This is a genomic window from Micromonospora lacuserhaii, from assembly GCF_036902735.1.
Lineage (GTDB): Bacteria > Actinomycetota > Actinomycetes > Mycobacteriales > Micromonosporaceae > Micromonospora.
This window is the reverse complement of sequence record NZ_JBAKHO010000020.1, coordinates 1-85,370: the sequence shown is the minus strand read 5'-3', so window position 1 is coordinate 85,370 and position 85,370 is coordinate 1. Positions and strand designations below refer to the sequence as shown.

The following is an 85,370-nucleotide window of genomic DNA, read 5'->3' as shown; positions in this document are numbered from 1 at the left end:
GCCAGCAGCGCCACCACGATCGGCGACTTGTGGGTCAGCGCCAGGGCCAGCGCGACCGGGGCGGCGACGGCGGCCGGGTCGGCCCGCAGCAGCCAGTCCCGCAGCGCCTCCACCGTCTCGGTCAGCTCCGGCTCGATGGCGTCCGGGTCGGCGACGTCGGTGCCGAAGGGCAGACCGGCGCGCAGCCGCGGGTCCTCGGCGGCGAGCCCGAGCAGCTCCTCGACCAGCGCGTACCGGGTGAGCGCGCGGATGCCGACGGTCAGGTGCAGCGAGCTGGACTCCTGCGCCTGGGCGCTGTGCAGCCAGCCTCTGGGCAGGTAGAGCGCGTCGCCGGGAGCGAGCACCACGTCGAGCGCGGGCTGGCCCTGCGCCGTGGCGGAGACCTCGTCGGCCCGGCCGCCCCAGGGCTGCTTCTCCAGCGGGTCGGGCAGCACCGGCGGGTGGATGCGCCAGTGCTTGCGGCCGTCGACCTGGAGCACGAAGACGTCGTGGGTGTCGTAGTGGGTGGCGAAGCCCTGGCTGCCGGCCGGGGTCAGGTAGGCGTTGACCTGCAACGGCTGGGCCACCGCGGTGCCCAGGTCGCGGGCGAAGTCGACCAGCGCCGGCCAGATCCGGTGCAGGCCCTGCAGCACCAGGGTGGCGCCGGAGGCGTACAGCTCGAGGATCCGCTCGTCGAGTACCTGGTCGCCGATCTCGGCGCCGGCGCCACCGCCGCCGGTGAAGCGCGCCGCCGGCACCAGCTGGCCGTCCCTGGCCACCCGCAGGAACGGGGTACGCAGGCCGCGCCGGCTGAGCAGCTCGTCGGCGTCGTCGGGGCTGAGCAGGTCGGTGAAGCCGGCGCGGTTCGGCAGTTCGTCGGCGCGGGAGAGCAGCGGGGCCTTCCCCCAGTACGCGGCGGCGAACTTGGCCGGCTCGACGCTGACGCAGCGGGCGAGGGCCTCGGCGGCGGTGCACGGAACCGCCGGGCGGCCGTGGCCGCCCGGCGGGTCGATGATCGTCACGACGGTCCGTCAGGCCGCGCTGCCGTCAGCGCCACCGTCCTGCTGGCCCGGGGTCGCGCCACCGTCGGCCGGACCCTCCGCGCCACCGTCGGCGCCACCGTCCTGCTGGCCCGGGGTCGCACCGCCGTCGGCCGGACCCTCGGCGCCACGGTCCGCGCCCTGGTCGGCGCCGCGCTCCGCACCACGGTCCGCGCCACCGTCCTGCTGGCCCGGGGTCGCACCGCCGTCGGCCGGGCCTTCGAGGCCGCCGCCGCTGGTGGTCTGCATGTCGTCGTCGTTGAGTGCCATGGGTGCTCCCTCGGGTGTGCCGCCCCGCCGTAGGTCGGGGGCTCGTCGTGCAGCGGGTGGTACCCCACGTGCGATCTTCTCTAACCCCACCGTAGACGTCGGCGCGGGGCGACACGGGCGGTTCGCCGGGCCCACGCCCGACGGCCCGGATCCGGGGACGGATCCGGTCCTCGGCGTGCGGACTGGACGGCGCGCCGTATCCGCCGGGCGGTGACAGGATGGGTGCAGCCGACGACGGAGGCGGGCATGGCCGAGACCACACTCCTGGCGCCCCGGGCGGGTGGGCCGTGGTGATCCTGGTCGGCACGTCGGGTTGGCAGTACCGGGACTGGCGGGACCGGTTCTATCCGGCGAAGCTGCCGCAGCGGCTCTGGCTGGAGTACTTCGCCACCCGGTTCGCCACGGTCGAGGTCAACAACGCCTTCTACCGGCTGCCCGAGCGGGACGTCTTCGCCGCCTGGCGGGAGCGGACCCCGGCGGACTTCTGCCTGGCGGTGAAGATGAGCCGCTACCTGACCCACGTGAAGCGGCTGCGGGAGCCGGCGGAGCCGGTCGCCCGCTTCCTCGGCCGGGCCACCGCGCTCGGCGACCGGCTCGGGCCGGTGCTGGTGCAGCTGCCGCCGAACCTGCGGGCCGACGTCGACGCGCTGGACGCGACGCTGCGACTCTTCCCCGCCGAGGTGCGGGTGGCGGTGGAACCTCGACATCCGTCCTGGTGGACGACGGAGACCCGGCGGGTGCTGGAACGCCGCCGGGCCGCGCTGGTCTGGGCGGACCGGCTGAGCCGGCCGGTCACCCCGCTCTGGCGGACCACCGACTTCGGGTACCTGCGGCTGCACGAGGGTCGGGCCCGGCCGTGGCCGCGCTACGGCCGGGCCGCACTGGCCTCCTGGGTACGCCGCCTCGGCACGACGTTCGACGACGCGACGCCGGCGTACGTGTACTTCAACAACGACCCGGGTGGGGCCGCGGTGGTCGACGCGGTGGCCTTCGCCGAGCTGGCCCGGCGGGCCGGCCACGAGGTCAGCCGCACCGCGGCGCGCTGAAGCCGTACGACGGCGGCCCGCCCCACCGCGAGCGGGGGGCGGGCCGCCGGGCGCCCGTGCTAGGGAATCATCCTTTGCAGGTCCCGGGGCATGCCGGCCTTGACGTCCTGCCACTCGCCCTGGGTCACGTGCCGGCGCAGGGTGTCCAGCACCACCTGGGTCACCCGCTCCGGGCCGCCCTCCACGTCGTACGGGAAGCCCTGCCGGACCTCGTAGAGGAAGTCGTCCCGGTTCAGCTTGATCGGCACGTTGTCCGGCTGCCAGCCGTCGAAGTAGATGCCCCGGACCAGCACCGGCAACTGCGCGGCGAACTCGGCGCTCTCCTGCACCGTCATCCGGTCCCGCAGCAGGTGCAGGACGGTCCGCAGCGCCGCGTACGACTGGTTGCGCTGCTCCTTGGGCCAGCCGTACGCCTGCTCGATGTCCTTGAGGATCAGGTTCGTCTTGTCCAGCGAGGACTCGAACGCCGAGTTCAACTGCTCAGCCATCGCGCCACCCCCGTGTGTCGGTCTCCCACCGTCGGTCGTCGTCGCGTCGCGGTGGCCCCGACGGACCCCGCCACTGCCGCGCCGGACTGCTGGCCCGGCCGGTCCGCGCCGCCCCTCGGGTGTCCCCGCCGGAGCCGACGACGTGCAGCACCGCACCCCGCCGTGGATCCGTCACCACCCGCACCGCCATATCCGGTCACCTCCGTACCGTCATCGGTGTTCCCGGTCGCGTCGCGACCGGCACCCTCCATGCTGCCGGGCGGCGGGGTGAGCCGGCCTCACCCCTAGCGGGTGAGAACGCCTCACTCGGCGAGCAGGTCGACCAGGGTGGCGGCGTTGGTCTGCGCGTAGTCCCGGTAGCAGTTGTTCATCAGCACGTGGGTCTGCTCGGCGGAGTCGGCCAGCTCGCGCAGCTTCGGTGCCCAGTCCGTCAGCTCCCGGTCGGAGTAGCGGTAGCCGAACTTCTCGTGGATGTCCTTGCTGGTCCATTTGTCGCTGTGCCCGTGGAAGCGCACCACCGCCAGGTCGGCGGTGGCGGCCAGCACCGGGGGTACGGAGTTGCGGTACCCCTGCGGCATGTCCACGCAGACGAACGCCAGCTCGTGCTTGCGCAGGAACGCCAGCGTCTCGTCGGCGTTGGCCCCGTCGAACCAGGAGGCGTGCCGGAACTCGAAGACCGGCCGCAGCGGACGGCAGCGCCGCTCCACCTCCAGCAGGTACTCCTTGTTCTCCCGCTTGATCGTGAACCACGGCGGGAACTGGAACAGCAGCCCGCCGAGCTTCTCCGCCTCGACCAGTGGGTCGAGGGCGGAGAGGAACCGGGTCCACACCTCCTCGTACGCCTGCGCCGGCAGGTCGTCCGGGTAGAGGTTCTTCTTCTCCGTCTCCGGGCGCAGGTCCTTGTAGAGCGCGGAGACCTTCGTCGGGTGCCCGGTCAGCAGGCTGAACGCCTTGACGTTGAAGGTGAACCCGGGCGGGGTGCGCTCGGCCCACAGCCGCGCGGTCCGCTCCGCCGGCGGCGAGTAGTAGGTCGCGTCCACCTCGACCAGCGGAAAGCGCCGGGCGTAGTACGCCAGGCGCTTCTCCGGGGTGTCGGCGGTCTGCGGGTACCAGCCCGAGTCGAGCAGGGTGCGGTCGGTCCACGAGGCGGTGCCCACTCTGATCTCGCCCATGTGCGCAAGTCCACCCCGCCCCGGCCCGACCGGCAACCGCAACGCCCGCTCAGGCCGCCCGGCGCTCCCGGTTCTGCTTGCAGGTCACGCAGGCGGTGGCCGAGGGGAAGATCTCCAACCGCTCGACCGGGATGGGTGCGGCGCACCCCTCGCAGAAGCCGTAGGTGCCCTCGTCCAGCCGGGAGAGCGCGTGCTCGAACTGGGTCCGCCGGTCGAGGATGGTCCGCAGCAGCGACTGGGCGGTGTCCCGCTCCGCGGTCTTGGTGCCGCTGTCGGCCTGGTCGTCGCCGGCGGTGTCGCCGACCTCCACCAACCGCAGCACCTGGCTCTGCGTGACCGTCTGCTCGTACTCCGCGGACAGCTCGTCGTAGCGGGCCTGCAGGGAGAGCCGGATCTGGTCGATCTCCGCCTGGGATCGGCCCGTACCGACCGTGTCGTGGACGAGCATCGCTGCCTGCCTTTCGTGGAGCCTCGGCTCTCCGGGAGCCGCCGGCCCCGGGAATACGGTCCGCACGGGCGAGATCACCCGTGCCCTGTGAGCCGGGCGATTACCCGCCCCCGGAGTCGATCAAACCGACGAATTTCCGTCCTCACTCGGCCGGTTCGTCCGACTCCATCAGCGCGGGGTGACGGGGGTCGTCGGCGCGGACCACCACGTCGGCGAAGGAGGCCGGCGTCACCTCGTCGGCGTACCGGTCGAAGGCCGGCAGGCGCCACCGCTGCTCCGGGTCGGTCCGTCGGGCCAGCGCCGCCGGCGAGAGCAGCAGGTGGATCGTCAGGTCGAAGGGGAGGCCCCCGCCGAGCAGCAGCGCCCCACTGACCAGCAGCACGCCGCCGGGCGCCAGCTCGACGTAGCCGGCCCGGCTGGCCCGGTCGCTGGCGGCGTCCCAGAGCGACGGGAGGACCCGTCCGGAGCCGCCGGGGCCGGCCGGGTCGAGCACCTCCCGGCGCAGCCCGGCCTCATCGGTCCAGCCCTCGTAGTACGAGTCCGGGTTGGTCCGGCCGTGCTCGAAGCGGATCGAGGCCGGACGCAGGAAGTCCTCCGCGCGTACGTGCAGGACCGGGCGCCCGAGAGCGCGCAGCGGGTCGACCAGCGCGGCGGCGAGCCGCTCCGGGCCGGCGGCCGGCGGGCCGTCCACGGCAACCCGCAGCCGGCCGGCCGTGTCGTCGCCGTCACCGGCGGCGGCCAGGTCCTTGGCGGCGGCGAGCAGCCGCTCGGTCAGTTCGTCGACGAGCCGGTCGGGCGAGATGGGACGGACGCGCATCCGACCATGGTGCCCCGACCGGTCCCGGTGCTGCCGGGCGACCGCGCGGTGTCGGTCGGTTCAGCCGGTGCGGTCGATGGTGACCCGGGCGTCGTCGGCGAGCCGGTAGCCCACCCCGTAGACGGTGGTGACCAGCGGGACGTCCACGCCGACCTTGCCGCGCAGCCGGCGCACGTGCACGTCGACGGTACGCACCCCGGCGTGCTCGTAGCCCCAGACGGCGTTGAGCAGTTGCAGCCGGGTGAACACCCGGCGCGGATGCGCCACCAGGTGCAGCAGCAGGTCGAACTCCAGCCGGGTCAGCGGCAGCGGCTCACCGTCGCGCAGCACCGAGCGGGAGGAGGCCAGGATGTGCAGGGCGGGGATGGTCGGCGCGAGCGCCCGGCCCGGGGAGCGGCCGGCGGGGACCTGCTCGGGTCGGCGCTCGGCCGGGACGCCGCTGGTGGAGATGGTGCCCTCGCCCCGCTCCAGCATCTCCCGGGCGGCCTCCAGCAACCGGCGGGCCGGCGGGGTGAGCGACTCCTCGCAGGCCAGCGGGATCGAGAGGGTCACGGTGAGCATGGGCGCGGCCGTGTTGGCCGGACGACGCTGGCCACCGGGGGGACGACCGGGGACCGCAGGCTGGGACGTATGCCATCCGGCGCGCGACGAGGCGGGGCTGACCGACATGGTCCTCCTTGGCTGGTCCGGGTAATCCCACGGCCCGGGACGCCGCTTCATCGATGCTTCCCGGCCCCTGAGCGAGGGTCAAGGGGCGGCCGCGTTGCATGAATGTGACAATTGGCGAACACATCGCAGCCGAACCCTCGCTCTGCGTACGAGCGAGATGATTACAGCAGAACCATCCGACCGTCCGACCCCCGGGGGTCCCCACCCCGGTCACAGTGGCTGGTCAACGGTCCGGACAGGACGGCCGGCCGGGCTGTCCCGGCCGGACCGACCCGGGCGCCGGTGCTCAGCGGAACCGGTCGACGCGTACCCGGGCGTCGTCCGCGAGCCGGTAACCCACCCCGTACACGGTGGTGACCAGCGGGGTGTCGGGGCCGAGCTTGGCGCGCAGCCGGCGCACGTGCACGTCGACGGTCCGGGCGACCGCGTGCTCATACCCCCACACGCTGGCCAGCAGCTGGAGCCGGGTGAACACCCGGTGCGGGTGCTCGGCCAGGAAGAGCAGCAGCTCGAACTCGATGCGGGTGAGTGGGATCTCCCGGTCACCCTGGCGGACCACCCGGGATCCGGCGAGCACCCGCAGCACGTCCGGGTCCTCGTCCTCCGGCGGCACGGCCGCCGGGCGGGGACCGGGCAGGGCCGCGACCACCCGGCCGGCCGCAATTTCCGTCGGGCGGATCATCCCCTCCCCCGTCTCGGCCAGCTCGCCGAGGAGGTCGACCAGGTGGGCCAGCCGGGGCGACAGCGCCGCCGCGGCAAGGTCGATGGTGATGGTGAGCGCCGGGGTGGACCGGGTCCGGCTCGGCGGCACCCGGTCGGGGCGACCCGGCGGGTGCGGGCGCGAGGTGATGGCGACGACGGGCATGGGAGCCTCCTGGATCAGCGGTGCCGTCCGCCGCGCCCGGTGGAGCGCGGCGGTCAGTACGGCGCCCGGCCGGCGGTCACCGGGGGCGCGACGGACGGGGAACGGTGCGGCGGGGTCGGGCCGAGCGTGGGCAGGCCGGCGATCCGCCAGGCGACGAAGCCGCCGACCACATCGGTGGCCCGGTGCAGGCCGAGGTCCTGGAGGGCGGCGGCGGCCAGCGACGAGGTGTAGCCCTCCTGGCAGATGACCAGCACCGGCAGGTCGTAGCCGACCGCCTCGGGCAGCCGGGCCGGGCAGCGCGGGTCCAGCCGCCACTCCAGCACGTTCCGCTCGATCACCAGGGCCCCCGGCACGGTGCCGTGCGCGGCCCGCTGGGCGGCCGGCCGGATGTCGACCATCAGCGCGCCCCGGCGGTACGCCAGGTGCGCCTGCTCGGGGTCGAGCCGGCGCAGCCGGGCCCGGGCGGCGGCGAGGATCTCGTCGATGCCGCGCGATCCCGGCGGCGGCGCCGGACAGTTCTCGGTACGGGTGGCGTGCTGCGGCATCCTCGCGGTCCTTCCATGGGCGTGCCGACGGGTCGGGGGTCGGTGGTCACCAGGCGGCGCCGGCCCGGGCCACCTCGGCGACCCGCAGGTGGCCGTCGACCAGCCGGTAGTGGGTCATCCGGCGCAGCGCCGGGCGGTAGACGTGCACGCTCACCGCGGGCTGGTCGCCGCGGTTGGTGACCACGTGCACGTGGCGGGGTCCGAACCGGCGGGCGGCGCGGACCGCGAGCCGGTGCGGGCGCAGCCGGCCGGCGGAGACGGTCTCCTCGGTGAGCTCACCGGCGACCACCAAAAACGCCCCGGAGGAGCCGCCGTGGTCGTGCAGGTCGGTGCCCTGGCCGGGCAGCCAGCTCAGCGCCCACACCTCGTGGTCGACGGCGACGGCGAGCCGGGCGTACCAGCGGGTGGCCCGGTCGAAGCGGAGCGGGACCGTCCACGTGGTCGGGTCGGCGTACCGTTCGGCGACCGCGAGCAGATCGGTGGCGTGCGTGCTGGTCATGGCTGTCTCCCCAGGCTGGCGCGTGCGGATCCAGTTTAGGCGGTAAAGCCTATAGGTTTAGTAGGCAATACCGGATGCTGGGACGCGCCGGTCCACGGCGGAGCGGACCGCCGGCCTCTCCTGTCAGCGGTGGAGACCGTCCGCTTCCTCGACCTGCCCGAGATGCTGACCCTGCTGACGTCGCGCTGACGCACAACCCGGGCGGGGGCGGCCGTCAGCCGGTATACAGGGGCGGTGGAGGATCCCGTACCCGAGCAGATGCGCCGGGCGGCCACCGCGCTGCTGACGGCCCTCGACGAGCCGGCGCGCGCGGCCGCCACCCACGCGTTCGACGACGACCGGCGGCGCTGGCTGGAGTACCGACCGCGACCCCGGCCCGGGGTCTGCCTCGCCGACCTCGACGTCGCCGGCCGCAAGGCCGCCCACCGGCTGCTGGCCACCGCGCTCAGCCCCGCCGCGTACGCCCAGGCCATGACCGTGGTGGCGCTGGAGGAGGTGCTGGACCGGGCGGAGGGCTGGCGGCGCGGCCGGCACAGCGGCGACTACTGGGTCGCCGTCTTCGGCGACCCGGCCCGCGACGACCGGTGGACGTGGCGGTTCGAGGGGCACCACCTGTCGGTCACCATGACCGTGGCCGACGACCAGGTCTCCCCCGCCCCGGTCTTCCTCGGCGCCAACCCGGCCACCGTGCGGCACGCCGGGCGGCCGGTCTCCCGTCCGCTGGGGGTGGAGGAGGACCTGGCCCGCGAGTTGCTGGCGGCGATCGGCCCGGCGGGCCGGGCGGCGGCGATCGTCGCCGACGAGGCGCCCGCCGACATCATCAGCGCGACCCGGCCGTCGGTCGCCGCGCCGCTGACCCCGCTGGGCGTGCCCGCCGGGCGGCTCGGCCCCACCGGCCGGGCGCTGCTGGACCAGTTGGTCGCGCTCTACCTGGACCGGCTCCCCGCCGAGCTGGCCACCAAGGAGGCCGACCGGCTCGCCGGCGCCGAACGGCACTTCGCCTGGGCCGGGTCGACCAGACCGGGCGGCCGGCACTACTACCGGGTCCAGGGCGACGACCTGCTGATCGAGTACGACAACACCACCGACGACGGCAACCACGCGCACACCGTGCTGCGCCGCCCGGCCAGCGACTTCGGCGCGGACGTGCTCGCCGCGCACCACGCCGACGCCCACCGCTGACCGGGGGCACCGACGCAACCCGGCGATGCGGCGTCGGCCCGGCTCGCCGCCGGCACGCCCACGTTCGGGCACCCCGCACTCGGCGTGGCGCCCGGGTCGATGCGACACGCCCACCTTCGGCGACCCGAACGACGGGCCCGGCGAGCCGCGGCGGCGACGACCGTCGGCTAGCCCGGCTCGACCGCCTCGATCAGGAACCGCCGCGCGTGGGCGACGAACGGCCCGTCGGCGCGGATCCGCGCGTGCAGCCGCTCCAGCTCCGGCCGGTACCGCTCGACGTCGAAGCCGGGCACGGTCCAGACCACCTTGCGCAGGAACCAGACCACCGCGCCGATGTCGTGGAACACCGCGCGCAGGGTGGCCGGCTCGAGACGGACCACCCGCAGCCCGGCGGCGTGGGCGGCGGCGACCGCCTGCTCCGGGTGGCGGTGGGCCGGCGGCGGCAGCGGACCGAGGATCGCCTCGCTCAGTTCCCGCATGGTGCCCGCGCCGATCTGCTGGGACAGGTAACGCCCGTCGGGGCGCAGCACCCGGGCGATCTCGGCCCACCAGGTCTCCACCGGATGCCGGCTGGTGACCAGGTCGAAGACGCCGTCGCGGAAGGGCAGCGGCGGTGCGGTGCCGACCTGCACCACCCGGGCGCCGAGGGTGCCCAGGGTCTGCCGGGCCACCGCGACGTTCGGCGGCCAGGCCTCGGTGGCGATCAGCAGCTTCGGCGGGTGCGGCACCTCGGCCAGCACCTCTCCCCCGCCGGTGTCGATGTCCAGGGCCGCGCTCGCCTCGGCCATCCGGGCCGCGACGAGGCGGGTGTAACCCCACGGCGGGCGTTCCTCGGTGGCCCGGCCGTCCAACCACGAGAAGCCCCAGCCGTCGACCGGGGCGGCGGCCGCCTCGGCGACCAGTTCAGTGAAGGCGCGCTCGGACATCCGACCAGCGTGGCCGCCCCGCGCTGCACCGGCAACCGGGTTCCGCGTCCCGCCGGGCGGCGGCGACCGGCTCAGGCGCGGGGGCGGACGATCTCCACGGTGGCGCCGCCCGGCACCCCGTCCAGCGCCTCGAAGCCGCTCGGTTCGCGCCGGCCGGCGTCGAACTGCCGCATCAGCCGGGCGCCGAGCCGGACGCCCACCGCGCCGACGACCAGGGCCACCAGCTCGGTGACCACCAGCACGCCGGTGGCACCGCGCTGCGGGGCGTCGGCCCGGATCAGGCAGGCCAGCAGGAACAGCGCCGCCATGCCGGCATTGACCATGTTGAAGGTGACCATGGTGCGGCGGCCCCGGCTGGGACGCACATCCCAGAGGTCCACCATGCCGGCCACCCCGGCCAGCGCGGCGGCGACCAGGGCGGCGACCGCCGTCCAGTAGCCCACCTCGCCCAGGAAGGCCGGGCCACCGGCCACGTCGGCCAGGTCGAACAGCGTGGCGCTGACGAACAACCCGAAGGGGAACGTGATCAGCATCGGTTGGATGGGATGTCCCTGCACGCGTAGGCGGCTCTCCATCGGTTCCTCCCCAGGATCGGACAGCGCACGAGTCCAGGGTGCTACCCGGGCGCCACCGGGACGAAACGACGCGCCGACCGGCGTGACGCAACCGACCGGCCGGTCGGGGCTCAGCCCATCCGGGGACGGGAGACCGTGGCGACCAGCCGATCGGCCACCTCCCGCAGCGGGATGTCCAGCGACGACGCGGCGGTGCGCAGCACGTCGAGGGCCTCCGCCGCCGGGCAGCCGCGCTGCGTCATGATCACGCCGATGGCCTGCCCGACGACGCCCTCACCGAGCAGTGCGCCGTCCAGCTCGCCGGCCTGCGCGGCCTGGCGGGCCCGGTCCCGGACGGCGGCGAGCAGCAGGCCGGCGTGCTCGGCGAGGAGCATCGCGGTGAGCTGGTGGCGGGGGGTGAGCCGGCCGGTCGCGTCGGCGTACAGGTTGATCGCGCCGATCACCTGCTCGTCGACGTCCACCGGTGCGGAGATCACCCCGCGGACGCCCAGGCCCGCGGCCCGGGCCGTCCAGGCCGGCCACCGGTCGTCGGCGGCCAGGTCCTCCGCGATCGTCATCTCGCGGCGACGGATCGCGCTCATCGCCGGCGACTCCGGGCCGTCCCGCAGGTCGTCCAGCTCCGCCAGGCGCGGATCGGAGGCCGCCACCCCGGCCGGCTCGCCGGCCCGCAGTGCGGTGAAGCCGCACCAGGTGACCTCCGGTACGGCGTCCCGGGCGATCCGGACGAGCTGCGCCAGGGCCTCGTCGAAGTTGTCGACCGCGATCAGGCCAGCGGTGAGTTCCCGCAGCAGGGCGGCGGTCTCCAGCACACCCAGGGTGTCGATCATCGGCTCCCGCGTATCGAGGTTCACCGGCCCAGCGCTCCCGCGCACCACCAGCTGCGGGTCACCGGCGCCATTGCCTGTGCCATCGATGTGATCTCTCCCCCGTGTCATGAGCCCCGGCCTACTACCCTCGCAAACCAGGACCGAAACCGGTAAAGGGGGCCCGACCGGCGCGGTCCGCGCCGGTCGGGCCCCCTTTACCCGGTCAGCGAGCGGCGGAGAGCCGCCGGCCCACGGAGGCGATCAGCCGGTCCAGCTCGGAGCCGAACGGGTTGTCGTGCACCAGGTACGTCCAGGTGGCGGTGGGCCGGACCAGCTTGGCGGCATCCGGCTCCCAGTCGTCCTCGAACTCGGTCTCCTCGAAGGTGGCGATGGTGCGCCGCTCGATCTCCGGGACCAGGTCGTTGAAGGCCGGGACGGCGGCCCGGTGGAACTCGTCCAGCGGGTCCAGGCGGCCCAGCGCCCGCAGGTGCACGCCCTCGCGGACCTCCGACAGCTCGGCCAGGTGCTCGGCCCAGAGCCGGTCGAGGTGGAACAGGGCGATCGAGCGGGCCACCCTGGCGAGCAGGTCCTCGTCCATCTCGCCGGCCTTCTCCGGCACCCGGTCGAGCAGCATCAGCGCCGCGATGTCGGAGGTGAGCAGCCGCTCCCGCCGTTCGGCGAGGGCCTTGCGCTGCTGCTCGATCACCACGCTGTAGCGCCAGGTGTTGCGGTGGATCTCGTGGTTGACCCCCTCGGCGACCCGCTGGGCGTGCTCCACCGCGTAGTCGACCTGCTCGTCGGTGACCAGGCCGTCGGCGTTCATCCGCGGCGACGCCGGGATGGCATCACCGGCGTGCCGGACGACCAGGTCGTCCTCCAGGCTGACGAAGAAGACCGACCCACCCGGGTCGCCCTGCCGGCCGGCCCGGCCGCGCAGCTGGTCGTCGACCCGGCGACTGTCGTGCCGGCCGCTGCCGATCACATACAGGCCGCCCAGCTCGGCGACCCGCGCCTGGTCGGCCTGGTCGCTGCCGCCGAGGCGGATGTCCACGCCCCGGCCGGCCATCTGGGTGGAGACGGTGACCGCCGCGTACGCGCCGGCCTCGGCGATGATCGCCGCCTCCTCGTCGTCGTTCTTGGCGTTGAGTACCACGCAGGGCACCCCGGCGGCGTTCAGGCCGGCGGCCAGCCCCTCGGACTCCTTGACGTCGAGGGTGCCGACCAGCACCGGCCGGCCGGCGGCGTGGCAGCGCCTGATCTCGTCGATCAGCGCCTCCTCCTTCTCCGCCCGGGTGGCGTAGATCCGGTCCGGCTCGTCCTCGCGGACGCAGGGGGTGTTCGGCGGGATCACCGCCACCTCGAGGCCGAAGAACTCGCGCAGCTGTTCGCCGACCAGCACCGCGGTCGCGGTCATCCCGCAGACCGTCGGGTACAGGGCGATGTACGCCTGCACGGCGATGGTGCCGAGCACCTCGCCCTCGGCGGTCGCGTCCAGCCCCTCCTTCGCCTCGACGGCGGCCTGGAGACCGTCCGGCCAGCGGCGGCGCTGGGCGACCCGGCCGCGCATCTCGTCGATCAGCTCGACCGACCCCTCCCGGACGATGTAGTCGACGTCGCGGTGCAGCAGGGCCTGCGCGTGCAGCGCCACGTTCACCGCGGAGAGCTGCCCGACGTGCTCGGTGTCGTACAGGTCGATGCCGCCGAGCTTGGCCTCGACGGTGGCCAGGCCCTCGGTGGTGAAGGCGACGCTGCGGCCGTCCTCGGCGACGGTGTAGTGCTTGCCCCTGCGCAGGCCCCGGACCAGGGCGGCCGCGGCGTGCACCGGGTCCTGCTCGCCGGCGACCGCGCCGGCGAGGACCATCGGCACCCGGGCCTCGTCGATCAGGATCGAGTCGGCCTCGTCGACGATGGCGGTCTTCAGCGGCGGCTGCACCCGGTCGGCGAGGTCGGTGACGAGCTGGTCGCGGAGGAAGTCGAAGCCGGCCTCGCTGACCGAGACATAGGTGACGTCGCAGCCGTACGCGGTACGCCGCTCCTCCGGGGTGGAGGCCTCGTTGACCCAGCCGACGGTCAGCCCGAGCAGCCGGTAGACCGGGGCCATCCACTCGGCGTCCCGGCGGGCCAGGTAGTCGTTGACCGTGAGCACGTGCACCGGCCCGTTGCCCAGCCGGACGTGCCCGTAGGCGGCGACGGTGGCGGTGAGCGTCTTGCCCTCACCGGTGGCCATCTCGACGACCTTGCCGGAGAGCAGCGCCATCGCACCGAGCAACTGCACGTCGTACGGCCGCTGGTCCAGGCCGCGGCGGGCGGCCTCGCGGCCGATGGCGCAGATCTCCGCGTACTCGGTCGCGGTGCCGGCGGCCTCGGTGAGCGCGGCGTCGTCGAGCGCCTGCAGCTCCTCCTCGCGCGCCGCGATCCGCGGCAGCAGCTTCTCCAGCGGGGCCAGGTCGACCGTCGTCCCCGGGCGCTGGAGGAACCGCCGGAACCTGCTCTTGAACCGTTGCGACACACCCATGAGCGGCAACGGTACGCGAATCGACCCGCAGATCGCTGCCCGGCTCGTCGAGGGCCGGGCCGACATCTGAACCGCCGGACGTTTCCGCAGCTCAGGGCAGCCGTGATCGGTCAGCTCACCAGCAGCTGATGGGCGGCCAGCTCGCGGTAGAGCGGGCTGGTGACGGTCAATTCCTCGTGGGTGCCGACGGCGACCACCCGGCCGGCGTCGAGCACCACGATCTGGTCGGCGTCGACCACCGTGGCGAGCCGGTGCGCCACGATCAACAGGGTGCGCCGGTGGGCCACCGCGTCGATGGCCCGGCGCAGCGCTGCCTCGTTGCGGGCGTCCAGGTTGCTGGTCGGCTCGTCGAGCAGCAGCACCGGCGGGCCGGCGAGCAGCGTCCGGGCGATCGCCAGCCGCTGCCGCTCCCCGCCGGAGAGCAACACCCCGCCCTCGCCGACCTGGACGTCCAGCCCGTCGGCGGTCCGCTCGGCGAGATGGGCGAGGTTGACGTCGTCGAGGGCGGCGAGCAGCGCGGCGTCGGTGGCGGTGGGGGCGCCGATCAGCAGGTTCTCCCGCAGCGTGCCGGCCAGCACGGGAGCCTCCTGCTCCACGTAGCCGAGCCGGGCCCGCAGCGCGTCGCGGGGCAGCCGGCGGACGTCGACGCCGTCCAGCCGCAGCGACCCGGCGGTGACCTCGTAGAAGCGTTCGACCAGTGCCAGCAGCGTCGACTTGCCGGCGCCGGAGGGGCCGACCAGGGCGGTGCGGGTGCCCGCCGGCACGGTGAAGCTCACCTCGTGCAGCACCGCCTCGCCGCCCGGGTAGCCGAACCCGACCCCGTCGAACTCGATCACCGCCGGACCGCGGGCCGGCGGGGGCGCCGCCGGCGCCGCGGCGTCCACGCCCCCCTCCACGGGTACGTCGAGGATCTCCTCGATCCGCTGCAGTGCGCCCAGCCCGGTCTGCAGCTGGGTGTACGCGTGCACCGCCTGACCCAGCGGCAGCACCAGGAAGAACAGGAACATCACGAAGGCCACCAGGTCGCCGACGGTGATAGCCCCGGCCGCCACCCGGGCCCCGCCGACGCCGAGGACCAGCAGGAACGCCCCCTGGATGGTGACCGTGCTGGCGGGGCCCACGAACGCCTGCACCCGGGCCACCCGCAGCCCGGCCACGTACGCCTCCTCGGCGCTGGCGGAGACCGCGGCCGCCTCCCGGTCCTCGGCCCGGGCGGCCCGGATGGTCCGGGCGCCGGAGATGGCCCGCTCGACCGCGGAGGTCATTTCGCCGATCCGCTCCTGGGCGGCGCGGGACAGCCCGCGCACCCGGCGGGCGAAGGTGACCGCGAAGCCGATGCCGGCGGCCACCCCGAGCAGGGTCACCCCGAACAGCACCGGGTCGAGCAGGGCCATCGCGGTGCCCGCGCCGACCACCATCACCGCCCCGGTGACGGTCTCGAAGAGCCCGGAGGTGACCACCGCACGCAGCAGGGTGGTGTCCGAGCCGACCCGGGACAGCAGGTCGCCGGTGCGGCGGCGGTCGTACTCGGCGATGGGCAGCCGCAGCAGGTGCCCGGCGAGCCGCCGGCGGGTGCCGAGGACGACCCCCTCCGCGGTGCGTTGCAGCAGGTAGTCGCGGAGCCCGCCGAGGGCCGCGCCGAGCACCACCAGCACCACCAGCACGGCGACGATGCCGGCCACCGGCCGGGCGGCGCTCAGCGCGTCGAGCACCTCGCGGGTGAGCAGCGGCTGGGCCAGCGAGGCGCCGGCGCCGGCGAGCGACAACGCGCCCACCACGGCGAGGGTGCCGCGGTGGGCGCGCAGGTAGGGCAGGAGTGCGGCGAGGCCGCCGCGCCGGGCGGCTCCGGTGGTCATGGACGAAACGGTAGTCGCCGTCCGCTTCCCGTACGCCAGCCGGCGGTGGTCAGCCGGTGAACACCACCTGGAGCTCCGAGCGGCGCCGCTCGGCCAGCTCGGTGAGCAGCGTCGGGGCCTCCTCGAGCGGGACCACCGCCGACACCAGGTGCTTGCGGATCAGGTCGCCGTACTGCCGGAGCAGGTCGATGGTCTCCGCGGACAGCCGCTCCCGGTCCCAGGTCGGGGCGAGCCCGCGCGGGACCCGGCCGATCTGGGCGCAGCGCAGCGAGAGCCCGTTGTGGTGGAACTCCTCGCCGAACCGGACGGCGTCCGCGCCGCCCTGGTAGAAGGCCAGGTCGATCACGGTGCCCTGGGGGCGCAGCAGGCGCAGCGCGAGCTGCATCGCCCAGGCCTGGCCGCGGCACTGGAACACCACGTCGGCGCCCCGGTCGCCGGCGGAGTGGTTCCACCGGGTCTTGAGCACCACCGCCGGGTCGTCGGCCTCCGGGTCGAGGGTCTCCAGGCCGAGCGCCTCGGCCACCTGGCGCCGCTGCGGCGTCGGGTCGAGCACCACCACCGAGGCGGCGCCGTGCCGCTTGGCGAACAGGGCGGTGAGCAGGGCCACCACGCCGCTGCCGACCACCGCGACCCGGCGGCCGCGCACCCCGTCGCCGAGCGAGCGCACGTCCGCGCCGCACAGGTCGGCGGCGGCGTGCAGCACCCCGTTGGCGCAGATCGGACCCATGTGCGCGACGTAGACGCCGAGCAGCGGGTCGAGGTCCTCGGGGAGCGGGACGAACCGCTCGGCGAGCGGATCGGCGACGTAGCCGCTGCGGTGGCCGTACGTCATCGCGCCCACGGTGCCCACGGCGATGGCCGGGGTACGGCTCTCCACCACCCGGCCGACCTGCATGTAGCCGAGCCGGGTCACCGGGTACGGGGTGCTCGCCTCGCCGGGCTGGAAGAGCCCGAGGTCGGCGTTCCAGGTGACGTTCAGGTAGGGGTTGGTGCCCTTGACGAAGCTCAGTTCGGTGCCGGCGGAGACCCCGCTGTAGAGGGTCTCCACCCGGAAGCTGCCCTCGGGCAGCTCCCGCGCGTCCTGTTCGATCAGCTCGACCTTGCCGGGGCCGCTGACCGCCACCACCCGGTCACGCATCGACGCTCACCCCCGCCGTGGCCAGCGGCGCGGCGGCCGGGCCGGTGGGCAGCGTCACGCTGCGACCGGTCCGGGCCGACTCGGAGACGGCGAGGGCGAGCCGCTGGGTGCGCAGCGCCTCGGCGTACGGCACCCGGACGTCGTCGCCGACTCCGGTGACCGCGTCGATGAAGGCCCGGTCGACGGCCACCCGGGCACCGTCCGGATCGGACTCGATCCGGCGCTCCCCGTCGGCGTCGCGGACGGTCAGGCCGTCCTCGGCCAGCGACAGCGCCAGGCCGTCGGCGAGGATCTCCAGCCCGGCCCGGTGCTTCCAGGTCAGGACGCAGGCGGCGGCGAGGGTGCCGACGGCCCCGCCGGCGAAGCGCATGGTGGCCGCGGTGACCGAGTCGATGTCGGCCCCGTCGACCGGCGGCGGGGTGCCGTTGCCGTACGCGGTCACCTCGGTGGCCTCGCCGACCAGCACGCGGACCAGGTCGAGCACGTGGGCGGCCTGCTCGACGACCGGGCCGCCGGAGCGGTCCCGCACCGCCCACCACGGCACCGGCGGGACCTTGTCCAGCCAGGCGCCGTTGACCATCCGGATCTCGCGGCCGGCGAGCAGCTCGCGGGCCTGCTCCACCACGTGCAGGTAGCGCCAGTGGTGCCCGACGGCGGTCAGCAGCCCCTTCTGCTCGACCAGCGCGGCGATCCGCTCGGCGGTGTCCAGGTCGACCGCGACCGGCTTCTCCACGAACATCGGTACCCCGGCGGCGATGACCATCTCCTCGACCGGCCCGTGGGCGAACGGCGGCACGCAGACGTAGACCGCGTCGGGCCCCGCCGCGAGCAGCTCCTCGACGTCGGTGAAGACCTGCCCCCCGTGCGCGCCGGCCAGCTCCGCCGCCGCGTCCCGGGACACGTCGGTCACCCCGAGCAGTTCCACGTCCTCGAAACCGCTCAACACGCGGGCGTGGCGTTGTGCCACCCCGCCGGCCCCTACCAGTCCCACCCGGCACGTGCGCATTCCACAGACCCTCTCGACGCTGTTCACCACTTGCGGCACAAAACTCCCCGCCCTGGTGGAACGCGAAACCCGAGCGGGTACGCAATCAGCCGTTCACCTGCCGGGAACCGTCCAGTGTGACCTTCGTGATCAAGCTGTTAGGGATGATCCGGTTAGCGAGGGCGGGCGGATGGGAAAACCAACTCTGCGTTTTCCGCCACGATCTGGGGGTGTGCCAGTGCGGGATACAGATTCGATCGTCTCACCAGTCGTGGAGGCGTGGGCCACATATCGGACGACCTCGGCCGAGGACTGGCCGGCGCGGCGACTGCTGCGCGCCAAGGGCGAGAACCGGGTCAGCGTGGTGCTACCCGCCCGCAACGAGGAGGCCACGGTCGGCGCGATCGTGGCGACCATCCGGGAACACCTGATGGACCGGGTCGCCCTGGTGGACGAGCTGATCGTGGTCGACTCCCGGTCGACCGACCGCACCGCACAGGTGGCCCGGGCCGCCGGCGCCGAGGTGGTCAGCCAGGACGCGATGACCCGCGGCCTGCCCCGCCTCACCGGCAAGGGCGACGCGCTCTGGGCCGGGCTCGCCGCCGCCGAGGGCGACATCGTCGCGTTCATCGACGCCGACCTGCGGGAATTCCGGCCGCACTTCGTGACCGGCCTGCTCGGACCGTTGCTGACCGACCCCTCGGTCGACTTCGTCAAGGGCTTCTACCACCGGCCGCTCGTCGGCGCGAACAGCGTCGAGGCGGACGGCGGCGGTCGGGTGACCGAGCTGATGGCCCGTCCGCTGCTGAACCTCTTCTGGCCGGAGCTGGCGGGTTTCGTCCAGCCCCTCGCCGGCGAGTACGCCGGCCGCCGGGAGGTGCTGGCGCAGGTGCCGTTCGTCTCCGGGTACGGGGTCGAGACGGCGATGCTGATCGACCTGCTGGAGCTGGTCGGCCTGGACGCGCTCGCCCAGGTGGACCTCGGCGAGCGTAAGCACCGCCACCAGGACACCGCGGCGCTGGGCCGAATGTCCGCGCAAATCATGCACACCGCCTGGTCGCGGTTGCAGCGGCGCGGCTGGGCCAGCCCGGGCACCATGCCGGCGACCATGCTCACCCAGTTCCGCCGGGGCGGCACCGACGCGCTGCCCAACCTGGACCGGGAGATCGTGGTGAACGACGTGTCGGTGCAGGAGCGTCCGCCCCTGGCGCAGCTGCAGCACCGGGTGCCGCGGCGACGGGTGGCGGCGTGAGGCGGTCGATGAGAGCGCGGCGGTACGGCCGGCCCCCCGGGTCGGTCGCGGGCGGAGCGTGGGCGGCCGACGGGGGCCCCGCCGAGGGAAGGAACACCACACCATGAGTCTGACCGTCCTGATGAACTCCGGTCCCTGGCTGTCCGTGCCGCCCCCCGGCTACGGCGGCATCGAGAACGTCGTCGCGACCCTGGTGCCGGAGCTGCGGCGGCTCGGGGTGCGCGTGGTGCTCGCCTCGGTCGGCAGCAGCACCCTCGCGGTCGACGAGAAGTTCTCCGTCTTCCCCGACGGGCAGTTCCACGCCCTGCAGCGTCCGTACAACCAGGTCTGCGGCGTCTCCCAGGCCCACCTCAACGGGGTGGTCCGGCAGCTGCACTCCCGTGACGACATCGACATCGTGCACGACCATGTGGAGGCGGTCGGGCTGGCCACCATGGCGGCGATGGGCCCCGACGCCCCGCCGGTGCTGCACACCCTGCACTGGGATCTGGCCAAGCACCCCGAGCTCTACGGCAACCTGGACGCCGGCGACCGGGTCCGGGTCAACGGCGTCTCCGCCTCGCAGCTGGCCCGCGCCCCCAAGGCGCTGCGGGACCACTCGGTCGGGCACGTCTACCTGTCCACCCCGCTCGCGGTGGGCGCGGACCGCGCGCCCCGGGCGGAGAAGGGGGACTACACGATCATCCTGGGCCGGATCAACCCGGGCAAGGGGCAGGACGTGGGCGCCCGGCTGGCCCAGCGGGTCGGCGTGCCGCTGGTGCTGGCCGGCCCGGTCGGGCCGTACCACCGGCCGGAGGATCTCGCCGCGGCCGGCGACGAGGCCCGGCAGAACCCGGACGTCCGGTTCTTCTACGACGAGGTGGCTCCGCACGTGGACGGCGAGCTGGTCCGCTGGGTGGGCACCGTGGCCGGGAAGGAACGCGACGACCTGCTGGCCGGGGCGAAGGCCTCGCTCTTCCCGCTGCGCTGGGAGGAGCCGGGCGGCACCGCGGTGGTCGAGTCGCTGGCGCTGGGCACCCCGGTGGTGGCGACGGCCCGCGGCTGCCTGCCGGAGCTGATCGAGCACGGGCGCACCGGCCTGCTCACCACCGACGAGGAGGAGCTGGGCGACCTGCTGCTGGCGGCCAGCCTGCTCGACCCGGACGAGGCCCGGCGGGAGGCCGCCGCCCGGTTCACCCCGGCGGTGATGGCCGAGAAGTACGTCGCGCTCTACGAGAAGGTGCGGCGCGGCGCCGGCGTACGCCAGCTCGAGGCCGTCTGAGACGGCGCGTTCCCTTCGGGCCCGGACCGCACGGTCCGGGCCCGGTTTGTCTGGTCCCGGGTGGGGAAAGCGCGGAGCCCGACGGAGGGAGCAGCGCGATGGCCGGCCCCATGGCCCACTCCCGGGCCCGCCGCAACCCGGCGGACGGCCGGGCGCCGGTACGCCGGGCGGCGGCCACCGTGGGGGTGCTGTTCCTGCTGGTCGGCGTGCTCGGCTTCGTCCCCGGCATCACCACCGGATTCGCCGACCTGCGGCTGGCCGGGCACCAGTCCGGCGCGGAGCTGTTCGGGGTGTTCCAGGTGTCGGTGCTGCACAACCTGGTGCACCTGGCCTTCGGGCTGGCCGGTCTGGTGTTGTCCCGCTCCGCGTCCGGCGCCCGCGCCTACCTGTTCGGCGCCGGCGCCGCCTACCTCGTGCTGTGGCTGTACGGGCTGGCCGTGGACCAGCGCACCGGCGCCAACTTCATCCCGGTCAACGACGCGGACGGCTGGCTGCACCTGGGCCTGGGCCTGGGCATGATCGGTCTCGGCCTGCTCACCCGTAGTGACGCGAATCGCCCCTGACCAGGACGGACTATCCGGTCGGTCCGGTTTCACCCGGCTGGGGCGCGGGTAGTTCGGGGGGCAGCCAGCACGCGAGCGGAATCGAGGGACCGATGGCGAGCCGGATCAGCTGCGACGTGCACGACGAGTCTGCCGTGACCGTCGTCCGCCTCTCCGGCGCCCTCGACCTGTGCACCATGCGCACGGTGCACACGGTGCTGGATCGCTGCCTCACCCGGCAGCCGGACGCGCTGGTGGTCGACCTCGGCGGGGTCACGGTCGCCGACCGGCTGGCCCTCTCCGTCTTCGTGGCCGCCGCCCGGCAGGCCGCCGGCTGGCCGGCGGTGCCGATGGTGCTCTGCTCTCCCCCGTCCGACGCCGCCGCCTGGCTCAGCGAGTCCGCCGCCTGCCGGGTGGTGCCGGTGCACCGGGACTGCGCCGAGGCGACCCGGGTCGCCGGGCGCGACGCGCCGCGGCTGCGGGCCCGGTTGGAGCCGGTGGCGACCGCCTGCCGGCGGGCCCGCGAGCTGGTCTCGGACGCCTGCGGCCGGTGGAACGTCCCGGAGCTGGCCGGTCCCGCCTCGCTGGTGCTCAGCGAGCTGGTCGGCAATGTGGTCCGGCACGCGCACACTCCGATGCAGGTGACGCTGACCCTGCGCCGGCCGTACCTGCACGTGGCGGTCACCGACGGCAGCCGGACGGCCGCCGACGCGGCGAGTCCCGGGCTGCGCGCGGAGGGCGGGCGCGGCCTGCTGCTGGTCCGGGAGATGGCGCAGCGCTGGGGCAGTTCGCCGCTGGTCGACGGCAAGGTGGTCTGGGCGCTCGTTCAGGCGAATTGACCTAAATTCTCACACTCGCCTGGTTACATGGGCGCGTGGGCGGGTAGTCGCGCTCGTCCTTTCTGTCGTCACGACGGGGTGAGAAGCCATGCCCAGACGGGTAACCACCGAGCCCGCACGAGACCGGGGGCCGGCGATCCTGGCGCCGGCCCGGTTCGGCGGTTTTCCCGGCCCGGTCCGCTCGGCGCTTCCGGGCAACCACCTGATCAAGCTGCTCGCCACCACCGACCACAAGCTGATCGGCCTGCTGTACCTGAGCACCTCCTTCTTGTTCTTCGTGGTCGCCGGGATCGAGGCGATGCTGATCCGAGCCGAACTGGCCCGGCCAGGGCTGCAGATCCTCTCCTCCGAGCAGTACAACCAACTCTTCACCACTCACGGGTTGGCGATGCTGCTGCTCTTCGCCACACCCGCGGCTCTGGGCATGGCCAACTACATCGTCCCGATCCAGATCGGCGCCCCGGACGTCGCGTTTCCCCGGCTGAACGCGTTCGGCTACTGGCTGTTCCTGTTCGGCGGCCTGATGCTGTACGGCAGTTTCCTCACGCCGAGCGGGTCGGCCGACTTCGGGTGGACGCTCTACCCGCCGTTGAGCACGGCACAGCACTCCCCCGGCGTCGGGGCGAACATGGTGGTGGTCGGGCTGGTCATCGGCGGTCTGGGCACCATCCTCACCGCCGTCAACCTGGTCACCACCATCGTCACGCTGCGCGCGCCCGGGATGACCATGTTCCGGATGCCGATCTTCACGTGGAACATCCTGCTCACCAGCGTCCTGGTGCTGCTGGTCTTCCCGCTCCTGGCGGCCGCGCTGCTCGCGCTCGCGTCCGACCGGATCCTGCACTCGCACGTCTTCGACGCGACGACCGGCGGGCCGATGCTGTTCCAGCATCTGTTCTGGTTCTTCGGCCATCCCGAGGTCTACATCATCGCGATCCCGTTCTTCGGGATCATCACCGAGATCATTCCGGTCTTCTCCCGCAAGCCGATCTTCGGCTACACCGGTCTGGTGCTCGCCACCATCTCGATCACCATCCTGTCGATGAGCGTCTGGGCGCACCACATGTTCGGCACCGGCCAGGTGCTGCTGCCGTTCTTCAGCGTCCTCAGCTTCCTCATCGCGGTGCCGACCGGGGTGAAGTTCTTCAACTGGATCGGCACCCTGTGGAAGGGGCAGATCACCTTCGAGACACCGATGCTGTTCGCCGTCGGCTTCCTGGTCACCTTCCTGTTCGGCGGCCTCACCGGGGTGCTGCTGGCCAGCCCGCCGTTGGACTTCCATGTGACCGACACCTACTTCGTGGTGGCCCACTTCCACTACGTGCTCTTCGGCACGGTGGTGTTCGCGTTCTTCGGCGGAATCTACTTCTGGTTCCCGAAGATGACCGGCCGACTGCTCGACGAGCGCGTGGGCAAGATCCACTTCTGGACCATGTTCCTGGGCTTCCACACCACCTTCCTGGTGCAGCACTGGCTGGGCAACGAGGGCATGCCGCGGCGCTACGCCGACTACGTGTCGACCGACGGTTTCACCACGCTGAACACGGTCTCCACCCTTGGGTCGTTCATCCTGGGCCTGTCCACGCTGTTCTTCATCTACAACGTCTGGAAGTCCTGGCGGTACGGCGCACTGGTCACCGTGGACGACCCGTGGGGCTTCGGCAACTCCCTGGAATGGGCCACCACCTGCCCGCCTCCGCTGCGCAACTTCGACCGGATGCCGCGGATCCGCTCCGAGCGCCCCGCCTTCGACGCCAAGTACGGCTCTCTCGTCGCCAACCTCGGCCGGGACCTGCCGCAGCGCACCACCCTTCCGCCGCAGGAGTTCCGCGAGGAACTGCACCACGAACGACACGTACCGGAGTCGCCCGCGGCCGAGGGCGCGCACGGCGCCCGGGAGGCGGTGGCCTACCAGCCGGCGCCGCAGTCCGGCGCCCGGCCGGTGGAGGTGCCGGAGCCGGAGCAGATCCGCCGGCCCAGCTTCGAGCGGACCGACGAGCAGGAGGAGAACCCGCTGCCGGAGGCGAACGAACGCTGGCGGCACCCGCACAGCAAGGGCGACACCGAGGAACACTGACCCGGACGGACACGGAAGGGCCGACGCCGCGAGGCGTCGGCCCTTCTTGTTCAACCGTTCGTGGGGGTCCGCGCCGGCATGGGACCGTCCGCAGAGGCCGCCGGGGCGCGGCGCGATACGGCTCGACCCCGGTACGACGGCAGTCGTACCGGGGTCGGTGCCGCACCTCAGGCGTCGGCCGTCGCCGGCAGGCCGGCGGCGGCGAGCGATCGGCGTACCGCCGGCTGGACCCGGGTCAGCCGCAGCGACACCCCGGTCCGCGCGGCCGCGTCCCGGCCGGCCATCAGGGCGGCGATCCCGCCGGCGTCGACCCCACCGGCGCCGTCCAGGTCGACGACCACCTCGCGGGGCTGGCCGGTCACCGCCTCCAACATCACCTTGCGTAGCTGGTCGGCGCCGTCCCGGTCGATCTCGCCACCCACCTCCACCAGCACCCGGTCGCCGGTGCGTTTCACCGCGATCCGGTTGCGGCCGGTCTCCGACTCGGCCGCCCCGTTCTGCCAGGGCGGTGGCGCGTCGGCCAGCATCGCCTGGCGCAGCCAGGTCAGCGCCCGGGACAGCAGCCGGGAGACGTGCATCTGGGAGATCCCGAACCGGGCGGCGATCTCCGCCTGGGTCTGGTTGCCGTAGAAGCGCATGGCCAGGATGCGCCGTTCCCGCCAGGGCAGCCGGTGCAGCAACCCGCTGACGGTGACCCGGTCGTCGACCGATTCCAACGCGTTGTCCGACTCGCCGACCAGGTCGCCGAACTCCGCCGAGCTCTCCCCGCCGACCGGCGCGTTGAGCGAGGCGGGGCTGTACCCGGCGGCCGACTCCAGCGCGGCCAGGATCTCCTCCTGCGGGGTCTCCAGCCGCGCGGCCAGCTCGGCCACGGTGGGCGCCCGGGACAGCTCGCTGGTCAGCGCCGCGGTGGCCTGCCCGACCTCCAGGATCAGGTCGCGCAGCCGCCGCGGCACGTGCACCCCCCAGGTGCGGTCCCGGAAGTGCCGCTTGATCTCACCGACGATGGTGATGGCGGCGTACGCGGTGAACGAACCGCGCTCCGGGTCGTAGCGGTCGACGGCGTTGACCAGGCCGAGTCGGGCCACCTGTTCCAGGTCCTCCAGCGGCTCGCCCCGACCCCGGTACCGTCGGGCCAGTCGACCGGCGAACGGCAGGGCGAACCGGACAAGGTCGTCCCTTGCCTCCTGCCGCCGCTCCGGTGGCAGCCCCTCGATCCGCGCGGCGTACGCCAGCGCGGCCGCGTCGAGGTCCTCCAGGCCGCGATCGTTGGTCGGCGGTGGTGGTGTGGTGGTGGTGGTGGTGGTTGTGGTGGTCTGTCCGAACATCCGCGCCTCCCTCAGGAAGGTCCCCCGCCCGGAATCGGAGAGCCGGTCGTGCGCGTGGTCGGGCCACGCACCGGGCCGGAAGTTGGGTCACGTGACGCGCCGGTGTCACCGGACGCGCGGAAGCGAGCGACGATTCACTGCGCAGCGTGGTCTGGCCGTCGCAGCGAGCGATGTTCCCGCTCCCCAGGTACTCAATCACGGGACCCCGGGTTCGCGAGGATGTTTCGGTGTGCCGGGTCCGACGGGCGGGCGCCGACGCGCCCCGACGGTTGTCACCGGATCAGGAGACCGCCAAACCCAACGCGGCGCCGGTGTCGCGCAGCCCGGCGAGGGCGGCGCCGACCGTCAGCGGCGGCGGCACCGGCAGGTCGTACGGCTGGTTGCGGAGCACCTCGGTGGCCCGCCGGGTCGGCACCGACGCCACCGGGTAGCCCCGGGCGGCGGTCCGGTCCAACGCCCGCCGCCGCCGGCCGAAGGCCGCCACCGCCAGCCACTGCGGCAACCCGGCCAGGGCCGGTGACCGCATTCCGGGCGATTCCGGCAGCACGTCCACCGAGCTGAACGGCTCACTGCCGGCGAGCCACCACTCCACCCCCTCGACGCTGGCCCGGGTCGCGTTCTCGCACCAGTACGGCACCAGTCCCGCCCGTACCACCTGCCACGGATCGAGCAGCCGGCCGCACTCCACCACCAACCGGTCCCCCGTCTTGCCGGCCGCCCGCAGCCACCGCCGGTACAGGTCCGCGGTGGCCGCGCTCAGCGCCCCCGGCTGCGGGAAGAGGACCTGGTGCAGGTGGCGACCGTGGCGCTGGGTCCACTGCCGGACGGCGGCCGAGAAGCCCTCCTCCACCCCGTGCTCGGCGTCCTCCCGGGCGGACGAGACCTCCGGCGGCTCCCACCGGGCGCCGTCGCCGCCGGCCGAACGGAGCACCTGGCGCAGGGCGTGCGAGTCCGGGTGGAAGTCCACCGGCTCCAGCCCGCTGGACGGGCAGCCGAGTTGGAAGCTGTGCCCCCGTCCCTCGTCCAGCACGGGCCAGGTCCGGGCGTCCCGGATCAGCAGCACCGGGGCGTCCGGCTCCAGCCGGTCGGCCAGGAACCGCGCGTACGCCGCCGGCAGGGCCCGCCAGCGGGCCGTCAGCGAGACGGTGGCGCCGGCCAGGGGTCCACGGCTGGCCGGGCAGTGCACCTGGCGTACGTGCAGGTCTGGATTGCCGGCGAGCAGCCGGGCGGCGAGCGCGGCGCCGTGGTCGAGGGCGGCGCGCGGCTGGTCCACCGCGCCCCGCTTCCAGTGCGCGCTCATCTCGAAGGCGGCCGGCAGCCACGGCACGCCCAGCGCGACCGCCAGGTGCACCGCGGCGGCGTGCGGCGAGCCCAGCACCACGCCGGCGTAGCGGCGACGGGGGTACTGGTCGACGATCCAACGGGCCACCCGCTCGGCGTCCACCTCCGCGGCCTGCGCCTCGGTGAGCGCCACCCGCCCGGCGGCCCGGGCCGCCGCCGCCCGGCGCACCGCCTCGGGCGCCGGGGCGAACCGGGACAGCGGGCTGGGGTGGCCGAGGTCGGCGCAGTCGACGCCGCGCAGCGCGCGGGCGGCGGCGGCCACCAGCACCCGGGCGGTGCTGCCGACCGCGACCACCCGGTCCCCGGCCAGGCCGGCACCCTCGGCCGTCAGCCCCTCCTGCACCTTGGGCACCGGCCCCACCTTGCCTCGTTCGCTCACCACGCGGCCCGGCTTCCCGTCCCTATGGGGTCTAAACGGGCATCCGCCACCGGGCGGGAGCAATCCTCGGGCCTGCGGCGGTACGCCGGTCCGGGATGCCGGGGGGCGGGACCGCCCATCGCACGCGGGGGTTTCGGCGGGGCCGGCACGGGCACTTCGGCACGCATGACCCCCGAGAACACCACTCCCGACGCGGCCACCGTGATCACCCCGTACCAGGACGGCCCGCTGCTGATCCGGGGCGACTTCGCCCTGGTCACCCCGGACGGACGGCCCATCGAGACGCGACGCGGCACGGTGGCGCTGTGCCGGTGCGGCAAGTCGGCGCTCAAGCCGTTCTGCGACGGCACCCACAAGGCGGTCAACTTCCGGGCCGGCACGGACCGGGAGCACTGAGCCCCCGCGACCGCAGGTCTCGGCGGCTCGGGCGGCCGCGCGGGCCGGTCAGGCGGCGAGGGCCGCCGCGGGCGGTTCGGTGCCGAGGTCCGGTCGGGCCGACCCGGCGACCGGACGCAACGAGGACCGGCCGGCGGCCCAGCTGTCCAGCAGGTGCGCGGCGAAGAGCCGGTCCACCGCCAGCGCGGCGGCCGCGCCGAAGAGCACGTCGCCGGCGAGCGCCGGTTCGGCGCGGGCCAGGCCGCCGCAGAGGTCGTGCGCGGCGATCTGCTCGTGTACCGCGTCCGCCTCCACGTGCTCGTCGTAGAAGCGGGTGGCGACCTCGTCCAGGCCGAGGCGGCGCAGCCCGTTGCCGTACCGGCGGTTGGGTAGCGAGGAGGTCATCTCGAACGCGGCCAGGTGACCGAGGAGCGCGCCGCGCCAGCGCCGGTGCAGCCCGAACAGCGAGATCAGGTTGTTGGTGGCCAGGGTGACCGCGGGCACCCGGTCCAGGTGGGCCGCGTAGCCGGAGTCCAGGCCGAGCCGGTCCATCGTGCGGCGGAACAGCTCGGCGTGCATCCGGTCCAGCCGGCCGTTGCCGTACTCGTCCATCTGGATCTCGACCAGCGCGGCCTTGGCCGGGCCGCCGATGCGCGGCAGGCCCCAGCTGTGCGGGTCGGCCTCCCGCAGGTGGTAGATCGAGCGGTGGGTGACGAACTCGCGGAACTGCGCCAGCGTCGCCCGGCGTTGCAGGGCGGCGGCGAGCGACGGGCCGTCGTCGGCGGCGGCCACGACGTCGGCCAGCGCGCCCGGGACACCCCCGGGCAGCACCGCGGCCGGCAGGTCCACCAGCCGACGCAACGCGACCTCCAAGACCCGCTCGGCCCGTGCGCGCAGGCCGAGCAGTGACGACTGCCACTCCCAGTGCTCGTCCACCCCCCGCCAGCCGCGGTAGTGCAGCTCGTAGCAGAGGAAGAGGGTGAGCTGGAGGTCCTCGTCGGTCAGCGCGCCGTCGACCGCGAACCGCGCGCCGAGCCCGGAGGGCAGGTCGTGCGGTGGCCTGCGCAATGCCGCCAGCACCGCACCGGAGATCGGGCCCCGGGGTGCCGGCAGCGGGGCGGGACCGTAGCGACGGTCGGCGTCGGACATCTGACCTCCAGCGGAACGGGTGCGGTCAGTGATGCCCGGAGGCCGGAGCGCTAAACGAGGTCCTCCGCCTCCACCACGGTGTGGGCGGCCATCGCGTGGTCCCGGATCCGTCGGGCGGCGTCGCCGTCGGCGAAGATCCCCCGCAGGTCGGCCAGGGCGGGCTCCGGCGGACGCAGCGGCACCGCCGGGTCCACCACCGCCTCCAGCACGCACGGCCGGTCGGCGGCGAGCGCCTCATCCCAGGCCGCGCCGACCAGCTCGGGCCGGTCGACCCGGACGCCGTGCAGGCCGAGCAGGCGGGCCCAGCCGGCGTACGGGACGTCCGGTCGGCGTTGGCCCAGCCCGGTGACCGGCCGGCCACCTCCCATGCCGGACTGGTCCCGGTTGTTGAGCACCAGCACCACCAGCCGGGGATCGGCCCACTCCTGCCACCGGTGCGCCACCGTGATCAGCTCGGCGAGCCCGTTGAGCTGCATCGCCCCGTCGCCGAGCAGGGCCACCACCGGCTCGTCCGGGCGGGCCAGCTTGGCGGCCACCGCGTACGGCAGGGAGCAACCCATCGAGCCGAGGGTGCCGCAGAGCTGGGCGTTGACCCCCGGGGGCAGTTGCAGGTGCCGGGAGTACCAGTAGATCACCGAGCCGACGTCGACGGCGACCGCGCCGGCCCGGAACAGCCGGGGCGCGAGCTCGTGCAGCACCAGCTGCGGGTTGATCGGCTCGGCCGGCTCGCCCGCCCGGGCGGTGGCCTCCTGGCGCCAGCGGTCGACCGAGGTCTCCACGGTGGCCCGCCAGTCCCGGTTGGGCTGGTCGGGCACCCGACGCAGCAGGGCCCGCAGCGTCTCGGCGGCGTCGCCGACCAGCGGCACGTCCACCGGGTAGCGGGTGCCGATCCGCCGCCCGTCGATGTCGATCTGCACGGTGCGGGTCTGCCCCGGCATCGGGAAGTAGTCGGTCCACGGATCGTTGGTACCGACCAGCAGCAGGGTGTCCGCGCCGCCCATCAGCTGGGCGGCGGCCACGGTGCCGACCTCGCCGAGCACGCCGGTGTGGAAGGGCAGCGCCTCGTCGAGCACCGGCTTGCCGAGCAGCGAGGTGGCCACCCCGGCGCCCAGCCGGTCGGCGAGCGCGATGATCTCGTCCTCCGCGCCCCGGGCACCCTGACCGACCAGGATCGCCACCCGGTGCCCCACGGTGAGCAGCGAGGCGGCGGCGTCCAGGTCGGCCTCGTGCGGCAGCACCCGGGCCAGCGGTTCGCCGGGGGTCGCGGTGAGGACGCCGGCCGCCTGCGGTTGCAGATCGGGTACGGCGGAGAGCTGCAACCCCCGGGGCAGCACCACGCAGGTCGGGCTGCGGGTGGCCGCGGCGGTCCGCAACGCCTGGTCGAGCAGCGCCGGCACCTGCCCCGGGGAGCGGCCGTAGCGGACGAACTGGTTGCAGACGTCGCCGAAGAGCCGGCTCAGCCCGATCTCCTCGTGCGCACCGCCGAGCGGCCCGGTGATGTCCTCCCCCACGATCGCCACCACCGGCTTGCTGTCCAGCTTGGCGTCGTAGAGCCCGTTGAGCAGGTGCACCGCGCTCGGGCCCTGGGTGGCGAGGCAGACGCCGATCCCACCGGTGAACTTGGCGTGCCCGGTCGCCATGAAGGCGGCAGTCTCCTCGTGCCGGGCCGGGACGAACTCCGGGTCGCCCCCGGCGGCGTCCAGCGCCTCGACCACGGGGGCGATCGCCTCGCCCGGATAGCCGAAGACACGGGGGACCCGCCAGGCGCGCAGCCGGTCCACGACCAGGTCCGCGACGGTACGGTCAGCCATTGCCCCGCCCGGGTGTGCCGGCGTCTACGTAGCGCAGCACCGCGCCGACCCCGTCGGTCAGGTCGGGCGCCTCGTCCGGCCCGAGGACGGTCAGTTCGGCGTCGGTGCCGACCAGGGCCCGCACCAGCGCCGCGTCGGCGCGTACCCGCTGGGGGTGGCGGACCGCCGCCAGCTGGCCCGGGTCGGTGGCGATGTCGGTGGGCTGCGGGCCGATCCAGAGTTCACCGTTCGCCGACGCGTCGTCGACGATGAGCATGGTGTCGACCTGGTTGCGCTGCAGGGCGGCGACGACGGCGTCCAGGCCGGCGCCCACGTCCTCCTGCATGCCGAAGCGGTCCAGCGCGGCGCTGACGTGCTGCTCGGCGACCTCGGCGATGGTCTGCACGGTGAGGTCGTCCATGGCCGCCGGGTCGGCGCCGCCGGCCCGCTTACCCGCGTCGGTGCGGACCACCACGTCCTGCCAGCGCTCCGGCAGCTGCGCGGCGATCATGCCGGTGGCCCGGATGTCGCCGGCGACCACCACCACCTCCGCGCCGACCTTCTCGGCCAGCTGGACGGTGGCGGCGACGGCGTCGCCGGCGTTGTGGTGCCACGCCTCCATGGCGGCCCGCTGGTAGCGGGACTGCGACCAGCCGCCCGGGCTGACCTGGCGCAGCTGGTAGCTCTCCCGGCCGCTGACCTGGGCGCGGCGGGGCACCCCACCGGCGCTGACCGCCACCGCGTCGGCGCCGGTCCGGTCGGCGAGCACCCGGACCCAGGCGATCTGCTCGCCGCGCTGGGCCAGCATCGGCATGACGTGCGGCAGCGGGCTCCAGGAGGCCAGGTCGCGCAGCGGCGGGGCGGTGAGGAACTCGGAGAGCACCACCCGGCCCCGGGTCGCGAAGACGGCCAGCCCGTAGTCGCCCGGCATCGGGTCGTGGCCCCGGACCACCCGGTCCAGTGCCGCGATGGTGGGCTCGTCCGCGCCGTCGGCGGCGAGCTGCTCGGACAGCGCGCGCCAGCGCAGGTCGACGGCGGGACGCGAATCGTGGGTGTCCCGGGAGGCGTCCAGGTAGACCGAGCACCACGGCCCGGGACGGTCGTAGAGCGGGCGCAGGAAGGACAGCTGCATGCTCGACCCCTTTCCAGCTCGGCCGCCCGCTTACCCGCGTCGCCGGGGATGTCACCTCGCCGCCGGGTCGGGCGTGACCGGGGTTCATTCACGCCACCCGGGGCGATCGACCGATACCATCAGTGAACCCAACCTGACCCTCGGTGGTGATCATGGATAGCGACGTCTCCACCCGCGTCGTCCGCCCGACCCAGCGGATCCTCACCGGCCGGGTGGTCCGGCTGATGGAGGGCTACCCGCGGGAGATCAAGGTCGGCCAGCCGGTGCTGGTCACGGTGGTGAGCGCGGCGAGCGTGGTGGGGCTGCTGATGCTGCTGCTGCGCGCCCTGGTCTCCACCGGCGGCGGCGGTGGCGGCGCGCGGCGCAAGTGGAAGGAGCTGAAGAAGGGGCCGGAGTTCCTGGTCACCCCGCTGCGGGTCCGCGACGAGCTCGGCTGGCTCTACGAGGTGGAGCTGCACGGGCACCTGCCGCAGAGCGCCCTGCACCCGGCCGACCACGTGCAGCTCACCCTGCGCCGCCAGCCCGATGACGACCTGCCGCCCCGGGTGGAACGGATCGTCAACCTGACCACCGGGCAGCTGCTCACCCCGCGTACCGCCACCGTCTGGTCGCACCTCGGGCCGCCGCTGCTGCTCCAGGCGGTGCTCGGCGCCGCGCTGATCGCCGGCCTGGCCGCCTGCTCCGTGCTCACCGGCTGAGCGATCCCCGCACCGGAGGTCGTGTTCTCCGGCGGCAAGGCTCGCCGGGACCGAACCGGGCGGGGTCAGCCGACGGGCGTCAAGGGGCGCTGCGGCGCCGGGTCGGTGCGCAGCAGGCCGCGGCGGTGGGCCCAGCGCTCGAAGAAGAGGGTGGCGAAGGGCGGCACGGCGCAGACCAGCGCCAGGAACGTGACGCCGAGGCGCCACCGGTGCAGCCGGGCGACCGCCAGCACCAGCAGCCCGTACGCGACGAAGAGCGCGCCGTGGATCGGCCCGAAGACCTGGACGCCGATCTCGTCGGCCGGCGGGCCGTACTTCACCGCCATGCCCACCAGCAGGGCCAGCCAGGAGCATGCCTCGGCGATCGCCGCCGCCACGAACAGCCGGGTCGTCTTCTCGCGCATCGCGCCATGCTAGCCAGCCCGGCCGCTCCACCACCCCGAAGCGGATCCGCACGCGACGGGGATCACCCGGCCCACCCTGGGTACGTAAAGGGTCCTTCGGGTCTTTCCCCGCCCCGCTGCCGCGTGCGAGGTTAGGGAGACCAACGGTGACAGGGTGGTGACCATGGGCGAGGACGTCGGCGCGCGTACGTTCAGTCGGGAGGACCGGGCCCGCTACCGCGAGAAGGTCCGCCGCTGCCTCGACGTCTTCGCCGAGATGCTGCGCGAGTCGCGCTTCGACGTGGAACGGCCGATGACCGGCCTGGAGATCGAGCTGAACCTGGTCGGCGACGACTCGATGCCGACGATGCGCAACGCCGACGTGCTCGCCGCCGTCGCCGACCCGAGCTTCCAGACCGAGCTGGGCCAGTTCAACGTGGAGATCAACGTGGCGCCCCGCCGGCTGGCCGGCACCGGCATCGCGGAGTTCGAGCAGCACGTCCGGGCCAGCCTCAACGCCGCGGAGGAGAAGGCCCGCACGGTCGGCGCGCACATGGTGATGATCGGCATCCTGCCCACCCTGCGCCCGGAGCACCTGACCGCCGAGACGTTGTCGGCGAACCCGCGCTACGCGCTGCTCAACGAGCAGATCTTCGCCGCCCGGGGTGAGGACCTGCGGATCTCGATCAGCGGGGTGGAGCGGCTGGCCACCAGCGCGGACACCATCACCCCCGAGGCGGCCTGTACCAGCACGCAGTTCCACCTCCAGGTCAGCCCGGCGCAGTTCGCCGACTACTGGAACGCCGCCCAGGCGATCGCCGGCATCCAGGTCGCGCTCGGCGCGAACTCGCCGCTGTTCTTCGGCCGGGAGCTGTGGCGCGAGACCCGGGTACCGCTCTTCCAACAGGCCACCGACACCCGGTCCGAGGAAATCAAGGCCCAGGGGGTACGCCCCCGGGTGTGGTTCGGCGAGCGCTGGATCACCAACGTGTTCGACCTGTTCGAGGAGAACGTCCGGTACTTCCCCGCGCTACTGCCGGTCTGCGACCCGGAGGACCCGACGGAGACGCTGCACGCCGGGGGCGTACCGAAGCTCGCCGAGCTGCGCCTGCACAACGGCACCATCTACCGGTGGAACCGCCCGGTCTACGACGTGTTCAAGGGGCGGGCGCACCTGCGGGTGGAGAACCGGGTGCTGCCGGCCGGCCCGACCGTGCTCGACACCGTGGCCAACGGCGCCTTCTACTTCGGGCTGGTCCGGGCCCTCGCCGAGTCGGACCGGCCGCTGTGGTCGCAGATGTCGTTCAGCGCCGCCGAGGAGAACTTCAACAGCTGCGCCCGGCACGGCATCGACGCGCAGGTCTTCTGGCCCGGCCTGGGCTACCTGCCGGCGACCGAGCTGGTGCTGCGCCGGCTGCTGCCGCTGGCGTACCACGGGCTGGACCGGTGGGGTGTGGACCCGGCCGAGCGGGACCGACTGCTCGGCATCATCGAGCAGCGCTGCCTGACCGGGCGCAACGGGGCGACCTGGCAGGTGGAGACCCTGCACCGGCTGGAGTCCGCCGACCACCTGGACCGGCCGGAGGCGCTGCGCGAGGTGGTCCGGCACTACGTGGACCTGATGCACAGCAACCGCCCGGTGCACGAGTGGCCGATCCCCTGACCCGCCACACACCGGCGGGCGATGGACCCCGGAACGGCGGTTCAGAGGGCGACGATGGCGGCGGTCTCTGCGGGCAGCTCCACCCGGTCCCGCATCACGGTGACCCCGGTGTTGGTGGCCAGCAGCACGCTGCGCACCGCGCCGGGCAGGGTGATCCGCTGCGGCTTGCCGGCCAGATTCGCCACCACCAGCGTCTCGCCGCGCCGCATGATCAGGAACTGGTCTCCGTGCCGGACCTCCACCCGGCTCAGCCGCGGGTCGGAGAGGTCCGGGCGGCTCTTGCGCAACACGATCAGCCGGCGGTGGAACTCGAACATCTCGCGGTGCTCGGGCTTGTCCAGCTCGGCCCAGTCCAGTCGGGACCGCAGGAAGGTCTGCGGGTCCTGCGGGTCCGGCACGTCGCCCTCGGGCCAGCCGTGCGCGGCGAACTCCCGGCGGCGGCCGGTCGCCACGGCGGTGGCCAGCTCCGGCTCGGGGTGGCTGGTGAAGAACTGCCAGGGCGTGCTGGCCGCCCACTCCTCCCCCATGAAGAGCATCGGGGTGAACGGGGCGGTCATCAGCAGCACCGCCCCGACCCGCAGCTGCGCCGCGGAGAGACTGGCTGAGATCCGGTCGCCGGTGGCCCGGTTGCCGATCTGGTCGTGGTTCTGCAGGTACGCCACGAACCGGTGCCCCGGGGTGCGCTGGCGGTCCACCGGCCGGCCGTGGCTGCGGTTGCGGAAGCCGGACCAGCCGCCGGCGTGGAAGAACGCGCCGGTCAGCACGTCGGTGAGGCACTCCAGCGAGCCGAAGTCGCAGTAGTAGCCCTGCCGCTCCCCGGTGAGCAGGGTGTGCAGGGCGTGGTGCGCGTCGTCGTTCCACTGGGCGTGCAGGCCGAAGCCGCCGCCCTCACGCGGGGTGATCAGCTTCGGGTCGTTGAGGTCGGACTCGGCGATCAGCGACAGCGGCCGGCCCAGGTGGGCGGAGAGCGCCTCCACCTCGACCGCGATCTCCTCGAGGAAGTGGGTGGCCCGGGAGTCCGGCATCGCGTGCACGGCGTCGAGCCGCAGGCCGTCGACGTGGTAGTCGCGCAGCCACATCAGCACGCTGTCGACGATGTAGCGGCGTACCCCGTCGGAGTGCGGCCCGTCGAGGTTGACCGTGCGGCCCCAGGTGTTGCTCTGCTCGGTGAGGTACGGCGCGAACATCGGCGCGTAGGCCCCGGAGGGCCCGAAATGGTTGTAGACGACGTCGAGGATCACCCCCAGCCCCTTGGCGTGGGCGGCGTCGACCAGGCGTTTCAAGCCGTCCGGGCCGCCGTACGGCTGGTGCGGGGCGTACCAGCAGACCCCGTCGTAGCCCCAGTTGTACTCGCCGTTGAAGGCGTTCACCGGCAGCAGCTCGATCAGGTCGACACCGAGGGAGACCAGGTGGTCGAGACGGTCGATCGCCGCGTCGAAGGTGCCCTCCGGGGTGAACGTGCCGACGTGCAGCTCGTAGAGGACGCTGCCGGGCAGCTGGCGGCCGGTCCAGCCCTGGTCGGTCCAGTCGAAGGCGCTGTGGTCGTAGACCCGGCTGGGGCCGTGCACGCCCGCCGGCTGCCAGGCCGAGCGGGGGTCGGGCAGGGCCCGGTCGTCGTCGTCGAGGAGGAAGGCGTAGTCGGTGCCGGCGCCGGCGCCGGCGCCGGGCACCTCGACCCGCCACCAGCCGCCCGGGGCGGGGCGCATCTCGTGGTCGGCGACGCCGGGCAGGCGCAGCCGGACCCGGGCGACGTCGGGCGCCCACACCGTGAACTCGGTCATGCGGCAGCCTCCACGGAGTCGGTGGGAGCCAGCAGGGCGACGGGATAAGTGCTCAGCAGTTCATCGAGGAGCAGCTCAGAGCCACTGTAGACCCGACCGGTGAACACGTCCGTAACACTGTTGCCGGAAATCGATAGAGTGGTCCCCCGCCAACCACCCGAACGGGTCAGGCTCAGCGGCAGCCTGGTCGCCACGGCGACCGCGCCGCCCCGGTCGAAGGTGAGCGCGTGCGGTCCGGCCGGCCCGTGCACCGGCACCGGCCGGTAGCCGGTGAACAGCTCGGGGTGGTCGCGGCGCAGCCGCAGGGTGCGGGAGACCACCAGCAGCTTGGCGGCCCCGTCGACGGCGACCGCCGGCCGCCAGCCGCCGTCGAGCCGGGCCAGCAGCTCCCGGCGTACGGCGAAGTCGACCGGCCGGCGGTTGTCCGGGTCGACCAGGCTGTTCTCCCACAGCTCGGTGCCCTGGTAGGTGTCGGGCACCCCGGGCATGGCGAGCTGGACCAGCTTCTGCCCGAGCGAGTTGGACCAGCCGGCCGGGGTGATCTCCGCGGCGAACGCGGTGATCTCGGCGTGCAGCTCCGGGTCGTCGTACATCCGGTCGACCAGGGCGTGCAGTTCCCGCTCGAAGGCCAGGTCCGGGTCGGACCAGCTGGTCGAGTCGGCCGCCTCGCGGGCGGCCTTCTCCACGTACGCGTGCAGCCGGTCCCGTTCGACCGGCCACGCTCCGACGACGGTCTGCCAGAGCAGGTGGGCGAAGGCCGGGTCGGCCAGCGGCGCCCGGGACATCCAGTCGGTGACCTGCCCGGCCCAGCGGTCGGGCAGCTCGGAGAGCACCGCGAGCCGGGCCCGGACGTCCTCCCCGCGCTTGGTGTCGTGGGTGGACAGGGTGGTCATCGAGGCCGGCCAGCGCACCTGCCGGGCGGCGGCGAACCGGTGGAACTCCGCCGGCGGTACGCCGAAGTGGGCCGGCGAGCCGCCGACCTCGTTGAGCGCGACGAACCGGCTCCACCGGTAGTAGGCGGTGTCCTCCACCCCCTTGGCCATCACCGCCCCGGTGAGCTGCGGGAAGCGCTTCGCCAGCTCGTGCTCGGAGTTGCGCAGCAGCCGGGTGACGGCGTCCAGGGTGCCGGCGAAATCGGGGCGGCGCCGGCCGGCCTCCGCGCGCGCGGCGGCCAGGTGCCGAGCGCCCAGCGGCGGGTAGCCCCGGTAGACCGGGAAGCAGGCGGCCAGCTCGGCCAGCGCCGCCCGGGTGGACTCCTGGTCCAGCTCGGGGGCGAGGGCGGCGAGCCGGGTCAGCTCGGCGGCGAGCAGCCGGGTGGCGGCGGCCAGCTTGGTGTCGTGGGTGAGGTCCTGCCACGAGGTGTGGTGGCCGGTCAGCCGGGCGTCCAGGGCGGTGAAGTCCCCCTCGGCGCGCCCGTCGACGAAGAGCCCGCAGACCGCGGCGAGGGCGTCGTACCCGGTGGTGCCCTGCACCGGCCAGTCCGGCAGTTCCTCGCCGTACTCCAGGATCTTCTCCACCACCAGCCAGGCGTCGGGCGCGGCCGCGCGCAGCCGGGCCAGGTAGCCGGTGGGGTCGCGCAGGCCGTCCGGGTGGTCGACCCGGATGCCGTCGAGCTCGCCCTCGGCGGCCCAGCGCAGGATCTCCGCGTGGGTCGCCCGGAACACCTCCGGGTCCTCCACCCGCAGGCCGGCGAGATCCGACACGGCGAAGAACCGGCGGTACGTCAGCTCGGCGTCGCCGCGCCGCCAGGAGACCAGCTCGTACTGCTGCCGGTCGTGCACCTCGCGCGGGTTGCCGTCGGCGGTGCCGTCGGCGATCGGAAAGCGGTGCTCGTGGTAGCGCAGCTCCCCGTCGACGATCTTGAGATCGTCCAGCGCGTCGGGGGTGTCGGCGAGCACCGGCAGCAGCAGCCGGCCGCGGTCCCAGTCGATGTCGAACCAGTTCGCGTACGCCGAGGAGCGGCCCCGGCGCAGCACGTCCCACCAGGCCGGGTTGGCCGCCGGCTGGGCGACCCCGGCGTGGTTGGGCACGATGTCGACGACCAGGCCGAGCCCGGCCGCGCGCAGCGCGCGGACCAGCCGCTGCCGGCCGGCCTCGCCGCCCAGCTCCGGGTTGACCGCGCGGTGGTCGACCACGTCGTAGCCGTGCGCGGAGCCGGGCGTGGCGGTGAGCAGGGGCGCGCTGTAGAGGTGGGTGGCGCCCAGGTCCGCCAGGTAGCCGGCGAGGCCGGCGGTGGCGTCCAGGTCGAACCCGGGCCGGACCTGGACACGGTAGGTCGACCCCACTCGCGTCGTCGGTTCCGCGGTCACGTGGGGTCGGGGGGCTTCGGGCATCTCAGATCGTCCTCTCCAGGACCACCAGGGAGCGGTCCGGCACGCAGATCACGCCGCCCGCCTCGACGATCGCCGTCTTCTCCGGTTCCGGTTCCGCGGTGCTGATGACCAGCTCCCACCGCTGCCCGAACTCGCCGCCGGGCACGGTGAAGTCCAGCGCCGCGTCGTGGGCGTTGAAGCAGAGCAGGAAGGAGTTGTCCTGGTGGCGCTGGCCGTACTGGCCGCGCTCGGGGATGCCGTCGCCGTTGACGAACAGCGCCACCGACCGGCCGAAGTCGTTGCCCCAGTCCTCGCCGGTCATCTCCCGGCCGTCCGGGGTGTACCAGGCGAGGTCGGGCACGCCGGACCCGGCGGCCCGGCCGCCCACCGGCAGGCCGGTGAAGAAGCGGCGGCGGCGGAAGACCTGGTGCCGCATCCGGAACCCGGTCAGCCGCCGGACGAAGTCGAGCAGCTCGGTGTCGGCCTGCTCCCAGTCGACCCAGGCCAGCTCGCTGTCCTGGCAGTAGGCGTTGTTGTTGCCGCGCTGGCTGCGCCCCAGCTCGTCGCCGTGGCCGATCATCGGCACGCCCTGGGAGAGGATCAGCGTCGCCAGGAAGTTGCGCCGCTGGCGGGCCCGCAGGGCCAGCACGCCCGGGTCGTCGGTCTCCCCCTCGACGCCGCAGTTCCAGGACCGGTTGTGGCTCTCGCCGTCCCGGTTCTCCTCCCCGTTGGCCTCGTTGTGCTTGTCGTTGTACGACACCAGGTCGTTGAGGGTGAACCCGTCGTGGCAGGTGACGAAGTTGATGCTGTGGAACGGCCGCCGGCCGTCGTCCTGGTAGAGGTCGGCGGAGCCGGAGATCCGGGAGGCGAACTCGGCCAGGGTGGCGGGCTCGCCGCGCCAGAAGTCCCGCACGGTGTCGCGGTACTTGCCGTTCCACTCCGTCCACAGCGGCGGGAAGTTGCCCACCTGGTAGCCGCCGGGGCCGACGTCCCACGGCTCGGCGATCAGCTTGACCTGGCTGACCACCGGGTCCTGCTGGACCACCTCGAAGAAGGTGGAGAGGCGGTCGACCTCGTAGAACTCACGGGCCAGGGTGGCCGCGAGGTCGAACCGGAAGCCGTCGACGTGCATCTCGGTCACCCAGTAGCGCAGCGAGTCCATGATCAGCTGGAGCGAGTGCGGGCTGCGCACGTTGAGGCTGTTGCCGGTGCCGGTGTAGTCGACGAAGTAGCGCCGATCCTCCTCGCTCAGCCGGTAGTAGCTCGGCGCGTCGACGCCCTTGAAGCTCAGCGTCGGGCCGAGGTGGTTGCCCTCCGCGGTGTGGTTGTAGACCACGTCGAGGATCACCTCGATGCCGGCGGCGTGCAGCGCCTTGACCATGCCGCGGAACTCCTGCACCTGCTGGCCGAGCCGGCCCAGCGCGGAGTAGCCGTGGTGCGGGGCGAAGAAGCCAATGGTGTTGTAGCCCCAGTAGTTGCGCAGCCCCAGGTCAACCAGGCGGTGATCGTGCACGAACTCGTGCACCGGCATCAGCTCGACCGCGGTCACCCCGAGGGTCTTGAAGTGCTCGATCATCACCGGCGAGCCGATGGCCGCGTACGTCCCGCGCAGCTCCTCCGGGATGCCCGGGTGCCGCATGGTCAGCCCGCGCACGTGCGTCTCGTAGATCACCGAGTGGTGGTACGGGGTGCGCGGCGACCGGTCGTTGCCCCAGTCGAAGTAGGGATTGACCACCACCGACTTCGGCATGAACAGCGCCGAGTCGGTGTCGTTCATCCGGTCCGGGTCGCCGCCCACCTCGTAGTCGTAGACCGCCGGGTCCCAGGTGACGTCCCCGTCGACCGCCTTGGCGTACGGGTCGAGCAGGAGCTTGTGCGGGTTGCAGCGCAGCCCGTTGGCCGGGTCCCACGGCCCGTGCACCCGGTAGCCGTACCGCTGGCCCGGCTCGATCCCGGGGATGTACGCGTGCCAGACGTACGCGTCGACCTCGCGCAACTCGACCCGCCGCTCGGCGCCGGTGTCCCACTCGTCGAAGAGGCAGAGCTCGATCCGCTCGGCCACCTCGGAGAAGATGGCGAAGTTGGTGCCCATCCCGTCGTAGGTGGCCCCGAGGGGGTAACGCTCACCCGGCCAGACCTGCATGTCGCTCCTTCGGCACCTGATCGTGAGCGCACCGGACGGGCAGGCCGCCGGTGCGCACGCCGCTAATGCCCCGCGCCCGTGCCGGCCAATCCATCCGAACGGGGGACATCCGATATCCACCCACCTGAGACGCACTGGACCTTTGGGTGTCCTCCGTCACGATAGGCCGTTTCGAGATGCGCCGGGGCGCGCAATGCCCTTTGCTTTATGCGGACGCGCCCGCGGGCGGGTCCACTCGGCCTTTCGGCCACCCCCACCACCTCCTTTCCGCCGCCACCGTTGCCGGCGCGATCCTTCGTGCATGGACGGAGATTGATGTGACCACCCTGCGGGTCGGCGATCAGCTCGCTACCGCCCCGGACCGGTCCTGCCGGCCCACCCCCACCTCCCGGCCCCAGGTACCGCAGCAGGGCGGCGGCGCCGGGGTGCCCCCGCAGACCCGGCGCATCCTGATGCTGTCCTGGGAGTACCCGCCGGTGCTGGTCGGCGGGCTCGGCCGGCACGTGCACGCGCTGTCGGTCGCGCTGGCCGCCGCCGGGCACGAGGTCACCGTGGTCACCCGGCACACCGAGGGCGCGCCGCTGGAGGAGTACGCCGACGGGGTGCGCGTGGTCCGCGCCGCCGAGGACCCGGTGGCCTTCCCGCTGGCCACCGAGTCGCTGCTGGCCTGGACGATGGCGTTCAACCACACGCTGACCCGGGCCGCGCTGCGGGCCGCCCAGGCCGGCTCGTACGACGTGATCCACGCCCACGACTGGCTGGTCGCGCACACCGCGATGACCCTGCGCGACCACTTGGACGTGCCGCTGGTCAGCACGATCCACGCCACCGAGGCCGGCCGGCACCAGGGCTGGCTGCCGGAGGAGATGAACCGCACCATCCACGGCGTCGAGCACTGGCTGGCCGGCGAGTCCGGCCGGGTGATCGTCTGCTCCGGGTACATGCGCGACGAGGTGGGCGCGCTGTTCGGGGTGCCCACCGGCCGGGTCGACGTGGTGCCCAACGGCGTCGAGCCGCACCGCTGGAAGGTGCCGGCCTCGGCGGTCACCTCGGCCCGGGCCCGGTTCGCCGGGGACGGCCCGCTGGTCACCTTCGCCGGCCGGCTGGTCTACGAGAAGGGCGTGCAGCACCTGCTCGCCGGCCTGCCCCGGCTGCGCGAGCGGCACCCCGGGCTGCGCGCGGTGATCGTGGGCGACGGGCCGTACAAGGCGGCCCTGGAGGCCGAGGTGCACCGGCTCGGCCTCGGCGGGGCGGTGAGCATGCCGGGCTTCCTCGGCGGCACCGACCTGCCCGCCGTGATGGCCGCCTCGGACTGCTTCGCCGTACCGAGCATCTACGAGCCGTTCGGCATGGTGGCGCTCGAAGGCGCCGCTGCCGGGGCGCCGCTGGCGGTGTCCCGCACCGGCGGCCTCGCCGAGATCGTCGAGCCGGGCGTCACCGGGATGACCTTCGCCCCGCAGGACCCCGACGGGCTCACCGAGGCCGTCGACGCACTGCTGTCGGACCGGGACCGGGCCCGGGTGCTCGCCCGCCGGGCCCGGTTGATGGTCCACGAGCAGTACGGCTGGTCGGCGATCGCGCACCGGACGGCGTCGGCGTACGCGGCGGCGATCGCCGGGGACACGGCGTTCACCGCGCAGCGCGCCGAGCTGCGAATGACGCTGGGCCGGATGACCGCTCCCACCCCCCAGGGGAACCTGCTGGCCGCCGCCGGGCTGCGCTAACCCCCTCCCCCTCCCCCCTTACCCCCTCCTCCCCCTCCTCCCCCTCCTCCCCCTCCGCGATCTTGCACTTTCGGCCCCCGCATCACGGACATCAGGCGCAGATCAGGGGCCACAAGTGCAAGATCGGCGCGGGGAGGGGGTGCGGGGAGGGGGTGCGGGGAGGGGGCGGGGGTGCGCGAAAGGCCGCCGGCCCCTCGCGGGGCCGGCGGCCTTCGTCGTCGTGCGGGTGGCTCAGCGCTCGGTGAGCGCGGTGTAGTCCCGCTCCGGGGAGCCGGTGTAGATCTGCCGCGGGCGGCCGATCTTGGTCTCCGGGTCGTTGATCATCTCGCGCCACTGGGCGATCCAGCCGGGGAGTCGGCCCAGCGCGAACAGGACCGTGAACATCTTCGTCGGGAAGCCCATGGCCTTGTAGATCAGGCCGGTGTAGAAGTCCACGTTCGGGTAGAGCTTGCGGGAGACGAAGAAGTCGTCGGCGAGCGCGATCTCCTCCAGCTGCATCGCGATGTCCAGCATCGGGTCCGGCTTGGCCATCCGGCCGAGCACGTCCTGGGCGGCCTTCTTCACGATGGCGGCGCGCGGGTCGTAGTTCTTGTAGACCCGGTGGCCGAAGCCCATCAGCTTCACGCCGTCCTGCTTGTCCTTGACCTTGCGGACGAAGGACCGGACGTCGCCGCCGTCGGCCTTGATCTTCTCCAGCATCTCCAGCACGGCCTGGTTGGCGCCGCCGTGCAGCGGACCGAACAGGGCGTTCACCCCGGCCGAGACCGAGGCGAAGAGGTTGGCGTTGCTGGAGCCGACCAGTCGGACGGTGGAGGTGGAGCAGTTCTGCTCGTGGTCGGCGTGCAGCACGAAGAGCATGTCCAGCACGCGGGCCATCACCGGGTCGACCTCGTACTCCTCGGCCGGCACGCCGAAGGTCATCCGGAGGAAGTTCTCCACGTAGCCCAGCGAGTTGTCCGGGTACAGCAGCGGCTGCCCGATGGACTTCTTGTAGGCGTACGAGGCGATGGTCGGGACCTTCGCCATCAGCCGGACCGTCGACATCTCCACGTGGTTGGAGTCGAACGGGTCCAGGCTGTCCTGGTAGAAGGTGGAGATGGCGCTGACGGCCGAGGAGAGCACGGCCATCGGGTGCGCGTCGCGCGGGAAGCCGTCGAAGAACCGACGCATCTCCTCGTGCAGCAGCGAGTGCCGGCGGATCCGCTCGCTGAACTCGGTCAGCTCCGTCTGGGTGGGCAGCTCGCCGTAGATCAGCAGGTAGGAGACCTCCAGGAAGGAGGACTTCTCGGCCAGCTGCTCGATCGGGTAGCCGCGGTACCGCAGAATGCCCGCGTCACCGTCGATGTAGGTGATCTCGGACGAACAGGACGCGGTGGTCACGAAACCGGGGTCGTACGTGGTCATCCCGGTTTCCTTCAGCAGCTTGCCCACCCCGATGCCCGCGGGGCCCTCGACCGCGTCGTGCACCGGCATCGAAAGCTGCCCACCGGGGTGATCCAGCTTGACTTCCGTCATGTGGTTCCTCGCTTCGCCGGCGAATCTTCGTTGAATTGCCTTCGCTTTTACCGTAATCGCGGCCTGCGGGACACCGCCCGCCGTGGTTCGGCGGTGAGGTATGCGTCACCCGATTCCCGACCCGGCGGATCGGAAACCCTGGTGGCGGGGTGGGCCGCGGCGAAGACGGACGCCGGGGAGGAAAGGTTCAGGAGAGTTCCAGCCGGCGCAGCGCGCCGCCGGGGCCGAGCCGGTAGACGTCCAGCCGGTTCGCCCCGGCGGTGAACAGATGGTCGTCGGGGAGGAGGGCGGCGAAGCGGCGGCCCCCCTTGTCCCGGGGCACCACGGGCACCACCGCGCCCACCCGGCCGTTGACCGCGACCGCCAGCAGGGTGCCGTCGGGCACGTCGCGGGGCACCGTCCCCCAGACCAGCGCCGGCAGCGCGCCGGCGGCCGGATCGACGTCGCGGAACGCGGCCAGGTTCGCCACGGTCGCCGTACCGCCGGTCGGCTTCTCCCCGACGGCGCTGCCGACCAGCGGGTGCGCGGCGGCGACCGCCGGGCGGGCCGGCACCCCGCCGGGGAAGGCGACCCGCTCCCCCGGCCGGTCGTAGAACCACTTCTCCGTCCGGTCCCGCGGGGCCTGCCGGGCCGAGCGCCCGTCCATCCGCCACGGGATCTTCACGTGGGCCACGTCGGCGATGGTGGGCAGCAGGTCGACGTGCTCCCAGTTGCGGTCGTCGACCCGGCCGGCGCGCTGCCCGGGCTCCTTGATGAACATCGGCACCCAGGCGACCTCACCGGCGGCGTGGACGATCGCGTCCATCCCCCGGCCCTGCCAGGCCCTGGTGAAGCTCACCCCGTGGTCGGCGGTGACCAGGACCATGGCCTTGTCGTACAGGCCGCCGGCGCGCAGGGTGCGCAGCGTCTCGCCGATCAGCCGGTCGGTGTACTCCAGCTGCGCCAGGTGCCGGGCCCGGGCCAGGTCCACCCAGCCGGCCCCGTCGTTGGGCAGGTCCTCCGGGGCGTCGTAGCGCGCCCCGGACGGCAGGTACGCCCACGGCGGGTGCGGCATCAGCAGGTGCAGGAAGTGCAGCGTGGGCCGGCCGGACGGGCGCAGCGCGGCGAGGAAGCTGGTGAACCGGGCCGGCTGGTTGTCGTCCAGGCTGTCGAAGCGGAACTTCGGGTCGGCCGGGACGGGCTCGGCGGCGTCCAGCCCCACCTCGGTCCGGGTGCGCTCCCGGTACGACTCCTCCGGGTCGACCCGGCCGTCCACCGGCGCGGCGACCTGGCCGAGCAGCCGACCCGTCTCCCGCACCAGCACCCCGAGCCCCTGCCGCGGGGCGGCCCGCTGCTCGCAGCGGCTGGGCGGGCAGAGCCGGGTGATGCTCTCCTCGGCCCGGACGTCGTAGAGCCCGCCGAGGGCGGTGAAGAGGTTGTCGGGGTACTGGGAGTAGTGCGGGGCGTACGGCTTCGCCGGGTAGCGACCGGTGAGCATCGCCGGCAGCGCGTACGGCGTCCACCCGCTCACCCCGGTCGCGTTGCGGTACCAGGTCGAGCCGGCGGCCAGCTCGGCGAAGTGCGGGTACCGGGTGGCGTCGATCCGGCCGTCCGGGCCGAGCAGCGAGACCAGCGGCAGCTCGTCCAGGACGATCATGACGACCGGCGGGTGCTCCCCCGATCCGGCCGTCCCGGCCGCCCCGCCGTGCGCGCGGGGCAGCACGACCGCCGAGGCGGGCGAGGCGAAGAGGAACAGGGCGACGAAGACCGGCGGCCCGAGCGCCGCGACCCGCAGCACCCGGCCGATCGCCGACCACCGCCGGTGCGCGGCCGCCCCGGCTGCGCCGGCCACGGCGGCGGCCAGCACCAGCGGTACGCCCCGCAGCCCGGTGGCGTGCCGACCGACCTGCACGGCGAGGGCGGCCAGCAGCAGCCCGACGAGCAGCCGGTGGGTGGCGCTGCGGGCGCGCGGGCCGGCGAGCCGGCTGGCCCACCCGAGCAGCGCGACGGCCGGCGTCGGCAGCAGCGCGATCATCGCGACCAGGATCAGGATGTCGGCGGTGGTGGCCCGGTGGAACAGGAAGAAGTCGGGGCTGCGGCCGAGCACGTCGAGCAACGGCTGGGTGACCACCAGCCCGACCAGCGCGGTGACCTCCAGCAGCCGGCACAGCTCGAGCCGGCGGGCCGACGGCACCGCCGCCGACGGCGCCGGGCGGCCGGCATCGGGCGGACGCCGACCGGGTGGGGCGGTCAGCGTCGAGTCAGCCACCCACCACCGCCTGGTAGAGCGTGCGGGTGCCCGATGGCAGGTCCCGCTGCCGCTCCACCCGGCAGCGGGCCGCGAGGTGCCGCTCGAACTCCTCCCGGCGGTAGCCGGGGAAGAGCCCGTCCGGCTTGTTGGCCAGCAGCCGGCGGGCCATCGCGTCCTCGGGGTGGACGAACTCGACCACCAGCCGGCCGCCGGGGCGCGCGTACCCGACCAGTTGGTCGAGCAGGTCGGGCAGCGGGATGTTGCGTCCGATGGCGAGGTGGTGGACCACGGCCAGGGCGAGCACCACGTCGGCCCGGGCCCGGCTGGCGAACGAGGCCCGCTCGACGCCCCGCCAGCCGCCACCGGGCGACGGGTCGGCGAGGTCCATGACCAGCGGCAGGATCCGCCGGTCGCCCTCCGCGCGCAGCGCCCGGTAGAGGGCGTCGACCACCGCCGGGTCCTGCTCGACGGCGACCACCCGCGCGGCGTGCCGGGCGGCGATCCGGGCGTACCGGCCGTCGTTGGCGCCGAGGTCGAGCACCAGGCGGGGCGCGCCGGCGGCGGTCACCGCGTCGGCGACGAACGTCTCCTTGTCGGCCCGGTCCTGGGCGGTGTAGCCACAGGTGCGCTGGTAGTCGCCCCAGTGGCTGCCCGAACCCCGGCGGTCGAGCCGGCGGACCAGCTTCTCCAGCCCGCGCACGGTGGCCAGCGCGAGCTCCCGGGAGTACCCGGCGGCCCGCAGCTGGGCCCGGACGTCGGTGGTGCTGGCCGCCGCGTTGCGGGCCTGCATCGCGCCGTGCAGGTGGACGTGGGTCGGCACGCCGGGCAGCAGCCGTCGGACCCCGCCGAAGAGACGGCGCATCTGGTCCGGCTCGATGCCGTCCACCCGGGACCGCAGCCAGGGCTGGAAGTCCAGGCCGAGGTGGGCCTGGAGCAGCAGCGGATAGAGCAGGGTCTGACAGAACTGGCGGTACCCGGCCCAGGGTTCGCCGTCGCGGGCCGGCGCGAAGGAGCCGATGTCGATGAAGACCGGGGTGCTGCCGCGCCACTGGAGGTTGTACGCCGAGCCGTCCTTGGTGGTGAACCCGGCGGTCAGGGCCCGACGCAGGATCTCCAGGTGCAGCAGCGCGGCGTCGCGCAGCATGGCGAACGACCACTCGTACGGGTGCGAGACGAACGGGATCCGCTCGTGCCGCAGCACCGTCGCCCAGCCGGGCAGCACGGCCGGGTCGACGACCTCCGTGCCGCAGACCTTCCCCTCGGCCAGCAGCGCGGCGAAGAGTTCGGTGCCGGCCAGCGCCTGCCAGTCGGCGGTGGCCCCCGGGTCGAGCCCGCGCAACACCGCCTCCCCGGCGTGGAAGACCCGGTTGGCCGGGTCGCGGAAGGAGCCGGGTTCGACCCGGATCCGGGCGTCGGAGGTGGTCATCGCCGGCCGGTCAGGTGTCAACGGACTGTCGCTGCTGCCCACCGTCGGGCGCCGTCGGCACCTCGGTGGGGCGCCGGCGGAACCGGGAGGCCAGCCGCCGCCAGTAGAGCTTGGCGGCGACCGCCGCGCCCGCCACGCCACCGACCACCGCCTGCACGATCAGGCTGCCGGAACCCGCGTCCAGGTAGGCCAGATGCATCACCGACCGCTCCCTTCCCTCGCCGTCGTGGAACCGACCGGGCACACCGTGAGGCGTTTGACCCGAATAGCCGGAGTTGTCCTCGACAGTAGCCCGCCCGGGGCAGCCATGAGGGGCACACGGATCACTCGCCCCCGTCCGTTCCGTTCAAGACGGCCGGTGCCCGCCCGCCCTACCGTGGCCGCATGGCACCTCGCTTCGATCTCGTCGGCATCACGGTCGCCGACATGGCCCGCAGTCTCGACTTCTACCGCCGGCTGGGGCTGGACGTCCCGCCCGGCGCCGACGCGGAGGACCACGTGGAGGTGACCCTCCCCGGCGGCCTACGGCTCGCCTGGGACGCGGTCGCCATGGTCCGCACCTTCCACCCCGGCTGGACGCCGCCGACCGGCAGTCCCCGCGCCACCCTCGCCTTCCGCTGCGCCGACCCGGCCGAGGTGGACCGGTGCTGGGCCGAGCTGACCGGGGCCGGCTTCCACGGCGAGCTGGCGCCCTGGGACGCCTTCTGGGGCCAGCGGTACGCCGTGCTGCACGACCCGGACGGCAACGGCGTGGACCTCTACGCCCCGCTGGGCTGACCAGCACCCCGAGGGGCACCGGCGTCAACCGGTCAGCGCCGTCGGCGGGACGCCGGCCAGCTCGCGCACGTCCCGGGTGAGGTGCGCCTGGTCGGCGTATCCGGCCCGGGCGGCCGCCTCGGCCAACGGGGCACCGGCGCGGGCCAGGGCCAGGGCCCGGCGCATCCGCAGGATCCGGGCGAGGGTCTTCGGGCCGTACCCGAAGAGGAGCTGGCTGCGTCGGTGCAGGGCACGCGGGCCGAGGCCCACCTCGGCGGCGGTCGCGGTCACCGTGGCGCCGGCCGCCAGCAGCGCGGCGATCCGCGCGCCGAGCGGGTCGGGGCCGCCGGCGGCGGCCAACCGGGCAGCGGCGACCGCCTCGAGGTCGGCGCCGGTCGGCCGGTCGCCCCACCGCTCGGTGAGGAAGGCCGCCGGCCGGCCCCAGAGCGCGTCCAGCGGCACCCGCCGGTCCCGCAGCTCCTGAGCCGGGACGCCGAACACCGCCGGGCCGACCCCCGGCGGCAGCCGCAGCCCCAGCCACCGTTCGCCGGGCACGGCACCGGTCAGGTACGCGGTGCGATCCGGTCCGGCGACCAGCAGCCCCGACCGGCTGGACCAGAGCAGGTCCAGACACCCGTCCGGCAGCACCCGCACCGGCGCGCCGGTGCTGACGCTGGTCCAGAGCACGGCGCCGGGCAGGGCGGCGGGGCGTTCCCGGTACACCCGGTCCACCCTGCCACTCTGGGGGCCGGGTGGCCACGGGCGCGGCGGGAGCCCCGACTACCGGTCGGGGCCCCCGGCCCGCTCAGTCCGCGACCGGACGGCGGTGGTGCATGCCGAGGCGGAGCAGCACGAAGCGCAGCACCGTGGCGGCCAGGTTCGCCACCACCAGCACCGCCAGCTCCGCCGTTCGCGGCGGGGTCGCGGTCACCGCGTGCAGCGCGGCCAGCGACCCGCTGGTCAGCGCCAGCCCCAGGGCGAAGGCGACCAGCCCCTGGAGGTGATGCCGGCCGGCGTGCCGGCGGCCGGTCACCCCGAAGGTGAGCCGTCGGTTGGCCGCGGTGTTCGCCACGGCGGTGACCAGCAGCGCCAGCAGGTTCGCCGGCTGCGCGCCGAACACGCCCCGGGTGGCGACGAAGAGCAGCAGGTACGCCACGGTGCTGGCCACCCCGACCGCGCCGAACCGGGCCAGCTGCCGGGGCAGCCCGGCCGGCACCTGCCCCGGCGGGGCGGTCAGCGGGGCCCGACCCAGCTGCTCGCGCACCTGGGCCAGGGGCAGCGCGCCGGTGAGGAACGCCCGGCCCAGCCGGCCGATGCCGCGCAGGTCGGCCAGGGCGGTGGCGACGATGTCCACCCGGCTGTCCGGATCGTCCACCCAGTCCACCGGCACCTCGTGAATGCGCAGCCCGGCCCGCTGGGCCAGCACCAGCAGCTCGGTGTCGAAGAACCACCCGGTGTCCTGGACCAGGGGCAGCAACTCCCGGGCCACGTCGGAGCGGATGGCCTTGAACCCGCACTGGGCGTCGGAGAACCGGACCGCGAGAGTGCCCCGCAGCAGCAGGTTGTAGGCCCTGGAGATCACCTCCCGCTTGGCGCCGCGGACCACCCGGGAGCTCCGGGCCAGCCGGGTGCCGATGGCCAGGTCGGAGTGGCCGGAGATGAGGGGCGCCACCAGCGGCAGCAGCGCCGCCAGGTCGGTGGAGAGGTCCACGTCCAGGTAGGCGAGCACCGGGGCGTCCGACGCCGACCAGGCGGCCCGCAGTGCCCGGCCACGCCCCTTGGCGGCGAGGTGGCGCACCTCGACGTGCGACAGCTCCGCGGCCAACGCCTCGGCGACCGCGAGGGTGCCGTCGACGCTGGCGTTGTCGGCCACGGTGATCCGGAACGGGTACGGGAAGTGCGCGCTCAGGTGGGCGTGCAGCCGCCGCACGCAGGGGCCGAGGTCGGCCTCCTCGTTGTGCACCGGGACGACCACGTCCAGCACCGCGGTGGGCGCGGCGACCCCGACGGCGACGGCCGGGCGGGTGCTCGGGTACGTCATGGCTCAGCCCTGCTTTCCGCTGCTCAGGTCGTAGACGGTGACCCCGTCCACGGTCTTGGCCGGGAAGTTCTCGGTGACCCAGGAGGAGATCTCCTGGGAGGCGGAACTGCCACCGTTGGCCCGGAAGCCACCGCCGCCGACGAAGTAGTGGATCCTGCCGTCGGCGACATAGCGCTGGAACTGGGCCAGCGTCGGCGACGGGTCACTGCCGTTGAAGCCGCCGATCGCCATCACCGGCTCGCCCGTGGCCAGCTGGTAGCCCGAGGCGTTGTTCGAGCCGATCGTCGCCGCCACCCAGGTGTAGGCGTCCGCGTCGGACTCCAGCAGGGCCTTCAGCTCGGCGCTCGGCTCGCGGGAGTCGAGCAGCCCGCCCATGTTGCCACCGCGCTGGGCCCGGCCGGCGCCGCCGTCCTGCCCGACCGAAATGCCCGGGAGCTGGCCGTCACCCGGGAGGGTCGGGAGCTGGCCGCCGGTCTGGCCGGTCTGGTTCGCACCGGGAAAGCCGGGGAACTGGCCGCCGCGCGGCGGCCGGCCGCCGGGGAATCCGCCACGGCCCGGGCCGAAACCGCCCTGCACGACCGGGCCGGCGCTCGGGATGGAGCCGGTGTGCGGGGTCGCCGCGGTGTCCAGCGCGTACGCGGCGGGACCGGCGAGCGCGGCCGTCGCGCCGAGGGCCAGGCCCACCGGGATCAGCCGGCGCGGCAGCCGGTCGGCGAGGACGAGGAGCACCGCCACAGCCAGACCGGTGACCAGCACCGCCGTGCGCAGCCACGGGTACCAGTCGGGGCTGCGGCCGAGCAGCCGCCAGGACCACCAGGCGCTCACCGCGAGGGTCACCGCCAGGGTGACGGTCGCCGCGAACGCGCGGCGGTTCCCCCACCGGCGCGACGCGCCCGGGGCGGCGGCGACGAGATCGACCGGGCCGGTGACGGCGCGTTCCCGCCAGAGCAGCACGGCCCCGATGCCGACCACCGCGCCGACCGCCGGGGCGAGCGCCACCGTGTAGTAGGCGTGGAAGATGCCGGACATGAAGCTGAAGATCAGGCCGGTGACGAGCAGCCACCCGCCCCAGAGCAGCAGGCCCGCGCGCCGCCGGTCGGTACGCGCCGCCCGCCCGGCCAGCACCAGCCCGGCGACCAGCAGGATCAGCGCCGCCGGCAGCAGCCAGGAAATCTGACCCCCGACCTCGGTGTCGAACATCCGCAGCCAGCCGGTCTGCCCGGAGAACGGGCCGCCCCCACCGCCGCCCGCCGGGCCGCCGCCACCGACGCTGCCCTCCTCGTCGCCGGTGATCCGGCCCAGGCCGTTGTAGCCGAGGGTCAGCTCCAGGATGCTGTTGTGCTGGGAACCGCCGATGTAGGGCCGGGCGCTCGCCGGCACCAGCTCGACCACGGCCACCCACCAGCCGGCGGCCACCACCACGCCGAGCCCGGCCAGCAGCAGCTGGCGGATCCGCCGCCAGAAGCCGGTCGGCGCGGCCAGCAGGTAGACCCCGGCGAAGACCGGGATCACCAGGAAGGCCTGGAGCATCTTGGTGAGGAAGCCGAAGCCGACCAGCACCCCGGCCAGCACGATCCACCGGGTGCTGGCCGTCTCCACCGCCCGCACGGTCGCGTACGCGCCGAGCACCAGCAGCAGGACGAGCAGGGCGTCAGGGTTGTTGAACCGGAACATCAGCGTGGCGACCGGGGTGAGCGCCAGCACCGCCCCGGCGATCAGGCCCGCCACCGGGCCGTACCAGCGCCGGACGGTGGCGTACAGCGCGCCGACCGAGGCGACGCCCAGCAGGGCCTGCGGCACCAGGATCGACCAGCTACTCAGCCCGAAGACCCGGACCGACAGGGCCATCAGCCAGAGCGACGCGGGGGTCTTGTCCACGGTGATCGAGTTCGCCGCGTCGGACGAGCCGTAGAAGAACGCCTTCCAGCTCTCCGCGCCGGCCTGCACCGCCGCCGAGTAGAACGAGTTGGCCCAGCCGGAGGCGCCCAGCCCCCACAGGTAGAGCAGGCCGGTGGCCAGCAGCAGCACCAGCAGGGCCGGTCGGGCCCAGGCCGGATCCCGGCGGGTCGGCGGTGGCTCCGCCTCGGCGGGTACGGGCTCCGGCGCGGGGGCGGCCGGTGGCGCGGTCTCGGCGGCCGGGGCGTTCCCCGACGCGGTCAGCAGGCGCTCTGTTCTGTCCATGCCGGCAAGCCTGGGCGAGCCGGTTGAGCCGTCCCCATGATCTGCCTATGCGTCGGCTGTGGGATCCGGCAGCCGCACGGTGAACACGGTCCGGCCGGGCCGGGACTCCAGCCGTACGGTGCCGTGGTGGGCCTCGACCACCGCCGCAACGATGGCCAGCCCGAGCCCGGTGCTGCCGTGCTCGCGCGAGCGCGAGCTGTCGCCGCGGGCGAAGCGTTCGAAGACCTCGTCGCGCAGCTCGGGCGGCACGCCGGGGCCGTCGTCGGTGACGCTGACCTCGACCGCGCCGGGCACCCGGGTGAGCCGGGTGGTCACCGTGCTGCCGGGCGGCGTGTGCACCCGGGCGTTGGCCAGCAGGTTCGCCACCACCTGATGCAGCCGGACGGCGTCGCCGGGTACCTCCAGGGCCTCGTCGGGCAGGTCGAGCTGCCACCGGTGCTCGGGGCCGGCGACGTGGGCGTCGCTGACCGCGTCCACCACCAGCGCGGTCAGGTCGACCGACTCGGTGGCCAGCGGCCGGCCGGAGTCCAGCCGGGCGAGCAGCAGCAGGTCGTCGACGAGGCTGGTCATCCGGGTGCTGGCCGACTCCACCCGGCGCAGCGCGTGCGCCACGTCCGGCGGCACCCGGTCCCGGCCGCGCCGGGCCACCTCGGCGTAGCCCCGGATCGCGGCCAACGGGGTACGCAGCTCGTGGCTGGCGTCGGCGACGAACTGGCGTACCCGGGTCTCGCTGGCCTGCCGGGCGGCGAGCGCCGCGCCCACGTGGCCCAGCATCCGGTTGAGCGCGGCCCCGACCTGGCCGACCTCGGTACGCGGGTCGGTGTCCGCCTCGGGCACCCGCACCGACAGCGCCACCTCGCCACGGTCCAGTGGCAGCTCGGTGACCCGGACGGCGGTGGCGGCGACCCGGTTCAGTGGGCGCAGCGTCGCCCGGACGATGAGCGCGCCGAGGCTGCCGGCGATCAGCAGGCCCGCGGTGGCCACGCCCGCCTGGGCGACCACCATCCACCAGACGGTCTCCTGCACCTCGGCCAGCGGGATCGCGAAGACCAGCACGTCACCGTCGGACGCCTGCCGGGCCACCGCCCGGTAGTCGCCCCGCTCGCCGAGGTCCACCGTCCGCGGCTGCCCGTCGACGGGCAGCCCGGTGACCGGGGTGAGGCCGCCGGTGGGCAGCGCCTCGGCCGCACCCGAGGCGTTGCGGATGAGGGCGGAGGTCACCACGCCATCGACGATCTTCACGGCAACGGAGTCCGGCGGAAAGCCGGGCGGCGGTTCGAGCGGCCGGTCCTGGTCGGCCCGCTGCCGCTCGGCGAGCTGCTGAAACCAGGATGGCGGACCCTCCCGCCGGCGGTTGTCCACGGTGAGCTGGTCGTCGACCTGGGTGATCAGGAAGTGCCGCAGCGCGACCGTGGTCAGCCCGCCGATGCCGATACTGACCAGGGCGAGCAGCGCCACCACCGCGGCGACCAGCCGGGTCCGCAGTGACCGGCCGGCCAGCCAGGAGCGCAGCCGACCTCGCCGGTCAGTTCGCGGGCTTGAGGACATAGCCCGCGCCGCGCAGTGTGTGGATCATCGGGTCCCGGCCGGCGTCGATCTTCTTGCGCAGGTACGAGATGTACAGCTCCACGACGTTGGCCTGGCCACCGAAGTCGTAGTTCCACACCCGGTCGAGGATCTGCGCCTTGCTCAGCACCCGACGCGGGTTGCGCATCAGGTAGCGCAGCAGCTCGAACTCGGTGGCGGTCAGGGTGATCAGGTCGTCGCCGCGGCGCACCTCGTGGCTGTCCTCGTCCAGGCTGAGGTCGCCGACGGTGAGCACCGCGTCCTCCCGCGCCGCCACCGCGAAGCCGGAGCGGCGCAGCAGGGCGCGCAGCCGGGCGATGACCTCCTCCAGGCTGAACGGCTTGGTGACGTAGTCGTCGCCGCCGACGGTGAGCCCGGCGATCCGCTCCTCCACGGCGTCCCGGGCGGTCAGGAAGAGCACCGGCACGGTCGGGGCCTGCTCGCGCAGCCGGCGGAGCACCTGGAAGCCGTCGAGGTCAGGCAGCATCACGTCGAGCACCACCGCGTCCGGCTGGAACTGCCGGGCGGTGCTCAACGCGGCCATCCCGTTGCCGGCGCTGCGCACCTGCCAGCCCTCGTAGCGCAGGGCCATCGAGAGCAGATCGGTCAGGGTCGGCTCGTCGTCGACGACCAGCACCCGGACGGGTTCGCCGTCGGGGCGGCGGAGTTCGATCCGGGTCTGCGCGGTCTGCCCGTCCATCACCATGCCCCCATCGTGGGCGGCCCGGCTGGCCCTGAACTGTGCGCATCCTGTGCGCCACCTGTGCGCGCCACCCCGGTTCGGTCCGACGGTACCCCGTCGCCCCGGCCTGCGGCGGGACCTCGACGGGCGAGCCGCGTGACCGCCACCGACCGCCGACGCACCGCACCGCCACCGGTCCGACCCGGGTCCGCTCCAGCGTCCGGGCGCAGCGTCGACGGATGGACGTGCCCTTTCCCAGCGGGCTACCCGATGGTAACTTCCGGGCGTGGCCATGGATGCCGATCGCTCCCCCGGGCCGGCCGGGGCCCTGCCGGTCGCCTTCGAACGGCGCGGCGCGGGCCCGCCGCTGGTGCTGCTGCACGGCATCGGCCACCACTGGGCGGCCTGGCTGCCGGTGCTCGACCTGCTCGCCGCCCGGCACGACGTGGTGGCGCTCGACCTGCCCGGCTTCGGTCGCTCCCCGGTCCCGGCGGGCGGGCTGCCCCGGGACATGACGCAGGTGGTGGCCGCGGTCGCCGAGTTCTGCGCGACGCTCGGCCTGGACCGGCCGCACGTCGCCGGCAACAGCCTCGGCGGGGCGATCGCCCTCGAACTCGCCGCCGCCGGCCTGGCCGCCTCGGCCACCGCGCTCTCCCCCGCCGGCTTCTGCACTCCGCGGGAGCTGCGCCGGGCGCTGACCGTGCTGAGCCTGCACCGGGCGGCGGCCCGGCTGCCCGCGCCGGTCGTCCGGTCCGTGCTCGGCTCGGCCCCGCTCCGGTCGCTGGCCTTCGGCATGATCGTCGCCCGGCCGGAGCGGCTGCCGGTGGAGGCGGCCCTGGCCGACTCGCGGGCCCTGCGCGACGCCCGCGCCTTCCGCGCGGTGGCCCGGGCGGGCCGCGGCTACGCCTTCGCCGGCGCGCCCACGGTGCCGGTCACCGTCGCCTGGGGCACCCGGGACCGGATCCTGCCGTACCGGCAGGCCGCGCTGGCCCGGCAGCGGCTTCCGCAGGCCCGCCACCTGGACCTGCCCGGCTGCGGGCACGTGCCGATGCAGGACGACCCCGAGCGGGTGGCGGCGGTGATCCTGGAGACCACGGCGGCGGGCCGCTGAACCGACTTACTCGCCCGCGCCCACCGGGTAGGTGTGCACGAAGCTCATCGTCCACACCCCGGTGCCGTCGCGCCGGCTGCGCGAGTAGAGATGGTCGGGGCCGCCCCCACCCGGGGCCGGATCCCCGTCGGGATGGCGCAGCACCCAGCGCTCGGGCGGATCACCGTCCGGCCCCGCGGGCAGCGCCCGCACCAGGTCGTGGGCCGGGCCGCCGACGAAGCGGACGGTCACCTCGCTCATCCGTGTGACCCCCTCCCGCCGGACGCCCCCTGCCTGGCAAGCTACCGCACCGATCGGCGCGACGCGGCGGCTCCGACCCGGCCGAGCACGGTTTGCCCAGCTCGCCCGCCGGGTACCGCGACCGGAGCGCCGGTAACGACCGGGGCGAGACGGGCGAGACGGACAGGAGCAGCCACGATGAGGACGCTGGCCGGGCGGTACCAGCTCGAACAGCGCATCGCCCTGGGCGGGATGTCTGAGGTGTGGCGGGCACACGACGTGGTGCTCGACCGTCCGGTCGCGGTGAAGCTGATGTCCCCCGGGCAGCACGGCGAGGAGACGTCGGTGGAGCGGATCCGGGCCGAGGCGCGCAACGCGGCCCGGCTGGTGCACCCCAACGTCGCCAGCGTGCACGACTTCGGCACCTCGTCCACGCTGCCCGGACGCGAGGCGCCGTACATCGTCATGGAGCTCGCCGAGGGGGAGACGCTCGCCGCGCACCTGCGGGCCGGCCCGCTGGACTGGCGGATCGCGGTACGGGTCTGCGCGGAGGTGGCCGCCGCGCTGGCCGCCGCGCACGCGCACGGCATCGTGCACCGCGACGTCAAGCCGGCCAACGTGATGCTCACCCCCTCCGGGGTGAAGGTGCTCGACTTCGGCATCGCCAGCCCGGCCGGCGCCCCCGACCAGAGCCCCGACGGCATCGTGGTGGGCACCCCGGCGTACCTGGCCCCGGAGCAGTTCGACCGGCAGCCGGCCACCCCCGCCGCCGACATGTACGCCCTCGGCGTGCTGCTCTACTACTGCCTCACGGGGCGGCTGCCGTACGCGGCCGGGACGACCGCCACCCAGCTGATCGGCGCCCGCAGGCAGGTCGCTCCCGAGCCGCTGCCGCCGGTCGACGGGCTGCCCGCGGAGGTGGCCGACCTGTGCCGGCGCTGCCTCGACGACGACCCCACCGCCCGGCCGACCAGCCTGATGGCCGCGCTCCTGCTGGCCGAGGCGGTGGACGCCCGGGTGTACGTGCCGATGCTGGCGTCGGCGCCCCGCCCCCGGGTCGCGCCCGTCTCCCCGTGGACCGAGCGCGCGGCCACCGAGGCGACCGAGGCGGTCGCCCTCGACGACTGGTCCCGCGCCAGCCCGGCCTGATCCTGGCCCCCGTCGCCAGGCGTTTCGCCGGACCGAGGCCGGGAACCCGCCGGATGAGCGACGGGAGGAACGCGATGCCGGATCCCAGTTCCTGGCTGCATGAGGCCTCGGCGACCGCGGCGGGCGGTCACGTACGCACCGACGACGGGGGCCTGTCCAGCGCGCTGGCATCGCCGCTCGCGCCACACTGCACGGGGTTGACCCCCGAACAGCTGCTCGCCGCCGCCTTCGCGTCCTGCCTGCACCACGCGGCGGTGGAGGCGGCCGGGGAGATCACCAACGAGGCGCACACCGTGCAGGTCACGGCGGAGGCGAAGCTGGGTCGCGACGACGACGGTCGCTACCGGGCGGACGTGCACGCCTCCATCTCGTCCGCCGGGCTGAGTCGGGACCAGTTGGCCGACCTGGTGGAGCACGCCGACCGGCTCTGGCCGTTCTCGAGCGGGGACAGCAGCCGGCACCGGCTGACCGTCACCCCGGCCGACGGCGGCCGGCGCTGACCCGACGAGGTCACCAGCGGAAGCCGGCGGTCACCGCCCGGTGGTCCGAGTCCGGTGTCCGGATCACCCCGGCCGCGGTCGGGGTGATCCCGCGGTAGAGGACGTGGTCCGGGCGGGTCACCGGCAGCCCGGAGGGCCAGGTGAAGCCGAAGCCCTGACCGGCGTCGGCCTGGGCGTCGTGCAGCAGCCGGGCCAGCGGGGTGAAGACCCGGTCGGTGCTGGCGGTGTTGAGGTCACCGAGCACGACCAGCCGGTCCGCCGGGTCGGCGCGGACCGCGCGGGCGAGGGCGCGGACCGTCTCGTCGCGGGTGGCGGTCTGCCCGGCCCGGGCGGAGCCGAGGTGTGCCACGTACACCACGAGGTCCCCGTCGGGGGTGGCGACGACAGCCCGCAGCGCCCGGGTCCAGCCGAGGCCGGTGTCCACCCCGGCGGACTCCCGGATGGGGTAGCGGCTCCAGAGCGCCACGGTGGAGACCGCCGCCCGGTGCGGGTACCGCTCGCGCAGGGCGGGAGCGACCCGGTCGCCGTCGGCCACCTCCTGCAGCGCGATGAGATCGGCGCCCGAGGCGGCGAGCGGGGTCACCGTGGCGACCGGATCGGGGTTGTCGGCCCGTAGGTTCTGACTGGCCACCCGGAGGCCGGCCGGTCCGGCGCCGGAGGCGGCCGGCAGCCAGGCGCCGCCGTAGGTCAACGCCCACACCAGGGCGGGCAGCAGCACCGCGAGCAGCGCCCACCGGGCGCGGCGCAACAACGCGGCGACGGCCAGCACCGGCACGCCGAGGCCGAGCAGGGGGGTCACGCTGTCGAGCAGGCTGCCCACGCCGTGCACATTGGGAATCGCCCGATGACCGGCCAGCACGGCCGCGAGGAGCACGGCGAGCACGACGAGGACCAACCCCCGCCGGCGGCCGGACCGGTCCGCGCCACCGCGGACGGACTCGTCGATCATGCTCTCGGTCACCGTCCGCATCGTACCGAGCCGATGCTTCGCCCCCGATGGCGATGCCGGCAACCGCCGCTCGCTACGACGCCCGCCGCCCGGGCAGGGGTCAGCGCCCCGATAGGACACCCACCTCATCGGCCGAACGGAGGAGCCGGACAGTCACGAGTATCCATCCCATGGGGTGCCCGGAAGCTCCCAGCAAAAGGGTAATAGTGGATAAAAGCGATTCATTCGCTTGGCACCTTTCATAGCTTGCCACGGCTATTGACCGACCCAAAACCGGCACATTGTGACGCATGCCACCAATGACCCCGATGGCAAACATCGGGAAGCTGCCTAGCCTCGGCGGGTGCATCCCGACGAGTCCCCTGAGCGGCAGCTGACCGAGACCCGACCGGCCACCCGTACGACCGATGCGGCATCGGACGAAAAGAGGATCGGGCGGCACCGCGCCCCCGAACCACCCCGCCGCGGCGCCCGTTCGCTGCTCGCCACCACCTCCGCGCGGGTTGCCCTGGCCGGCGGCGTGAGCTGCTGTCTCGGCCTGGTCGCGTTCGTCGGGGCGCACGACACCGGCGACCGTCGGGAGCCGGTGCCGGAGGTGCTCGCCGACCGGGCCGTCGACGAGCAGCGCGCCTCCCGCTCCTTGGACCGGGCCGCCTCCCCGCTCGCCGTCCCGGTCACCCCGCGCGCCACGGCCAGCCCCAGCCCGTCGGCGACCCGCAAGCCGCCGCCACGGCGGACGGTCCGGCCGAAGCACCCCCGCCCGGTCGCCGGCCTCACCCAGGCACAGATGGACAACGCCCGGGCGATCGTCGACGCGGGCCTCGCCCTGCGGATGCCGAAGCGCGGCCTGGTGGTCGCCGTGTCCACCGCGATGCAGGAGAGCAACCTGTACAACCTCGCCAGCGACGTGCTGCCGGAGTCCTACGACTACCCGCACCAGGGCAGCGGCGCCGACCACGACTCGGTCGGCCTCTTCCAGCAGCGGCCCAGCAGCGGCTGGGGCACGATCGCCCAGCTCATGCGGCCGGCGTACGCGGCCCGGGCGTTCTACCTCGCGCTCGCCGAGATTCCCGGCTGGCAGGAGCTCAGCGTCACCGAGGCCGCCCAGGCCGTGCAGATCTCCGCGTACCCGGACGCGTACGCCCAGCACGAGGAGCGGGCCACCACGGTGGTCGACGCGCTGACCTGAGGCGCGGTCGCGTCAGGCCACCCGGGTGCCCGGCTCGGGCAGTTCCACGGTCACCTCGTCGGCGCCCGTCGCGGCGACCCGGGTTGCCGGGACCCCGCCCGACGTCGCCGCCGCGGCGGTGGGCGTGTCGCTCGGCACCACCTCCACCCCGGTCAGGATCTCGTCGACCCGGGCCTCGCGGCGCCGTCGCTCGTGCAGCGCCGCCTCGAACTCCCGCCGGGCCTGCACGGCCTCGGCGTACACCCGCTCGCGCAGCTGCCGGGCCTCCTCGCGCGCCGCGTCGAGCACGCCGCGGGCCCGGTTCAGGATCTCGGCGGCCTCCCGCTCGACCGCGGCGGCCTCGCGCCGGGCCACCAGCACGTCGGCCACCGGGCCCTGCCGGTCGACGAGACCGCAGAGCAAGGTGGCCTCCTGCCGGATCTGGTCCCACTCCCGGCCGGCGCCGGCGGCGACCTGGACCCGCGCGGCGAGCCGGGTCAACCGGACGCCGAGTTCGTCAAGGCAGGAGTCGACCTGCCGTTGGTCGTATCCGGTCTCAACGACGGAGAACCTCATACTGTCGCCCCCCAGGCAGCTGGTACGTCTATCCCCAGCTCGATCCTCGCGGCTGTCGACCAGCGCCGAGGGGGTTCGGGAAAAATGTTCAGCAACTGAGGCGCGCGCCGCGCGGCGAGCGTCAGGACCGCTTGGGGAGCACCACCACGCGCCCGAAGAACTCGTCGATGCGGCGCACCACATCGTTGAAGTCGTCCAGGTCGATCGGCTTGGTCACGTAGGCGTTGGCCTGCAACGTGTAGCTGCCGACGATGTCGGTGTCCGCATTGGAGGTGGTCAGCACGACGATCGGGATGGTCCGCAGGTCCTCGTCCTGCTTGACCTCGCCGAGCACCTGCCGGCCGTCCATCCGGGGCATGTTGAGGTCGAGCAGGATCACGTCGGGTCGCCGGGCTTCGGTGTGGCGGCCCTCCTGGCGGAGGAACTCCATCGCCTCCTGGCCGTCGCTGACCACGTCGATGACCTTGTCGATCTCCGAGTCCTCGAGGGCTTCCTCGATCATGAGGACGTCACCTGGGTCGTCGTCCACCACCAGGATGCGAACGGGGTTCGAGGTGTCTGGGCCCATGGGATCAACCTGTCTCGCGTGACGATGGGAACCGCCTGGTACCCACTGGCGGGGAAATCTAGTCGATCACCCGGCGGCACGCGAGGGTGGGTCGAGCGCCTCCGGCTGGTACAGCAGCACCTCGGCGAGGCCGGTGACCCGGAGCACCCGGTCGACCCGACCGGTCGACCCGGTGATCCGGAGCCACCCCCCGGCGGCGGCCGCCCGGTTGTCCCCACGGACGAACGCCGCGATCCCGGTCGAGTCACAGAAGGTCAGGTCGGTCAGGTCCAGCAGGAACTGCCGCTCACCGACCGTGGCCAGCCGGTCGATCTCGGCGTTGAGCTCACCGGCGGTGGTCAGGTCCAGCTCACCGGCGAGCCGCAGGCACACCCCGGCACCATTCCACGGGGCGTGCGTGACGGTGAAGGTCAACGTCGTCCCTCTCGCTCACCACCGCAGGCCGACCCTTGCAGTCGCGCAAGTATACGCGGGGTTCGGCCCGCGGCCGACCGACCCGCGATCAGCCCCGGCCGGCGCCGCGCAGCGCCGGGACCTCCGCCTCGGCCAGCGTCAGGAACCGCGCGGCCCGGGGGAAGTCGCGCAGCGACCGGTGGTAGTGCCCGAGGGTCAGGCCGACCGCCCCGGCCGGCACCCCGCGGCTGGCCAGGATCTCCACCAGCCACGCGACGAACTCGGTGAACAGGGTGCTGTCGTCGACGTAGAGCGCCGCGGCGAGGAAGTCCACGATGTAGCCCAGGTCACTGACCGTGGAGTCGAGCTGGGCCGGCGTGTAGTCGTTGACCGACGGCACCCGGTCGCGCAGGTCGGCCAGGGCCGAGTCGATCAACTCGCCGCGCCGCTTGACCAGGCTGGCGTACTCGTCGTCGGCCAGGTGCGGCAGGTCGGCCGGCCGGACCCGGCGCAGCGCCCGCTCGTCGGCCACCAGGTCGGCCGCGGTCGGCGCGTCCGGCGCCCAGGCCACCCCGAGCCCGCGCGCCCACCGGCCGTCGTCGCCGAACCCGCGGCCACCGACGACGACCGGGACGTCGCTGCGGCGGCACGCCTCGATCATCCGGTGCGCGTGCGGCAACCGCATCGGCAGCGCACAGGCCAGCGCCACCGCGTGCGCGTCGTGCCGGTGCAGATACGACACCAGGTGCGCGGCCGGGACACTCGCGCCCAGAAAGGTCACCTGCCAACCCCGCAGCCGCAGCACCTCCGCCACCAGGCGGGGCGGCAGGGCGTGCCACTCGCCGTCCATGCACGCGACCACGATCCGGCCCCGGGTGGGTCGCGGGTTGGCGTGGGCGGCCACCGCGGCCACCACCCGCTCGCTGATGTGGGTGGCGGCGTGCTCCTGGGCGACGCTCCACTCGTTGCGGGCCCAGCGCTCCCCCACCTCCGTCTGCGCCGGGGCGACCAGGTCGAGCAGCACCCGCTCGGCGGGCACGCCGGCGTCTAGCAGGTTGAGGGCCACGTCGATGGCGCCGTACTCGTCGGCCTCCGCCAACGACTCCAGGAAGTCGCGGTACGCGCGCGCCGGGTCGGTCTCCGTGGTCACGGTGGTCACGTTCGGTTCTCCCTCGCCTCACCGGGCCGACCCTCGCCGGGTACGGCGTGCAGGTGCCGCGGCGGCCGCCCTCCGGGGCCGGTGGCGCGCAGCGCGAGCACCGCGATGTCGTCGTGGTCGCCGTGGGCGAGCCAGTCGCAGGTCACCTGCTCGACCCGCTCGGCGAGCGCCGGGGCGGGCACCCGGTAGCAGTCGGTGATCGCGTTGACCAGCCGCTCCTGGCCGAACTGCTCGTCACCGCGCCGGCCACCGCGCGCCTCGGTCACCCCGTCGCTGTAGAGCAGGCAGGTCTCGCCCGGCTCGAGGCGGACGGTCACCTCGCCGATCCGGGGATCCGGCACCACGCCGATCAGCATGCCGGTCAACGGCACCGTCTCGACCTCGCCGGAGGCGCGTAGCACCAGCGGCGGCAGGTGACCGCCGCCGGCCATGGTCAGGGTCAGGCCCCCGTCGCGCTGCGGGCGCACCACGCCGAGCACCATGGTCGCGAAGCGGCCCTGGCCGTGCGCCTGGGTGGTCTCCAGCAACGCGTCGTTGAGCAGCTTCAACAGCCGGGCCGGCTGGGACTCCACCCGGTGCAGCGCCTGCAGACACTGGCGCAGCTGGCCGGTGAAGACGGCCGCCTCGACGCCCTTGCCGGAGACGTCGCCGAGGAAGAACACCGAGCCCCCGTCGGGCAGCCGGTGCGAGCCGTAGAAGTCGCCGCCGATGCGCAGGCTCGCCTGCGCCGGCCGGTACGCGGTGCCCCACTGCACCCCGGTCATGCTGGCCGGTTCCACCGGCAGCAGGCTGGCCTGAAGGGTGTCGGCCACCTCGGCCTGGTCGCGGTAGAGCACTGCGGTGGTCAGCGCGGCGCCGGCCCGGGCCGCGAAGGCGCGCACCAGCTCCACGTCGGCCTCGTCGTACCAGCGGGTGGCGCGGCGGGCCACCAGCAGCACGCCGGCCGGGGTGTCGGGGCCGGGCAGCGGGACCACCCGGGCGGTCACCTCGCGGGCAGTCAGGCCGGGCAGCCAGCCGGCCTCGACCGCCTGCTCGACCAGCCAGTCGACCGCGTGCGGCTCGACGCCGGTGAGCCCCTCGGCGATCGCCCCGGGCAGTTCGGCGGCGGGCAGCATGCCGCTCTCCACAGCGGGCGCATCATCGTCGACGCGGGTGGCCCGCCACCAACGGGCCCGGCCGGAGCGGGGGGCGAGCACCAGGACGGCGACCTCGGCCAGCGTCGGTACGGTGAGCCGGACCACCGCGGCGGCGGCCCGGTCCGGGTGCAGCGGATTGCCGAGCTTCTCGCCGACCACGGCGAGGAAGGCCGAGCGGGCCCGCTCGGCGAGGAGCGCGTCGGCCCGGCTGACGCTCTCGGTGACGTCCTCGACGTAGAGGCAGACCCGGCCGCCGGAGAGCGGGACCCGCCGGACCCGCAGCCGACGGTCGCCGCGGCCGAACCCGGGCGAGCCGGCCTCGTCGGTCAGCTCGGCGATTCCGGTGGCCGCCAGCGTGTGCCCCACGGTCACCTCGGGTAGCAGCCGTTCGGCGACCGGGCTCAGGTGCCGGACCACGCCGTGGGCGTCACAGATGACCAGGCCCTCGCGGAAGTGTTCGACGACCTCCGACCAGTCGGGCTCGGGGTGGCCGCGGTCGGGGGCCAGCGGTGGCAGCACGCCGGAGCGGCGGACGACGGCGTCGGCGGGCCACGCCGGAGCCCGTGCGGCACTCGGCGTGGAGATCCGCCCGTCGCCCGGGTCCGAGCCCCTGACGTCGGCAGCAGTCACCAGCTGAGCCCCACTCCTCGTCTCGACACCCGCGGTTCAGCGGAAACGCCCGGTGTGTTCCAATCTCTTCGCCCCACCCTACGCCGGTGTGCCGGGACCGCCACCCCACGGCCGGTGGGCGCGGATCGCCTACCGGGCGGGCTCCGCCCGGTGTTGTTACGATCCCGGAAAAGCCCTCTGCCCGACCGGCAGCCCTGCGGAAAGGCGTTTCTGGTGCCCACTGCGAGGAAGCCCGAGGCCACCGCGCTGAACATCTCGGTGGACCACTCGGACCCGGCCGCGCCGGTCATCTCCGTCGGCGGCGACCTCGCGTTCACCAGCTCGGCGCCACTGCGCACGGAGATCGACCGCGTGCTCGCGACCGGTCCGGCGGTGCTCGTCCTCGACTTCGCCGAGCTGCTCTTCATCGACAGCACGGGGCTGTCGGTCATCGTGCACGCCTGGCGGGAGGGTCAGCAGGGCGGCACCGCCGTCCGGCTGCGCGCCACGCCGCGCTTCCTGCAGACCATCCTCGACATGACCGGCGTCACGGGGCTGCTCGCCCGTCCGCTCCCCGAGCGGGGCGCCGCGCGCCCGGAGTTCGGCCACCCGGACCACTCCGCCGCCTCCGCCTGAGCCCCGGGCGTTTCCCGATCGCGACGGGCTGGGAACATGTACGCATGCCCTCCCCGCTGCTCTCCATCGAGGTGACCCGGCTCGACGCCGGGTGCGCCCGGTTGCGGTTGACGGGCGACCTCGACTTCGACACGGCGCCGGAGCTGATCGCCGTGGCTGAGGTGGCCCGAGCGGACGGATACCGCGAGCTGCTGCTCGACCTCCACGGGGTCGGCCTCTGCGACTCGTCCGGGCTCAGCGCGTTCGTGGTGCTCAGCCGCGCCGGCGCCGGGCCGGTCCGGCTCACCGGCGTCAATTCCCAGTTGCAGCAGTTGCTGGACCGCACCGGCCTGGCCGAGCTGCTCGCCGTCGAACGCGGCCTCAGCGCCGTCGACGACGCGCGCGAGGCCGGCTGAGCAGCAGCGCCGGCTGAGCGCAGCACGGGCTCAGCGGCAGCGCCGGCTGAGCCACAACCCAATTGAGCGGCAGCGCCGCGGGCCGACCGCCTCGCCGGCGGCCGGCCCGGGGCCTCCCCGGTGGACGGGGTGGCCCCCGACCCTGGGACCAGGGGCCGGGGGCCGGAGGAGGGTCTAGGCGGTGACCGGTTGCAGTCGCGGACCGGTCGACCGCAGCTCGGCCGTCGACGGCGGCTCGGCGTCCTCGGGCGCGCCGGAATCGGGCGTTTGGAACAGGTACCGGACGAACTCCGCAGCCGCCTCGTTGTCGTCCGATCCGGGCCACTGTCCGGCGCAGTCCACGCCGATCACCTCGCGGCCCGAGCCGTCGGACTCCTCCAGCAGCGCCCACAGGCTGACCGGGTAGCTCCGGGTCCCTTCTGGGGCCACCTGCCACCGGGCGTACCAACCGGGGCGAGCGGGGACGATCTCGACGATCCTCTTCATGACGACCTTCCTTCCGCGTGCATCGGAAGAACTGCGGTCCGGTTCCGAGACTGCGGCCGGGACGGGTGAGCGCCCCTCACCCCCCGGGAGTGAACCTGTCGGCGGCCGCCGGCCGTTACCTTCCGCACGGCGGCGGGAACGCGGTCGGGGAAGGTGAACCCGACAGGGAGCGAGGTCCACCATGCGCAAGCAGATGGAGGGCGACAACCAGCGCCGTCGAGCGTTGGCCCGCCAGGCCCGGGAACAGGGTCGGCTGCCCAGCGAGACTGGTTCCACCCTGAGCGCGTCCAAGCAGATGACCAGCCTCGACCGCGGTAAGCGGTCCGGTCCCCCGCCGGCCGGCCGGCGCAAGCCGGACAGCACCCGGGGCGGACCGGCTCCGCCGCCCCCGGCGGTGGCGACCGCGCCCCGGCCGATGCCGGACGCGGGACGGCCGGCGGGACGGCCGATGGGCTACCGGGAGCTGGTCGACGAGGTGGGCCGCAGATCCGGGGCGGACTTCTCCACGGCGAAGGTGGCCGCCGAGGCGACCGTGCTGACCCTGGCCTGGGCGCTGGGCGAGGCGGAACGCGCCCGACTGCTCGAGGCCGTGCCGACGAAGTTGCACGACGTGGTGCCGGTCGACGGCATCGAGCGGCACGAGGACCTGCCGGGATTCCTGTCCGAGGTGAGCCGGCTCAGCAGCCTCACCCCGGAAGAGGCCCGCTACCAGGCGGAGGCGACGCTCGCCGCGCTGGCCGCCCACGACGGCGACCTGGTCGAGTCGCTGCACGTCCCGGACGGGCTGCGTGACCTGCTGACACCGCCCGAGCCGGGTGGCGGCCTGGTCGGCTCGCGCAGCGCCACCGCGCGGCTGACCGAGCAGGAGCTGCGGGACGCCCTGGCCGACCTGCCGTACTGGTCGAGCGACCGGCGGTCGCTGGTACGCACCATCGAGCTGCCGGCGGCCAACCTCGACCGGGTGCTCGACCGGCTCGACCAGCTCCGGGTGGACACGGGACGGGGGCCGCAGATCGGCCGCCCCGACCCCGACAACGCGGTGTTGACCGTCCGCACCGGGCAGGCCGACGCGGTGACCCCCCTCGACGTGGACCTGGCGCACCGGGTCGACGACGCGATCGAGGAGGCCGGCGCGGGGATGGCCGCCGGCTGAGCCGCGCGGTGTGACCGGGCCGGGGCCGGTGGGCGGTACGCCCGCCGGCCCCCGCCCGCCGTACTCCGGACCCCGACGGCGGTGGACCCGGGCGCCGGGCGGGACCGGTGCCGTCGGCTAGCGTGCCGGGCATGGACAGTGCCGCCGCCGACGGGTTGGAGCTGGTCGTCGACCCGGCCCGACGGACCGGTCGCACGCTGCTCGCGGCGGGGGTGGCCCAGTCGTACGTGGACGTCGCCGACCCCCGCCACCTGCACTTCGAATACGTCCGCCGGATGGCGACCCTGGTCGATCTGGCCGCACCGGCCGGCCACCCGTGCCGGGTGCTGCACCTCGGTGGCGGCGCGCTGACCCTCCCCCGCTACGTGGCGGCCACCCGGCCCGGTTCGCCGCAGCGGGTGGTCGAGCGGGACGCCGCAGTGGTGGAGCTGGTGGCCCGCGAGCTGCCGCCGCTGCCGCCGGAGGTCCGGGTGGAGGTGGCCGACGCGCGGGAGGCGGTGACCGGCGCGCCGGCCGGGGCGTACGACCTGGTGTTGGCGGACATCTACCGGGCGGCCCGGATGCCGGCCCACGTGGCCGCCCGGGAGTTCGTGGCCGAGGTGGGACGGACGCTGCACGCCGACGGGATGTACCTGGTCAACGTCACCGACCTGCCCCCGCTGGTCTTCACCCGGGTGCAGGTGGCCACCCTGCGGTCGGTCTTCGCGGACGTCTGCCTGGTCGCCGACCGGCGGATGCTGCGCGGGCGCAGGTACGGCAACGTGGTGCTGGCCGCCGCCCACCGCCCGGACCGGCTGCCGGTCCGCCGGTTGGCCGGCCGCGCCAGCGCCGACGTCGTGCCCGGCGGCGTGCTGCACGGCGCGGCGCTCGACGGGTTCGTCGGCGGGGCGCGCCCGGCGACCGACGCGGGTCTCGCCGCGGGCTGACGGGGGTTTCCCGGCGTCGCGGGTGGGTAGCCGCGCCGGATGAGTGCCGCCGAGGACCGGGCAACCGCCCGCCGGGCGCTGATCGTGATCGGTCTGGTGCTGGCCTCGGGGGCCGGGCTGGCGGTGATCTGGGCAATTCACCGGGTGCTGATCTGGATCCTGGTCGCGGCGTTCTTCGCGGTCCCGCTGAAACCCCTCGTCGACCGGCTGGAACGCCGGCTGGTCCGACACCGCGCGCTGGCCACCCTGCTGGTCTTCCTGGCGACGTTCGCCCTGCTCGCCGCGGTCGGGACGGTGATCGTGGTGCCGCTGGCCGACGAGCTGGGCCGGTTCGTCGACCGGGCCCCGGAACTGCTGCGGGAGACCCGCGCCGGGCGGGGCCCGTTCGCCCGGGTGCTGGACCGCGTCGGCCTGCTGGAGTACGCCCGCAGCCACGCCGACCAGATCCAGCGGTACGGCGGTGACCTGGGTCGGCCGGCGGTCGGCCTGGTCCGGGGGGTGCTGGAGACCCTCGCCGGCGTGGTCACGGTCGTGGTGCTGGCGTACCTGATGGTGCTGGAGGCCCCCCGGATCGTCCGGGGAAGCCTCGGGCTGGTCGGGGACGGTCCGGCGGAGCGACTGCGGCGGATCGGGCGGGAGACCTCCCGGACCATCACCGGCTATCTCAGCGGGAACCTCCTGATCAGTGTGCTCTGCGGCGGCCTGACGTACCTCGTGCTGCTCCTCACCGGCGTGCCGTACGCGGCGGTGATCGCCCTGGTGGTCGCGGTGGCCGACCTGGTCCCCCTGGTCGGCGCGACGGTGGGCGCGGTCCTCGCCGCGGGCGCGGCGTTCCTGCACTCCCCCACCGCGGGTGTGGTGGTGCTGGTCTTCTTCGTCGTCTACCAGCAGGTGGAGAACCACCTGCTGCAACCGGTGATCATGTCCCGGGCGGTCCGGCTGAACCCGCTGACCGTGCTGATCAGCGTGCTTGTCGCGGCCGAGCTGGCCGGGCTGCTCGGCGCCCTGCTCGCCATCCCGGCCGCTGGCGTCGGGCAGATCCTGCTGCGCGAGTTCACCCCCACCGGGAAGCGCTCACTGCCCGACCCGACCGAGGACCGGCGCTGACGACCGGGCCGGTGCGCCGGCCCGGTCCCCACCGGTCAGCGCATCCGGGCGGGCACCTCCGGCGACGAACTCTCCAGCGGTACGACGTGCGCGGGCACCAGCCCGAGCTGGGCGGCGGAGCGGGGCAGCGCGGCGTCGAGCGCCCAGTCCGCCCCGACCCGGGTCCGGTTGCCGGGCATCGCCAGCAGGTGGTACCCGCGGGTTACCGTCTTCGCCGGCAGCCCGGACAGCGGCACCTTCAACGGGTTCGCCGCCGCGTCCTTGCCGCCCAGGTCGACCACCCAACCCAGGTCGTGGTGCTTGTACGGCTTCCGGGTGCCCTGCCCGTACGAGGCGGCGATGTTCTGCGCGGCGAGCTTGCCCTGCCGCTGCGCGTGCTGCGCGGTCATCGTGCAGATCTGCCCGGGGCGGACCAGGTCCGGCACGGCGGCGGCGTCGCCGCAGGCGTACACCTCGGGGAAGCCGGGGACGTTGAGGTACTCGTCGACCACCAGCCGGCCCTTCTCGGTGCGCAGGCCCAGGTCGGCGACGAATGGGTCGGGGCGTACCCCGACGCACCAGACCAGGGTGCAGGTCGGCACGAACTCGCCGTCGGTGAGCTTCACCCCGTCGGCGGTTGCCTCGGCGACGGAGGTGCCCATCCGCACGTCCACGCCGCGTCGGCGCAGCACCCGGTCGGCGGTACGGGACATCCGCTCGTCCAGCTCGGGCAGCGGCCGGGGCGCGACATCCAGCAGCATCCAGCGCGGACGGATCTTCAGGTCGGGTCGCTGGGCGCGCAGCGCGTCGGTGAAGAGCTGGCCGTGCGCGGCCACCTCGGTGCCGGTGTACCCGGCGCCGACCACCACGAAGGTGGCCCGGGCCCGCTGCTCGGCCGGATCCTCGGCCTGCTCGGCGAGCTCGATCTGGCGGATCACGTGGTCGTGCAGGTAGACCGCCTCGGGCAGGCCGCGGAAGCCGTGCGCGTACTCGGTCACCCCGGGGATGGGCAGCAGCTTGTTGACGCTGCCCACGGCGAGCACGAGGCGGTCGTACGCGAGCCGGCCCCGGTCCCCCTCGGGCTGGGTGAAGCCGACCCAGCGGTTCTGCAGGTCCACCTGGTCGGCCTCACCGACGACCACCCGCACCCCCTTGAGGGTGCCGCTGAGCGGCACGGAGATGCGGGTCGGTTCCACCACGCCGGCGGCCACCTCGGGCAGCAGCGGCAGGTAGAGGAAGTAGTCGGTCGAGTTGAGCACCACGATCTCGGCGCGGTCGCGGGCCATCTTGCTCAACGTCTTCGCCGCGTGGTAACCGGCGAACCCGGCCCCCACGATCACCACACGAGGTTTCGTCATGCCCGCTGCCGTTCCCGTCGACCCGCCGGGCAAACGTGGCCGTTCAGCCGGCCTGCAGGCGGACGTACCCGGTGCGGCCGACCGCCTCGATCTCCCAGCAGTGGCCGAAGGCCCGGACCCGCTCGGCGGTGATCCGACCGAACTCGGCCGGGACGTCGGGGTCGAGGACCAGCCGACCGTCGACCGGGTTGAGGTCCAGCATCGCCCGGACCAGGGCCAGTGGCGCGCCGGTCGCCCAGGCCTGCGGGCTGCACGCGGTCGGGTACGGCACCGCGAACATCATCGTCTCGCGGGGGTAGCCGCTGAGCGCCTCGGGGAGCCGGTAGCCGAACTGCTCCGCCGCCTCGAACATGGCCAGGGCGATCCGGTTCGCCTCGGCCCGGTACCCGTAGCGGACCAGACCGAGGGCGGCCAGCGAGTTGTCGTGCGGCCAGACGGTCCCCAGGTGGTAGCCGAGCGCGTTGTACAGCCGGTCCTCCCGGGACAGCGTGCGGACGCCCCACCCGGAGAACATGTCCGGTGACATCAGCTGCCCCGCCACCTGCCCGGCGCGCTCGGCCGGGACGATGCCGCTCCACAGCAGGTGACCCATGTTGGAGGTCTTGGAGTCGATCCGGTTCTTGTCGCCGTCCAGGCCGACGGCGTAGTAGCCGCCGCGCTCGGAGATCCAGAAGTCCCGGTTGAAACGCTCGTACAGCTCGGCGGCGTCGGCGCGCAGCCGACGGGCCAGCTCCGGGTCGGCGAGCGGTCCGTCGGCCAGCTCGGCCAGCCGCACCTTGGCGTCGTACGTGTAGCCCTGCAGGTCGCTGGTGGCGATGGGCAGCACCGGGATGCGGCCGTCGGAGAAGCAGACCCCGTCGGGCGAGTCCCGCCAGCACTGGTTGCCGAGGCCCTCGAGAGACCGGGTGCCGTACTCGACGTAGCCGTCGCCGTCCCGGTCGCCGTACTCGTCGATCCAGCGCAGCGCGGCGAGCGCGTTGTCGCGCAGGTACCGCACGGTGTGGTCGTCGCGGGTCCAACGCCAGTACTCGGAGAGCAGGATCAGCCAGAGCTGGGTGGCGTCGGCGGTGCCGTAGTTCGGCGTGTACGGCTTGACCCCGGTGCGGGTCAGTTCGCCGCTGCGGTACTCGTGCAGGATCTTGCCGGGTTCCTCGTCGGTGAAGTCGTCGCACCGGGTGCCCTGCAACCGGGCCAGGGCCAGCAGCGCGCCCTGCGCCAGCGTCGGCCCGGCGACCAGGGTCTGGTACGCGGTGACGAGGGTGTCCCGACCGAAGACGGTGAGGAACCAGGGCAGCCCGGCGCCGGGCAGCATCACCCGCTGACCCTTGATCTCCAGGTCGAGGCGGAGCGCGCCGAGGTCGTCGCGGGACTGCCGGACGGTCTTCTCCAGCACCGGGTTGTCGCTGCGCAGGGCGGCCCGGTCGACCACCCAGCGGCGCAGCGGGTCGTCGACCCGGCCCTGGACCACGTCGGTGATGTCGCCGCAGACCGCCTCGACCACGCCCAACCCCGGCGGCAGCGGCACGTGCAGGTCCAGCTTCCATTCCTGCCGTGGGGAGAGGTCCACCTCCCAGACCAGGTCGTCGCCCTCGACCCGGTGCGGGGGCGGTGAGCAGCGGACCCGGGTCTGCACCGCGAAGTCGCCGCTGGCGTAGGAGAACTTCAACGCGGTCCCCTGGGTGGTCTCCGTGCGGGTAATGTCCGCGGACCGGTCCCGGACACCGGACTTGACCTCGAACAGGTCGGCGAAGTCGGCCGCCACGGCGAGCCGCAGCTCGATGTGGACCGCATCCGGGCGGAACGAGAAGAGTTCGACCCGTTCGTGGAAGCCGTCGCCGACGTAGCGCAGCCGGCGGATGCCGAGGCTGTCCGGGGGCAGGCCGGGCAGCTCGGGGTTGGTCAGCACGAACTGGGCCGAGTAGTGCTGCAGGGTCTGCGAGCGCAGCGCCAGCAGCCGGCCGCCGTTGACGGTAAGCACCCAGCCGCTGAGCAGCCGGGTGTCCAGGTGCACCAGGCCGCCGATGCTCCGGGGTGGGACGTCGCCACACCGGTCGGAGTACATGAAGGTGGGGCCGCTGAGCACGGCGATGGAGTCGGGGCCGAGCTCGGGCGGCATGGCCCGCTGGTCGCCGCTCTGGGTGGTGGTGCGCAGGCCGGGCATCGGGTCGGCGGGCGTCGGACGCACGGAGGCCATGCGTCCCACGTTAGGAGCGCGGCTCACCGGGCGTCGTCACCCGCTCTGGGTGAAAACCACTCGATCCATACTGATGTATATGGACAGACGGCATCGAATGTGGTGAGGATGCCACTCATGGGAGCACACGAGAGCACCGGCGGCCGGCCCACGAGGTCCACCCGCCGCACCTTCCTGTCCGCCTCCGCCGTCGCCACCGCCGCCACCGTCGCCGTACCGTTGGCCGCCGGGCCGGCCGCCGCCCACGACGCCGCGCCGCCGCCCGGGCCGGGCCACCCGATCCGCCCACAGGAACCGGACCCCGAGCTGCGGGCCCTGCTCCGGGAGGTGGACCGCGACCGGATCGAGGCCACCGTCCGCCGGCTCGCCGCGTTCGGCACCCGGCACACCCTCTCCAACCAGGACGACCCGGCCCGGGGCATCGGCGCCGCCCGGGACTGGATCTTCGCGCAGCTCTCCGGGTACGCCGCCGCCTCCGGCGGCCGGATGACCGTCGCCCTCCAGTCGTACGTGCAGCAGCCCGCCTCCCGCATCCCGGTCGCCACCCGGATCACCAACGTGGTGGCCACCCTGCGCGGCGACACCCACCCCGACCGGGTGTACGTGGTGACCAGCCACTACGACTCCCGCGCCACCGACGTCATGGACGCGGTCAGCGACGCGCCGGGCGCCGACGACGACGCCTCGGGCGTGGCGGTGCTGATGGAGCTGGCCCGGGTGATGGCCACCCGGCGCACCGAGGCGACCATCGTCTTCGCCGCGGTGGCCGGCGAGGAACAGGGCCTGTACGGATCGACGTACCTGGCGCAACAGTTCAAGGCCGCCGGCGTCGACATCCAGGGCATGTTCAGCAACGACATCATCGGCTCCAGCACCGCCGACGACGGCACCCGCGACCCGCGCAGCGTCCGACTCTTCGCCGAGGGCGTGCCGACTGCCGAGACGCCGGCCGAGGCGACCACCCGACAGTCGGTGGGCGGCGAGAACGACTCCCCGTCGCGGCAGCTGGCCCGGTTCGTCAGCGACGTGGCCGAGAACGGCGCCACCGGGATGCGGGTCCGGGTCATCTACCGGCGGGACCGCTACCTGCGCGGCAGCGACCACATCCCGTTCCTGCGGGAGGGCTGGCCGGCCGGCCGGTTCACCGAGCCGAACGAGGACTTCGCCCACCAGCACCAGGACGTCCGGGTGGTCGACGGAGTCCAGTACGGCGACCTGCCGCAGTTCTGCGACTTCGACTACATCACCCGGGTCGCCCGGGTCAACGGCGCGACGCTCTGGTCGCTGGCCCAGGCGCCGGGCACCCCGAAGGGCGCGATCATCGTCACCACCAACCTCACCAACGACACCACGCTGCGCTGGCGGCGCGGCGACGAGCCGGACCTGGCCGGCTACGAGGTGGTGTGGCGGGAGACCACCGCGGCCGAGTGGCAGCGGGTGATCCCGGTCGGCGACGTCACCGAGGTGACCGTCGACCTGTCGAAGGACAACGTCTTCTTCGGCGTCCGGGCCGTCGATCGGGCCGGCCAGCGCAGCCCGGTCGCGTTCCCCCGCCCCGGCAGCTGAGACCCCTGGTCGCACCCGTGTCGACGACGCGGATGGCGACCCGTGCCAGGCGGTCTGACGGACACCCTGTTGTCGTCATGAGCGATATGACGCAGAGGCATATTCATGCCTCTGCGTCATATCGCTCATCCGGAAATCCACTCCGCCGGCGTCCCCGGTGTCCTCTCACCGCTGGGCGGGCGCCGGGAAGGTGATCGCCCAGCGCTCGTGGTCGCGCCACGCCCCGTCGATGAAGAGGTAGTCGGGCGAGTACCCCTCCTGCCGGAAGCCGAGCTTGCGGGCCACCCGCCTCGACGGCTCGTTCGCCGGCTGGATGTTGGCCTCCACCCGGTGCAGGCCGAGGGTGTCGAAGGCGTGCGCCAGCACCAGCCCGATGCCGGCCGAGGCGTGCCCCGTCCCGGCGTACGGCAGGAACGCGGCGTAGCCCATGAACCCGCCGCGCAGTGGACCCATGATGATGCCGCTGATGTTGACGTAGCCGGCGATCTCCCCGCTCGGCCGGTCGCAGATGAGGAAGCTCTGCTGGTCGCGGCGGCGGCTCTTCGCCAGGTACGCGGCGTACTTCTCCGGGGTGTCCGGGGCGGTCAGCCACGGGTGGTGCAGGTCGTGGCTGCGCCGGGCGGCGGCGATGAACTCGGCCTCGTCGGCCGGGCGGGGCCGGCGGATGCCGACCGCGCCGGAGCTGCGCAGGTATCTCACGGCCGACCACTCTCGCCGGCCGGCGCGGCGTTGTCCAGCCGGAAACCGGGGTGGCGCAGGGACGGGCCGGCCCCTACGGTGATCGGCACCCCACCACGATCGGAGGCTGATCATGGGCATGGCTCCTCTCGGCACGATGCTGGCTTCCGCTTCGTCGCGGGCGATCGTCCTGGTGTCCTGAGTCCCGGCGGCGCCGCCGCCCCTCGCCGGCCCTTCCGGGTCGCACCCGTCGTCCGTCGCGAAGCGATCAGGTGACCCGCCACCGCGCGGGTCCCCCGTCCCGGCGTGTCCGCACGCCACCACATCGCTTCCGAGGGAGTTCCTCGTGTCTCCGCAGTCTCCGTGCGGGCGCCTCCGCGTGCCCGGACGTCGCCACCTTCCCCGGTGGTCCCGATGACCGCCGTCGCCGCCGGGAAGCCCCGGCTCGGGCGGGACTTCGCCCGGCTCTGGACCGCCAACGCCGTCTCCAATCTGGGCGACGGGGTCACCATGGTCGCCGGCCCGCTGCTGGTCGCCTCGATCAGCGACGAGCCGGCCGCGGTGGCCGCCGCCGCGCTCGCCCCGCAACTGCCGTGGCTGCTTTTCGCCCTGGTCAGCGGGGCGCTGGTGGACCGGCTCGACCGACGCCGGCTGATCGTCGGGGTCAACCTCGCCCGGGGCGCGGTGCTCGCCGCGCTCGCCGTCGCCGTGGTCACCGGCACCGCCACCGTGCCGGTCGTCTGCCTGGCGTTCTTCCTGACCGGTGTCGGGGAGACCCTCGCCGACACCGCCTCCGGCGCGCTGCTGCCGTCGGTGGTGTCCGCGGAGCAGTTGGAGCGGGCCAACAGCCGGCTCTTCGCCACCTTCGTGGTGGGCAACCAGTTCGCCGCGAAGCCGCTCGGGGCGTACCTGTTCACCGTCGGGGCGGCGCTGCCGTTCACGGTCGACGCGGCCAGCTTCGGGCTGGCCGCGCTGCTGGTGGCGCTGCTGCGGTGGCGGCCGGTGCCACCGCCGGTCGACGCCGCACCCGCTGGTGAGCGGCGATCGCTGCGCGCCGACATCGCCGCCGGGGTACGGGCACTGTGGTCGGTGCCGGTACTGCGGGCGCTCGCCGGCTGCATCGCGGTGATGAACGTGGCGTTCTGCGCGGCGTTCGCGGTGTTCGTGCTCTACGCCCGGCAGCGGCTCGGGCTCGGCGAGGTCGGTTACGGGCTGCTGCTCACCGCGTCCGCCGCGGGCGGGCTGGCCGGCACCGCGCTGGCGACCCGGCTGCGGGCCCGGTTCGGCACCCCGAACCTGCTGCGCGCCGGGCTGCTGATCGAGGTCGGGCTCCAAGTGGTGCTTGCCACCACCCGGCAGCCGTGGGTGGCCGGGGCGGCGCTGGCCGTCTGGGGCGTCCACGCCATGGTCTGGGGCGTGCTGGTGGTGTCGTTGCGCCAGCGGCTCGTCCCGGACCGGCTGCGCGGGCGGGTGAACAGCGTGTACGCGCTGGCCGACCTGGGCGGCGCGGCGATCGGCACCGCGCTCGGTGGCGTGCTGGCCCAGACCACCGGGCTCGTCACCGCGCCCTTCTGGGCGGCGGCCGGCGTCCTGACGGTGCTCACCGCCGCCGTGTGGCGGCGGCTCGGCGCGACGAGCGGCTGAGCATGGCCACCGATCGGTTGGCGCCGGTACGGACAGCGGCAAGCCGCCTCAGAGCAAGCGCGGGAACGGCTGCTGCGCCGGCATCGGCACCTGGAGGAAGGTGGTGCCGCGCAGGTCCAGCCAGGCCCGGTCGGGTGCCCGGACCAGCCGGAGCATCACCTCCGTGCAGACCGGGCAGCGGCCCACCAGCCCTGGCGCGTGCGAGAAGACGTGCAGCCCGGCCATCGGGCCGATCGTCCCGCACGACTCGCAGCGCCCGGTCGCGGCACTCAGGTCGACGGCGAACAGCTCCCGCAGCGGCCCGTCGAGCATGTTGCCGTCCACGTAGGACATGTCGGTCATCGGCTCTCCTCGCCGGTCAACCGGTGGGTCCGAACCGTTCGGTCCGTACCCGCCGGGTCTGGTGGCCCAGCCCCACCAGCAGGTCCGCCACGGTCTCCACGAAGCCAGTGGGACCGCAGACGTAGCAGAGCGGTTCCAGGTCCGGCGGCCAGCCGTGGGTGTTGACGTCGGCCAGCCCGACCCGGTGCGGCTCGCCCCGCCAGCCCTCGGGGGCCTCGCGGGTGTACACGTACGTCACGTCCAGGCCCAGGTCGTCGCGAGCCCGGGCGCGCAGTTCGTCGGCGTAGATGACGTCGGCGGGGGTGCGCACCGAGTAGATCAGCCGGAACGGGGTGCGGCTGCCGGCGGCCCGGCGGGCCCGGATCATCGCCATCAGCGGCACCACCCCCGACCCGCCGGCGATCAGCAGCACCGGCGCGGTCTCCTGGGTCCGCCAGACGAACCAGCCACCCACCGGGCCGCGGATCTCCACCGGGTCGCCCTCGGCGTAGACATCGGTCAGGTACGGCGACACCTCGCCGTCGGCCACCCGCTGCACGGTCAGCGCGATCCGGTCCCCGTCGGCCGGGCCGGCCAGCGAGTACGACCGGGCGGCCTGGTAGCCGTCGTCGGCGGTCAGCCGGACGTCGACGTGCTGCCCCGGCAGGTGCCCCGGCCAGTCGGGCACCTCCAGCACGAGGGTCTGCGCGGACGGCGTCTCGACCCGGCGCTCCACCAGCCGGCCCACCCGCCACCTGAGCGGGGCGCTCACCCGGCCGCCGGTCGTCGTCGCGGCCACCTCAGTCGCCCTGGTAGCGCTGTTCGCGCCAGGGGTCGCCATAGTCGTGGTAGCCGGCGGTCTCCCAGAAGCCCGGCTCGTCCTCGACGGTCAACCGGATGCCGCGCACCCACTTGGCCGACTTCCACAGGTAGAGGTGCGGCACCAGCAGCCGGGCCGGGCCGCCGTGCTCGGCGGGGAGCGGGTCGCCGTCGTAGCCGTGCACCACCCACGCCTGCCCGTCGCGCAGGTCGTCCAGCGGCAGGTTGGTGGTGTACCCGCCGTACGAGTGGGCCTGCGCGTAGTCGGCGGCGGTGTCGATCCCGTCCAGCAGGACGTCCAGCGAGACGCCCTGCCAGCTGGTGCCGAACTTGGACCAGCGGGTGACGCAGTGGATGTCGACGGTCGGCGTCTCCTGCGGCAGGCCCATCAGCTCGTCCCAGGACCAGCGGAACTCGGCGCCGGCCTCGGTGGTGACGACGAACTCCCAGGTGTCCAGCGGGACCCTGGGTGTCGGCCCGGCGGAGAGCACCGGGAAGTCCTCGGTCAGGTACTGCCCCGGGGGCAGATCCGGTCCGGTCGTGCGACGTCGGCCCTGAAAGCCCGGAGAGACGATTCCCACCCGTCAGTCGTACCACCCGGCGAGCGGCGGCGGGATCGTTCGGGCGTACCCGGGACCGGTGGCCGGGCGCGGAGCCGGCGGCGGCCCTGATCGGGTCGCCGCCGGCGCGGGCCGGGTCAGTGCCGGTCGGAGACCGTGTCGTGGTCGCCGGGCGCCCGGTCGCGGGTGGCCCGCAGGCTGGTGAGGGTCACGACCACCAGGACGCCGATGATGACGCCGAGCGAGGCGAGCGTGGGGATCTCCGGCACGCCGGACCAGATTCCGTGCGCCCAGTGCAGGCCCAGCTTGACGCCGATGAAGGCCAGGATGACGGCCAGGCCGTAGCTGAGGTGGACGAGGCGGCTCAGCGCGGCGTGCAGCACGAAGTAGAGCGCCCGCAGCCCCAGCAGCGCGAAGGCGTTGGTGGCGAAGACCAGGTACGGATCCTCGGTGATGCCGTAGACGGCGGGCACCGAGTCGACGGCGAAGACGATGTCGGTGGCCAGCACCGCCACCACGACCAGGGCGAACGGGGTGAGCGCCCGGCGACCGTGCTGCCGGATGATCATCCGGGTGCCGTGGTAGTCCTCGACCACCGGCATCACCTTGCGCAGCAGCTTCACCGACCGCATCTTGTTGATGTCGACCTCCTGCTCGTGCCCGGCGAGGGCGTCGCGCAGCAGCTTGACCGCGGTGGCGATCAGGATGACGGCGAAGAGCAGGAAGGCGAAGTCCAGCGTCTGCAGGGCGGCGGCGCCGAGGGCGATGAAGATGGCGCGCAGCACCAGCGCGCCGGCGATGCCGTAGAGCAGCACCCGCTGGGCGAGCACCGCGGGCACCGCGAACGCGGCCAGCAGCAGCATGAAGACGAAGAGGTTGTCGACCGAGAGCGACTTCTCGACCAGGTAACCGGTGAGGTACTCGACGCCCTGCTGGGAGCCGAAGCGGGACCAGATCCAGGCGCCGAAGGCCAGCGGCAGGGCGATGTAGAACGCCGACCAGCCGAGGGCCTCCCTGATCGACACCTCGTGCGGTTTGCGGGTGACCAGGAAGTCCAGCACCAGCAGGGCGAGCACGCCGGCGATGGTCACCGCCCAGAGCGTGGGTGTGCCGACCGACTGGAGCTCGGCAGCCAGGTACGACATGTCCGTCATGGAGCCTCCTCGAACACCGTGCCATGTTCGAGGTCTCCTTCACCCACCGATCGTGGGCAACCACCCGAGGCGCGCCCGGGGCGCGCCGTACTGACCGGAATGGTTCGTGGGAAGTACTCCCCTCGTGCGTCAAGGTTAGGGCAGGCTCACCCCGTCCGCCAACTCCCGCGCCACCTGGTTGCCCTGGTCAACCGCTGTGTGGACGCTCCCGCGGGGCTCGGGTGTGACGCCCCGAGAGGGCTGCGCCTATCGTGGCCCGATGACCGACAATGCCCCCGCCGCCCCGGTCGGCCCGCTCACCGGCGTCCGCGTGGTGGAGCTGGCCGGCATCGGACCCGGGCCGTTCACCGCGATGATGCTCGCCGATCTCGGCGCGGACGTGGTCCGGGTCGACCGCACCGCCCCGGCCGCCTTCGGCAGCCCGCCGGGCGACCTGCTGAACCGCAACCGCCGGTCGGTGGCCGTCGACCTGAAGTCCGCCGCGGGCCGCGAGGTCGTGCTCGCCCTGGTCCGCGGGACGGACGCGCTGGTCGAGGGGTACCGGCCGGGCGTCACCGAACGGCTCGGCCTCGGCCCGGCGGACTGCCTGGAGGTCAACCCCCGCCTGGTGTACGGCCGGATGACCGGCTGGGGCCAGGACGGCCCGCTCGCCCAGACGGCCGGCCACGACATCGACTACCTGGCGCTGACCGGGGCGCTGCACGGCATCGGCCGCCCCGGTCAGCGCCCGGTGCCGCCGATGAACCTGCTCGGCGACTTCGGCGGCGGCGGCATGATGCTCGCCCTGGGCATCGTCTCCGCCCTGTACGCCGTCCGCGCCGGCGGCCCCGGCCAGGTGGTCGACGCGGCCATCGTCGACGGCGTCTCGGTGCTCAGCACCCAGATCCACGCGTTGCGCCGGTTCGGGATGTGGCAGGACCCGCGCGGGGTGAACCTGCTCGACGGCGGCGCGCCGTTCTACGACACCTACGAGTGCGCCGACGGGCGGCACCTCGCCGTCGGCGCCCTGGAGCCGCGCTTCTACGACGAGCTGGTCCGGCTCACCGGCTTCCCGCTCCCCGGCGACGACGCGCCCGACCGCACGGACCCGGCGAACTGGCCCGCGCTGCGTGCCGCCTGGGCGCGACTGTTCCTGACCCGAACCCGGGACGAGTGGGCCGACCTGCTCGCCACCTCGGACGCCTGCGTCGCGCCGGTGCTGGACTGGCGGGAGGCGCCCGAGCACCCGCACCTCGCCGCCCGGGGCACCTTCGTCACCGAGGACGGGGTGACCCAGCCGGCACCCGCACCCCGGTTCTCGGCCACCCCCACCTCGGTCCGCCGGCCCCCGCCGGAGCCCGGCGAGCACACCGACGAGCTGCTGGCCGAGGCGGGCTTCGACGCCGACCGGATCGCCGCGCTGCGCGCCGCCGGGACGGTCGCCTGAGGACGTTCGCCCGCCCGGCGGCCGGTGCCTGCCCGCCCGACCGGGCCGGGCACGGCCGCCGAGCCGGGGCGAGTCGGTGCGGTCAGGCGCGGCGGAGCCGGAGCCCGGGATCAGGCGCGGCGCATCGTGCTGGCGCCCGGGGTCAGGCGCGGCGCATCGTGCTGGCGCCCGGGGTCAGGGCCGGCTCGACCATCTCCCGGTAGTCGCGGGGCAGTTGGACGACCATGTCGTCGAACTCGCCCCCGGTGATCGCCTCGCGCACGGTCACGAAGACCGCGCGGACCGCGTCCCGGGCCGCCGGCTCGTCGACGTCCGCCCGCCGCCCCACCCGGGCGACGAACTCCGCTGCCCCGAACCGGTCGGCCGCCTCGCCGCTCGGGCTCGGCCGCAGCGCCAGCCGCAACGGGGCGGGCAGCTGCGCGGCCAGGTCGAGCACCTCACCCCCGGTCAGCCGCTCGGCGAGCGTCTCCAGGGTGGCCCGGGTCAGTTCCACCGCCCGCTCCGAGCCGGTCCGCGTCCGCCGGGCGACCTGGTCGACGAAGGTGTCGTAGTCCATCGCGCTGCTCCCTCCGCATGGGGCAGCTCGCCTACCCGGCCCGACGCTCGGGAAACCGGGCGAATTTTCGACGGGGACGGTGCGTGAGCGGCCGGCGGTCGGGTAAGCGCGGCCGGTCGGAACCGGTATCGAGGCGGCGAGGGAGCCCACCCCATGGCGAGTTACACCGACGTCCTGCAGTACCTGTCCAGCCTGGATTACCCGGCGGAGAAGGACGACGTCGTGCGTGAGGCGGAGCGGGAGGGCGCCCCGCCGGAGGTGCTCAAGGCGTTGCGTGCGCTGCCCCCGGTGGACTACGCCAACGGCAACGAGGTGGCCCGCTCCGCCGGCATCGACGCCGCGCCGGAGGTGAGCCGGTCCCAGCGCGCGGCCCAGGCCCGCGAAAGGCACCCGCGCGTGTCCCAGCACCTGCGCGGCATCTGACCCGCCGCCGGTGCGCACGGTCGGCGGACGCCTGGCGTGCCACCGGTGATCGGGCGGGCGCCGGACGGGCACACCCCCGCGGTCGTCCAGCTCATCGTCATGGGCGTGATCGGGGTGGTGGCCGGCGGCCTGTGGGCCGCGCTCGTCTCACTCGCGCTGAGCCCGCTGGTCGGCTGGGACGCCGCCGCGGCGAGCTGGCTGGCGCTGGTCTGGCGGGCACTCTGGCCGGTGGACGGCGACCGGACCGCGCGGCTTGCCGTGTACGAGGACCCGAACCGGGCCATCCGGGACATCCTGCTGCTGGTCGCCTGCCTGGCCAGCCTGCTGGCGGTGGTCGTGGTGCTGACCGCGCACGCCACCAGTCCGGGGCTGACCCGGGACCTCTACGGCGGCCTCGCGGTGCTCAGCGTGCTGCTGTCCTGGACCGTCGTACACACCGTCTACACCGCCCGGTACGCCCGGATCTACTACACCGGCGACGACGGCGGCGTGGACTTCCACCAGCCCGGCCGGCCGTGCTACACCGACTTCGCGTACCTGGCGTTCACCGTGGGGGCCACCTTCCAGGTCTCCGATACCGACCTGACCAGCCACGAGATGCGCCGCACGGTGCTGCGGCACGCGATGCTGTCGTACCTGTTCGGCGCCATCATCATCGCCACGACGGTTAACCTGGTGGCCAGTCTGGCACGGTGAACCGGTCGAGACGGGCCCGGAAACAGGCGGGCGCCCCGGGCCGCGAACCGCTGACCTGGGGCGCCACGCGCACCTGTTCACTCGGCGAACCGCCGAGAGGTGGACTTTCGTCGCCCGAACCGGGCGGGGCATCTCTGCCACGATCATCGTACGACAGGCATCATCCGTACGGCTGATTTTCGACGGAACTGTGGGACAACGCACCCTCCCCCGTCAGGGGGTCACCTCAGCGTACCGCTGTTCCAGGTCGACCCGGGCGAGCGCCCCGACCAGCCAGGCGAGCCGCTCCGACTCGCCGCTGCCGGCCAGGTCGGCCAGGTCGGCGGCGGACCGGCCGAGTCCCAGCCGACGCGCGGCGGTCAACGCCCGCCGGTCGGCGACCGGCGCCACCTCCCGCCACAGCGCCTGCGTCTCGCGCAGGAACAGGTCGGCCACCTCGTCGTCCACCCCGGGCAGCGCGGTGAGCAACGCCCGCTCCCGGGCCGGGTCGTAGCCGGCCGTCGAGCGCAGCCGGCGCAGGTCGCCCCGGTACCGCTCGACGACGGTGCGGGCCAGGTCACCCAGGACGTCGGCCAGCCCGTCGACGTCGCCGCGCTGACCGGCGTCGCGCAGCGTTCCTACCCGGTCGGCGTGCAGCGAGCGGGCGAGCCGGGCGGCGCTGTCCCAGCCATGGTCGGGCAGGGCGTGCGCGGCGTCCACCGCGCGCCGGAAGTCGCCCCGGCGGGCGAGCAGGACGGCCAGGCAGAGCAGCTGGAACAGGCTCGACGGGTTGTTCGTCACCCGGAAGCCGTACTGCTCGGCGAAGCCGCGGTCCCCGGCGAGCCGCCGGACCAGGCGCTTCTGATCCTCGGTACGGGACATCACACTGCGAGTCATGCCCCGCGACTACCCGTCGGGCCGGCGAGCACGCCTGCTCAGCCGCGGAAGCCGCCGCGCCGGTCGCGGGCCTTCAGCCGGGTGGTCGGCAGCTCGGGGGCGGGCAGCGGCGGCGCGTCGTCGTCGGCCACCACGCCGAAGCGGCGACCGGCCATCCACTCATCCCGCGCCGCGACCACCTCCTCGTGCGAGCGGCCGACGAAGTTCCACCACATGACCAGCGGCTCGTCGAACGGCTCACCGCCGAGCAGCATCAGGCGGGTGCCCGCCTCGGCGGTCAGCTCCAGAAGGTCCCGCCCGGCACCCAGGTAGAGCAGCGCGCCGGGGGCCAGGGCATGGCCCTCCACCCGCGCCGCGCCGGACATCGCCAGCAGCGCGTACTCGAAGTCGGGGCGCAGCCGCAGCGTGGCCGGCGCTGGCCCGCGGGCCTCGAGTTGCGCACCGAGCAGCGGGGTGTGCACCACGGCCGGGGACCGCTCGCCGGCGAGCTCCCCGACGAGGAGGGTGAGGTCCCAGTCGCCGTCGGACCACCGGGGCAGGTCGGCATGGTGGGCGAAGTCCGCCGCGCCGGCCCGCGCCGGATCCGGCAGGGCCACCCAGAGCTGGAGGCCGTGCATCAGCGGCGGGCGGGTCGCCGGCGACCGCTCGGAGTGCGCGATGCCGTGGCCGGAGGTCATCACGTTGAGCTGGCCGGGGCGGATCGGCTGGACGTTGCCGAGGCTGTCCCGGTGCACGATCTCGCCGTCCACCAGCCAGGTCACGGTCTGCAGGCCGCTGTGCGGGTGCGGCGGCACCTCCATGCCGGGCCGCTCGGCCACGTCGTCAGGCCCGAAGTGGTCCACGAAGCACCACGCCCCCACCATCCGCCGCTGGCGCTGTGGCAACAGCCGCCGCACGGTGGTGTAGCGGCCCAGCGGAACGTCGTGCCCGGGCAGCAGCACGCTGCCCGGGTCGACCGGCGCCACGCCGGGTGGTCGGGTCTGCGCCGGCAACGACTCGGTACGGTCCACCGCCCGACTCTATGCCGCGCGACCCCCTCCCGACCCCCGGGTCGGGTTCGGCTCAGTCCCCGGCGACGGTGACGGTGTTCGCGCCGGCGACCAGGTCGAGGTAGATCCGCGCGACCGAGCGGTCCCAGTTCGGTGAGCTGATCAGCTGACCGGCGGCGACACCCTCCCGCCGGTCGCCGTACAGCGTGATGCCGCCGGCGCCGGAGGCGGCGCGGATCCGGACCGGCGGGCTGCCCGGCGCGCGGACGGCGAACTGGTTCACGCCGCCGCTCATCCGCACCGTCAGGGTGCCGGTCACCTCGGGCAGCCGCAGGTCGACCCGGGTGGCGCCGCCGATCAGCTCCACCCCGGCGAGCCGGGTGCCGGTCAGGTCGAGCAGGTGTTCGGTGGCCCCGCCGACCAGGCGCAGCCGCCAGACCAGCCGGGAGTTGAGGACCACGTCCACGGCGTCCCGCCCGGGTCGGTCACTCTTCTCCACCCGCAGTTGCACCCGGTCGCCGAGCACCTCCGGCCGCGGCAGCACGCCCGAGTCCACCGGCGCGCTGATCCGGTACAGCTCGTCGCCGAGGTCCTCGGTCCGCAGCCGTACCGCGGTGACCCCGTCGACCAGCTCGAAGGTGGCCCGGCGACGGCCGGCGAGCGGGGCGGTCCCGATCCGCTCGGCGGCCGGCTCGGCCGCGCCCGCCCCGCCCGGTTCCGCGCCGACGGTGTCGCTGGGCAGCCCGCCCCGGCCACCGGAGAAGGCCACCCCGAGCCGGTCCGGGTTGGCCAGCGTGGCGACCACCGCGACCGCGCCCAGCCCCACCACCAGGACCGCCGCCGCAGCCAGCAGCCGGGCCCCCCGCGGCCAGGACGGCCGGGGCTCATCGACCGTTTCGCCCGACACCTCGACGACCGGCTCCGGTCGCTGCTCCCCCGCCGTCGCCCCGTGCCGCCGGTCCGGCTCCGCCATGGTGTTCCCCTTCCGCGGTCCCCCGCCGGAAGTACGTACCCGACGCCCCAACGGATCAGTTCTCCACGCCCACCACCCCAGGCGCTCCCCCGCGCGCCCGACCTCTGGCCTGGCTCGCCCCTCGCCTACCCTGGCGCGCCCCGCCCCTGGCCGCGCGCGCCTCGCCCCCGCCCCTGGCCGCGCGCGTACCGCCCGTGGCCTCGCGCGCCTCCGCCCCCCGCCCCCTGGCCTCGCGCGTCCCGCCCCTGGCCCGCCTCGTTGATCATGGGGTTAGCGGCGGTGTGGATCTCCTCCACTGCCGCCAACCTCATGATCAATGGGGTTGGGGGATGGGGGTGGGGAGATCTTGGACGGTTGGCGTTAGCTGTGGACGGCAACTGTCCAAGATTCGGATACGCCGCTGGCCGGCACCCCGTGAGGGGTGCCGGCCAGCGTGTCGTTGGTATCGGGGTCAGCTGTTCCAGTGCGTGGCGACGAGGTCGGCGGCCTGCTGCTCCCACTGGGCGTAGGCGTCCGGGTACGCGGAGACCT

At 74.0% G+C, this 85,370-nt stretch carries 80 protein-coding genes; 26 read left to right on the top strand and 54 right to left on the bottom strand.

What is annotated here, in order from left to right:
• On the bottom strand, nucleotides 1–1,001 hold a 1,001-nt coding region (locus tag V6U81_RS15810), incomplete at its 3' end, for a cupin domain-containing protein (RefSeq protein ID WP_334490024.1).
• A 9-nt stretch (nucleotides 1,002–1,010) separates the two neighbouring features.
• On the bottom strand, nucleotides 1,011–1,289 hold the full coding sequence (locus V6U81_RS15805; protein WP_334490022.1) for a hypothetical protein: 279 nt from the start codon (nucleotides 1,287–1,289) through the stop codon (nucleotides 1,011–1,013).
• 287 nt (nucleotides 1,290–1,576) lie between these two features.
• Here V6U81_RS15805 and V6U81_RS15800 point away from each other — a divergent pair, with 287 nt between their 5' ends.
• The gene (locus tag V6U81_RS15800; RefSeq protein ID WP_334490020.1) at nucleotides 1,577–2,335 is read left to right on the top strand and encodes a DUF72 domain-containing protein; all 759 of its coding nucleotides are present in this window, start codon (nucleotides 1,577–1,579) and stop codon (nucleotides 2,333–2,335) included.
• Nucleotides 2,336–2,394: 59 nt separating this feature from the next.
• On the opposite strand, the gene V6U81_RS15795 is transcribed toward V6U81_RS15800, so the two are convergent.
• The 8 genes from V6U81_RS15795 to V6U81_RS15760 all read right to left on the bottom strand — a co-directional run bounded on the left by V6U81_RS15795 (nucleotide 2,395) and on the right by V6U81_RS15760 (nucleotide 7,838).
• On the bottom strand, nucleotides 2,395–2,823 hold the full coding sequence (locus V6U81_RS15795; RefSeq protein ID WP_334490018.1) for a DUF2267 domain-containing protein: 429 nt from the start codon (nucleotides 2,821–2,823) through the stop codon (nucleotides 2,395–2,397).
• A gap of 302 nt (nucleotides 2,824–3,125) precedes the next feature.
• Nucleotides 3,126–3,995: a DUF72 domain-containing protein gene (locus tag V6U81_RS15790; RefSeq protein WP_334490015.1), complete on the bottom strand. Its 870-nt coding sequence runs from the start codon at nucleotides 3,993–3,995 to the stop codon at nucleotides 3,126–3,128.
• Between the two features lie 49 nt (nucleotides 3,996–4,044).
• Nucleotides 4,045–4,443, bottom strand: a complete 399-nt coding sequence (locus tag V6U81_RS15785; RefSeq protein ID WP_334490013.1) for a TraR/DksA family transcriptional regulator — start codon at nucleotides 4,441–4,443, stop codon at nucleotides 4,045–4,047.
• A 142-nt stretch (nucleotides 4,444–4,585) separates the two neighbouring features.
• A complete protein-coding gene (locus tag V6U81_RS15780; RefSeq protein ID WP_334490011.1) occupies nucleotides 4,586–5,260 on the bottom strand; it encodes a nucleoside/nucleotide kinase family protein in 675 nt (224 codons plus the stop codon).
• 60 nt (nucleotides 5,261–5,320) lie between these two features.
• Nucleotides 5,321–5,929, bottom strand: coding sequence for a winged helix-turn-helix domain-containing protein (locus V6U81_RS15775; RefSeq protein ID WP_334490008.1), 609 nt, complete (start codon nucleotides 5,927–5,929; stop codon nucleotides 5,321–5,323).
• Nucleotides 5,930–6,215: 286 nt separating this feature from the next.
• Complete coding sequence (locus V6U81_RS15770; RefSeq protein ID WP_334490006.1) at nucleotides 6,216–6,794, bottom strand: winged helix-turn-helix domain-containing protein; 579 nt, start codon at nucleotides 6,792–6,794, stop codon at nucleotides 6,216–6,218.
• Nucleotides 6,795–6,847: 53 nt separating this feature from the next.
• Nucleotides 6,848–7,339, bottom strand: coding sequence for a rhodanese-like domain-containing protein (locus V6U81_RS15765; protein WP_334490004.1), 492 nt, complete (start codon nucleotides 7,337–7,339; stop codon nucleotides 6,848–6,850).
• A 46-nt stretch (nucleotides 7,340–7,385) separates the two neighbouring features.
• Entirely contained in the window at nucleotides 7,386–7,838 is a 453-nt protein-coding gene (locus tag V6U81_RS15760) for a cysteine dioxygenase (RefSeq protein ID WP_334490002.1), read from the bottom strand.
• Between the two features lie 258 nt (nucleotides 7,839–8,096).
• Here V6U81_RS15760 and V6U81_RS15755 point away from each other — a divergent pair, with 258 nt between their 5' ends.
• The gene (locus tag V6U81_RS15755; RefSeq protein ID WP_420884035.1) at nucleotides 8,097–9,020 is read left to right on the top strand and encodes a DUF3500 domain-containing protein; all 924 of its coding nucleotides are present in this window, start codon (nucleotides 8,097–8,099) and stop codon (nucleotides 9,018–9,020) included.
• Between the two features lie 167 nt (nucleotides 9,021–9,187).
• Here the strand turns inward: V6U81_RS15755 and V6U81_RS15750 are convergent, their stop codons facing one another.
• The 7 genes from V6U81_RS15750 to V6U81_RS15720 all read right to left on the bottom strand — a co-directional run bounded on the left by V6U81_RS15750 (nucleotide 9,188) and on the right by V6U81_RS15720 (nucleotide 17,842).
• A complete protein-coding gene (locus tag V6U81_RS15750; protein ID WP_334489998.1) occupies nucleotides 9,188–9,946 on the bottom strand; it encodes a class I SAM-dependent methyltransferase in 759 nt (252 codons plus the stop codon).
• Nucleotides 9,947–10,017: 71 nt separating this feature from the next.
• Nucleotides 10,018–10,521: a DUF2231 domain-containing protein gene (locus V6U81_RS15745; RefSeq protein WP_334489995.1), complete on the bottom strand. Its 504-nt coding sequence runs from the start codon at nucleotides 10,519–10,521 to the stop codon at nucleotides 10,018–10,020.
• A 110-nt stretch (nucleotides 10,522–10,631) separates the two neighbouring features.
• A complete protein-coding gene (locus V6U81_RS15740; protein WP_334489992.1) occupies nucleotides 10,632–11,372 on the bottom strand; it encodes a GAF and ANTAR domain-containing protein in 741 nt (246 codons plus the stop codon).
• A 178-nt stretch (nucleotides 11,373–11,550) separates the two neighbouring features.
• Complete coding sequence (secA2, locus tag V6U81_RS15735; protein ID WP_334489989.1) at nucleotides 11,551–13,842, bottom strand: accessory Sec system translocase SecA2; 2,292 nt, start codon at nucleotides 13,840–13,842, stop codon at nucleotides 11,551–11,553.
• Between the two features lie 110 nt (nucleotides 13,843–13,952).
• Nucleotides 13,953–15,698 carry an ABC transporter ATP-binding protein gene (locus V6U81_RS15730; protein ID WP_334489988.1) on the bottom strand — a complete coding sequence of 582 codons (1,746 nt, stop codon included), beginning with the start codon at nucleotides 15,696–15,698 and terminating at the stop codon, nucleotides 13,953–13,955.
• Between the two features lie 49 nt (nucleotides 15,699–15,747).
• Nucleotides 15,748–16,836: a zinc-binding dehydrogenase gene (locus V6U81_RS15725; protein WP_334489987.1), complete on the bottom strand. Its 1,089-nt coding sequence runs from the start codon at nucleotides 16,834–16,836 to the stop codon at nucleotides 15,748–15,750.
• Nucleotides 16,829–17,842 carry a Gfo/Idh/MocA family protein gene (locus V6U81_RS15720; RefSeq protein ID WP_334489984.1) on the bottom strand — a complete coding sequence of 338 codons (1,014 nt, stop codon included), beginning with the start codon at nucleotides 17,840–17,842 and terminating at the stop codon, nucleotides 16,829–16,831. Before V6U81_RS15720 ends, V6U81_RS15725 begins: the two co-directional genes overlap by 8 nt.
• Nucleotides 17,843–18,059: 217 nt before the next feature.
• Between V6U81_RS15720 and V6U81_RS15715 the strand changes: the two genes are divergently transcribed.
• The 5 genes from V6U81_RS15715 (at nucleotide 18,060) to ctaD (ending at nucleotide 23,792) form a co-directional block, all read left to right on the top strand.
• Nucleotides 18,060–19,073: a glucosyl-3-phosphoglycerate synthase gene (locus V6U81_RS15715; RefSeq protein ID WP_334489981.1), complete on the top strand. Its 1,014-nt coding sequence runs from the start codon at nucleotides 18,060–18,062 to the stop codon at nucleotides 19,071–19,073.
• Nucleotides 19,074–19,176: 103 nt separating this feature from the next.
• Nucleotides 19,177–20,334: a glycosyltransferase gene (locus V6U81_RS15710; protein ID WP_334489978.1), complete on the top strand. Its 1,158-nt coding sequence runs from the start codon at nucleotides 19,177–19,179 to the stop codon at nucleotides 20,332–20,334.
• A 98-nt stretch (nucleotides 20,335–20,432) separates the two neighbouring features.
• Nucleotides 20,433–20,897, top strand: a complete 465-nt coding sequence (locus V6U81_RS15705) for a DUF4383 domain-containing protein (RefSeq protein WP_420884034.1) — start codon at nucleotides 20,433–20,435, stop codon at nucleotides 20,895–20,897.
• A 92-nt stretch (nucleotides 20,898–20,989) separates the two neighbouring features.
• Nucleotides 20,990–21,715 carry an ATP-binding protein gene (locus V6U81_RS15700; protein ID WP_334489976.1) on the top strand — a complete coding sequence of 242 codons (726 nt, stop codon included), beginning with the start codon at nucleotides 20,990–20,992 and terminating at the stop codon, nucleotides 21,713–21,715.
• An 88-nt stretch (nucleotides 21,716–21,803) separates the two neighbouring features.
• Nucleotides 21,804–23,792, top strand: coding sequence for an aa3-type cytochrome oxidase subunit I (gene ctaD, locus V6U81_RS15695; RefSeq protein ID WP_334489974.1), 1,989 nt, complete (start codon nucleotides 21,804–21,806; stop codon nucleotides 23,790–23,792).
• 167 nt (nucleotides 23,793–23,959) lie between these two features.
• Here ctaD and V6U81_RS15690 read toward each other — a convergent pair whose 3' ends face one another.
• On the bottom strand, nucleotides 23,960–25,120 hold the full coding sequence (locus V6U81_RS15690; protein ID WP_334489972.1) for a SigB/SigF/SigG family RNA polymerase sigma factor: 1,161 nt from the start codon (nucleotides 25,118–25,120) through the stop codon (nucleotides 23,960–23,962).
• Nucleotides 25,121–25,400: 280 nt separating this feature from the next.
• Nucleotides 25,401–26,804, bottom strand: a complete 1,404-nt coding sequence (locus V6U81_RS15685) for a hypothetical protein (RefSeq protein ID WP_334490040.1) — start codon at nucleotides 26,802–26,804, stop codon at nucleotides 25,401–25,403.
• Between the two features lie 201 nt (nucleotides 26,805–27,005).
• On the opposite strand from V6U81_RS15685, the gene V6U81_RS15680 reads away from it, so the two are divergent.
• Nucleotides 27,006–27,236, top strand: coding sequence for a CDGSH iron-sulfur domain-containing protein (locus tag V6U81_RS15680; protein ID WP_334489969.1), 231 nt, complete (start codon nucleotides 27,006–27,008; stop codon nucleotides 27,234–27,236).
• A gap of 48 nt (nucleotides 27,237–27,284) precedes the next feature.
• Here V6U81_RS15680 and V6U81_RS15675 read toward each other — a convergent pair whose 3' ends face one another.
• Genes V6U81_RS15675 through V6U81_RS15665 form a run of 3 tightly spaced genes read right to left on the bottom strand, consistent with a single transcriptional unit; the run spans nucleotide 27,285 to nucleotide 31,286 of the window.
• Nucleotides 27,285–28,364 (bottom strand): iron-containing redox enzyme family protein, encoded by a 1,080-nt coding sequence (locus V6U81_RS15675; protein ID WP_334489967.1) that lies wholly within the window; start codon nucleotides 28,362–28,364, stop codon nucleotides 27,285–27,287.
• 50 nt (nucleotides 28,365–28,414) lie between these two features.
• Nucleotides 28,415–30,175: a thiamine pyrophosphate-binding protein gene (locus tag V6U81_RS15670; protein ID WP_334489965.1), complete on the bottom strand. Its 1,761-nt coding sequence runs from the start codon at nucleotides 30,173–30,175 to the stop codon at nucleotides 28,415–28,417.
• Nucleotides 30,168–31,286 carry a baeRF2 domain-containing protein gene (locus V6U81_RS15665; RefSeq protein WP_334489961.1) on the bottom strand — a complete coding sequence of 373 codons (1,119 nt, stop codon included), beginning with the start codon at nucleotides 31,284–31,286 and terminating at the stop codon, nucleotides 30,168–30,170. The genes V6U81_RS15670 and V6U81_RS15665 overlap by 8 nt, the downstream gene beginning before the upstream one ends.
• 143 nt (nucleotides 31,287–31,429) lie before the next feature.
• On the opposite strand from V6U81_RS15665, the gene V6U81_RS15660 reads away from it, so the two are divergent.
• Nucleotides 31,430–31,984, top strand: a complete 555-nt coding sequence (locus V6U81_RS15660) for a hypothetical protein (RefSeq protein ID WP_334489959.1) — start codon at nucleotides 31,430–31,432, stop codon at nucleotides 31,982–31,984.
• 65 nt (nucleotides 31,985–32,049) lie between these two features.
• Here the strand turns inward: V6U81_RS15660 and V6U81_RS15655 are convergent, their stop codons facing one another.
• Complete coding sequence (locus tag V6U81_RS15655) at nucleotides 32,050–32,388, bottom strand: DUF3817 domain-containing protein (RefSeq protein ID WP_334489956.1); 339 nt, start codon at nucleotides 32,386–32,388, stop codon at nucleotides 32,050–32,052.
• A gap of 163 nt (nucleotides 32,389–32,551) precedes the next feature.
• Here V6U81_RS15655 and V6U81_RS15650 point away from each other — a divergent pair, with 163 nt between their 5' ends.
• Nucleotides 32,552–34,030, top strand: coding sequence for a glutamate-cysteine ligase family protein (locus V6U81_RS15650; RefSeq protein ID WP_334489954.1), 1,479 nt, complete (start codon nucleotides 32,552–32,554; stop codon nucleotides 34,028–34,030).
• 41 nt (nucleotides 34,031–34,071) lie between these two features.
• On the opposite strand, the gene treZ is transcribed toward V6U81_RS15650, so the two are convergent.
• From treZ to glgX, 3 genes are read right to left on the bottom strand one after another with little or no spacing between them, the layout of a single operon-like run.
• A complete protein-coding gene (gene treZ, locus V6U81_RS15645) occupies nucleotides 34,072–35,811 on the bottom strand; it encodes a malto-oligosyltrehalose trehalohydrolase (RefSeq protein WP_334489951.1) in 1,740 nt (579 codons plus the stop codon).
• Nucleotides 35,808–38,144 carry a malto-oligosyltrehalose synthase gene (treY, locus tag V6U81_RS15640; protein ID WP_420884033.1) on the bottom strand — a complete coding sequence of 779 codons (2,337 nt, stop codon included), beginning with the start codon at nucleotides 38,142–38,144 and terminating at the stop codon, nucleotides 35,808–35,810. The genes treZ and treY overlap by 4 nt, the downstream gene beginning before the upstream one ends.
• A gap of 1 nt (nucleotide 38,145) precedes the next feature.
• Nucleotides 38,146–40,266 (bottom strand): glycogen debranching protein GlgX, encoded by a 2,121-nt coding sequence (gene glgX / locus V6U81_RS15635; protein WP_334489944.1) that lies wholly within the window; start codon nucleotides 40,264–40,266, stop codon nucleotides 38,146–38,148.
• A gap of 317 nt (nucleotides 40,267–40,583) precedes the next feature.
• Between glgX and V6U81_RS15630 the strand changes: the two genes are divergently transcribed.
• Nucleotides 40,584–41,990 (top strand): glycosyltransferase family 4 protein, encoded by a 1,407-nt coding sequence (locus V6U81_RS15630; protein WP_334489941.1) that lies wholly within the window; start codon nucleotides 40,584–40,586, stop codon nucleotides 41,988–41,990.
• A gap of 231 nt (nucleotides 41,991–42,221) precedes the next feature.
• On the opposite strand, the gene V6U81_RS15625 is transcribed toward V6U81_RS15630, so the two are convergent.
• From V6U81_RS15625 to V6U81_RS15610, 4 genes are all read right to left on the bottom strand, one after another.
• Entirely contained in the window at nucleotides 42,222–43,505 is a 1,284-nt protein-coding gene (locus V6U81_RS15625) for a citrate synthase (protein WP_334489938.1), read from the bottom strand.
• Between the two features lie 187 nt (nucleotides 43,506–43,692).
• Nucleotides 43,693–45,753 carry a sulfatase-like hydrolase/transferase gene (locus tag V6U81_RS15620; protein WP_420884032.1) on the bottom strand — a complete coding sequence of 687 codons (2,061 nt, stop codon included), beginning with the start codon at nucleotides 45,751–45,753 and terminating at the stop codon, nucleotides 43,693–43,695.
• On the bottom strand, nucleotides 45,746–47,161 hold the full coding sequence (locus V6U81_RS15615; protein WP_334489936.1) for a methyltransferase: 1,416 nt from the start codon (nucleotides 47,159–47,161) through the stop codon (nucleotides 45,746–45,748). Before V6U81_RS15615 ends, V6U81_RS15620 begins: the two co-directional genes overlap by 8 nt.
• A gap of 10 nt (nucleotides 47,162–47,171) precedes the next feature.
• Complete coding sequence (locus V6U81_RS15610; protein WP_334489934.1) at nucleotides 47,172–47,363, bottom strand: hypothetical protein; 192 nt, start codon at nucleotides 47,361–47,363, stop codon at nucleotides 47,172–47,174.
• Between the two features lie 182 nt (nucleotides 47,364–47,545).
• On the opposite strand from V6U81_RS15610, the gene V6U81_RS15605 reads away from it, so the two are divergent.
• On the top strand, nucleotides 47,546–47,938 hold the full coding sequence (locus tag V6U81_RS15605) for a VOC family protein (protein WP_334489932.1): 393 nt from the start codon (nucleotides 47,546–47,548) through the stop codon (nucleotides 47,936–47,938).
• Nucleotides 47,939–47,962: 24 nt separating this feature from the next.
• Here V6U81_RS15605 and V6U81_RS15600 read toward each other — a convergent pair whose 3' ends face one another.
• From V6U81_RS15600 to V6U81_RS15580, 5 genes are all read right to left on the bottom strand, one after another.
• On the bottom strand, nucleotides 47,963–48,640 hold the full coding sequence (locus V6U81_RS15600) for a helix-turn-helix domain-containing protein (RefSeq protein WP_334490036.1): 678 nt from the start codon (nucleotides 48,638–48,640) through the stop codon (nucleotides 47,963–47,965).
• An 82-nt stretch (nucleotides 48,641–48,722) separates the two neighbouring features.
• Nucleotides 48,723–49,958, bottom strand: a complete 1,236-nt coding sequence (locus V6U81_RS15595) for a bifunctional glycosyltransferase family 2/GtrA family protein (RefSeq protein ID WP_334489930.1) — start codon at nucleotides 49,956–49,958, stop codon at nucleotides 48,723–48,725.
• 3 nt (nucleotides 49,959–49,961) lie between these two features.
• Complete coding sequence (locus tag V6U81_RS15590) at nucleotides 49,962–52,139, bottom strand: ArnT family glycosyltransferase (protein ID WP_334489927.1); 2,178 nt, start codon at nucleotides 52,137–52,139, stop codon at nucleotides 49,962–49,964.
• 45 nt (nucleotides 52,140–52,184) lie between these two features.
• A complete protein-coding gene (locus V6U81_RS15585; protein WP_334489924.1) occupies nucleotides 52,185–53,687 on the bottom strand; it encodes a sensor histidine kinase in 1,503 nt (500 codons plus the stop codon).
• The gene (locus tag V6U81_RS15580; RefSeq protein ID WP_334490033.1) at nucleotides 53,665–54,405 is read right to left on the bottom strand and encodes a response regulator transcription factor; all 741 of its coding nucleotides are present in this window, start codon (nucleotides 54,403–54,405) and stop codon (nucleotides 53,665–53,667) included. Before V6U81_RS15580 ends, V6U81_RS15585 begins: the two co-directional genes overlap by 23 nt.
• 274 nt (nucleotides 54,406–54,679) lie before the next feature.
• On the opposite strand from V6U81_RS15580, the gene V6U81_RS15575 reads away from it, so the two are divergent.
• Nucleotides 54,680–55,498, top strand: a complete 819-nt coding sequence (locus V6U81_RS15575; RefSeq protein WP_334490030.1) for an alpha/beta fold hydrolase — start codon at nucleotides 54,680–54,682, stop codon at nucleotides 55,496–55,498.
• Between the two features lie 6 nt (nucleotides 55,499–55,504).
• Here the strand turns inward: V6U81_RS15575 and V6U81_RS15570 are convergent, their stop codons facing one another.
• Nucleotides 55,505–55,738 carry a hypothetical protein gene (locus tag V6U81_RS15570; protein WP_334489921.1) on the bottom strand — a complete coding sequence of 78 codons (234 nt, stop codon included), beginning with the start codon at nucleotides 55,736–55,738 and terminating at the stop codon, nucleotides 55,505–55,507.
• Between the two features lie 177 nt (nucleotides 55,739–55,915).
• On the opposite strand from V6U81_RS15570, the gene V6U81_RS15565 reads away from it, so the two are divergent.
• Nucleotides 55,916–56,866 carry a serine/threonine-protein kinase gene (locus tag V6U81_RS15565; protein ID WP_334489918.1) on the top strand — a complete coding sequence of 317 codons (951 nt, stop codon included), beginning with the start codon at nucleotides 55,916–55,918 and terminating at the stop codon, nucleotides 56,864–56,866.
• 74 nt (nucleotides 56,867–56,940) lie between these two features.
• Complete coding sequence (locus V6U81_RS15560) at nucleotides 56,941–57,366, top strand: OsmC family protein (protein ID WP_334489916.1); 426 nt, start codon at nucleotides 56,941–56,943, stop codon at nucleotides 57,364–57,366.
• Between the two features lie 10 nt (nucleotides 57,367–57,376).
• On the opposite strand, the gene V6U81_RS15555 is transcribed toward V6U81_RS15560, so the two are convergent.
• Nucleotides 57,377–58,327 carry an endonuclease/exonuclease/phosphatase family protein gene (locus V6U81_RS15555; RefSeq protein WP_334489913.1) on the bottom strand — a complete coding sequence of 317 codons (951 nt, stop codon included), beginning with the start codon at nucleotides 58,325–58,327 and terminating at the stop codon, nucleotides 57,377–57,379.
• Nucleotides 58,328–58,658: 331 nt separating this feature from the next.
• Here V6U81_RS15555 and V6U81_RS15550 point away from each other — a divergent pair, with 331 nt between their 5' ends.
• Nucleotides 58,659–59,504: a hypothetical protein gene (locus tag V6U81_RS15550; protein WP_334489910.1), complete on the top strand. Its 846-nt coding sequence runs from the start codon at nucleotides 58,659–58,661 to the stop codon at nucleotides 59,502–59,504.
• Between the two features lie 12 nt (nucleotides 59,505–59,516).
• Here the strand turns inward: V6U81_RS15550 and V6U81_RS15545 are convergent, their stop codons facing one another.
• The 5 genes from V6U81_RS15545 to V6U81_RS15525 form a co-directional block, all read right to left on the bottom strand.
• Complete coding sequence (locus V6U81_RS15545) at nucleotides 59,517–60,059, bottom strand: ATPase (protein WP_334489908.1); 543 nt, start codon at nucleotides 60,057–60,059, stop codon at nucleotides 59,517–59,519.
• 121 nt (nucleotides 60,060–60,180) lie between these two features.
• Nucleotides 60,181–60,627, bottom strand: coding sequence for a response regulator (locus V6U81_RS15540; RefSeq protein WP_334489906.1), 447 nt, complete (start codon nucleotides 60,625–60,627; stop codon nucleotides 60,181–60,183).
• Nucleotides 60,628–60,693: 66 nt separating this feature from the next.
• The gene (locus tag V6U81_RS15535; RefSeq protein ID WP_334489905.1) at nucleotides 60,694–61,041 is read right to left on the bottom strand and encodes an STAS domain-containing protein; all 348 of its coding nucleotides are present in this window, start codon (nucleotides 61,039–61,041) and stop codon (nucleotides 60,694–60,696) included.
• Between the two features lie 88 nt (nucleotides 61,042–61,129).
• Nucleotides 61,130–62,179 (bottom strand): cobalamin B12-binding domain-containing protein, encoded by a 1,050-nt coding sequence (locus V6U81_RS15530; RefSeq protein WP_334489902.1) that lies wholly within the window; start codon nucleotides 62,177–62,179, stop codon nucleotides 61,130–61,132.
• Complete coding sequence (locus V6U81_RS15525; protein WP_334489899.1) at nucleotides 62,176–63,945, bottom strand: PP2C family protein-serine/threonine phosphatase; 1,770 nt, start codon at nucleotides 63,943–63,945, stop codon at nucleotides 62,176–62,178. Before V6U81_RS15525 ends, V6U81_RS15530 begins: the two co-directional genes overlap by 4 nt.
• 213 nt (nucleotides 63,946–64,158) lie before the next feature.
• On the opposite strand from V6U81_RS15525, the gene V6U81_RS15520 reads away from it, so the two are divergent.
• Nucleotides 64,159–64,560, top strand: coding sequence for an STAS domain-containing protein (locus V6U81_RS15520; RefSeq protein ID WP_334489896.1), 402 nt, complete (start codon nucleotides 64,159–64,161; stop codon nucleotides 64,558–64,560).
• A gap of 44 nt (nucleotides 64,561–64,604) precedes the next feature.
• A complete protein-coding gene (locus V6U81_RS15515) occupies nucleotides 64,605–64,955 on the top strand; it encodes an STAS domain-containing protein (RefSeq protein ID WP_334489894.1) in 351 nt (116 codons plus the stop codon).
• Nucleotides 64,956–65,129: 174 nt separating this feature from the next.
• Here the strand turns inward: V6U81_RS15515 and V6U81_RS15510 are convergent, their stop codons facing one another.
• Complete coding sequence (locus tag V6U81_RS15510) at nucleotides 65,130–65,441, bottom strand: hypothetical protein (protein WP_334489891.1); 312 nt, start codon at nucleotides 65,439–65,441, stop codon at nucleotides 65,130–65,132.
• Between the two features lie 181 nt (nucleotides 65,442–65,622).
• Here V6U81_RS15510 and V6U81_RS15505 point away from each other — a divergent pair, with 181 nt between their 5' ends.
• The 3 genes from V6U81_RS15505 to V6U81_RS15495 all read left to right on the top strand — a co-directional run bounded on the left by V6U81_RS15505 (nucleotide 65,623) and on the right by V6U81_RS15495 (nucleotide 68,627).
• Nucleotides 65,623–66,594: a DUF2267 domain-containing protein gene (locus V6U81_RS15505; protein WP_334489888.1), complete on the top strand. Its 972-nt coding sequence runs from the start codon at nucleotides 65,623–65,625 to the stop codon at nucleotides 66,592–66,594.
• A 131-nt stretch (nucleotides 66,595–66,725) separates the two neighbouring features.
• Nucleotides 66,726–67,520: a spermidine synthase gene (locus V6U81_RS15500; RefSeq protein WP_334489886.1), complete on the top strand. Its 795-nt coding sequence runs from the start codon at nucleotides 66,726–66,728 to the stop codon at nucleotides 67,518–67,520.
• A gap of 39 nt (nucleotides 67,521–67,559) precedes the next feature.
• A complete protein-coding gene (locus V6U81_RS15495; RefSeq protein ID WP_334489883.1) occupies nucleotides 67,560–68,627 on the top strand; it encodes an AI-2E family transporter in 1,068 nt (355 codons plus the stop codon).
• Nucleotides 68,628–68,662: 35 nt separating this feature from the next.
• Here V6U81_RS15495 and V6U81_RS15490 read toward each other — a convergent pair whose 3' ends face one another.
• Together V6U81_RS15490 and V6U81_RS15485 are read right to left on the bottom strand one after the other, a co-directional pair.
• Entirely contained in the window at nucleotides 68,663–69,964 is a 1,302-nt protein-coding gene (locus tag V6U81_RS15490) for an NAD(P)/FAD-dependent oxidoreductase (RefSeq protein WP_334489880.1), read from the bottom strand.
• Nucleotides 69,965–70,007: 43 nt separating this feature from the next.
• Nucleotides 70,008–72,158, bottom strand: coding sequence for an amylo-alpha-1,6-glucosidase (locus tag V6U81_RS15485; RefSeq protein WP_334489878.1), 2,151 nt, complete (start codon nucleotides 72,156–72,158; stop codon nucleotides 70,008–70,010).
• A gap of 117 nt (nucleotides 72,159–72,275) precedes the next feature.
• Between V6U81_RS15485 and V6U81_RS15480 the strand changes: the two genes are divergently transcribed.
• The gene (locus V6U81_RS15480; protein ID WP_334489875.1) at nucleotides 72,276–73,724 is read left to right on the top strand and encodes a M20/M25/M40 family metallo-hydrolase; all 1,449 of its coding nucleotides are present in this window, start codon (nucleotides 72,276–72,278) and stop codon (nucleotides 73,722–73,724) included.
• 165 nt (nucleotides 73,725–73,889) lie between these two features.
• Here V6U81_RS15480 and V6U81_RS15475 read toward each other — a convergent pair whose 3' ends face one another.
• Nucleotides 73,890–74,423 (bottom strand): GNAT family N-acetyltransferase, encoded by a 534-nt coding sequence (locus tag V6U81_RS15475; protein ID WP_334489872.1) that lies wholly within the window; start codon nucleotides 74,421–74,423, stop codon nucleotides 73,890–73,892.
• A gap of 393 nt (nucleotides 74,424–74,816) precedes the next feature.
• On the opposite strand from V6U81_RS15475, the gene V6U81_RS15470 reads away from it, so the two are divergent.
• Nucleotides 74,817–76,046: an MFS transporter gene (locus V6U81_RS15470; protein WP_334489869.1), complete on the top strand. Its 1,230-nt coding sequence runs from the start codon at nucleotides 74,817–74,819 to the stop codon at nucleotides 76,044–76,046.
• 48 nt (nucleotides 76,047–76,094) lie between these two features.
• Here V6U81_RS15470 and V6U81_RS15465 read toward each other — a convergent pair whose 3' ends face one another.
• The 4 genes from V6U81_RS15465 to V6U81_RS15450 form a co-directional block, all read right to left on the bottom strand.
• Nucleotides 76,095–76,388, bottom strand: a complete 294-nt coding sequence (locus V6U81_RS15465; RefSeq protein ID WP_334489866.1) for a DUF6510 family protein — start codon at nucleotides 76,386–76,388, stop codon at nucleotides 76,095–76,097.
• Nucleotides 76,389–76,404: 16 nt separating this feature from the next.
• Nucleotides 76,405–77,166: a ferredoxin reductase gene (locus tag V6U81_RS15460; protein ID WP_334489864.1), complete on the bottom strand. Its 762-nt coding sequence runs from the start codon at nucleotides 77,164–77,166 to the stop codon at nucleotides 76,405–76,407.
• 1 nt (nucleotide 77,167) lies between these two features.
• On the bottom strand, nucleotides 77,168–77,767 hold the full coding sequence (locus V6U81_RS15455; protein ID WP_334489862.1) for a sulfite oxidase-like oxidoreductase: 600 nt from the start codon (nucleotides 77,765–77,767) through the stop codon (nucleotides 77,168–77,170).
• Nucleotides 77,768–77,883: 116 nt separating this feature from the next.
• Nucleotides 77,884–78,900 carry a TerC/Alx family metal homeostasis membrane protein gene (locus V6U81_RS15450; RefSeq protein WP_334489859.1) on the bottom strand — a complete coding sequence of 339 codons (1,017 nt, stop codon included), beginning with the start codon at nucleotides 78,898–78,900 and terminating at the stop codon, nucleotides 77,884–77,886.
• A gap of 259 nt (nucleotides 78,901–79,159) precedes the next feature.
• Here V6U81_RS15450 and V6U81_RS15445 point away from each other — a divergent pair, with 259 nt between their 5' ends.
• The gene (locus V6U81_RS15445; protein WP_334489856.1) at nucleotides 79,160–80,326 is read left to right on the top strand and encodes a CaiB/BaiF CoA transferase family protein; all 1,167 of its coding nucleotides are present in this window, start codon (nucleotides 79,160–79,162) and stop codon (nucleotides 80,324–80,326) included.
• A 142-nt stretch (nucleotides 80,327–80,468) separates the two neighbouring features.
• Here V6U81_RS15445 and V6U81_RS15440 read toward each other — a convergent pair whose 3' ends face one another.
• Nucleotides 80,469–80,882 carry a DUF2267 domain-containing protein gene (locus tag V6U81_RS15440; protein ID WP_334489853.1) on the bottom strand — a complete coding sequence of 138 codons (414 nt, stop codon included), beginning with the start codon at nucleotides 80,880–80,882 and terminating at the stop codon, nucleotides 80,469–80,471.
• Nucleotides 80,883–81,035: 153 nt separating this feature from the next.
• Here V6U81_RS15440 and V6U81_RS15435 point away from each other — a divergent pair, with 153 nt between their 5' ends.
• Entirely contained in the window at nucleotides 81,036–81,305 is a 270-nt protein-coding gene (locus V6U81_RS15435; RefSeq protein WP_334489850.1) for a DUF2795 domain-containing protein, read from the top strand.
• Nucleotides 81,306–81,341: 36 nt separating this feature from the next.
• Nucleotides 81,342–82,001, top strand: a complete 660-nt coding sequence (locus V6U81_RS15430; RefSeq protein WP_334489847.1) for a DUF1345 domain-containing protein — start codon at nucleotides 81,342–81,344, stop codon at nucleotides 81,999–82,001.
• Nucleotides 82,002–82,214: 213 nt separating this feature from the next.
• Here V6U81_RS15430 and V6U81_RS15425 read toward each other — a convergent pair whose 3' ends face one another.
• Genes V6U81_RS15425 through V6U81_RS15415 form a run of 3 tightly spaced genes read right to left on the bottom strand, consistent with a single transcriptional unit; the run spans nucleotide 82,215 to nucleotide 84,839 of the window.
• Complete coding sequence (locus tag V6U81_RS15425) at nucleotides 82,215–82,862, bottom strand: hypothetical protein (RefSeq protein WP_334490027.1); 648 nt, start codon at nucleotides 82,860–82,862, stop codon at nucleotides 82,215–82,217.
• Nucleotides 82,863–82,915: 53 nt separating this feature from the next.
• On the bottom strand, nucleotides 82,916–83,887 hold the full coding sequence (locus V6U81_RS15420) for a pirin family protein (protein WP_334489844.1): 972 nt from the start codon (nucleotides 83,885–83,887) through the stop codon (nucleotides 82,916–82,918).
• Between the two features lie 52 nt (nucleotides 83,888–83,939).
• Entirely contained in the window at nucleotides 83,940–84,839 is a 900-nt protein-coding gene (locus V6U81_RS15415) for a hypothetical protein (protein ID WP_334489841.1), read from the bottom strand.
• Nucleotides 84,840–85,370: the final 531 nt, after the last annotated feature.

What these genes read in the sequence shown, in the direction of transcription:
- V6U81_RS15670 (WP_334489965.1), bottom strand. Translation starts at nt 30,175, where the DNA reads ATGGCTGACCGTACCGTCGCGGACCTGGTCGTGGACCGGCTGCGCGCC.
- V6U81_RS15495 (WP_334489883.1), top strand. Translation starts at nt 67,560, where the DNA reads ATGAGTGCCGCCGAGGACCGGGCAACCGCCCGCCGGGCGCTGATCGTG.
- glgX (WP_334489944.1), bottom strand. Translation starts at nt 40,266, where the DNA reads ATGCAGGTCTGGCCGGGTGAGCGTTACCCCCTCGGGGCCACCTACGAC.
- V6U81_RS15540 (WP_334489906.1), bottom strand. Translation starts at nt 60,627, where the DNA reads ATGGGCCCAGACACCTCGAACCCCGTTCGCATCCTGGTGGTGGACGAC.
- V6U81_RS15785 (WP_334490013.1), bottom strand. Translation starts at nt 4,443, where the DNA reads ATGCTCGTCCACGACACGGTCGGTACGGGCCGATCCCAGGCGGAGATC.
- V6U81_RS15490 (WP_334489880.1), bottom strand. Translation starts at nt 69,964, where the DNA reads ATGACGAAACCTCGTGTGGTGATCGTGGGGGCCGGGTTCGCCGGTTAC.
- V6U81_RS15580 (WP_334490033.1), bottom strand. Translation starts at nt 54,405, where the DNA reads ATGGACGGGCAGACCGCGCAGACCCGGATCGAACTCCGCCGCCCCGAC.
- V6U81_RS15730 (WP_334489988.1), bottom strand. Translation starts at nt 15,698, where the DNA reads ATGACCACCGGAGCCGCCCGGCGCGGCGGCCTCGCCGCACTCCTGCCC.
- V6U81_RS15745 (WP_334489995.1), bottom strand. Translation starts at nt 10,521, where the DNA reads ATGGAGAGCCGCCTACGCGTGCAGGGACATCCCATCCAACCGATGCTG.
- V6U81_RS15665 (WP_334489961.1), bottom strand. Translation starts at nt 31,286, where the DNA reads ATGCAGCTGTCCTTCCTGCGCCCGCTCTACGACCGTCCCGGGCCGTGG.
- V6U81_RS15655 (WP_334489956.1), bottom strand. Translation starts at nt 32,388, where the DNA reads ATGCGCGAGAAGACGACCCGGCTGTTCGTGGCGGCGGCGATCGCCGAG.
- V6U81_RS15595 (WP_334489930.1), bottom strand. Translation starts at nt 49,958, where the DNA reads ATGACGTACCCGAGCACCCGCCCGGCCGTCGCCGTCGGGGTCGCCGCG.
- V6U81_RS15510 (WP_334489891.1), bottom strand. Translation starts at nt 65,441, where the DNA reads ATGAAGAGGATCGTCGAGATCGTCCCCGCTCGCCCCGGTTGGTACGCC.
- V6U81_RS15725 (WP_334489987.1), bottom strand. Translation starts at nt 16,836, where the DNA reads ATGCGTGACCGGGTGGTGGCGGTCAGCGGCCCCGGCAAGGTCGAGCTG.
- treZ (WP_334489951.1), bottom strand. Translation starts at nt 35,811, where the DNA reads ATGACCGAGTTCACGGTGTGGGCGCCCGACGTCGCCCGGGTCCGGCTG.
- V6U81_RS15765 (WP_334490004.1), bottom strand. Translation starts at nt 7,339, where the DNA reads ATGCCGCAGCACGCCACCCGTACCGAGAACTGTCCGGCGCCGCCGCCG.
- V6U81_RS15760 (WP_334490002.1), bottom strand. Translation starts at nt 7,838, where the DNA reads ATGACCAGCACGCACGCCACCGATCTGCTCGCGGTCGCCGAACGGTAC.
- V6U81_RS15805 (WP_334490022.1), bottom strand. Translation starts at nt 1,289, where the DNA reads ATGGCACTCAACGACGACGACATGCAGACCACCAGCGGCGGCGGCCTC.
- V6U81_RS15650 (WP_334489954.1), top strand. Translation starts at nt 32,552, where the DNA reads ATGGGCGAGGACGTCGGCGCGCGTACGTTCAGTCGGGAGGACCGGGCC.
- V6U81_RS15570 (WP_334489921.1), bottom strand. Translation starts at nt 55,738, where the DNA reads ATGAGCGAGGTGACCGTCCGCTTCGTCGGCGGCCCGGCCCACGACCTG.
- V6U81_RS15465 (WP_334489866.1), bottom strand. Translation starts at nt 76,388, where the DNA reads ATGACCGACATGTCCTACGTGGACGGCAACATGCTCGACGGGCCGCTG.
- V6U81_RS15605 (WP_334489932.1), top strand. Translation starts at nt 47,546, where the DNA reads ATGGCACCTCGCTTCGATCTCGTCGGCATCACGGTCGCCGACATGGCC.
- V6U81_RS15750 (WP_334489998.1), bottom strand. Translation starts at nt 9,946, where the DNA reads ATGTCCGAGCGCGCCTTCACTGAACTGGTCGCCGAGGCGGCCGCCGCC.
- V6U81_RS15680 (WP_334489969.1), top strand. Translation starts at nt 27,006, where the DNA reads ATGACCCCCGAGAACACCACTCCCGACGCGGCCACCGTGATCACCCCG.
- V6U81_RS15720 (WP_334489984.1), bottom strand. Translation starts at nt 17,842, where the DNA reads ATGCGCACGTGCCGGGTGGGACTGGTAGGGGCCGGCGGGGTGGCACAA.
- V6U81_RS15480 (WP_334489875.1), top strand. Translation starts at nt 72,276, where the DNA reads ATGGGAGCACACGAGAGCACCGGCGGCCGGCCCACGAGGTCCACCCGC.
- V6U81_RS15615 (WP_334489936.1), bottom strand. Translation starts at nt 47,161, where the DNA reads ATGACCACCTCCGACGCCCGGATCCGGGTCGAACCCGGCTCCTTCCGC.
- V6U81_RS15450 (WP_334489859.1), bottom strand. Translation starts at nt 78,900, where the DNA reads ATGACGGACATGTCGTACCTGGCTGCCGAGCTCCAGTCGGTCGGCACA.
- ctaD (WP_334489974.1), top strand. Translation starts at nt 21,804, where the DNA reads ATGCCCAGACGGGTAACCACCGAGCCCGCACGAGACCGGGGGCCGGCG.
- V6U81_RS15485 (WP_334489878.1), bottom strand. Translation starts at nt 72,158, where the DNA reads ATGGCCTCCGTGCGTCCGACGCCCGCCGACCCGATGCCCGGCCTGCGC.
- V6U81_RS15590 (WP_334489927.1), bottom strand. Translation starts at nt 52,139, where the DNA reads ATGGACAGAACAGAGCGCCTGCTGACCGCGTCGGGGAACGCCCCGGCC.
- V6U81_RS15440 (WP_334489853.1), bottom strand. Translation starts at nt 80,882, where the DNA reads ATGGACTACGACACCTTCGTCGACCAGGTCGCCCGGCGGACGCGGACC.
- V6U81_RS15755 (WP_420884035.1), top strand. Translation starts at nt 8,097, where the DNA reads ATGCGCCGGGCGGCCACCGCGCTGCTGACGGCCCTCGACGAGCCGGCG.
- V6U81_RS15500 (WP_334489886.1), top strand. Translation starts at nt 66,726, where the DNA reads ATGGACAGTGCCGCCGCCGACGGGTTGGAGCTGGTCGTCGACCCGGCC.
- V6U81_RS15445 (WP_334489856.1), top strand. Translation starts at nt 79,160, where the DNA reads ATGACCGACAATGCCCCCGCCGCCCCGGTCGGCCCGCTCACCGGCGTC.
- V6U81_RS15700 (WP_334489976.1), top strand. Translation starts at nt 20,990, where the DNA reads ATGGCGAGCCGGATCAGCTGCGACGTGCACGACGAGTCTGCCGTGACC.
- V6U81_RS15470 (WP_334489869.1), top strand. Translation starts at nt 74,817, where the DNA reads ATGACCGCCGTCGCCGCCGGGAAGCCCCGGCTCGGGCGGGACTTCGCC.
- V6U81_RS15705 (WP_420884034.1), top strand. Translation starts at nt 20,433, where the DNA reads ATGGCCGGCCCCATGGCCCACTCCCGGGCCCGCCGCAACCCGGCGGAC.
- V6U81_RS15775 (WP_334490008.1), bottom strand. Translation starts at nt 5,929, where the DNA reads ATGTCGGTCAGCCCCGCCTCGTCGCGCGCCGGATGGCATACGTCCCAG.
- V6U81_RS15575 (WP_334490030.1), top strand. Translation starts at nt 54,680, where the DNA reads ATGGATGCCGATCGCTCCCCCGGGCCGGCCGGGGCCCTGCCGGTCGCC.
- V6U81_RS15710 (WP_334489978.1), top strand. Translation starts at nt 19,177, where the DNA reads ATGAGTCTGACCGTCCTGATGAACTCCGGTCCCTGGCTGTCCGTGCCG.
- treY (WP_420884033.1), bottom strand. Translation starts at nt 38,144, where the DNA reads ATGCCCGAAGCCCCCCGACCCCACGTGACCGCGGAACCGACGACGCGA.
- V6U81_RS15770 (WP_334490006.1), bottom strand. Translation starts at nt 6,794, where the DNA reads ATGCCCGTCGTCGCCATCACCTCGCGCCCGCACCCGCCGGGTCGCCCC.
- V6U81_RS15675 (WP_334489967.1), bottom strand. Translation starts at nt 28,364, where the DNA reads ATGTCCGACGCCGACCGTCGCTACGGTCCCGCCCCGCTGCCGGCACCC.
- V6U81_RS15545 (WP_334489908.1), bottom strand. Translation starts at nt 60,059, where the DNA reads ATGAGGTTCTCCGTCGTTGAGACCGGATACGACCAACGGCAGGTCGAC.
- V6U81_RS15625 (WP_334489938.1), bottom strand. Translation starts at nt 43,505, where the DNA reads ATGACGGAAGTCAAGCTGGATCACCCCGGTGGGCAGCTTTCGATGCCG.
- V6U81_RS15560 (WP_334489916.1), top strand. Translation starts at nt 56,941, where the DNA reads ATGCCGGATCCCAGTTCCTGGCTGCATGAGGCCTCGGCGACCGCGGCG.
- V6U81_RS15435 (WP_334489850.1), top strand. Translation starts at nt 81,036, where the DNA reads ATGGCGAGTTACACCGACGTCCTGCAGTACCTGTCCAGCCTGGATTAC.
- secA2 (WP_334489989.1), bottom strand. Translation starts at nt 13,842, where the DNA reads ATGGGTGTGTCGCAACGGTTCAAGAGCAGGTTCCGGCGGTTCCTCCAG.
- V6U81_RS15565 (WP_334489918.1), top strand. Translation starts at nt 55,916, where the DNA reads ATGAGGACGCTGGCCGGGCGGTACCAGCTCGAACAGCGCATCGCCCTG.
- V6U81_RS15795 (WP_334490018.1), bottom strand. Translation starts at nt 2,823, where the DNA reads ATGGCTGAGCAGTTGAACTCGGCGTTCGAGTCCTCGCTGGACAAGACG.
- V6U81_RS15505 (WP_334489888.1), top strand. Translation starts at nt 65,623, where the DNA reads ATGCGCAAGCAGATGGAGGGCGACAACCAGCGCCGTCGAGCGTTGGCC.
- V6U81_RS15415 (WP_334489841.1), bottom strand. Translation starts at nt 84,839, where the DNA reads ATGGCGGAGCCGGACCGGCGGCACGGGGCGACGGCGGGGGAGCAGCGA.
- V6U81_RS15515 (WP_334489894.1), top strand. Translation starts at nt 64,605, where the DNA reads ATGCCCTCCCCGCTGCTCTCCATCGAGGTGACCCGGCTCGACGCCGGG.
- V6U81_RS15780 (WP_334490011.1), bottom strand. Translation starts at nt 5,260, where the DNA reads ATGCGCGTCCGTCCCATCTCGCCCGACCGGCTCGTCGACGAACTGACC.
- V6U81_RS15690 (WP_334489972.1), bottom strand. Translation starts at nt 25,120, where the DNA reads ATGTTCGGACAGACCACCACAACCACCACCACCACCACCACACCACCA.
- V6U81_RS15790 (WP_334490015.1), bottom strand. Translation starts at nt 3,995, where the DNA reads ATGGGCGAGATCAGAGTGGGCACCGCCTCGTGGACCGACCGCACCCTG.
- V6U81_RS15585 (WP_334489924.1), bottom strand. Translation starts at nt 53,687, where the DNA reads ATGTCCTCAAGCCCGCGAACTGACCGGCGAGGTCGGCTGCGCTCCTGG.
- V6U81_RS15425 (WP_334490027.1), bottom strand. Translation starts at nt 82,862, where the DNA reads ATGTCCCGTACCGAGGATCAGAAGCGCCTGGTCCGGCGGCTCGCCGGG.